This is a genomic window from Micrococcus sp. GPGPB33, from assembly GCF_037853785.1.
Lineage (GTDB): Bacteria > Actinomycetota > Actinomycetes > Actinomycetales > Micrococcaceae > Micrococcus > Micrococcus luteus.
On record NZ_JAQMWO010000002.1, the window covers coordinates 849616 to 961408 of the forward strand.

Below are 111793 nucleotides of genomic sequence, written 5' to 3' on the forward strand. Positions count from 1 at the left end.
GGTGCCGAAGTCGTCGTCCACGGGCGCCACGATCAGCGCGTCCGCCGTGAACGCGGCCAGACGACGGCGCAGCTCGTCCCGGCCGGCGCCGGTGCGGGCGCTCGCGGTGAAGTCGCGGCGACTGCGCGCCCAGTCCAGGGCGACCCCGCGCGGCAGGTCCTCGAGCCAGCCGAGCCGCCGCCCCGGGAAGTGCCCGCGGGCCAGCGTGATCGCCGGCATCGCCGCGTGCCACCGCGCCCACATCCGTGCACGCCCCGGCCGCGCCCGGTAGTCCCGCCAGTGGGCGTGCTGCCCGCCGACGGCCACGTGCCGGGCCACATGCCGCGCCTCGTCCGCGAGCCCGATGCCGAACCCGCCGTAGCTGTGGCCCACCGTCAGGAGGGGGCCGGGCAGGCGCGTCCGGGCCCAGCCGAGCACGGCGTCCGCGTCGAGGGCGCCCCAGTCCGCCCACCGCGCCCGCCGCGCCACGGCGAACGGCTCACGGGACTCCCCGACGCCCCGGTAGTCGAACGTGACCGCGTGGAACCCGTGGCCGGCGAGGAACTCCGCGTAGCGCCGGTAGTACGTGGCCTTCACCCCGGTCGCCGAGGCGATCACCACCGCGCCGGCGGGCCGGGCCGGGGGCGTCGTCGTCGTGGGGGCGAAGTGGCGGGCCGCGAGCACGAAGCCGTCGCGGGCGCGGAGGCGCACGGGGGTGGAGGGGGTCTGCGTCACGCCGCCACCCTAGGTGTAGGAGGGCATGACGTTGTTGACTCGGGCCGGTGCCAACGAGGCCGGCGGGGCGTTCCCGCAGGAGGTATGAGGCCGATGGTAGTTGTAGTGGTTCACCCACACGGCCAGCGCCTCACGCCGAGCTGTCTCTGAGGTATACGGGCGGGCGTAGAGGACCTCATCGACCATCAGCCGGTTGTACCTCTCCACCTTCCCGTTATGGCGCGGGGTGTAGGGGCGGATCCGGTGGTGCCGGCCCCCGAGCGAGACCACCTTGGCGGTGAAGTCCGCAGCCCGGTAGTTGTTTCCGTTGTCCGTGATCACCCGGTCCACGGTGATGCCGTGGGCGGCGAAGAACGCCCTCGCCCGGCAGTAGAAGCTCACGGTCGTGGCCGCCCGCTCGTCCTCCAACGCCTCGGTGTAGGCCAGCCGGGTGAACCCGTCGATCGCCGAGTGCAGATAGGTGTACCCGACCCGCCGGCCAGGCCCGCGCTTGGAAGCACGGCCTGCTTCACTTTCACGTCCGTGGGTGCGCCAGCCGCCCCCGTCTGGGATCTTCCCGATCTTCTTCACGTCCAGGTGCACCATGTGCCCCGGCCCTCTCGCGGTGATCTTCTGGGGTCGTTGGCGCAGGTCTTCTCCGGCCGGGGTCAGGTCCCGTAGGCGGGAGATCCCGAGTCGGTGCAGCCACCGTCCCACGGTACGAAGACACACCCGGTGGCCCTCGGAGACGAGGTAGTGATGGATGCGCCGTGCGGACCACTTGCGCTCCCGCCGCAGGGCGTGGATCTGGGCGACCAAGACCGGATCGAGCTGGGCAGGTGAACGGTGCGGCCGGCTGGGCAGGTCCTGAAGGCCGGCTTCTCCCTGGGCGCGGTAGCGGGCGACCCAAGTGGCCACCGTGGGCCGGCTCACCCGGAACTCGGCGGCCACGTGCGCCTGCGGGATCCCGTCGTGCAGGTGGCGGTGGACCATCCTGAGACGGCCGGTGGGAGTCAGGGGTGCGTTAGCGTGAGTCATGAGCGGGTCTCTTCTGGCAGGTCGGTGGTGTAGGAACTTCCATCCTGCGGGAGAGGCCCACTCGTCTCATCTCAGCCCGGTACCCATGTCAAGAACCTCATGACCCACAACACCTAGGCGCGGGGCGGCGCGACCTGCGACACAGACCTGCGACACAATGGGCCCATGACTGAGACCCCCAGAGCTCGTCCGGCCAGAGCCGGGACGAGATCCTCGCCCGCCTCGAGGAGATCTACGCGAACGACCCCGCGGTGCGCGAGCACGGCGTCACCCTCGGCGAGGTGGCCGAGGGGCGCGTGGTGCTGCACCGCGACGTCACCGCGGACATGGTGAACTCCCACGAGATCTGCCACGGCGGCTTCCTGTTCCACCTCGCGGACTCGGCGCTGGCGTACTGCGTGGCGACCTTCGGCGCCGCCCCCGTCACCCGGCGCGCCGAGATCACCTACGTGGCGCCCGCCAGGCTCGGCGCGCACCTCGTGGCGACCGCCCGCCAGTCGGTGGAGTTCGGCCGCGACCGCATGATCGAGGTCGGCATCGAGGCGGACGGCCAGCTCGTCGCCTGGTTCACCGGCCACTCCACGAGCCCGCGGGTGCACGCGTGAGCGCCGGGCAGGACGCGACGACGGCCGGGCCGGTCGTCGAGTCGGTGGAGCTGCACGTGGCCGCGGGGGCGGAGGCGGCGTTCGAGGCCGCCGTCGCCGAGGCCGAGCCGCTGTTCCGGGACAAGGGCGCGACGTCCTTCGCACTGTCCCGGCAGGTGGAGGACCCGGCGCGCTACCGGCTGCTGATCGGCTGGCGCACGCTCGAGGACCACACCGTGGCCTTCCGCGAGTCCGACGCGTTCCTCGCGTGGCGTGCGCTCGTCACCCCGCACCTGGCGCAGCCGCCGGCCGCGACCCACTGGTCCGCCGTCTGACCCCCGCACCCCCCCCCGCTTTCGTTCGGGAAACGGCGGTCGTCAGCGCGTTTTCGTTCGGGAAACGGCGCGAGGGCTGACCTTTTCCCGCACGAAAGTGCGCCGACACGCCGCCGTTTCCCGAACGAAAGTGCGGAGACGCGGTCGGTTCAGAGGTGGCGGCCCGCCAGCCGCGTGAGGCTCGACTGGATGCCCCGCCCGTTGTCCGCCGGCACGCGCAGCAGCTCGTACGCGCGGCGCACGGCCGGCCGGGCCCACGAGTAGTCGAAGGTCTCGGTGACCTCGGTGGTGCCGTCCCCGTTGTCCTGGAACGCCCAGCGCCACCGGTGTCCGCCCGGGTGGGCCCACTCCACGAGCTCGTCCTCGTCCACGGCGGTGGCGGTCAGCGTCATCGTGTACGGCACCCCGTACTTCCGCATGGCCACGCGGAACCGGTCGCCCACGGCCAGCCGGTGCGGCCCGCTCACCTTCGGCCGCACGGTCCCGGACCCGTCCGCCTCGTGATGGCGGTGCGGGTCCGCGAGCATCGCCCACAGCTCGTGCGCCGGCGCGGCCACGGTGGCCCGGTAGGACACCTGGTGCTCGCCGGTCTCCACGCGCTCGGGCCACGCCGCCTGCGGGGCGGCCTGCGGCAGCCCGGACGACGACGGCGCGGCGGCGGACTCGGTCTCGGGGGTGGCGGACGAGGGGGTCGGCTCGGTGCTCATGCCGCCCAGTCTAGGAACCGCCGCGGACACCGGAAGCGGAGGCGACGGCACCCCTCGGCGGGACACCACAGGACTCTTGCCGGGGCCCGCCCCGGGCCTAGGGTCAGGTCATGGGCGCATGGGGCAGAAACGTCTTCCAGAACGACACCGCGCTGGACATCGTGGACGAGGTCCTCGACGGCACCTTCGACCTGGACGAGTTCCGCAAGAACTTCCGTCGCGACGAGGACGAGGGCCACCTGACCGCGAGCCAGGGCGCCGCACTCCTCACCCTCGGGGCGCTCGTGCGGATCGCCCGGAACGAGGACCACGCGGACCTCGAGGCCCTGCTCGAGCACGCGGAGACGGACGAGGTGGACCTCACCGCCTTCATCGACCAGTTCTCGGACGAGGACGTCGAGACCCTGCGCGAGCTGATCGGCGTGGTCATCCGCGAGCCCTCCTGCTCCGAGCTCTACCAGCTCTGGGAGGAGTCCGGGGAGCTCGAGCAGTGGCTCGAGTACTCCCGCGAATGCCTGCCCTGACCGGCCGGCCGGGCCGGGGTGGACCCGGCCCGCGCACGGCCCCGCCCCGGCTCAGCGCGCGTAGCGGGTGAGCCGCAGCGAGTTCAGCACCACGAGCACGCTCGAGGCCGCCATCGCGCCGCCGGCGATCATCGGGTTGAGCAGGCCCAGGGCCGCGACCGGGATGCCGAGCACGTTGTAGAGGAACGCCCAGAACAGGTTCATCCGGATGATCCCCAGGGTGCGGCGGCTCAGGTCGAGCGCCTGGACCACCTGGTGCAGGTCGTCGCCCATCACGGTGATCTGCGCGGCCTCGCGGGCCACGTCCGTCCCCGAGCCCATGGCGATGCCCATGTCCGCCGCGGCGAGCGCCGGGGCGTCGTTGACGCCGTCGCCCACCATGGCCACCACGGCGCCCTCGGACTGCAGGCGCGTCACCACGTCCACCTTGTCCTCGGGGCGCACGCCGGCCACCACGTCCTCGGCCGGGATCCCGACGGCGGCCGCCACCTGGGTGGCGACGGCGGCGTTGTCCCCGGTCACCAGCAGCGGGCGCAGGCCGAGCTCCTTGAGCCGGGCGATGGCGTCCGCCGAGGTGTCCTTCACGGTGTCCCGGACGGACAGGACGCCCGCCACGCGGCCGCCGACCGCGACCCACACGGCCGTGGCGCCGGCCTGCTCCGCCGCCTCGAACGCGGCCCGGTGCTCGGCGAGGATGCCGCCGTCGAGGGCGGTCTCGAGGACGGAGCCGCGGCCGACGGCCACGCGGACCGGATCCGGGCCGGCGGCGCCGTGCGCGCCGGAGCCGGGTGCGCCGTCGTCGTGGGGGAGGGCGACCAGCCCGGACACGCCGCCGCCGGCCGTGGAGGCGAAGTCCGCCACGCCGGGCACGGTCAGGCCACGCTCCTCGGCGCCGGCCACGATCGCGCGGGCGATCGGGTGCTCGGACCCGCGCTCGACGGCGGCCGCCAGGGTCAGCAGGACGTCGGCGGCCTGGTCCGGCGCCGTTTCGTCAACGAAAGCGCTCCGGGAGGCGCCCGTTTCGGCCACGAAAGCGGGGTCGAGGACGAGCACGTCCGCCAGCGCCATGCGTCCCTCGGTCACGGTGCCGGTCTTGTCCAGCACGATCGTGTCCACGGTGCGCGAGTCCTCGAGCACCTCGGGGCCGCGGATGAGGATGCCCAGCTGCGAGGCGCGGCCGGTGCCGGCCAGGAGGCCGACCGGGGTCGCCAGGCCGAGGGCGCACGGGCACGCGATCACGAGCACGGCCACGCCGGCGCGCAGCGCGGACGGCAGGTCGCCGGTCACGAGCATCCACACCACGAAGGTCAGCACGGCGATCCCGAGCACGATCGGCACGAACACGGCGGAGATCCGGTCGGCCAGCCGGGCCACGCGGGCCTTGCCGGTCTGCGCCTCGGAGACGAGCCGCCCCATCTGGGCGAGCGTCGTGTCCGAGCCGACGCGCGTCGCGCGGGCCACGAGCCGGCCCGAGGTGTTCAGGGTGGCGCCGGTGAGGGCGTCCCCGGGGCCGACCTCCACGGGCACGGACTCGCCCGTGAGCAGGGAGGCGTCCACGGCGGAGGTGCCCTCGAGCACCTCGGCGTCCGTGGGCACCTTCTCGCCGGGGCGGATCAGCACGACGTCGCCCGGCGCGAGGGACTCGGCGGGCACCGTGCGCTCGTCGTGGGTCTCGGGGTCGTAGAGGGTGGCCCGGGCCGCGCCCAGGTCCAGGAGCGCGCGCAGCGCGGCGCCGGCCTCACGCTTGGCGCGGGCCTCGAGCCAGCGGCCCAGCAGCAGGAACGTGGTGATGACTGCGGCCGCCTCGAAGTACAGGCTGTGGTGGGCCATCTCCGCCATGGTCCCGCCCACGTGGGCCGTCATGTCCGGCGCCAGGATCAGCTCCACGGCCGAGAAGAAGAAGGAGACGAGCACGCCCAGGGACACGAGGGTGTCCATCGTCGACGAGCCGTGCCGGGCCGCGCGGAACGCCGCCGAGTGGAACGGCCACGCCGCCCACAGCGCCACGGGTGCCGCCAGGGCGAACGCGACCCAGCCCCAGTGCGGGAACTGCAGCGCCGGGACCATGGAGATCAGCACGAGCGGCACGGTCAGCAGGGCCGCGCCGATCAGGCGGGGCTTCAGCACGTCCTCGCTCGGCCCGTGGGCCATGTGGTCGTGGTGGTCCACGCCGTCATGGTCCGCGGCGTGCTCCTCGCCGTGGCCCTCGCCGTGCTCGGAGGTGTGCGCGTGCCCGCCGTGCCCGGCGTGCCCCGCGTGCCCGGCCGGCGGGGCGGGACGGCGCACCGTGGCGCCGTACCCGGCCTTCTCGACGGCGGCCACGAGCTCCTCGTCCGACACGCCGGCGGGCGCGGTGACGGTGGCCTGTTCGAGCGGCAGGTTCACGGACGCCGTGACGCCCTCGAGCTTGCCCAGCTTGCGTTCGACGCGACCCACGCACGAGGCGCAGGTCATGCCGGTGACGTCCAGGTCGACGCGGCGGGTGGTCTCGTCCGGCGGGCCGGCCGGGGTGGAGGAGGCGGGGTGGGTCATGGGGTCAGGCCTCCACCAGCGTGTAGCCGGCCTCCTCGACGGCGGCGCGCGCGGCGGCGGGGTCGAGGGGGCCCTCGGAGGTGACGGTGGCGGTGGACACGCCCCCGGTGTTCAGGTCGACGTCCACGGCGGAGACGCCGGCGATCTCACCGAGCTCCTCCCGGACGGAGGCGACGCAGTGGCCGCAGGTCATGCCGGTGATCTTCAGGTCGGTGGTGGTCATCTCGAACTCCTCGTGCGGTGGTGGGTGGGCGACGGCGCCGGTCAGCGCAGCAGGCGGCCGAGGGCGGCCGTCGCCTCGGCGACCTTCTCGTCGATGAGCTCGGTGCGGCCCTCCGCCTCGGCCTGCACCGCGGCCTCGGCCACGCAGTGACGCAGGTGCTCCGAGGTGAGGTTCAGGCTGAGGGACTGCAGCGCCTTCGTGACGGCGGCGACCTGCGTGAGGATGTCGATGCAGTACACGTCCTCGTCCACCATGCGGTGGAGGCCGCGCACCTGCCCCTCGATGCGGCGCAGTCGCGCCAGGTGCTTCGCCTTGTCCCGGTGGACTTGGTGCGGGGGCCGGTGGCCGTCGCAGGCGTCCGCCGCGGCGGACGGGAGGGGCGAGGCGGCGGCGGGCGCCGTCGTCGTGCTGTCCGTGCTCATACCCCCTGTTCTATACCCCAGGGGGGTATAGGTCAAGGGGTCAGCCGGCGCGGGTGTCCGCGCTCGGCAGCGGGGCGGCGGCGGCTTCCCCCAGATCGGCGATCAGACCGCGGACCTGCAGGTCCAGGGCGTCGCGCACGCCGCGCACCTGCTCGAGGCTCATGCCGCGGATCGACGGCACGGACCAGTTCTGCACCTGTGCGCCCTCGGGGATCTCGAACGGATCCGCGCCGTCGAAGAGCACCACGATCTCGGCGGCCCGGAGCACGTCCGGGTCCAGACCCTTGGTGTACGTGTGGTGCAGCGGGATGCCGATCTCGTTCATCGCCTCGAACGCGGTGGAGATGACCTCGCCGGCGGGCTCCGTGCCGGCCGAGCGGGCCCTGACCTCGCCGTGGGTGCGGTTCTCGAGCAGGGCCGCGGCCATCTGCGAGCGGCCGGCGTTGCCGTGGCAGACGAACAGCACGCGCGGGTGGCGGGACTCGATGCTGCCCTGGTTGATCGCCCTTGCGCGCAGGCGCGAGGCGGCATGCTGCACCGCGGTGGTCGGCAGCATCTCCGGGTGGCGGCTCGTCGCGGCGAGCTCGGCGTAGGAGTCGAACAGGAGCTGACGCACCGTCGCCTCGTCGGCCACGCCGGGGAAGCGCGCCCTCAGCGGCCCGACCTCCCGCTCCAGCACGTGCGCGGCCATCCCGTGCGGCACGGGGTCCACCGCGGCGAGGGTGTCTGGCGCGGCCGGCGTGTCCAGCGGCATGTCGTCCACCGCCGGTGCGTGATCGGCGTGGGGGTCCGGGGGGATGGGGGCCATGGTGCGAGTCCTCCGGGGAAGGCGGTCGGCTGGACGCGAGGTGAACAGGTGCCCCCACCCTGCGACGGCGGGTGTGCCGGCGCAAGCCCTGGCGGGATCCCACCGCGCACGACGACGCCGCTCGCCGCCGTCGTCGGGGTGGCGGCCGAGGCCCGGGCCCGGAGCGGGGGTCCGCCGAGGTGGGAGAGAATGGGGGCCATGTCTGTCCGCTCCCTGCTCCCGGACCTCGGCACCCCCGCGACCGGGACCCCCGAGGCCGCCGTCCCCCCGTTCGCCCGGGCGGTGCTGTGGGCGCACGGGGACGACGCGTGGCGGGGCGAGGGCGGCTGGACCGTGCTCCTGGACGGCACCGACCGGCTCCGCCGGCTCTCCGTGCTGTGGCAGGCCGCCGTCGCCGGGCGACCGGACGCGACGGCCCCGCTGCGGGGCTGGATCTCCTCGACCTTCGCCGACGACTCGCCCGAGCCCGCGGTCCTGCGCATCCCCGCGGATCTGCGCCGCGCCACGCCGTCCGGCGTGCGGGACGTGGCCCAGCACGTGGACGCGGACGCGCTCGCAGCCGCCGTCGCCGCGGACGGTGCAGCCCGGCTGCTGGCCGACGGTGCGGTGCCCCTGCCCGCCGACGTCGCCGACCGCGCCTGGGACGACGCCGGCTACGCGGCCGGCGTGCGGGAGCTGCTGACGCGGATGGCCGACTCGGGCGGGGAGCTGGCGAAGGTCGTGATCAGCCGCACGATGACCGTCCCCGCGGACGACGCCGACCTGTGGCGAGCGATCGGGGCCCTGCGCCGCGAGTACCCGCAGACGTGGGTGTTCGCCGTCGGCGGGCTGCTGGGCGCTACGCCCGAGGTCCTCGCCACGCGGCACGCGGGGCTCGTGGGCTCGCGGGTGCTGGCGGGGTCCATGCCGCGCGGCGCGGACGAGGAGGAGGACGCCGCGCTGCGGGAGCGGCTGGCCTCTGATCCGCGGTTGGCGGAGGAGCATCGCTGGGCGGCGCGGTCGGTGCTGGACGCGCTGGCGCCCGTCGTCGACCTCGCCGACGACGACCCCGCACCCACCGTCCTGACCCTGCCGAACGTGCACCACCTGGCCACGTCCGTGCGCGGTCGGCTGCGGGACGGGCGGGGGACCGTGCTGGACGTGGTGGCCGCGCTGCATCCGACGGCGGCCGTCGGCGGGACCCCCACGCCGGACGCGGTGCGGGTGATCGCGGAGGTCGAGCCCGTGGACCGCGGACGCTATGCGGGTCCGGTCGGGTGGCTGGACCAGGACGGCGACGGCGAGATCGCCCTGGCACTGCGCTGCGGCCAGCAGGTGCCCGGCGGGGTGCGGCTGCAGGCCGGGGGCGGGATGGTCCCGGGAGCGGTGCCCGAGGAGGAGGTCACGGAGATCCGGGCCAAGTTCCTGCCGATGCGCCGAGCGCTGGGCGTCGCCGAGGACTGAGGTCTCCCGCGCTTTCGTTCGGGAAACGGCGGCGTGTCGCGGTGCTTTCGTGTGGGAAACGGCGCCGCACGCCGGATTCGCGTGAGCGGCGATGGAACGGCGCCCCGGAGCGGACGTGCCGGTCGACCTCGTCAGCAAGGAGCGGTGACGCCGTTTCTCGAACGAAAGCGTCCTGGGGCCCGCCGTTTCCAGAACGAAAGCGTCCTGGGGCCCGCCGTTTCCCGAACGAAAGCGTCTGGGACGCGAGAAGACCCGCCGGCCACGGCCCCTCGCGGGGCGGGCCGACGGGTCTTCGCGTCGGTGTGGGGGATCAGGCGGCGACGGCCATGGCCTCGTGGGCCGGCGTCGTGGCCTGGAGGCGGCGGGTGGCCTCGCGCTCGGCGAGGGCCGGCAGGAAGGTGGTGATGCGGGCGCCGCGCTTGAGGTCGGCGACGACCTCGCGGACGACCGAGCGGACGGTCTCGGCGGTGACGGTGCCCTCGAAGCGGCGGAGGAGGGTCTCCTCGACGCGCTGGAGCACGTGGCGCTGCATGAGGGGGCTCGGGGCGGTGGGCAGGTGGTGGCTGGTCGTGTTGATGCTCACGGTGAGCACCTCCTTCGGTTGCCGGACCACGAGTCCGGCGGATCGTCGCGGCGGGGCCGCGGGTGATGAGTTCGGTGGAGTCCCGACCTCGCGTTCCGTAAACGCTAGGTGAACTGCTTGTGAACAAGTTTACAGATTTCCTCCCAGAGTGCAACTCCGTGTTCACCAACGTGACCTGAGGCACTCCGCCACACATGCCTGGATGGCGCAAAATCAGCGCAATCATGCGGTTTTCGGATCGAGGTGCCACGAGCGGCAGGCGAACAGCAGGATGAACAGAAGGTGAACGGCACCGTTCATCTCGGCCCCCTGCCCCTCCGCCCGGCCCGGTGCGAGGCTGGGACCATGCGCCCCGACCGCCACTCCGCCCCGACCTCCGCGGCCGCCCTCGCCCGCGAGGCCGTGATCCTCGCCGGCGCCGGTGCGGCGATCCTGCTCCAGGTGGCGCACCGGCCGGTGGGGGCCGGCGTCGCCGTCCACTCCCGGTTCACCGAGGACCCGATGCGCCGGCTCCGCCACACGCTCGCCTACATCTACGCGGTCACCCTCCCCGAGGCCGCGCCGGCGCGCGACGCGGTCGTCGACCGGGTGCGGGCGGCGCACCGCCCGGTCCGCGGGGTCGACGCCGAAGGCCAGCCCTACGACGCCGCCGACCCGGACGCCCAGCTCTGGGTGGCCGCCACCCTCTACGCGATGGGGGAGCAGGTGCGCCGCCGGATGTGGGGCGCCCTCGACGCCGAGGACGCCGACCGCCTCTACCGCGGGTACGCCCCGCTCGCCACGAGCCTCGGGGTCCCCGCCTCCGCCTGGCCGGTCGACCGCGCGGCGTTCGCGGACTACTGGGACGACCGGGTGGCCCGGCTCGAGGTCACGGACGACGCGCGGCGGGTCGCCGCCGACCTGTTCTCCGGCCATGGCGTCCCCGCGCCGCTGCGAGCGGCTATGCCCCTGGCCCGGTTCGTCACCGCCGGTCTCCTCCCGGGGCGCGTGCGCGCCGGCCTCGGCTGGTCCTGGAGCGGGCGGGACTCCGTCCGGGAGGCACGCCTCTGGGGGCTGGCGCGCACCGTGTACCGGCCGCTGCCGGCGACGGTGCGCGGCGTCGTCGTGGGCTGGGCCCTGCGCGGGCTGTCCCGGATGCCGGAGCCGCGCGGCGCCGTCGTCGCGGAGGCGACCCGCCGCGATGTCCGCCCCGTCTGGGAGAATGGTGCCGATGTCTGACTACCAGCCCCGCCGCCCCGGATCGAAGCCCACCCCGAACCGCCAGAGGGACCGCGCCGGCAAGCCGGCCCTCGGCCGCCCCGAGCGCGGCCTGATCGACGAGTCCGAGGCGCGCCAGCTCGCCGAGGACCGGGAGCGCATGCGCCGCGCCGGCGTCGGCCACCAGCTCTCCGCGCCCAAGCGCCGCGAGGCCGCCACCGCCGAGCGCCCCCAGGTGATGCCGAAGACCGAGGGCTGGACCCAGCCGATGGGCCCGGACGGCCGACCGCAGCTGCAGTTCAAGCAGCCGCGCGTCTCCCAGCCGCCCACGCACCTGGCCGACCTCACGCTGAAGGAGCGGCAGGAGAAGGCCAAGGAGATCGGGCTGCCGGCGTTCCGCGCCAAGCAGCTCTCGGTGCACTACTTCGAGCACTACACCACCGATCCGGAGCAGATGACGGACCTGCCCAAGGACAAGCGGGAGGCGATCGCGGAGGCGTTCTTCCCGCCGCTGCTCACCGAGGTCCGGCGCATGGAGACCGACCGCGGGGACACCATCAAGTTCCTGTGGCGGCTGTTCGACGGCGCGCTCGTGGAGTCCGTGCTGATGCGGTATCCCGGCCGCGTGACGCTGTGCGTGTCCAGCCAGGCCGGCTGCGGGATGAACTGCCCGTTCTGCGCCACGGGCCAGGCCGGGCTGACCCGCAACATGTCCACGGCGGAGATCGTGGAGCAGATCGTGCTGGCCAACCAGGTGATCGCCCAGGGCGGACTGGGCGGCAAGCGCAAGGATGGCGGGCACGACGCCGACCGCGTCACCAACGTCGTGTTCATGGGCATGGGTGAGCCCCTGGCCAACTACAAGCGCGTGATGGCCGCCGTGCACCGCATGGTGGACCCCTCGCCTGAGGGCCTGGGCATGTCCGCGCGGAACATCACGCTGTCCACCGTCGGCCTGGTGCCGGCCATCCGGAAGCTGGCCGAGGAGGGCGTGCCGCTGACGTTCGCGCTGTCCCTGCATGCGCCGGACGACGAGCTGCGCGACGAGCTGATCCCCGTGAACTCACGCTGGAAGGCGGACGAGGCGATCGACGCCGCGTACGACTACTTCGTGGCCACCGGGCGCAGGGTGTCCATCGAGTACGCGCTCATCAAGGACATGAATGACCACGCGTGGCGCGCCGACCTGCTGGCCAAGAAGCTCAACGCCCGGGGCAAGGGCTGGGTGCACGTGAACCCGATCCCGCTGAACCCGACGCCGGGCTCCATCTGGACCGCCTCGGAGAAGGACGTGACGCGCGAGTTCGTGGACCGGCTCAACGCCGCCGGCATCCCCACCACCCTGCGCGACACCCGTGGCAAGGAGATCGACGGCGCATGCGGCCAGCTGGCGGCCGAGGACGTCGACTGACCTGCCGAGGCCCCGCGCGCGGCGCCCACCGGCCCGTCCTCGGGCAAGCCGCGGGGCCGGCGTCGGGGAGCGCCGTCAGAAGCGGACGGTCTCGCTGTCGCCCGGCTCGGCGGTCCCGCCGGTGACCTTGGCCTTGACCAGCTCGACGGCGGTGGCCACCGCGCCCGGGGACTCCCAGAACTGGGCGGTCTGCACGTCCACGCGCACGAGCACGATCTGCGGATCCTCGGGGCTCGAGCCCTCACCGAAGAAGGCCTCGGTGGCCGGGTTCCAGAACTCCTTCTTGCGCGCGTCGTCGCGGACGAGCTGACCGTGGCCCGCGAGGGAGGCCCAGAAGTCCTTGTCCTGCACGGCGACGTTGACCGGGCGCTGCGGAGCGTCCGCGGCGACGTCGGAGGTGGCGCGCGTGAGGAACCAGAGCGTGCCGCCGTCCTCGGCCTGTTGCAGGCCCATCGGGCGGGTGACGAGCGTGCCGTCCCGCTCAGCGGTGGTCAGCATGCAGACGTTCACCTTCGCGAGCTTCTCGAGCAGACGGGCGCGGGGATCCTGGGTGCCCATGGCGTGACTCCTTCGTCGTCGGGTGCCGGCGCCCTGATGTGGCCACCGGCTCGTACCACCGACCCTAGGCACGGCCAGGCGGGTCCTGACCAGCGCTCAGCCGCGCACAGCCGCGGCGAGCCAGTCGACGGCGAGGGCGTAGCCCTGGACTCCCGCCCCGGCGATCACGACGTCGGCGACGGCGGAGACGTGCGAGTGGTGCCGGAACGCCTCGCGCCGGTGGACGTTGGAGATGTGCACCTCGGCGATCGGCCGGTCGACGGCGGCGAGGGCGTCCCGGATGGCGATGGAGGTGTGCGAGTACGCGGCGGGGTTGATGAGGACGCCCGCGTGGGAGGTGCGGGCCTCCTGGATCCAGTCGATGAGCTCGCCCTCGTGGTTGGACTGTCGGAAGTCCACGGTCAGCCCGTGCTCGGCCGCGCGGGCCTCGGTGAGCGCACGGACGTCGTCGAGGGTGGCCGTGCCGTAGACCTCGGGCTCGCGGGTGCCGAGCAGGTTCAGGTTGGGGCCGTTGAGCACGAGCAGGGGCAGGGCGGGAGTGGCGGTCATGCGGTCAGTCTAGGAAGCGGCGACGACGGCTCCCGTCTCGGCCACGACAGTGCGTGCAAGGCGCCCGTTTCCCGAACGAAAGTGCCGGGACACGCCGCCGTTTCCCGAACGAAAGTGGGGTGGGGCGGAATAGGTGCGGCGGGGTGTCCGTTGTGGTCGGCAGGACGATCGCCGGCGTGAGCGCGTCGGCCCCGCTGACGAAAGGACCCACCGTGGCCACCAAGGACCTGACCCTCGAGGAGTTCGGCTCCACCGTCGCCGAGAACGACACCGTGCTCGTGGACTTCTGGGCCGGCTGGTGCGGCCCGTGCCGCCAGTTCGCCCCCGTGTTCGAGGCCGCCTCGGAGAAGCACGACGACGTCGTGTTCGCCAAGGTCGACACGGAGGACCAGCAGCAGCTGGCGGCGATGGCCGGCATCACCTCCATCCCCACGCTCATGGCCTTCCGCGGCGGCGTGCTCGTGTTCTCCCAGGCCGGCGCCCTGCCGGGCACCGCGCTCGAGCAGCTGCTCGACCAGGTCAAGGGCCTCGACATCGCAGAGGTCCGCCGCCTGGCCGAGGAGCAGCAGGGCCAGCAGGGCGACGCCGAGCCGGGGCAGGACGAGGCCGTGCAGTCCACCGCCGCCCACCTCGACGACGTCAACGGCCGCTGACGGCCCGCGCGGCGTCGCCGCGCCGGCCGCTCACCGCGGGTCGAACGCCCCCTGCTGCCACTGCTCCACGAGCCACGGGCTGAACGCCCGGGGGACGGCGGCCAGGGCGGCGGCCAGATCGGCCGGCTCCACCCAGCACCACTCCGCGACCTCGTCCCGCTCCGGGGCGGGGTCGCCGTGCATCCGGGCCCGGAACACCGGGCAGATCTCGTGCTCCTCCATGCCGGAGGCGTCCGCGGCCCGGTAGCGGAAGTCGGGGAGCACCTCGACGACGTCGGACACCTCCACGCCCAGCTCCTGCGGGGCGCGGCGCAGCACGGCCTCCGCGCGGGGACTCGCCGGGGCCGGGGTGCCCGCAGAACCCGTTGGTCCACACCCCGGGGAACGCCGCCTTGCCCAGCGCCCGGCGGGTGAGCAGGAACCGGCCGGCCTCGTCGTACACGTGACAGGAGAAGGCCAGGTGCAGGGGCGTGCCGCCGTCCTCGGTGCGGCGGTGGACCGTGGCCTTGGCCTCCGTGCCCACGGCCTCGCCCGCCGGGGACAGCAGGACCACGCGCTCGACGTCGTCGGGTCCTGCGACCGGGACGTCCGCGACCGCCATCCACGGTCGGGCGAGGGGGGAGGGGCGGTCGTGCGGGGAGGGCGTGGCCGGGGTCTGCATGCCTCTCAGTGTGGCAGGCGAGCCGGGCCGCCCATCAGATGTGGGCCACGTCACCTCCGCCCGATCCCGACGGCCGGGCGTGGCTAGAGTGCTGAGGTCGGCGCCACACCCCGGCGCGTCCCACGTCACTCGAGGAGAGCACCCCCATGGCCTTCGCCGCCCTGTCCCGTTCCGCCCGTCTTGCCGGCCTGTCCGCTGCCGCGCTGCTGGCCCTCACCGCGTGCGGCGGTCAGGACTCGTCCGACGCCGACGCGTCCGCCTCGACGACGGCGCCCGCCTCCGCGTCCGCGCAGGGTGCGGAGTCGTCGTCCGCCTCGGCGTCGTCGCTGTCCGCGGCCCCGGCCGACTACGAGGCCGGCACGTGCTTCACCGCCCCGCTCGGCGCCCGTGACCTGTCCTCCTTCGAGACCACCGACTGCGAGGGCGCCCACACCGCGGAGTACCTGTGGGCCGTGCCGGCCGTGGCCGAGGGCGAGGAGGCCGACCCGGCCGCCGCCCAGACCTGCACCGCCCAGGCCCAGCGCCTGAGCGAGGAGAAGGAGGACCAGCTGAACGGGGCCGTCCTGACCTCCTCCGAGCTGGGCAACTACGGCACCGACGAGAAGCACTGCGTCGTGTACGGGGTCTCCGGTGAGTGGGAGGGTCAGATCGTGGACCCGGAGATCACCCTGGAGACGGCGTCCGCCGACGCCTGATCCCGACGGCGGCCCCGTGCGTCGTGAGATCGCGCCGCCCGGGACCGCCGCGCATGGACGCGGGACCGGCGCGGCCCGTAGTGTCTTCTGCGTCCAGAAGTTAGACGGTCGAACAGATGCGGCGGTCGGTGCCGCGTCGTGTCCGCCACCGAGGAGGCGCCATGGGTGAAGCGAGGACGGGCGGCGAGGCCGCGCTCTCCGGGGTGACCGCCGAGCTGGACGCCGCGCTCCGACATGCCGCGGCCCAGGCACCCGGATCCGCCGCCTTCGCCGAGCTGCTCGACTCGCTCCACGTCCATGTGGGCGCCGGCAAGCTCATCCGCCCCCGTCTCGTCGAGCTCGGCTGGCGCCTGGCGACCGCCGACCCGGTCCCTCCGTCCGGCCGCGCTGCCGTCGACCGACTCGGGGCCGCCTTCGAACTGCTGCACACCGCGCTGCTCGTCCACGACGACGTCATCGATCGGGACGTGCTGCGGCGCGGCCAGCCCGCCGTGCACGCCTCCGCCCGGCACCGCCTCGAGGCCCGCGGGGTGCCCGCCGCGGACGCCGCCCACGCCGGGGTCGCCGTCGCCCTCATCGCGGGGGACGTCCTGCTCACCCAGGCGTTCCGGCTCGCCGCCACCTGTGCCGCCGACACCGCCCGGGCCGCCGAGGCCGCCGCCGTCGTCTTCGACGCCGCCGCCGTGACCGCGGCCGGCGAGCTCGAAGACGTGCTCCTGGGGCTGTCCCGCCACACCGGTGAGGAGCCCGATCCCGACCGCATCCTCGCCATGCAACGGCTCAAGACGGCGCACTACACGGTCGGCGCGCCCCTGCGCGCCGGCGCCCTCCTGGCCGGGGCGGATCCCGACCTCGCCCGGGCGATGGGCGAGGCCGGCGCCGACCTCGGCGCCGCCTACCAGGTGATCGACGACGTCCTCGGCGTGTTCGGCGATCCCGGGGAGACCGGCAAGTCCGCCGACGGCGACCTGCGCGAGGGCAAGGCCACCGTGCTCACCGCCCACGGCCGCCGCATCCCCGCCGTCCGCGCCCTGCTCGACGCGGGCCCGGCCACCCCCGCGGACATCGAGGCCGCCCGCCGCGCCCTCGAGGCGGCCGGTGCCCGGGAGCACGCCCTCGACGTCGCCGCCGAGCTCACCGTCCGCGCCCGCGAGCGCATCGCGGCCCTGCCCCTGGACGAGACGGTCCGGGCGGAGTTCGCCGACGCCTGCCACGCCGTGCTGACCCGGAGGTCCTGAGATGGCCGCGCCCACCCCGAGCCCTGCCGCGCTGTACACGCGGACGGCCCACGCCGCAGCGGCCCAGGTGATCCGCCGCTACTCCACGTCCTTCTCCTGGGCCTGCCGCACCCTGCCCCGGCAGGCACGCCAGGACGTGGCCACGATCTACGCCATGGTCCGCGTCGCCGACGAGGTGGTCGACGGCGTCGCGGTGGCCGCCGGGCTCGACGAGGCCGGGGTCCGCGCCGCCCTGGACGACTACGAGCGGGCGTGTGAGGCCGCGATGGCGTCGGGCTTCGCCACCGACCCGGTCCTGCACGCCTTCGCCGACGTGGCCCGTCGCCACGGCATCACCCCGGAGCTGACCCGTCCCTTCTTCGCCTCCATGCGCGCGGACCTGGGGATCCGCGAGCACGGCGCCGAGTCGCTGGACGCCTACATCCACGGCTCGGCCGAGGTGGTGGGGCTGATGTGCCTGCAGGTCTTCCTCTCCCTCCCCGGCACGCGGGCCCGGACCCCGGGCCAGCGGCAGGAGCTGCGCGCGCAGGCCTCCCGGCTGGGGGCGGCGTTCCAGAAGGTCAACTTCCTCAGGGACCTGGCCGCGGACCACCACGAGCTGGGCCGCACCTACCTGCCCGGTGCCGCACCGGGCGTGCTCACCGAGGCCCGCAAGGCCGAGCTCGTGGCCGAGGTCCGCGCCGACCTCGACGCCGCCCTGCCCGGCATCCGTGTCCTGGACCCCGGGGCCGGGCGCGCCGTGGCCCTGGCGCACGGACTGTTCGCGGCCCTGGTGGACCGGATCGAGGCGACCCCGGCGGCCGAGCTGGCCCACCGCCGTGTCCGGGTGCCGGACCATCAGAAGGCCCGGATCGCCGCCCGCGTCCTGGCACGGGGCCGCCGGGGAGGCCGCCGATGAGCGCCCGGGACACCGCTCTCGGCCCGCGCACCGTGGTGGTGGGCGGCGGGTTCGCCGGACTGGCCACGGCGGGCCTGTTGGCCCGCGACGGGCACCGGGTGACGCTGCTGGAGCGCGGCGCCGTCTTGGGCGGCCGTGCCGGACGCTGGTCTGAGGCGGGGTTCACCTTCGATACCGGGCCCTCCTGGTACCTGATGCCCGAGGTGATCGACCGCTGGTTCCGCCTCATGGGGACCTCCGCCGCCGAACGGCTGGACCTGCGCCGTCTGGACCCCGGCTACCGGGTGTACTTCGAGGGGCACCTCCACGAGCCCCCCGTGGACGTGCGCACCGGCCACGCGGAGACGCTGTTCGAGTCCCTCGAGCCCGGCGCCGGGCGCCGGCTGCGGGCCTACCTCGACTCCGCGTCCCGGATCTACGGGCTCGCCAAGGAGCACTTCCTCTACACGGACTTCCGCCGGCCGGCCGCCCTGGCCCACCCGGACGTCCTGCGCGCCCTGCCGGCCCTCGGGCCCCAGCTGCTGGGGGGCCTGCGCTCCCACGTGGCGGCCCGCTTCCAGGATCCCCGGCTGCGCCAGATCCTGGGCTACCCGGCGGTCTTCCTCGGCACGTCCCCCGACCGTGCCCCCGCCATGTACCACCTGATGTCCCATCTGGACCTCGCCGACGGCGTGCAGTACCCCCTCGGCGGGTTCGCGGCCCTCGTGGACGCCATGGCGGAGGTCGTGCGCGAGGCCGGCGTGGAGATCCGCACCGGGGTCGAGGCGACCGCCGTCGAGGTGGTGGACCGTCCCGCCCCCGCCGGCCGCCTCGGACGCCTGGCCGCCCGCCTGCCCAGGCCGGGAGCAGCCCGCGGGGACGAGGGCCGACGTCGCCGCCCGGGCCAGGTGACCGGCGTCGCCTGGCGGTCCGACGACGGCGCCGCGGGACGCCTCGACGCCGATGTGGTGGTGGCCGCCGCGGACCTGCACCACGTGCAGACCCGTCTGCTGCCTCCCGGCCGGCGCGTCGCGGAGTCCACGTGGGACCGGCGCGACCCCGGCCCCTCCGGCGTGCTCGTGTGCGTGGGGGTGCGCGGATCCCTGCCCCAGCTGGCCCATCACACCCTGCTGTTCACGGCGGACTGGGAGGACAACTTCGGGCGCATCGAGCGGGGAGAGGACCTCGCCGCGGACACGTCGATCTACGTCTCGCGCACCTCCGCCACGGACCCGGGCGTGGCCCCGGAGGGCGACGAGAACCTCTTCATCCTCGTCCCGGCCCCCGCCGAGCCGGGGTGGGGGCGCGGCGGCATCCGGGTCCGTGACGGCGAGGGCTGGCGGGTGGACCGCGCCGGGGACGCCCAGGTGGAGGCCGTGGCGGACCGGGCCCTCGACCAGCTGGCCCGCTGGGCCGGGATCCCGGACCTGGCCGAGCGCATCGTGGTGCGGCGCACCTACGGGCCCGGTGACTTCGCCGCGGACGTGCACGCCTGGCGGGGTTCGCTGCTGGGCCCCGGGCACACGCTGGCGCAGTCGGCCATGTTCCGTCCCTCGGTGCGGGACGCGGACGTGGCCGGCCTGATGTACGCGGGCTCCTCGGTGCGCCCGGGCATCGGGGTGCCCATGTGCCTGATCTCCGCCGAAGTGGTCCGGGACGAACTGCGCCACGACGCGCGCAGGGCCCGGCCCGCGGGCCCCGGGGGGAGCGGCGCATGATCCGCACCCTCTTCTGGGCGTCCCGGCCGGTCAGCTGGGTGAACACGGCCTACCCGTTCGCCGCCGCCGCGATCCTGACCGGGGGGCTGCCCGCGTGGCTGGTGGTCCTGGGCGTCGTGTTCTTCCTCGTGCCCTACAACCTGGCCATGTACGGCATCAATGACGTGTTCGATTTCGCCTCGGACCTGCGCAACCCCCGCAAGGGGGGCGTGGAGGGCTCCGTGCTGGGCGACCCCGCGGTGCGCCGCCGGGTGCTGGCGTGGTCGGTGCTGCTGCCCGTGCCGTTCGTGGCCGTGCTCGCGGGCTGGTCCGCCGTGCGGGGCGAGTGGGCCGCCGTGCTGGTGCTGGCGGTGAGCCTGTTCGCGGTGGTGGCGTACTCCTGGGCGGGGCTGCGGTTCAAGGAGCGGCCCTTCCTGGACGCCGCGACCTCCGCCACCCACTTCGTCTCCCCCGCGGTCTACGGCCTCGTGCTCGCCGGGGCGACCCCCACGCCCGCCCTGGCGGCGCTGCTGGGGGCGTTCTTCCTGTGGGGCATGGCCTCGCAGATGTTCGGGGCGGTGCAGGACGTGGTGCCGGACCGGGAGGGGGGCCTGGCCTCGGTGGCCACCGTGCTGGGCGCTCGGCGCACCGTCCTGCTCGCCGCCGGCCTGTACGCGGCGGCGGGCCTGCTGCTGCTGGCCACCGACCCGCCGGGCCCGCTTGCGGCGCTGCTGGCCGTGCCCTACGTGGTGAACACCCTGCGCTTCCGCCGCGTCACGGACGCCACCTCGGGCGCGGCCCACCGCGGCTGGCAGCTGTTCCTCCCCCTGAACTACGTGACCGGCTTCCTCGTGACCCTGCTGCTGATCGGGTGGGCGCTGACCCGGGGGGCGGCGGCATGATCTACCTGCTGGCCCTGCTGGGTGTCATCGGCTGCATGCTGCTGGTGGACCGGCGCTTCGAGCTGTTCCTGTGGCATCGCCCGCTCCCGGCGCTGCTGGTGCTGGCCGCCGGGGTGGCCTACTTCTTCGCCTGGGACCTGTGGGGGATCGCCGAAGGCGTGTTCCTGCACCGGCAGTCGCCCTACATGACCGGGGTGATGCTCGCCCCCCAGCTGCCCCTGGAGGAGGGGTTCTTCCTGCTCTTCCTCAGCCAGATCACGATGGTGCTGTTCACCGGGGCGCTGCGCCTGCTGCGCGGCCGGCGAGGTGACGCCCGTGCCGCGACGCCGGCCGATCCGACCGACGGGGGCAGCCGGTGACCTTCCTCGACCTCGTCCTCGTCTTCGTGGGCTTCGCCCTGGCCGTGCTCGTGGGCGCCGCCCTCGTCGGCCGCGTGCGGGGCGAGCACCTGCGGGCCGTGGCGGCCACCCTGGTGGCCCTGTGGGCCCTCACGGCGGTCTTCGACAACGTGATGATCGCCGCGGGGCTCTTCGACTACGGCCGTGAGCTGCTGGTGGGTGCCTACGTGGGCCAGGCGCCCGTGGAGGACTTCGCCTACCCGCTCGGCTCCGCCCTGCTGCTGCCGGCGCTCTGGCTGCTGCTGACGAGCCGTGGTCGTGCCGGTCGGCGCGGCCCTCGGCCGGGACGCCGCCCCCACCCGGACGATCGCTGACATGCTGCCGCTGATCCCCGCAGACCTGCTGCGCGCGCTCGGCCTGATCCTCGTCCCGGTCGCGGCGGTGCACGCCGGATGGCCGTCCGCGGCGGCGATGCTGCTCGTGTTCGGCTCCCAGTGGCTCACCCGCTGGCTCGCCCCGGGCGGTGCCCTGGACTGGGCCGCGCAGGCGGTCCTGCTGCTGGCCGGGTGGCTGAGCGTCATCGGCCTCTACCCACGGGTGCCGTGGCTGGACCTGCTCGTGCACGCCGCCGCCTCCGCCGTGGTCGCCTGCCTGACGGCACTGGTGGTGGGGGCATGGCTCCGGCGTCGGGGGACCGAGGCCGGGCAGACCGTGGCGCTGCTCGGCCCGGGCCTGGCCGGGCTGGGGATCGCGGCCGCCGCCGTGGCCCTGGGCGTGGTGTGGGAGCTGGCCGAATGGTGGGGGCACACGGCGGTGACCCCCGAGATCGGTGTGGGCTACACGGACACCATCGGCGACCTCGCCGCCGATCTCGTCGGCGCCGGGATCGGCGCCGCCCTCGCCGTGCGCCGGGAGCGCACCCGGTGACCCCGGCCCGCCCCACGGTCTCCGTGGTCGTCCCGGTGCTCGACGACGCCGAGCACCTGCGCGTGTGCCTCGCCCTGCTGGCCGCCCAGAGCCGGCCGGCGCTGGAGGTGGTGGTGGTGGACAACGGCTGCGTGGACGACTCGGCGGTGCTCGCCCGCGCCGCCGGCGCGCGGGTGGTGCACGAGCCGCGCCGCGGGGTCCCGGCCGCGGCGGCCGCCGGCCTGGACGCCGCGGTCGGGGAGCTGCTGGTGCGCTGCGACGCCGACACGCGGATGCCCGCGGACTGGCTCGAACGGATCGTGGCCCGGTTCGACGCCGACCCCGGGCTCGACGCCCTCACCGGGCCGGGGACCTTCCACGACCAGCCCGGCCTCCGGGGACAGGTGCGGGCGGCGCTCTACACCGGCGCGTACCGCTGGGGGGCGGGCGCCGCGGTGGCGGCCACCCCCGTCTGGGGCTCCAACTGCGCCCTGCGCGCCGAGGCGTGGCAGGCTGTGCGGACCCGCGTCCACCGCGAGCGCGGGGACGTGCACGATGACCTGGACCTGTCCTTCCAGCTGGCCTTGGCCGGCCGCCGGATCCGGTTCGATCCGGACCTGCGGGTGGAGGTCGCCGGGCGCATCTTCCACTCCCTGCGCCAGCGGGTGCGGCAGGGCCGGATGGCGGTCACCACCCTGCAGGTCAACTGGGCCCGGCTGTCCCCCGGGCGGCGGTGGCTGCGCCGGGCGGCCCGGTCACGCCCCCGGCCCCACTGGGGGCGTGGCCCCGACGGTCAGTCCCGCGACTGAGCCCCGCCGGCGCCGCGGGCTCGCCTGTCCAACGGGTTGCGACGCAGGGGCAGCCGGTCCACCAGCGGCCGCAGCAGGCCGCGGGTGCGGGGACGCTCGCCGCCGTCGTGCCGGCGCCTGGCCTCGGCCAGGATGTTCGCGGCCATCTCCGGGAACACCACGGCGTGGAAGGGCAGGATGGCGGTCCAGTAGGCGCGTCCGAGCAGGCCGTCCGGCATGAAGACCGCCCGCTGGCGGTAGACGGAGCCTCCGCCCTCCCGCGGCTCGGTGCTCAGCTGCAGCCAGGCCCGCCCGCCGGCCTTCATCTCCGCCCGCAGGGTCAGCCGCCGCCCCGGCTCCACGTCCTCCACCCGCCACCAGTCCACGGCGTCGCCGCGTCGCAGGTGGTTCGGGTCCCGCCGGCCGCGGGTCAGGCCGGGCCCGCCGGCCAACTTGTCCATCAGCCCGCGGATCTTCCACAGCAGCGGGGTCGAATACCAACCGTTGGCGCCGCCCACCGACTCGATCACCGGCCACACCTCCTGCGCGGGCAGGTCGGACTCGCGCTCGCGCTCGTCCGTGTAGACCGTGGTGCCGGCCCACTCGGGATCCGAGGGCAGGGGGGCGGCCGGGTCCGCGGAGCTCTGGAGGTCCGCGTCGAAGGTGACGTCCAGGGGGCCCTCCTTCTCCCGCTTCAGCGCCAGCCGCACGGCGTCCATGTAGGAGGTCAGCCCGCCCGGCGGGTCCGGGATGAGGTCGCGGACCGAGCGGTCCTCCACGACCGCCTCCTCGGCGAGGGATGCGGCCAGGGGCAGGGCCACCGCGACCGGGATGGGGGTCACCATGCCGATCCAGAAGCCCGCCAGGGTCTTCAAGGGCAACGGGGTGGGGATCACGATGCGCCGGGACAGGCCGGCGGCCTTGGCGTAGTCCACCAGCACGCTCGCGAACGGCTGGGGGTGCCCGTTGCCGATCTGGGCCCGCAGCTGCACGGGCTCCGGGAGGGCGCAGGCCTGCAGGAGGTAGTACAGGACGTCGCGGATGGCCAGCGGCTCCACCCGGTTCCTCAGCCAGGACGGGCCGGGCATCACGGGCAGCCGCTCGGCGAGGTGGCGGATCATCTCGAACGAGGTGGAGCCCGAGCCGATGATCACCCCGGCCTCGAACGTCAGTGCCGGGGTCGCCGCCCGCTCGAGACGCTCGGCCACGAGGGCGCGGGAGCGCATGTGGTCGGACAGCTCCGCGACGGGGACCGTGTCCGGGTGCAGGCCGGAGAGATAGACGAGCTGGGCCACGCCGGCCGTGTCCGCGGCGGTGCCCACGATGTCCGCGATCCGCTGCTCCTGGGCCACGAAGTCGCCGCCCCCGCCCATGGAGTGCACGAGGTAGAGCACGGTGTGCACGTCCTGCATGGCGGCTTCGACGAGGTCCGCCTCGGTGAGGTCGAGCTCCACCGCCTCGATGCTGTCCGACCACGGTCGGTCCGCGAGGTCGGAGGGGTTCCGGGCGCCGGCCCGGACGTCGAAGCCGGCGGCGAGCAGCTCGGGGATGAGGCGCCCGCCCACGTAACCGGTGGCACCGGTGACGAGGACGCGACGGCCCCGGCCGTCCGGCAGGGACAGGCCGAGGGGGGAGGTGTGGGACGCCGGCGTGGCACCGGCGGGGACGGGGGAGGGCTGTGTGGACGCCATGGGCGCACTCTAGGGTCCGGGGCGGGTCGGGCTGAAGGTCTCAGGTGTGCGGACCCGGGGCCCGTGAGTGGGCACGCCGCCGGACCTGCGTCGGTCGGAGCGGGCCCGGCACGGTCCGTGAAAGACTGCTCGCTATGGCCACTGCAGATTCCGGAGACGTCCTGCCGCACCTGCGCACCGAGGCCATCCGCGCCGTCGTCGGGCCCACCAGTGCGGACCGCGGCTTCGCCGTGGCCGCGTCGGGTGCCGTGGGGCGCCTGCGCTATGACGCCGCCACCGGCCGTCTGAGCGCCTCCGTCCAGGGCACCGCGCCCAGCCCCTACCGGGTGCAGGTGCAGCTGCAGGAGGCCTACGACGACGCCGCCGAGGACGGCGCCGGCGCCCTTATGGAGCCGGTGGGCGGGCGCTGCACGTGCCCGGTCGGGACGGACTGCAAGCACGTGGCCGCCGCGCTCTACCAGGTGGTCCGCCTCGACGCCGACCAGGCCCTCGACGACGCCCGCCGCAAGCTCGCCGAGATGGTCACCACGGCGGACGCGCTGCCCGCGCCCGCCGGCCGGGGCCACGACGGCGGCGGCCCGGCCGGCCTCGACGCCCCGGCCGCGGACGGGGCGGCGCCCCCACCCGCTGCCGGCCTGGACTGGCGACGGGTCATGGAGCCGCTGGCCGGGCTCGACGGTCCGCGCCGGCTGGGCACGCCGCCCGCGCTGGCGATCGGCGTGGAGCTCGTGGCCGAGTCCTCCCGCAACGCGTTCCAGCAGTGGGGCCCGGCGACGGCCGGGGAGGAGCAGGTGCGCGAGGGCCGCCCGCTGTACGTGACCGTGCGCCCGCTCAAGCGCGGGGCCAAGGGGACGTGGATCAAGGGCGGGCTGACGTGGAAGGCGTTCCAGTTCCCGCGCGCCGAGTTCGCCCCCGCCCAGGAGCGGGCGATGCGCCTGATCTGGCGTCAGGTCCAGGCCGAGGACTCCTACCCGGGCGACGCCTGGTTCGGTCTGCACGTCTTCGACTCCCCGCGGATCTGGCAGCTGCTCGCGGAGGCCCGCGAGGTCGGGGTGGAGCTCGTGCCGCTGGGGCTGCTGACGGACGTGGTGCTGGAGGCGCCCGCCGCCGTCGGGCTGGACGTCACCGGCGCCCCCGACGGCGGCCTGGACGTGGCCCCGGCCCTCGACCCGGCCCCGCCCGTCCCCGGGCTGAGCGGTGTGCACGCCGTGGGCGGCATCGGCTTCTACCGCGTGGAGCTCACGGACGAGGAGGCCGTGCTCCACCTGATCCCCGCCGAACGCCCCGTCCCCGAGGCCGTGCAGCAGCTCGTGCTCGCCGGCGGGCCCGTGCGCGTGCCCGCCGCGGACCGCGAGGAGTTCCTCGGCCGGATCTACCCGCGGCTGCGTGGCGCCCTGCCCGTGACCAGCGGCGACGCCTCCGTGGAGCTGCCCGAGTTCGAGCCGCCCGTGCTGCGGCTGCGCGCCGACTTCCGGCCCGACCACGAGCTCGTGCTGCGCTGGTCCTGGCTCTACTTCGACCCGCCCCGCGAACTCGGCCTCGACGCCGGCGGCGACCCCCTGCGGGACACCCGGCACGAGGACGCGGTGCTGCGCGCCGTGGCCGAGCTCTGGCCGCGCGCCGGCCGCGCCGAGGAGCAGGTCCTCGAGGGCGTGGGCGCCGCCCGGTTCTCCGAGCAGGTGCTGCCGCTGCTGCAGCGCGCCGACCACGTGCGCGTGGACGTCACCGGCGACCGCCCCGACTACCGCGAGCTGAAGGCCGCCCCGCGCATCGAGGTCGGCACGAAGGCCACGCAGAACGACTGGTTCGACCTCGGTGTGCAGGTCTCCGTGGACGGGCACGTGCTGCCGTTCGTGGAGCTGTTCACCGCGCTCGTGCAGGGCAGGACCACGCTGATCCTCTCGGACGGCTCCTACCTGGGCCTCGACCACCCCGCCTTCGACCGGCTGCGCGCCCTGCTCTCCGAGGCCGCCACCCTGCAGGAGTGGACCCCGGAGCACACCCCCGTCTCACGGCACCAGGTCGGCTTCTGGGAGGACCTCAAGGAGCTCGCGGACGAGGTGGACGAGGACCCGGAGTGGACCGCCGCCGTCGGGCGTCTGGCCGCCGTCGAGCGCCTCCCCGAGGCCCCGCGCCCCGCCGGCCTGAAGGCCGACCTGCGCCCCTACCAGGAGGAGGGCCTGCGCTGGCTCGCGTTCCTGTGGGAGCAGGACCTCGGCGGGATCCTGGCCGACGACATGGGCCTGGGCAAGACCGTCCAGACCCTCGCGCTCTTCGCCCACGCGCGCCAGGCCCGGCCCGAGCGGCCGCCGTTCCTCGTGGTCGCGCCGAGCTCCGTGGTGTCCGTGTGGGCGGCCGAGGCCGAGAAGTTCACCCCGGACCTCGACGTGCGCGTCCTGGACACCACCACCCGCAAGCGCGGCACCGCCGTGGCGGACGAGGTGGCGGGGGCGGACGTGGTGGTCACCAGCTACACGCTCCTGAGGATCGACGCCGGCCAGTACGGCGGACTCGACTGGGGCGGGGTGGTCTTCGACGAGGCACAGTTCCTGAAGAACCGCGCCGCGAAGGTGCACACGGTGGCCCGCGACCTGCGCGCCCCCTTCCGGCTGGCCATCACCGGCACGCCGATGGAGAACTCCCTCAGCGACCTGTGGGCGCTGCTGGGCGTCGTCGTGCCGGGCCTGTTCCCGAGCCACCGCCGGTTCCGCGAGACCTACGTGACCCCCATCGAGACCGGGGGGACCCCGAGCGGATGGCGGCCCTGCGCCGCCGCGTGCGCCCGTTCATGCTGCGCCGCTCCAAGGAGCTCGTGGCGAAGGACCTGCCGTCCAAGCAGGAGCAGATCCTCCAGGTGGAGCTCGAGCCGGCCCACCGCAAGCTCTACGACCGCGTGCTCCAGCGCGAGCGCCGCAAGGTGTTGGGCCTGCTCGGGGACATGGACGGCAACCGGTTCACCATCTTCAAGTCGCTCACGCTGCTGCGGATGCTCGCGCTGGCGCCGCAGATCGTCGACGACCAGTACGCCTCCGTGCCCAGCTCGAAGCTCGAGCGGTTCCTCGACGACCTCACCGAGGTGATCGGCGAGGGGCACCGCGTGATCGTGTTCAGCCAGTTCACGAGCTTCCTGCGGGTGATCGCCGAGGAGCTGGACCACCTGGAGATCGAGCACGCGTACCTCGACGGCTCCACGCGCGGGCGCGCCGAGGTGATCCGTGGCTTCCGTGAGGGCGAGGCGCCGGTGTTCCTGATCTCCCTGAAGGCGGGTGGCTTCGGCCTGACCCTGACCGAGGCGGACTACGTGTTCCTCATGGATCCGTGGTGGAACCCCGCCGCGGAGGCGCAGGCCGTGGACCGGGCGCACCGGATCGGGCAGGAGCGGACCGTGATGGTCTACCGGCTCGTGTCCGAGGGGACGATCGAGGAGAAGGTGCTCGAGCTGCAGCGGCGCAAGGCCGAGCTGTTCGGCGCGCTCATGGACGAGTCCGACGACTCCGGCGCCGGCGCCTTCACCGACTCCCTCACCGCCGAGGACATCCGGGAGCTGCTCGGCGCCGAGGAGTGAGGGCCGCGCGAGGCGGGCCGGACGTTTTCGTTCACGAAACGGCGGCGTGTCGCGACGTTTTCGTTGATGAAACGGCGTCCCGCCCGCCCGTTTCGTCAACGAAAGTCGTCCCCGGGGCGCCGTTTCCCGAACGAAAGCGGGGGGTAGCCTCGGGCCATGCGTCGCCCGTCCCGTTCCAGCACCACCACCCCCACCTTCGTGCCGTCCGCCCGGTCGCAGGTGCCGCCGTTCACGGTGATGAGCATCCTTGGCCGGGTCGCCGCACTGCGCGCCGCCGGCCACGACGTCGTCAGCCTGTGCGCGGGGGAGCCGGGCGGGGGCGCCCCGCCCGCCGTCGACGCCGCGGCCGCCGCCGTCCACGCCTCCGGCCGTGCCCTCACCTACACCCCGGCGCTGGGCCTGCCGGAGCTGCGGGCCGCCGTCGCCGGCCACTACCGCCGCTGGTACGGGCTCGACGTGCGCCCCGAGCAGGTCGCGATCACCACGGGCTCCTCGGGGGCGTTCATGCTCGGCTTCCTCGCGGCGTTCCCCCGGGGGACCGCGTGCTCCTGCCGCGCCCCGGCTATCCGGCGTACCGCAACATCCTCACGGCGCTCGGGGTGGAGGTGGTGGACGTGGACGTCGACGCCGGCACCCGCTACCAGCCCACGGTCGCCCACCTGGAGGCGGCGCTCGCGGAGGGCCCGGTCGCGGGGCTCGTGCTCGCCTCCCCGGCCAATCCCACGGGCACGATGGTCAGCGCCGCCGAGCTCGCCGAACTCGCCCGCTGGTGCGAGGAACGCGGTGTGCGGCTCGTCTCGGACGAGATCTACCACGGCATCGTGCACACGGACGGGGAGGGGCTCGGCGCCTGCGCATGGCGCACCTCCCGCACCGCGCTCGTGGTCAGCTCGTTCTCCAAGTACTGGGGCATGCCCGGCTGGCGGCTGGGCTGGATGCTCATGCCGGACGACCTCGCCGCCGCGGTCGACGGCCTCGCCGGCTCGGTCGCCCTCTGCCCGCCCGCCGCGGCCCAGGAGGCGGCCGTCCACGCGTTCAGCGAGGAGTCCTACGCGTTCTGTGCCGAGCAGGCCGGCGGCTTCACGGCGACGCGCGGCGTCGTGCTGGCCGCCCTGCCCCGGCTCGGCTGGGCCGACGCCGCCCCCGCCGACGGCGCCTTCTACCTCTGGGCCCGTCTCGCCCCGGGCATGCTGGCGGAGTTCGGCAGCGCCGTCGGCTACTGCGCCGCCCTGCTGGAGGAGGCCGGCGTCGCGCTGACCCCCGGCGACGACTTCGACGCCGTCCACGGGCCCGAGTCCGTCCGGCTCTCCTTCGCCGCCGGCCCGGACGCCGTCCACGAGGCGCTCGAGCGGATCGCCGCCTGGCATGCGGCGCGCGGCCTGGCCTGACGGGCTCCGCCGCGCGCCGCACCGCCCGACGCCTCAGCCGCCCGACCGGCGTGTCCGTGACGGCCCGGTCGCCGAGCAGTCGGGCGCGGTAGATCAGCGGGTTGTGGCTGACCAGCACCCGCGCATTGCGCCCATGCCGGTCCAGCCCGCGTGTGCGCAGGGTCGCGGAGGCCCCGCCCACCTCGAACAGGCGGGTCGCCGCGCGCTCGAGGGCGTCACGTGCCGGTTCCCGCGACGGGGGCGCGCCGTCGGCGCCGCCGGGATGACGGGCAGACGCCCCCGCCGTATTGCGAACCATCCGCAACAGTCCTTATTGTGAATCAGTCGCATCTTTCCGCCCTCGTGAAAGGCTCCCCGTGTCCCACTCCGCCCCGCAGCGCCGTTCCGCGCGCACCGCCGCTCTCTCCGCCACCCTCGCCGCCGCGGCCATCGCCCTCACGGCGTGCGGCGCGGACGCCGCCCCGTCCGGGCCGACGTCGGCCCCCGCCCCCGCCGCGGACGGCGCCGAGTCGCCGTCGGGTGAGGCGAGGGCGGCCTCCTCCGTCTCCGAGGGGGACCGCGTCGACCCGACCCGGACCACCGAGGTCTCCGCGGTGACCCCGCGCATCCTGCTCTCCCACGAGGGCGGGCTCACGCTGCTCGACGCCGAGTCCGGGGAGGTGGTGAGGGAGCAGGACGTCCCGGGCTTCACGCGGCTGAGCAACGCCGGCAACGGCAAGGACGTCCTGGTGACCACCGGGAACGGCTGGGAGGTGTTCTCCACCGGCATCCAGGCCAAGGCCCACGGCGATCACGTCCACAACTACGAGTCCGCGCCCGGCATGACCGGCGTAACGTTCCCGGGTGAGCATCCCGGCCACGTCGTCACCCACAACGGCAAGACCACCCTCTTCGCGGACGGCACGGGCGCGATCCGGACCTTCGACTCGACCCACCTGGACAAGGCGACCCCGGACCTCATGCCCGTCATGACGGAGGCCGAGACCGAGGACCCGCACCACGGCGTGGCGCTCGAGCTCTCCGACGGCACCCTCTTCACCACGCAGGGCACCGAGGACTCCCGGAACACGCTCCAGGTGATCGACCCGAAGACCGGCGAGGTCACGGCCGAGACCGACGACTGCCCCGGCAGCCACGGCGAGGCCGCGGCCCAGCCGACGGAGGCGGGCGACGTCGTCGTGATGGGCTGCGAGAACGGGCCCGTCGTGTACCGGGACGGCGAGTTCCACAAGGTGGAGGTCGAGACCGAGTACCAGCGCTCCGGGAACCTGTTCGGGTTGCATGACTCACCCATCGTCCTGGGTGATCACAAGGTCGAGGAGGAGCCGAAGGAAGCCGTCGAGCGGCCCACGGGGATCGCCCTCATCGACACCCGCACCGATGAGCTCACCACCGTGGACCTCGGCTCGTCCTACTGGTTCCGCTCGCTCGGCCGCGCTGAGGACGGCTCCGCGGTCGTGCTGACCTACGACGGCGAGGTCACCGTGATCGACGAGGAGACCGGTGAGGTCACCGCCGAGTACCCGGTGATCGAGCCGTGGAAGGAGAAGGACGAGTGGCAGGAGCCCGGTCCGATCCTGAAGGTCGCCGGGAACACCGCCTACGTGACGGACGCGGAGAACCGGAGGCTCGTGGCCGTGGACCTGGAGACCGGTGAGACCGTCCTGGAGAAGGACCTGGAGTTCGCCCCGGTCGAGATGGCCGTGGTCACCGGCCAGCCGGAGTCCGTGAAGCCCGAGGAGGGCGCTGATGCCGAGTCCGGCCACGACGAGCACGCCGACCACGATCACGGCCACGAGTCCGACGAGCACACCGACCACGATCACTGATCAGGTCGGGCCAGGGGAGCGGGGGTCAGCGCCGCGCGGCCGTGGCCCCCGCCGGCACCGGGTCCGACGCATCGGCGGGGTGTCCGAGGCGCGGGGCGGACGGCTGGAGCGCGAACACGAGCAGCGTGAGCGGGCCGACGAACGGCACCAGCCCGAGGAACAGCCACGCGCGGCTGAAGCCGGCGTCGTGGAGGCGCCGGGCGAGCAGGGCGAGCGAGGGGAGTGCGTGCGTGATCCCCACGAGGAGGACGGCCGCGTCGCGGAGGGACAGGTCCGGGGAGCCGAGGAGGAACACGTCCAGGACGGTGGACACGAAGTGAACGACGGCCTGCAGGAGCCACACGTAGAGCGCCGCGAGCCAGAAGTCGGCGCGGGACGCGCGCCCGCTGAACTGCGCGTAGCCGGCGTAGTAGCGGCGGATGGCCTGAAGCATGGTCATGGTCCGGCCCTCAGTCCTGCCGAGGGGACGCCAGCAGACCCTGTGCCGCGACGATCACGAGCATCGCAGCTCCCGCTTCGGCCGCCCCCGCGGGCCCGGCCACGGGATCGCCGAGAACCGCGACTACGGCACCGGCGAGCCCCAGCACGGCCATCGCCCCGCCGATCCACCAGAACACCGGGGCCTGGAATGCCCGGGCGAACGGGAGGAAGTGGCCGCCCACCACGGCGGCCACCAGGGCGATCTGCGCCGTCGGTGCGTCGAGCGCGAGTGCCACCAGGCGTGTCACGGGGAGGAGCGCCAGCATCGTGACGACGGCGATCCCGTAGACGCGCCGCGGGCGGGCGCCTGCACGGCGGGCAGCACCCGCCGGCGCAGCAGCACGACCACCAACGTGAAGCCGATCAGCGCGATCGCGCTGCCGCGCAGCGTGCCCTGGTGCTCGGCCGGCAGCCCCGCGATCCCGCCGAACAGGAAGGCGCCGCCGCCGACCACCCCGATCAGCCCGCCCCACACCACCGGGTGCCGGAGGTGGCCGATCCCGCGGACGGGCGGGTCGTCGTCGAAGTGGGCCGGCCGCATGGGGCGGGCCGTGGTCGTGTCCGTCATGGTTCCCCCCTCGCATCACGTGTGACATGCGTCATCCTGCCATGACGGGTGGACGGGTCAGGCCCCCTGTGGACAGGCCCCGATGATCATCAGCGGGTGCTCCGCCGCGTCGAATGGGCGGCCGTGCCAGCCGCTCCAGACGCGGTCCACCGCCAGGTCCACCGACGCCGGCTCGATCAGCTCCGCCGTGCCCCGCCGCCACTCGACGCGGTCCCCGCCGGGGCGATCCCCGCGACGACGCGGGCGTCATCGTAGGCGCGGCGGTTCGTCTCGGCCGGGTCCAGATGCATGGACGGCACCGTATCTTGAAGATGACCGCATGCACCGCCAGCTGGACCACGAGGAGTTCGACCAGCGGCTCGAGGGCTGAGCCGCCGCGGTCTGCCGCGCTCACCCCACGAAGACGCAGAAGCGCCTGGCCGGCTGGGCGCAGGGCGTGTCTCCTCAGTGGGCACGCACCCATGGCGGCAGTTCAGTGCGTCATGCCTCTTGGCCGTGGCTGCTGTAGACCACGATCGGCGCTCTACTGGGATCGCGCGTCCTCTTCCACACGGTCATGCCAATTCGTTCGGCCACGCGACGGGAAGCCATGTTGTCGGGGTTGATGATCGCGGTGACCATCGTTGCGTCGAGGGTCTCGAACCCGTGTCGCAGGCAGGCAGAGGCCCCCTCGGTTGCCAGTCCCTGTCCCTGGCGTTCAGGCAGGACGTGGTAGCCGACCTCGAGGACCTCCTGGCCGTCGACGTTCTGCCAGGTCAGGCCGCAGTCACCGATGAAGTCGCCGGTGGTCCGGTGTTCGATGACCCACAGGCCGAACCCATGCTTGGCGTAGTTGTCCTTCGACCAGTTGATCCACCGCTGCACCTCGTTGCGCGACTTGGCCCGCGGGTAGTAGCGCATGACCTCCGCGTCTCCGCGGAGCCTGCACATGTCGTCGAGGTCAGCGTCGGTCATGCACCGGAACGTGAGTCGATCGGTGGGTTGCGGGATCACCCGACGACCTTACCGACGGCACTGAACCGGCTTCTTTGTCTTCGACATGTGCGTGAAACCACCCCCGCGGTCTGCCGCGCTCACCCCACGAAGACGCAGAAGGGGTGGCCGGCCGGGTCCGCGAACACGTACAGGGGCTCGTCCTCGTCGTCGGAGCGGTCCTGGACGAGGCGCCCGCCCAGGCGCAGGGCGTGGTCGTGGGCCGCGTCGAGGGAATCGCGGTCCGGCACGGTGAAATCCAGGTGCAGCTGCATCGGCACCTCGGGTGACGGCCACGTGCTGGGCTTCAGTTCGTCGGTGCGCTGGAATGTCAGGACGCGGCGGCCGTCGTCGTCCAGCAGCACGAGCCAGTCCGCGCTGTCCGGCTCGCGACCGTCCGCGAGCTCGTCGCCCGCGCGGTAGTGGAGGCCGAGGAGCTCGCGGTAGAACTCCGCGACGGAACGGATGTCGACGGCGTCGATCACCGGCTGCTGGAGCACGGGGCGAGTGACCATGGCCACACACTAAGCGACCTCGGTGTCCGCGTCAGCGTCTCGGCCTCAGTCGACGTCGTCGCGCCCCGCATCCACCCACCGCGCGGCCGGCACGACGGCGGCCAGCGAGACCACCGCCAGGACCTGCCACCCCGCGAGCGCCCAGCCGACCCCGAGCGCACCGCCTCGATCAGTGGCTGATCCCTCGCCGCCCATCCGGTGGCGGGGGATCAGCCGTGCGGTGGGCACGAGGCCACGGATGGGACCGAGACTTGCGGCGCTCCCGCTTGCGGTGGCCGTACCGGTGGCTGAGAGGCGAATGCGAAAAGCGTGACCGGCCCGATCTTCGGATCAGACACAGGAAGATCCAGGCGCGGTTGAAGTCAGCGTCGTGGAGCCGGCGTCGTAGCGCCGGATTGCGTCGCTGAAATGCAGGGCCTTGCCCTCAGCCCTGCCGCGACGGGCGGATGCGGCAGGCGCCCCTGTGAATGACCACCGATGTCGGTCAGCCGCCGCAGGATCCCACCCGCGGCGGCTGACCGACTGGCGTTCGTCTGTCAGAGTGCGATGGTCACGGACTTCACCTGGGTGTACAGCTCCAAGCTCTCCGCGCCCAGCTCCCGGCCCCAGCCGGACTGCCGAAAGCCACCGAACGGCAGCTGCGAGTCCAGGGCATGGAAGGTATTGACCCACACCGTGCCGGCCTTGAGCCGTGCGGCCACGCGGTGGGCACGGGAGACGTCCCGGGTCCACAGGGCGGCGGCGAGGCCGTATACCGAATCGTTCGCGGCGCGGATCACTTCGTCCTCGTCGGTGAACTTCACGGAGACGGCCACCGGGCCGAAGATCTCCTCGCGGACAATGGACATCTCCGGGGTGGTCTCCGTGAAGAGGGTGGGCTCCACGTAGAAGCCGGCGTCGCCGTGCCGCTGCCCGCCCGTCAGAGCGACGGCACCGTCCCGCTTGCCCTCCTCAACGAAGCCCATCACCCGGTCCAGCTGCTCCTGGGAGACCAGCGGGGTGATGGCGGCGTCCTCGGTGCCCGGACCGATGCTCATCTGGCGCATCTTCGCGGCGAGGGCCTCGTTGAACCGGTCGTAGACGTCGGCGTGCACGAACACGCGCGTGCCGGACTCGCAGGCCTGACCCGAGTTCAGGGTGAATCCCATGAGCGCCCCGTCCACGGCGGCGTCGATGTTGGCATCCGCGAACACGATGTTGGGGGACTTGCCTCCCAGCTCGAGCGACACCTTCTTCAAGTTTTCGGCCGCCGCCCCCACGATCTTCTTGCCCACCTCGGTGGAGCCGGTGAACGCGACCTTGTCCACGTCAGGGTGGGCGGTGAGCGCAGCACCGGCGTCGCCGTGGCCGGTGACGATGTTGACGACGCCAGCCGGCACGCCTGCCTCCGTCAACAGTTCGCCCAGCATCAGTGCTGTCAGCGGCGTCTGCTCCGCGGGCTTGAGGACCACGGTGTTGCCCGTGGCCAGTGCGGGGGCGATCTTCCAGGCCGCCATCAACAGCGGGAAGTTCCATGGGATGATCTGACCGCACACGCCCACGGGCTCGCGCCGTGTGTAGGAGTGAAACTCGGCCTCGGGCGGGGCCAGCAGCATGGATGGAGCATTGACGGCCCCCTGCAGCTTCGAGGGCCAGCCCGCGTAGTAACGGAAGCAGTCCGCAGCGGCGCGGACGTCAAAGGCGCTGGCGATGCCCACGCCTTTGCCCTGGTCGAGGGACTCCAGGAGCGCGAAGTCCTCGAGGCGTTCGGTGATCAGGTTGGAGATCCGCCACAGCAGGTCCTCGCGTACATTCGGCCGCATCCGCACCCATGAGCCCTCGTCGAAGGCGGCACGGGCCGCGGCGACGGCGGCGTCGATGTCGGCCTGCTCGGCGTGCGCCACCGTGGCGAGCACCTCGCCGGTGGCAGGATCCCGGGTCTCGAAGGTCTTCCCGGACGCCGCGTCGACCCATTCACCGCCGATCAGGAGGCGGTGGGGGCGGTCCAGGAAGGCGCGTACTCGCGCGGTCATAGGGGAGTTCGATGTCTCAGTCATGGTGCGTCCTAGGAGTCGTGAGATGGGGAGTGGGGCATCAGAACGAGGTGATGACGGAACGGATCACCTCGCCGTTGAGGAGCCGCTCGTACCCGGTATTGATCTCATCGAGGGAGATCTCCTGGGAGACCATGTGGTCCAGATCCATACGTCCCTGGACGTACAGGTCGGCGTACAGCGGGATGTCGCGCTGGATGTTGGAGGAGCCCATGGCCACCGCCTGCAGGCGTCGCTGTGCGAACAGCGAATCGAGCGAGGCGCCGAACTGGGCCGTGGTCCCGGGCGGGGCAATGCCGATCAGGTACGCGGTTCCGCCAGGTCCGAGAACGTCCTGGGCGAGTTGCTGGGTCACTGGCAACCCGATGGCCTCGAACGCGTGGTCCACTCCGGTGCCCGTGATCCCGAGGACCGCCTCGACGGCGTCCCCGGAGCCCGAGTTGACCACGTCGGTGGCGCCGAACCGGCGGGCCGCCTCAAGCTTGGAGTCGTCCAGGTCGATCGCGATCACGCGCTTGGCGCCGCATAGACGGGCACCGCTCACGGCATTGAGGCCGATGCCACCGACGCCCACGACGGCCACCGTGTCACCGGGCCGTACGTGGGCCGTGTTGATGGCCGCGCCAGCACCGGTGACGACCGAGCAACCGATGAGCGCGGCCTGCGGGAAGGGGATGTCCTCGTTGACAACGGCTAGCTGGTTCTCATGGACGAGTACCTGCTCGGCGAATCCGCCCACGTTGACGGACTGGGCGACGGGCGTGCCGTCCTGAAGTGTGAGGCGTGGCTTCTCCTCCGGCCCCCGCACCACAGCCTCCTGATTCAGGCACAGGGTGGTCTGGCCCGCGAGACACCGCGCGCAGGCCCCGCAGTAGGCGATCAGACAGGCGACGACGCGGTCGCCCGGCTTCAGGCTTGTCACGCTGGGGCCGACCGCGGCGACGACACCGGAGATCTCATGCCCTCCGGCGGCGGGCAGGGGCAGGCCGAAGTCGTGGTCGATGAGGTGCAGGTCCGAGTGGCACAGGCCGGAGGCCTTCACGTCCACCAAGACCTCCCGCCCCACCGGGTCGTCGATCACCACATCATGGATCTCGAACTTGCCCCCGACCTTCATTGCGAGCGCTGCGCGCATAATCGTTCTCCATTCACTAGGGTCGATTCCTGTCGCCTGAATATGACCTAGATCACATGTGGCAGAGTCAGGCTATGACCGGTGCCGTAGGGGCGGGGTGTGCAGTTCTGCGACACCCGCGGCGGCGGTGGCCCATCCTGACGGCGGGGGTCCTGGTGATGTGCGGACGGGCGGCCTAGGTGTAGGAGGGCATGACGTTGTTGACACGCACCGGGGCCAACGAGGCCGGAGGAGCCTCTCCGCAGGAGGTATGCGGCCGATGGTAGTTGTAGTGATTCACCCACACCTGCAGGGCCTCACGCCGAGCCCGCTCTGAGGAGTACGGGCGGGCGTAGAGGACCTCGTCGACCATCAGCCGGTTGTACCGCTCGACCTTCCCGTTATGGCGCGGGGTGTAGGGGCGGATCCGGTGATGCCGGCCCCCGAGAGAGACCACCTTCCGGGTGAAGTCCACGGCCCGGTAGTTGTTCCCGTTGTCCGTGACCACCCGGTCCACGGTGATGCCGTGAGCGGCGAAGAACGCGCGGGCCCGGCAGTAGAACCCGATCGTGGTCACCGCCCGCTCATCCTCCAGCGCCTCCGTGTACGCCAGGCGGGTGAACCCGTCGATCGCCGAGTGCAGGTAGGTGTAGCCGACCCGCTGGCCAGACCCCCGCTTGGAAGCACGCCCTGCCTCACTGTCTCTTCCGTGGGCGCGCCAGCCTCCCCCTTCAGGGATGCGTCCGATCTTCTTCACGTCCAGGTGCACCATGTGCCCTGGCCCCCTCGCGGTGATCCTCCGGGCCGGCTGCCGGCGGAGGTCTTCTCCGGCTGGGGTCAGGTCCCGTAGGCGGGAGATCCCGGCCCGGTGCAGCCATCGCCCCACGGTGCGAAGACACACCTGGTGGCCCTCGCCGACCAGATGGTGATGGATGCGCCGGGCGGACCACTTCTCGGCCCGGCGCAGGGCCTCCAGCTCGGCCACGATCGCGGGGTCGAGCCGGGCAGGTGAGCGATGGGGCCGGCTCGAGCGGTCTTGCAGTCCTGCCTCGCCTTCGGCACGGTAGCGGGCGACCCAGGTGGCCACCGTGGGCCGACTGACGCGGAACTCCGCGGCCACGTGGGACTGCGGGATCCCGTCGTTCAGGTGGCGGTGGACCATGCGCAGCCGGCCGGTGGGGGTCAGAGGTGCGTTAGCGTGAGTCACGAGCGGGCTTCCTTCCGCGGATGAGTGGATGTCGCAATTCCCATCCTGCGGGGCGGAGCCCGCTCGTCTCATCTCAGCCCGTGCCTCGTGTCAAGAACCTCATGACCCACAACACCTAGGTGTTGTGGGTCATGAGGTTCTTGCCACGAGGCGCCGGCTGAGATGAGACGAGTGGGCCTCTCCCGCAGGATGGAAGTTCCTCAACAACCCACCTGCCCGAAAAGACCCACTCATGACTCACGCTAACGCACCCCTGACCCCCACCGGCCGTCTCAGGATGGTCCACCGCCACCTGCACGACGGGATCCCACAGGCGCACGTGGCCGCCGAGTTCCGGGTGAGCCGGCCCACGGTGGCCACCTGGGTGGCCCGCTACCGCGCCGAGGGCGAGGCCGGGCTGCTCGACCGGCCCAGCCGTCCGCGCCGTTCACCTGCCCAGCTCGACCCGGCCCTGGTCACCCAGATCCTCACCCTGCGCCGGGAGTGCAAGTGGTCGGCCCGCCGGATCCATCACCACCTCGTCTCCGAGGGCCACCGGGTGTGCCTCCGAACGGTGGGCAGGTGGCTGCACCGGCTGGGCATCTCCCGGTTGCCAGACCTCGCGCCCACAGGTGAGGACCTGCGCCAACGACCCCAGAAGATCACCGCGAGAGGGCCGGGGCACATGGTGCACCTGGATGTGAAGAAGATCGGGAAGATCCCAGACGGGGGCGGCTGGCGCACCCACGGACGTGAAAGTGAAGCAGGCCGTGCTTCCAAGCGCGGGCCTGGCCGGCGGGTCGGCTACACCTACCTGCACTCGGCGATCGACGGGTACACCCGCCTGGCCTACACCGAGGCGTTGGAGGACGAGCGGGCGGCCACGACCGTGAGCTTCTACTGCCGGGCGCGGGCGTTCTTCGCCGCCCACGGCATCACCGTGGACCGGGTGATCACGGACAACGGGAACAACTATCGGGCTGCGGACTTCACCGCGAAGGTGGTCTCGCTCGGGGGCCGGCATCACCGGATCCGACCCTACACCCCGCGCCATAACGGGAAGGTCGAGCGGTACAACCGGCTGATGGTCGATGAGGTCCTCTACGCCCGCCCCTACACCTCAGAGCAAGCTCGGCGTGAGGCCCTGGCGGTGTGGGTGAACCACTACAACTACCATCGGTCTCATACCTCCTGCGGAGACGCTCCTCCGGCCTCGTTGGCCCCGGCCCGAGTCAACAACGTCATGACCTCTTACACCTAGGCTTCTCGACCGTGATGTGCATCTCAGAGTGGCCGCACGGGCGGGCATAACCGTCATGGTGTCGAATCGCCTCGAGACGGAATCCGGCTGGCGGCGGTCCCGGTTGCACGGGGTGCGCGCAGACGACACGCTGACCACTGCCACTCTCGACGTGCGGGCACGCGCGGCGGCACTCGACCATGCGGTCGCCACCACCCTGGCCGACGTGGCGCGTGATTTCGCCGGCCTTGACCTCTTCCTCTTTGCCTCCGACCGCAGCGGACGACTGATCCGCCTCGTGGGGCCATGGAAATCGGCGTTGGGGGAGCAGATTCGGCGGCGGGGGCTGGATGTGGGGGTCTGCCTGGCCGAGGAGGCGGCGGGGTTCAACGGGATCGGCGCCGCCCTTGAGCTGGGCCGAGGCGTCGCCGTCGACGGGGAGGAGCACTATCTCGACGCGTTCCGGGCCTTCTCCTGCTTCGGGGTGCCCCTCGCGCATCCGGGCGTCGGGCGCGTCCATGGGGCGCTCAGCGTGGTGACGTTCGCCGGGGCGACGCCGACGCTCGTGGAGGGCCTGGCCCGGCACCTCGGACGACAGATTGAGCAGGCGCTAGGCGCGGCCACGTACGCAGACGAGTTGCGGCTTCTGACGGAGTTCCGCCGCCTCACCCGGGGCCGGGGTAGTGCCGTGGTGGGCGTGGGTGAGGAGTCGATCCTCCTGAATGCCGCGGCGGAGCGGTTGGTGCGGTGTCTCGACGGATCGGAGCTGCGGGCCCTGGCGGTGCGAGCGCGGCGGGGGAGCTCGACGGTGGCGATGTGGGCGTGGCGGGGGGCTTCAGCGTCGCGGACGTGTCCGAGGCGTCTGGCATGACCCTGATGCGGTTGGAGAGGGCCGCGACGGAAACCACGCCGCGTCCCACGCCGGGGGCGGGGCGCGGGACCTGGGCTCCGGCCGTCGAAGCGGCCCGCGAGGCACGGGGCTCGGTGAGCGTGATCGGGGAGCCCGGCTCCGGCCGCACGGCGGCCGCCCGGAGGATCGCTGGCCCCGACGCCGTCATACTCGAGGTCGGCCGCGCCCAGACCCCCGAGGACACGACCTGGCTACGGGGGCTCGAGGCCCTCGTGCGGCGGCCCGGCCCGCCGGTGGTGGTTGACGACGTCGACGCGCTGGAACCTCGGCTCTTGCCAGGACTGAGACGAGCCCTCCGACAGGGGCGGTGCCGGATTGTCATGACCGCCCAGGTGCAGCCGACGACCGATGTCTCGGCCGTGCTCGCGTTGACGGAGCATCGCGTCCAGCTCTCGCCGCTGCGCCGTCGGCTCGCCGAGTTCCCGGCGTTGCTGGCGGCTATGGCGGCCCAGGTGCACGGCGCCTCGGCGCCGATGTTCTCCCCGGAGGCCGTGCGCGTCCTGGCGCAGCAGCACTGGCCGGGCAACCTGGTCGAGCTGGAGTACGTCGTGGGCCGTGTTGGGCGGAGGGCTGGGGGCGGCCGTGTGACGGTGGCTGAGCTGCCCGCATCACACCGTGGGGAAGGGACTGTCCCCCTCCTGGGCCTCGAACGGGCCGAGCGGGAGGCGATCATCGACGCATTGGAGTCGGCCGGCGGCAATAAGGTGCGGGCCGCCGCCGCGCTCGGGGTGAGCCGGGCGACGCTCTACCGCCGCCTGCGCACCCTGCGCATCACGCAGGAAGGCTGAGCGGGGCCAGCCGGGTGCCGGGCTGGACGCGCGGCGGGGTGGTCCCGCGCCGGGCCGACGTTCTCTACGCGGGTCGTCCTTATTCCGGACGGCCCGCGCAAGGAGCATCGGTCGCGCGGATTCAGCGCTCAGCCGTCCTCGGCCCGAGATGTCGCGCGGCCGGCACGACGGCGGCCAGCGAGACCACCGCCAGGACCTGCCACCCCGCGAGCGCCCAGCCGACCCCGAGCGTCGCCCCGAGCGCACCTCCCGCGAGGGTCGCCAGCGGCACGGAGCCCCGGGTGAGGGTGCGGCGCATCGCGGTGACCCGCCCGAGTGTGCCCTCGGGGCAGGCGCGGGCGGTCACGGCGGCCTGGGTGATGTTCCCGAGCAGGACCATGAACCCCCAGAGGGCGGCGCCGGCCAGCAGCCACGGCCCGGCATGAGCGCGGTCGGCGTAGGCCAGCAGGTGCAGCCCCACGGCCACGGCGCAGCCGACCGAGCCGAGGAGGATGCACCGGCGCTCGCCCAGGCGGTCGATGGCCCGGCCCGCCAGGGACGAGGCCGCCAGTGCCCCGACCGCACCGGCGGTGATCTGGACGCCCAGGAACTCCGGCCCGAGCCGCAGGTCGGTCAGGATCCAGACCGCCTCGACCGGGGCGAAGAGGGCCATGCCCACGTTGGCGGCCACCGACCCCATCGTCAGCAGCCACAGGACCGGGGTGCGCCGCAGCACCGTCCACCCCTCCGCGGCGTCCTTCCCGAACCGGGCCCAGCGGGACAGGACGTCCGCGACGCCGGGGTCCCCGTCGTCGTCCGGAATGTCCACCGCGGCGGAGGGCCGCAGCCGTACCCGGAGCGCGACGATCGCCGCCGCGAAGAGGAACGCCGTCGCGATGCCGAGCACGGGTCCCGCGCCCAGCGACCCGACGAGGACGCCCGCCGCGGCGGGCACGATCAACACGAGGGCGGCGTCGGCGGACTCGAGCCGCGCCGTCAGGCGGGCGACGGCGGTGGCCGGCACGACGCGCGGCACGAGCGCGGTCTGGGTGGTCTCGGCCAGCACCGTGAGCACGCCCAGCAGGGCCATGACGGCGGCGAGGTGACCGAACGTGAGCGCGTCGAACGCCCACGCCACGACGAGCGAGCCGAGCACCGCCGCCTTGGCGAGGCCGGTGGCCGCGAGCAGCCGCGGGCTGAGGTGCCGGTCCACCACGATGCCGATGGGCACGCCGAGCAGGAGGAATCCCAACCCGGAGAGCGTCATCAGCACGCCCATGCCGTCGGCGCCCACGCCGAGCAGGAGCACCGCCAGGACGTCCAGGGCGACGTCCGTGGCGGACCGGCCACCCGCGTCGAGGGCGTTGGAGGCGACCAGCCACCGCGCCCGTCCTTCCGGCGGCGGGGGCGTCTCAGCGTCAGGGGTGCGGGGGGCAGGCGTCTGACGACGCGGGTCCGTGCTCACCGCCACACGTGGAGCAGGTAGCCGTAGCTCAGCGACGTCGTTGCGGGGTGCTCGGCGAGCCACGCGTCGGCGACCCCTCGCTCGAACTCCAGCCGCAGGACGGCCTCGAGGTCGGCGCGGGAGTCGAAGGTCCACGAGCTCATGACCTCGCGGGTCTGGGCCCCGACGCCGGCCCACCACTCGCGGGCGTACGTGTCCTGGCCCTGCGCCGCGGCGTTCGTGCTCGCCCGCAGCAGCTCGGCGAACTGGCCGCGCTCGGTGTCGTTGTCGATCACCACGAGCGCGCCGCCGGGCCGCAGCACCCGGGCGACCTCGTCCAGGCCGGGTCGGACGTCCCAGCGCGGGTGCGGGAAGAAGTACGCGAACCGGGCATGCACGACGTCGACGCTCGCCTCCGGCAGCGGGATCTGCTCGGCCGAGCCGTACAGCACGCGCGCCCCGCCGGGGCGGGCGCGGGCGGCCCCCAGCAGGCGCACGTCCGGCTCGACGGCGATCGTCTCGGCCGCGTCGGCGTAGCGGGGCAGCCAGAAGCCGGTGCCCGCACCGAGGTCGAGCAGCGTCCGCCCGGCCCAAGGCGCCGCCTCCTGCAGCGCCGCCCAGAGGGCGCCCTCACGGTCCATGGCCGCGTTCTCTATCTCGTACAGCGCCGGGTCCACGCCCTGGTTGCCCGAGGGACGGAAGTCGGGCAGGCCCGTGGCCGGTCCGCCCGGTGTGCTCTGCGTCATGCCCGGGAGTCTGACACACCCCCCTCCACGCCGGTCCGTCACACGGGTCTGCCACGGCCCGCCGCGCCCCGGAGAGGCTCCGGCCGGTCCTGGATGGCGCGGTGGCGGCTCATGTGACGCGCGAGCCGGCCGCCCGCTGGACTCGCGGCGGCCCACCGCGTGGGATGGGCTCACCACCCATCCAGAGCGGCTGAGAGATCTGGCTCGACGACGCCGCAGCAACCCGCCCGCCGGACCCGGACCCCCGGGAACGGCAGGCCCGGTGCTACCGCCAGGACCGATGGAGGAGAGCAGATGCCCCGTCATGCCACACAGCAAGTCCACGCCGGCTACGAGCCCGCCGCGCCCCACCGGCCGGTCGTCCCGCCCATCCACCAGACCACGGCGTTCCGTTTCCCGGACCACGCCACGGCGGCATCGATGTTCCGGCTCGAGACCCCCGGCTTCACCTACAGCCGCACGGGCAACCCGACCGTCGCGGTGTTCGAGAACCGCCTCGCCGCGCTGGAGGGCGGCATCGGAGCGATCGCCACGGCCACCGGCCAGGCCGCCGTCGCGCTGTCCCTGCTGGCGCTGCTGCAGGGCGGCAAGCACCTGGTCGCCTCCAGCCAGCTGTACGGGGGCACCGTCGACCTGCTGACGGACACGTTCGCGGACTTCGGCATCGAGGTCACCTTCGCGGACCCGGCGGACCCGCCCGCGTGGGCCGCCGCGGTCCGGCCCGACACCCGCGCGTTCTTCCTCGAGGCCATCACCAACCCGCTCGCCACCCTCCCGGACCTGCCCGCGCTCGCGGACCTCGCCCACGCGGCCGGTGTGCCGGTGGTGGTGGACAGCACCCTCGCGACGCCGGCCCTCTACCGGCCGCTGGAGCACGGCGCCGACGTCGTCGTGCACTCGGCCACCAAGTTCCTCGGCGGACACGGCGCGGTGCTCGGCGGCGCGATCGTGGACGGCGGCACGTTCGACTACGGCGCGGCGCCGGACCGGTGGCCGCAGCTGGCCCGGCCCAAGGCCCGCTACGGCGGGCAGACGCTGGTCGAGCGGCACGGCCGTGGCGCCTACCTGACGCTGGCCCGCAGCAAGTTCCTGCACGACCTCGGCCCCACCCTCGCCCCCGCGAGCGCGGCGCAGTTCATCCAGGGGCTCGAGACGCTCGACCTGCGCGTGGCCCGCCACACCGCCACCGCGCTGGCCGTGGCCCAACACCTGGCCGGGCACCCCGCGGTCGCGCGGGTGCACCACCCCGGTGTGGCCGGGCATCCCAGCGCGGCGCTGGCCGCCCGCGACTTCCCGGACGGCGTCGGCTCGGTGTTCTCCTTCGACCTGGCCTGCGGCCCCGAGGCCGTGGCCCCGTTCCTCGACGCGCTCGAGCTGTTTCAGCTGGTGGTCAACGTCGGCGACGCCCGGTCCCTCGTCTCCCACCCGGCGACCATGACGCACTGTCGCCTGACGCGGCAGCAGCGCGAGGCCGCCGGGATCGCCGAGACCACCGTCCGGCTCTCCATCGGGCTGGAGTGTCCCGACGACCTGATCGCGGACCTGGACCATGCCCTGGCCGTGGTGACCGCCGCCGGGCCGGCCGTCCCCGCCACCACGCCCGCCGTCCCCGAGACCGCCGCCGTCACCCAGGAGGTGCGCTGAGATGACCGCCGTCCACCACACCACCCGCTCCGTCTCCCGTCCCACCGTCCGCGGCTTCACCACCACCGCCGTGCACGCCGGCCAGGAGCCCGACCCGCTGACCGGCGCCGTGGTGCCGCCGATCTACCAGACCAGCACCTTCGTGCAGGACGGCATCAACGTGCTGCGCGCCGGGCATGAGTACAGCCGCGGCTCCAACCCGACCCGGAACGGCTTCGAGACCCAGCTCGCCGCCCTCGAGCACGGCGACCGGGCGTTCGCGTTCGCCTCCGGGCTCGCCGCCGAGGACGCCCTCCTGCGGGCCGTGCTGCGCCCCGGCGACCACATCGTGCTGGGCGGCGACGGCTACGGCGGCACCCACCGCCTCATCACCACCGTCCTCGAGCCGTGGGGCGTGTCCAACACCCCCGTGGACATCACCGACCCGACGGCGGTCGCCGCGGCCGTCCGCCCCGGCCGCACCGCGCTACTGTGGGTGGAGACGCCCTCCAACCCGCTGCTCGGCATCGCGGACCTGGCCGCCTGGGCGCAGATCGCCCACGACGCCGGCGCGCTGCTGGTCGTGGACAACACGTTCGCCTCGCCCTACCTCCAGCGGCCCCTCGACCTCGGCGCGGACGTCGTGGTGCACTCCACCACCAAGTACATCGGCGGGCACTCGGACGTGCTCGGCGGCGCCGTGGTGGTGGCCGACCGCGAGTTCCGCGGCCGGGCGCTGGCCGAGGCGGTGGCCTACCAGCAGTTCGCCGCCGGCGCGGTCGCCGGCCCGCAGGACTCCTACCTCGCCGCCCGCGGCCTCAAGACGCTCGGCCTGCGCATGGACCGGCACGGCGCCAACGCCGCCGCGCTCGCGGGCTGGCTGCAGGGCCGCCCCGAGGTCGCTCAGGTCTTCTACCCCGGGCTGCCCGACCACCCGGGCCACGAGCTCGCCGCGCGGCAGATGGACGGCTTCGGCGGCATCGTCTCCATCCGGTTGGCCGGGGGAGAGGCCGCGGCCCGCGCGTTCGCCGAGGCCACCGAGCTGTTCGCGCTCTCGGTCAGCCTCGGCGGGGTCGAATCGCTGCTCTGCTACTCCTCCGAGATGACCCACGCCTCCGTGCGGGGCACGCCCCTGGCCGTCCCCACGGACCTGGTCCGGCTCTCCGTCGGCATCGAGGACGTGGCCGACCTGCAGGCGGACCTCGAGGCCGGCCTCGAGTGCGCCGCACGTGTCGCCGCCGGCCGCGGGGCGTCGTCGTCGTCCGCGGTGCCCCGTCCCGCACCCGCCCACCACCGCACCACCCGCGCTCGCACCCCGGAGAGGACCCGATGAGCCACGCCACCCTTGTCCCGAGCACCGTTCCCACCCGCGTGGACGACCTGACGTTCAGCATCCACACCACGCCGTTCGACGAGGACTACACGCCCGCCGCCAGCACGCGCGCCACCACGAACTTCGCGAACCTCGCCCGCGGCGCGGACCGGCGGGAGAACCTGCGCGCCGCCCTGGCCATGATCGACGGGCGCCTCAACGACCTCGCCCCCTGGGACAACCCGGAGCGGGACCGCTACACGGCGCGGATCGAGATCGTCTCGATCGACGTGCACTTCACCGCCGACGACGGCGCGGACGTCGACTTCCCGCTCATGGAGATGCTCGACGTGCGGGTGGTCGAGCGTGCGACGGGCGCCGTGCTCGGCCGCAGTGTGGGGAACAACTTCTCCTCCTACGTCCGCGACCACGACTTCTCCGTGGTGCTGCCCGCGCACGCGGCGACGTCGCCGGGGACCGAGGAGCCCGACGGCTTCGGTGACCTGCACGGGCGGCTGTTCCGGCACCTGCTCGACTCGCCGGCGTACCGGGAGCGGTTCCCGCAGCCGCCCGTGATCTGCATCAGCGTGTCCACGAGCCGCACCTACCGGCGGCTGACGAACGAGCACCCGGTGCTCGGGGTCGAGTACCGCCAGGACGCGCCCTCCCGCACGGACCGCTACTTCGGCCGGATGGGCCTGGGGATCCGGTGCTTCCTGCCGCGCGGGGCCGTGGCGCCGCTGGCGTTCTACTCGCGGGGCGACCTGCTCAACGACCACGCGAACCTCTCCCTGGCCGGGCTGATCGCCACCATGGAGACCTTCCAGCGGATCTACCGGCCGGAGATCTACAACGCGAACGCCGGGGCCGGAGAGGTCTACCGGCCGCGCCTGGACCACGGCGACTTCTCGCAGACCCGGATCGCCTACGACCGCGAGGAGCGGGCCCGCCTCGGCCGGGAGCAGGGGGAGTACACGCAGGAGCACTTCGTGGGACCGCACCGCGACCTGCTGGAGCGCTGGGCCGCCGCCCACGCCGCACGAGACACCGAGGAGACCCGATGACCACCCTGATCCCCACCACCCTCGTCGGCAGCCTGCCCAAGCCCGGCTGGCTCGCCGAGGAGGAGACGCTCTGGTCGCCCTGGAAGCTCGAGGGGGAGCAGCTGCGCGAGGGCCAGCTCGACGCGCTCGCCCTCGCCGTGGCCGACCAGGAGCGCGCGGGCATCGACATCGTCTGTGACGGCGAGCAGACCCGCCAGCACTTCGTCACCACGTTCATCGAGCACCTCGGCGGCGTGGACTTCGACCGGCGCGAGACGGTGCGGATCCGCGACCGGTACGACGCGAGCGTGCCGACCGTCGTCGGGGAGGTGGGCCGGCCGGCGCCGGTGTTCGTGGACGACGCGAAGGCCCTGCGCGCGCGGACGGACCGGCCCATCAAGTGGACCCTGCCCGGGCCGATGACCATGATCGACACCCTCGCCGACCGTCACTACGGCAGCCGCGAGAAGCTCGCGTGGGAGTTCGCGCGCATCCTCAACGAGGAGGCGCGGGAGCTGGCGGCGGTGGGCGTCGACGTCGTGCAGTTCGACGAGCCAGCGTTCAACGTGTTCTTCGACGACGTCCGCGACTGGGGCGTGGCGACGCTCGAGCGTGCGGCCGAGGGCGTGACGTGTGAGACGGCCGTGCACATCTGTTACGGCTACGGGATCAAGGCGAACAACGACTGGAAGGCCACGCTCGGGGAGGAGTGGCGCCAGTACGAGACGTCGTTCCCCCTGCTGCGCGAGTCCACGATCGACACGATCGCCCTGGAGCGGCACCATTCCCGGGTGCCGGCGGAGCTCATCGGGTTGCTGCGCGGCAAGAAGGTGATGGTCGGCGCGATCGACGTGGCGAGCGACGAGGTCGAGACGCCCGAGGAGGTCGCGGCGACCCTCCGGGAGACCCTCGAGTTCGTGGACGCGGACAAGCTGATCGCGAGCACCAACTGCGGCATGGCGCCGCTGGCTCGCTCGGTGGCGCGGGACAAGACGGCGGCGCTCGTGGCCGGCGCGCGGATCCTCCGGGGGAGCTGGGCGGGGAGTGAGGGGGCGGTGTCGGCTCACCCCCACACGCCGGAACCGGCGATGAGCCGGACCGCGAGCACCGCCATGACCACCGCGATCACCACGTCCACCACGCGCCACGCCTTCGGGTCGGCGAGCACCCGGGCCAGCAGGCGCGCGCCGTAGCCGAGCACGGTGAACCACAGCACCGAGGCGGCGACGGCGCCGGCGGCGAAGACCCACCGTGCGTCGGGACCGTGCTGGTTGGCGAGGCTGCCCAGCAGCACCACGGTGTCCAGGTAGACGTGCGGGTTGAGCCAGGTCAGCGCGAGCGTGGTGGCGATGACCGACCCCGCGGTGCGCGGCGCCTGCTCGGCCACGAGCCCCTGCGGGCGCAGCGCGGCACGCAGGGAGGAGACCGCGAACCAGAGCAGGTACAGGGCGCCGCCCCAGCGCAGCACCTCGAGCAGCCACGGCACGGCCTGCACGAGCGCGCCCACCCCGGCGGTGCCGGCCAGGATCAGCACGGCGTCCGAGGCCATGCACACCAGCACGACGGCGCCCACATGCTCCCGGCGCACGCCCTGGCGGAGCACGAAGGCGTTCTGGGCGCCGATGGCGACGATGAGGGCGAGTCCGGTGAGCAGGCCGGTGCCGGCGAGGGTCCACATGGGTGAGGACGCTAGGGCCCGGCCACGCCTGAGCCAAACGAAGAGAACTGCAGGTGCCTAAGCTCTGCTTCATGAACCTGGACCAGCTGCAGGCGCTGCGTGCGATCGCGGACGAGGGCTCGTTCGAGGCGGCCGCGTACGAGCTCGGCGTCAGCGCCTCCGCGGTCAGCCAGCGCATCCGCGCCCTGGAGCGGGAGGTGGGCCAGGTGCTGCTCCGGCGCGGCACACCCTGCGAGCCGACCGAGGCCGGCGTCGGCCTGGTGCGCGTGGCCCGGCACATGCGGGTGCTCGAACAGGAGGCGTGGGCCGGGCTGGGCCGCACGGCGGCCGGGCGCAGCGTCACCTCCCTGGCCGTGCCCGCCGACGTGCTGGGCACGTGGTTCGGGCCCGTCCTGGCGGAGGCCGCCGACTGGGACGACACGGTCCTCGACCTGCACGTCGAGGACCAGGACCACAGCGCCCGGCTGCTGCGCCGCGGCGAGGTGCTGGCCGCCGTCACCACGGAGCCGCAGCCGGTGCAGGGGTGCGCGGCGGAGCCGCTGGGGAGCATGCGCTACGTCCCGCTCGTGGCGCCCGCCCTGCTCGCGCGGCATGCGGCGGGCGACGTCGTCGACCTCGGCGCGATGCCCATGATGCGCTACAACGCGAAGGACGACCTGCAGCGCCTCGCGCTGAGCGGCGCCGGACTGGACGTCGCCCCGCCCACGCACCTGGCGCCGTCGTTCGACGGGTTCCACCGGTCCGTCCGGGCCGGCCTGGGGTGGGGGATGCTCGTGGACGCCCAGGCCGTCGAGGACGTGCGCGCCGGCCGACTGGTCCGCGTGCCCGGGCTCGACGACGTCCTCGTGCCCCTGTACTGGCAGGCGGCCACGCTGCCCGTGACGCGCCTGGTGCGGCTCACGCGGGCGGTGCGGGAGGCGGCCCAGCGGACGCTCGAGCGGGGGTGAGGCGGCGCCGCGGGTCGCGGACCGTCAGCGACGTCGCAGCGGTGCCGGCGCCTCCATGGACGCCTCGGCCAGCACGGGCCGGAAGCCCAGCGCCTCGTTGACGTCGAGCATGTGCCGGTTCTCCTCGGCGTTCCACGTGATGATCGCGCGGGCCCCGGGCAGCGCGTCGCGCACGGCGATGAGGTTCGCCGCCTTCACGCGCATGCCGAGGCGGTGGCCGCGGTGCTCGGGCAGCACGATGGTGTCCCATTGGTCGATGAGCCCGTCCGGGCGCGAGCGGGGCGCCACCAGCTCGCTCAGGGCGACGATCCGGCCGGTGGCACGGTGCCGCGCCACCGCGCGGAAGAGCCGCCCGGTCGTCAGGATCTGCTCGTCCATGCGACGCACGCGGGCTGCATCCCAGACCTGCTCCACCACGGTGCGTTCCCCGGAGGGCACGTCCGTGGCCATGCGGGCCTTGAGGACGGCGAGGTCGTCCTGCAGGGACGCGTCGGCCGCGCCCTCCCAGGCGTGGAGCTCGTAGTCCGACGAGACGCGTTCGGCCTCGGCCAGGGCGACGGCGGGGTCGATCCCCGGATCGGCGAAGTCATACCGGCTCACCCGCTCGATCTGGGCGAGCGCGAAGCCGTAGGACTGGGCGAGACGCACACCCGGATGCTCGGCGGGCACCGCGCCGGCGCCGTTGGGCGGGGTGAGCGCCCGTTGCCCGGCCACCGGCGGCGGCGTCAGCGGCCAGGTCTCGAAACGGGTGAGGCCGGCGGTGTCCAGGACGAGCCGCTCGGCCAGTGCCCGGCCGTGGCCGCGTCCGCGGTGCCGCGGGTGGACGTAGACGTTGAGGGCGGCCGCGTCAGGGTCGTCGACGTGGTTGATCAGGACACGGGCGTAGCCGACCGCCTCGCCGTCGACGTACGCCAGGTAGCGGCGCAGCGTGTGGTCGGTCTCGGCGGCGGCCTGGATGAGCGCGTCCGTGGGGGTCTCGTCCCACTCGGTCGTGCCGATCAGCTCGTGGTTGTACTCGTCTCCGAGCTGGCAGTAGGCCCGCCAGTGGGGGTCGTCCGACGAGGCGGGCAGGGGGAATTCGATGATGTCAGGCATGCGGTGACTGCTTTCTGAGGAAAGGGGTGGGCGCAGAGGCACCCGTCGAGCCGTGCTCGAGACGGGCGCGCGGGGAGGCCGGCGGTGGGTCGTCGGACCCACGGGGTCACTGCTGCTGCATCATGGGGTGAACTATGTCACGACGTGAACCGGTGGGCAAGGGTCTTTGTCGTCGAGATGCAGCGCAGGGGCCCCTGGCCTGCGGTGGGCTCGTGGGGCAGGGGCCCGAACCGCCCGGTGTGTCCGTTGTCGAGATGCAGCGCAGATTTCACCTGACGCGCGGGGAACTCTTCGCATATCGGGCGGGATCCGGTCGGCGGGAAAACCGGGTGTCCAGGTGGGCGCCCCCGCGCGCCCCGGGGATCGCCCGAAACGTACGGGCGGCTGCCGCTCTAGCGGGTTGGTTGTGGCGAGCCGTGCGGCGGGCTGACAGGGCCCGAGGTGGCGCACATGGCACATGGCGGGCTCCCTGGTCACAAACGACCGTTTGGGTCTGAAGCCGCAGATGAGCCAAGACGTGGGACGTGGGAGAGGTGCCGGTCATCCCCTGGTGGTCACTGGACCTTCCCATCGGACTTCGCCGTCCACGACTTCGTCGGTCGGACTCATTCCGATACGGCGCGCGACCGCGGCGGACGCCCCATGGTCGGGGTGGATATGAGCGATGACCTGTTTCACGCCCATCTCCGCAAGTTCAGCCAGCAGGAGAGCGGCGGCTGCTGAGGCGTAACCATTGCGCTGCCACGGTGCTCCCATGACCCAGGCGATTTCGGCGGGTTGGCCTGAGACCGGGATGGTGGCCTGGACGTAGCCGAGTGCTTTCCCGGAGGTCTCGAACACCACCAGGTGATTGATCCAGGTCTCGGTCCTGTCAGTTGAGTGGCCCCGACTCTGAACGGTGTATTGGCCGGTGAGCCCTTCCACGGTCGGCGGTTTGCCCCCGGTGTACTGGTAGAGGGCCGGGTCGGCGAGGACCCTGGTCATCTCGGGTGCGTCATCAGGGGACAGTGGTCGCAGGCGAATCCGTTCGGTCATAGGGGCAAGCAGAGCCCGGCGGTTTAGAGATGTCAACCAGCTCGTCGGTGCTGAATCGCCCCGGGTCTGGTGGAGGCTCTGATCCAACGGAAGGATGCAGAGCATGCCCGCACCACGGAAGTACCCCGACGAGCTCCGCGAACGCGCCACGCGGATGACGCTGGAAGCCCGGCAAGACCCCGCCACGAGGACCGGAGCGTTCCGCCGTGTGGGAGAACAGCTCGGGATCAATCCCGAGACGCTGCGCAACTGGGTCCGCCAAGCCGAGATCGACCACGGCCACCGCCCCGGAAGCACGACCAGCGAAGCCGCCCGGGTGGCCGAGCTGGAGAAGGAGAACCGTGAACTACGGCGGGCGAACGCGATCCTGCGCTCGGCGTCGGCTTTCTTCGCGGCGGATGCTCGACCGCCCACAGCGCTGATCGTGGACTACATCGACGAACACAAGCACGAGTTCGGTGTCGAGCCGATCTGCGCCACGCTGTCCGCGGCAGGCACACAGATCGCACCGAGCACGTATTACGCGGCCAAGACGCGCCCTCCTTCAGTGCGCAGCCTGCGCGATGAGCAGGTGCTCGTGGAAATCCGGCGGGTGCATGAGGCCAACTACGGGGTCTACGGGGCCCGGAAGGTCCACGCGCAACTGCGGAGGGAGGGCCTGCAGGTGGCCAGGTGCACGGTGGAGCGGCTCATGCGAGCCGCAGGCCTGCGCGGGATCAGCCGCGCGAAGGGACCGAGGACCACGGTCCCAGGCCGCGGCCCGGATGAGCGTCAAGACCTGGTGCAGCGAGACTTCACCGCGGCGGCTCCGAACCAGCTGTGGGTCGCTGACATCACCTACTGCCGCACTTTCAGCGGATGGGTGTACGCCGCGTTCATCATCGACGTGTTCTCCCGACGGGTGCTGGGTTGGCAGCTGTCGAAGTCGCTGCGCACGGACCTGGCCCTGGACGCCCTCGAGATGGCGTTCTGGACGCGTCAGCGTGCAGGCCACGACGTGGCCGGGCTACGGCATCACAGCGATAAAGGAGTCCAGTACGTCGCCGTGCGATACACCCAGCGGCTCGCCCAGGCCGGCGCAGTCGCCTCAGTCGGCACGACGGGGGACTCGTATGACAATGCCCTCGCGGAGGCGTTCAACTCGCTGTTCAAGGCGGAGCTGATCCGGAACAAGGGGCCATTCAAGTCCATCGAGGACCTGGAGATCGCGGTCGCGGAGTACATCGACTGGTTCAACCATCGTCGTGCGCACGGCGAGATCAGGCTGGTCCCTCCGGTCGAGTTCGAGGACGTCTACCATCATGAGAATCCCGTGCCGGCGCCTGCCGGGGCGGCACTTACGAGCCTCTAACAAACCCGGGGCGATTCAGTGCGCACCGCGCACCGGTAGCCGCGGGACTCAGCGAGCTCGTGAGCGATCCGGCGGGCAGTCCACTTGTGCTCCCGCCGCCAGGACTCGATGAGCTCGACAACCCAAGCTGGCACCCGCGTCGGCCGGTGCGCCGGGGCGCTGGAGGCGTCCTCCAGGCCGGCCGGGCCGTGGGCGTGGTAGCGACCGACCCACTTCGACAGCGTGGTCCGGGAGATCCGGAACTCGCCTGCAACGTGAGAGACCGGACGGCCACGGTGGAGGACCTCCTCCACGGCGCGACGACGTCCTTCGGGGGTCAGCGGGGCGTTACGGTGGGTCACGAACGGGCTCCTGATTGCGCGACGGTTGCTTAGACACCACCCATCGTGACAGCGGGGGCCCGTTCCTTCATGCCCACCCCGGTGTCAAGAACGTCATGACCCACAACACCTAGTCAGGCCGGGATTCGTTGCACTGTGCTGGGGGTGCAGGCGCAGGGGGTCAAGCGTCGGCGGAGGCGTCCGTTTTGGGGGCCTGGGGGGTGTCCGGGGTGCGCGGCGGGTCGTTCTTGTGGATCGCGTAATGAACGGCGCGTGTGCTGACGCCTTCGCGCTCGGCAATGGCGCGCATGGTCATGTCTTCGGTGCGCATGGCGCGGATACGTTCATGGAGCGCGGCGACCTTGACGAAGTACTTCTCGCAGGGCTGGGCAACCGTGCGCCGGAGCGGTCCGGGGTGCACCCCGGACCGCTCCACGAGGACGCGGGAGGGCCATTTGGGATTGGCTGGAGCTGGGTAGTCCGTGCCAGTGTGAAAAGTAGTTCAATTCTTCATAAGAAGTGAACTAATCACAGGAGGGGGTGGGGTCACAAAGCTAGAAGCGAGGCTCTCAATCAAAGCGACTATAATATTCGTCATTCTGATTTTTCTTCTAGCTTCTTTTCGAGCTTATTCTTCTTCCTGTTTAGGCGCCACCAAGAAACTGACCCCTTGAGCTGGAGGGCTCCAAGTTCGTCGAGGGATGGGAGCCCCTTGTCAGACAGCCTTTTGGAGACCTCTGTCTTGTCTGCTCCTTGCATCGTTGCAATGAGTGCGTGCGCTTCCTTGACTGGAGCGGATGCTAGAGGGTGGGTGGAGAGTTTCGCGTTGACTGCCCTTAGCTCCTCTTCAAGGGCTGAGCGGGAAATGCCTCGGAGTGGCATAGGTCACTTTCCCCTCAGGCAGGCAAGCGCAGCCCGTCCTCCTGCGGCGAGAAGCGCCTCAGGGGTCCCCCGAACCATGATCTGGGTGATCTGAGGCCCATTGAGACCGATTCCCATGAGGCACCTATAGACAGCCCAGGGCAACGCCTGCGTTTCGGCTACTTCCGGGCCGGTCTTCTTTTCCTCGATTAGAAGATCAGAGAAGTAATCATCCCACTCGCTGGATGTGCTTCCTTGATTCTCGAAGTCGCCGGGAAGCGAGGCGGCGGCTGCGTACCCGTCTGTTGCTTGAGGGGTGAAGGCGGGCTGGGCCGCCCAGGCGGTAGCCCCGAAGTTGCTGATGGTGAGGGCTCCTACGAGGGAAAACGCGGCCCCGGACTGGGCTAGACGAGAGAGGCGCGGTCGATGCTTGTCGGGCACGAGAGTCTCCTTCGAGTGGATGTGACGCGCCCCACCATACTGTGCGTTCTCTATGCACCGCTATTGCTCTCTGATCCCTCTCGCTCAAGAGGACCTCTTCCTGGGCGATGCTGATGGCCGGTTGGCGTTCATCGCGGCCCTTAGGAGCTCGCACTTTGGAGTAGAGCACGTTTCCGTGTCAGAGCCTTCTGATGTCGCTGGTCCTCCGTTGAGACGCTGAGGGGCTTTCTTGCTAGTCTCAGTCGTCCTTGTGGATCGCGTAGTGCACCGTCCCGACGGTGACGCCTTCCTTGGCGGCAATGGCGCGCATGGAGAGCCCTTCCGCGCGCAGGGCGCGGATGCGTTCATGGCGCGCGGCGGCGTCCGCCAAGTAGTCCGCGCGTTCCTGGGCGACGGTGCGGCGGATGGTGCGCGGCGAGACTCCGAATCGCTCGGCTAGTTCGCGGGCGGTCTGCTTGCGCTTGGCGCGTGTAGGTGTGCTGGTCATGCGTCCTCTCCCACGATCAAACGGGCACGCTCCTCAACGGCGTTGCGTCGCTTCGCTCCGCTCTGGCGGCCTCTGAAGGCTTGGAGCGTGGACAGGGACGCCTGCTGGACGGTGCGGGCGTCTGTCCAGCCGTAGAAGCGCGTGGTGACCCATCGGTGAATGCTGGCGGCGATGTCGCGGGCCTCATTGGCCGGGAGTGGCTCGGAGAAGGCGGCGTTGAGCTCGTGCACGTGGGCGAGCACGGCGGCGTAGTAGTCGCGGCTGTCTTCGGCGGTGGCGTGCTCGTGGCGCTGGCGAATGCGTTTGGCCTCGCAGGTCCGCGGCGTCGGGCTTCTCAGGCATGCACCTCATTGTCCTGCCTGACGGCGTCGGGGGCGGTGATCCCCATGGCCTCGAGGTTCTGTGCCGTGGCGCTGGCCGGATCGAAGGGCTTGGTGGCCGTGAAGACCACGCGTGCCTTCTCGGGGGCGATCACTTCAAGGTCACGCGAACCCCAGGGCGTGTCCACGGGCTCGCCGACTGCGCCGACACCTGCGGCGCGGCACCGTTGCTCGAGGTCATCGATCTGATCCAGCAGACACGCGAAGCTGACGCTCATGGCCGGCGCCTCCTGCTCCAGGGTGACGGGGGTCGGCACCAGCAGGACGTCCTGGAAGGCCCAGCGGCGCAGGTGGACCAGCTGACCGGGCACGCTGAACAGCTCGAAGAAGTCGAGCCCTTGCGTCCAGAAGTCCACCGAGGCGGTCAGGTCTGATGTGGGGATCGTCACGAACGAGGGCATCCGGTAGATCCCCTCGAACCGCTCCGGGGCGGTGGCCTCAGGGCCGGGGGCGAGGACAGGGCTCATCTCGACTGCGTTGTAGTAGTTGCTCATGCGCCTCAGCCTGGGCCCTCACGTGAGGTGAGGGTCAAGTGGGGTCATAGGGCCACCTGGAGCGCCGGCTCTAGCCGCCAGTGCGGGAGAAGGGTCGCACCCCCTCCCGCCGAACGGCTCGGAGGCCCGCTCCCGTTCGTGTCCAGTCGGGTATACCCCTTTACACGCCCTGCCCTGTGGCTTCGTTCGCTTGGTGGCGGGGTTTTTGCAGCGCTCCGTGGCGGTCTTGTTGCCGCGATCACGCAGGACTGGCTGCAGGTAGGTGTCGCGGTCTGAACCGAGAGGGGTGCGCCCGGTCGGGGCCGTTTGGATCGCTGCCGCTACGTCAGAGTCCGAAGGCTCCGCCGCTGACGAGGATCACGATGCCGAGGCCGATGAGAACGATGGGGAAGAGGACGTGCTCCCAGCGTTCGAGCACTTCGGCGATCGGGGGGCGGGTGGCGACGAACTTTGCCAGGGCCACCAGGACCGCGACGAGCGCGAGGAAGACGATGCAGTAGGCGACTACTGCGAGAGGTTTCACGCTGAGGAAGACAGGGGTGTAGACGCCGATGTTGTCGCCGCCGTTGGCAAGGGTGACGCCTGCGACTGTCCACACGCCGACCTTCTTGCCGGCAACCTTGGCCTCGTCGTCATCGTCGTCATCGTCTCCGCGCCAGGCCTGCCATGCGGCCCAGAGGCCGAGGCCCAGAGGGATGAGACCGAAGTACGGGATGGCTGCCGAGGGCAGGAATGCTCCGGCGCCGATGGTCACCAGGACCGCGGCACCGAGGATGCCGGCGAATCCGAGGTACTGGCCGGCCAGAATGCGGGCGGTAGTGCCGCGCTGGCCTGCCCCTCGCGCGAAGAAGAGGGAGAGCACGATGATGTCGTCGATGTTGGTCGCTGCGAACAGGCCCATCGCCTGCAAGACCGAGGTGAGGATCATGCGCCCTCCCCAGCTGCGTCGCATCCGGGAAGCGAGCAGGCGGGATCGATGCACGGGGCGTCTTCGTCCACTGCCAGGGTGGCATCGACCAGTGCCGTCAGCGCCTGCGCCAGGTGCGAATCGGCGATCTCATATCGTGTCCGACGACCCTCGGGCTCGGAGACGACGATCCCGCAATCGCGCAGGCATGCCAGGTGGTTGGACACGTTCGGGCGTGTCAGGTCCAGATCTCGGGCCAGTTCCGCCGGGTAAGCGGGATGGTCGAGCAGGGTCAAGATGATCCGGGATCGAGTGGGGTCGGCCAGTGCACGACCCAGGCGGTTCATCACGTCGAGACGCGAAGCAATAGTCATCATGGACTGAACTATACAGCGCGAACTGAACACTCGGTCACAGGCGTCAGCCCAGATCGCATGCCCGTAAGGGGATCCTTCGCCGTACGTCGAGCGAGCTCAGTCCTCGACGACGTCTTGTGAGGGATCGTCATGTACGCAAGACCCGTACGGTGACGTGGGCGGTGAGGGGAGGGTAACTGCAACAATGGGGACATGCATGTCGGCTACGCGCGCGTCTCGACTCTGGAGCAAGACCTCTCCGCCCAACGGGAAGCACTCGAGCGCCTCGGAGTCGAGAACAAGGACATCTACTTCGACCACGGCCTGACGGGAACGACCCGCGCCCGGCCCGGGCTGCGCGAAGCGCTGGCCGCGACCCGGGACGGCGACACCCTGGTGGTGACCAAGCTCGACCGGCTGGCCCGCTCGCTCCCGGACGCGAGGGACATCGCCGACGAGCTCACCATCAAGGGAGTGGCGCTCAGTCTCGGAGGCAGCGTCTACGACCCCAACGACGCCGTCGGCCGGTTGCTGTTCAACGTGCTCGGCATGGTGGCCGAGTTTGAGGCGGACCTCATCCGCCTGCGCACCCGAGAAGGCATGGCCATCGCCAGATCCAAGGGCAAACTCAAAGGCAAGAAGCCCAAGCTCTCGCCCTCTCAGCGCAAGCACCTGCTGACGTTGCACGCCGCCGGCGAGCACACCCAAGCCGAGCTGGCCGAGCTGTTCAACGTCTCCCGCACCACCATCTACCGCGAGCTGCGCCGCACCACGACCGACACCTGACCGCGCCTGCACCGCCACTGAGCGATCACAGAAACCCGCCACCAAGCCATCACATCCACAGTGGGCGGTTTCCGATTGCTCACGTACCTGCCGCGTTGGCCTGACCGGCTCCCTGGCCGCACGGCGAGGCCTCCCCGGGCGTCCGGACAGCCTGGGTGCGGGGCGGTTTGAGTGCCCGCGGGAAGTGGACACGGCGAGTATTCCCGCCATGGCGTTGGGTTGCCCCCGGCGCACACCGCCACCAGGACTCCTGAGCCGTAATCCGCTCCACCCAGCTGGCTGGCACCCAGGCGTTGAAGGTCGACCCTCGGGGGTTGCCTGCCCCAAAGTGCGCATGTGCGCGGTTGACCCAGCAGTGGGCACTACTGCTTAGATGCCCTCGCGTTCGTGCACGCGAGGGCATGCCTCGGGCGTACGGGCACTCGAGCTATCGCCGTGGGGGGCGGGGGGCACTGCCAGGGTTGCAGCTCACCGTCGCGTGACAGCAGCCCCATCACCCTGGGCGTGGGCACGTAAAGAAATGGTGTCGCAGATAACTGCCAGGCTAGAGGCATCCCCTCCATAGATATTTGACAGTATCCGCCCTGCCTGCGGTCATGTGCTCGTCTCATGTGAGACTGTCAACAGATCGACCGATTGTGCCGAGTATCGGAGCGAAGCCTCACTGGGTGGGCGGGTGTGGCGGTCGTCGCGCCTCCGGAAGGTGGTCATCTGCGGCACGGTGGGCTTCAAGGTTCAGCGGCATCTCGTTGTCATGCCGGGGGTGCGTGGACCAGCTGGCGACGTGCGGGGTTTGCCCCGTTGCCATGGGGGACTGCCCTCGGCGGGGCAGGGGTGGAGGGCGCCGTGCACAGCTGCTGAAAGGCGAGGGAGTGCGGGTCGATGCCCTCTCGAATCGACCACGTCCCCTAATGCTCGACGAGGACCTTGTCGGCCAGGGTGTCCAGGTCGTAGTTGATGGGGGGTGGGGCCGAGGTTCGGGGGCAGGTGGGGGTGGGGGCCGAGGTTCGGGGGCAGGTGGGGGCCAGGAGCATCTACATGACGTCAGGGCGGGCCGAGGAGCTGTTCATGGGGGTCCTTGCGTGCGGGGACCGCTGGGCGGTGAGCTGGTCGAGGGTGTGCATGGGGGCTCTCCTGGGTGCTGGGGGTGAGATGTAAGCAGTGCTGGTCTCAGGGGTGCTGCTCAGGTTCACGGTTTCGCTCTTAAGCACCGGGTGGGGTGCTGCGGAGCGCGTGGAGGTGGGCGTCGAGGCGTTCCTCGGCCAGGGGGATGTTCGTGGCGTACCACTTCTTCCAGGCCCCGGCCTTGTCCCCGGCCACCAACAGGATTGCCTGCCGGCGGGGGTCGAAGGCGAAGAGGATCCGGATCTCGCTGCGCCCGCTCGAGCCGGGGTGCAGCTCCTTAAGGTTCTTGTGCCTGGAGCCGGTGAGTGTGTCCACCAACGGTCGGTCCAGGGTCGGCCCGGGCTTGCTGGCGAAAGTTGTTGTCAATGACTGCTGAAACGCGAGCAGGAATCGACACCTGAAAACCGAGCAGGTGGGCCCAGCAAACAGCGGCATGAGCGCGTGTATGGCGGTGCATCCACGAAGCACGCCTCTCGGAAACGCGGGGACACCAGCGTCCAGCCGGTAGAATCATGAACAGACACGGCCGAGCCGCATGCAGGCGCTCGCCCCTTCCAGGAGAGACCATGACCAAATGGTTCCTGCTCGCCGGCGCCGTCGGTAGCGAAGTCATCGCATCGCTGTCACTCAAGGCAGCACTCACCCACCCCGCGCTGTACGCGGTCGTCCTGCTGGGCTACGTCTCAGCCTTCACCTTCCTCACCCTGGTACTGAAGCGCGGAATGGCCCTCGGTGTCGCTTACGGCATCTGGGGCGCGTTGGGTGTCGCCGCAACGGCGGTGCTGTCCGCCGTCCTGTTCGACGAACGGATCACGGCCATGATGGGGATTGGGATCGCCCTGGTGATCGCCGGCGTTCTGATGGTTGAACTGGGATCGCACCATACCCCCGACACCGACGAGCAGCAGGCGGGGGCAGCGTGATGCAGTGGCTATTCCTAGCCGGGGCCGTCCTGTCCGAGGTGGCTGCCACCCTGTGCCTGCGTGTGGCGGCCGCCGGCCGTCGTGGGTTCTACGCGGCCGTGGCCGTCGGTTACGTGCTGGCCTTTGTCTTCCTGACCCTCGCGCTGCGCGTCGGGATCGGGCTCGGTGTCGCCTACGGGATCTGGGCCGCCGCGGGGGTTGCCTTGACCGCGATCGCGTCCCATGTCCTATTCAAGGAACCCCTGACCCGCACCATGATCTTGGGGATCTTGCTGATCATGGCCGGTGTGCTGGTCATCGAAATCGGTTCCAGCTCCCACTGACCTGCGGCGGTGGCCGCGCCGCGCACTCATCGCCAAGGTGGTGATGTCACGCGCAACGTCTGATCGTGGCCGATCGGCGCGGACCAGTGGGGTGCCACCTTCCTCCGCGCCGGTTTAGTGACTAGCGTGCGGCGCATGAGCGGGGGTGCGCAGTCCGTCAGCGTCCGTGTGCACGGGGACTCGATTCTGGGGCAGGAGTGCCTGAAATCCATGATGTGGCCATGGAGTGTGGAGCGGCTCGGGTTGCCCTGTGTCGGTCTGTCGTGGGGGGTGCCGGGGGAGACGTTCAAGGTGCAGGGTGCCTATGCCCAGGAGCCGGTCCGGTATGAGGATCTCAACTTCCAGGAGATCGGTCTCGTGGGGGAGGACTTCGGCCGCGGGCGGCCGGCGTGGCCGGACCGGTGCTTCTCCCTCGAGCTGTTCCCGGAGTATTCCCCCGAGGTGGCGTGGCTTCGCCTGCGGGTGGTGGAGGAGGCAGGGGCGCAGGAGTTCCGAGCCCAGGTCACGTTGCGTCCCCGTTCGCAGGGCAGGGGCTGCCAGGCCGACCTCGACTGGTGGGAGTCTCGACTCGGAGTTGAGTCCCTGATAGTGGTGTAACCCTCCCCGGCCGCCAACACCGTCCCCAGCATGGACGCGGTCACCGTGGGAGCCTTCGAGTGAACCTTCCACAGCACTCTCGAAAGGGACATCACCACGATGACCGCTCCTCACATTGTCGACCCTGAACGCCTGCTACGCGAAGCGATCGGCGAAGCCTCGCCGGACTTGTTGCGCCACCTGCTGCAGACCGTGATCAACGCCCTGCTCAGCGCTGACGCAGACGCGGTCTGCGGCGCCGAGTACGGCACCGCTTCTGATACCCGCACCGCACAGCGCAATGGGTACCGCCACCGGCCCCTCGACACCCGCGCCGGCACGATCGACGTGGCCATCCCGAAACTGCGCGCCGGCACGTACTTCCCAGAGTGGCTGCTCGAGCGACGCAAGCGGGCCGAGTCCGCGTTGATCACGGTCGTCGCCGACTGCTACCTCGCTGGGGTCTCCACCCGACGCATGGACAAGCTCGTGCGCCAGCTGGGCATCGACTCGCTCTCGAAGTCCCAGGTCAGCCGGATGGCCGCCGAGCTGGACGAGCACATCGACGCGTTCCGGCACCGCCCGCTGGGGGATGCCGGCCCGTTCGTGTTCCTCGCCGCGGACGCCCTGACCATGAAGGTTCGCGAGGGTGGTCGGGTGATCAACGCGGTGGCCATGGTCGCCACCGGCGTCAACGCTGACGGGCGACGTGAGGTACTCGGGCTGCGGGTGGCCACCACGGAGTCAGGCGCGGCGTGGAACGAGTTCTTCGCTGATCTGGTCGCCCGCGGCCTTCACGGGGTGAGACTGGTGACTTCGGACTCCCACCGTGGCCTGGTCGAAGCCATCGCGGCGAACCTGCCCGGGGCTGTGTGGCAGCGGTGCCGCACGCACTATGCCGCGAACCTGATGGGCGGTGACCCCGAAGGCCATGTGGCCGGCGGTGAAGGCCATGCTCCACAGCGTCTACGACCAGCCTGACGGGCCCGCGGTGCACGCCCAGTTCGACCGGCTCTTGGACTACGTGGCCGAGCGGTTGCCCGCCGTGGCTGGGCACCTCGATGCTGCTCGGGAGGACATCCTCGCGTTCATCTCGTTCCCGAAGGACGTGTGGTCCCAGATCTGGTCGAACAACCCTGCCGAGCGCCTGAATCGGGAGATCCGGCGCCGCACGGACGCGGTGGGCATCTTCCCGAACCGGGATGCCGTGGTGCGGCTCGTGGGGGCCGTGTTGGCTGAGCAGACGGATGAGTGGGCCGAGGGCCGCCGGTACCTCGGTCTCGAGCTGCTGGCCCGCTGCCGCGAGCCCCTCACGCAAGAACCGGGCACCGTGATGGGCACGGAGGTGATGCCGGCCCTGGCCTGATTCTCATGCCTCGAAGACGGTTACACCACTTCCAGGGACTTGACCCGACTCGGAGCTCTTCCAGCCCAGATGAGGGAATGGGCTCGGTCCTGATCCGTTCCTCGGGGTCAGGGACCCGGGCCCTCCTTCGTCCCGGGGATGCGCACGTTTCGGACGGGGCCCCGGCGGTGCAGGGGTCTCTCTGGGTCCGTGTCCAGTCGGGTATACCCCTTTGTCAAGGGCCATTGAGTTCTGCCCATAGGCGGCCAGTGTTTCTTCCCGCTGGTGGCCATCAGAACTGCCCACTGGTGGCCAGCTGGTTTGCCCGTTTGGGTGGTGGTGCTGGCCACCGTGATGGGATCAGTTCAGTGGCATGACTCCCTTCCCGGCCATTGCCTGGGTCATCCGTACGGAGTCTCCGGTGGTCTGGCACACGTGGGCGTGGTGCAGGAGCCGGTCCACGGTGGCGGTGGCCAGGGTCTTGGGCATCAGCTCGTCGAAGCCGGCCGGGTGCAGGTTCGAGCTGATCGCTACGGAGCGTTTCTCGTAGGCGGCGTCCACGATGCGGTAGAGGCCCTCGGCGGCATCGTCGGCGACCGGCAGCAGGCCGATGTCGTCGATGACGATCAGGTCGGCGCGCAGGATTCGGGCGACGGCTTTGGTGATGGTGTCATCGGGCCGGTGGGCCCGGATCATCGCCCCGAGGTCCTCCAGGGTGAACCAGGCCACCCGCTTGCCCTCCTCCACGGCCTGCTGGCCCAGGGCCTCGAGGAAGAAGGTCTTGCCGGTGCCGGAGGGCCCGCAGACCACGAGGTTCTCTCTGCGCGAGAGCCATTCCAGGGTGCGCAGGGACTGCTGGGTCGGGGCCGGGATCGAGGAGGCGCCCGGATCCCAGGTCGTGAAGGTCTTGCCGGTGGGGAACCCGGCGGCCTTGCGCCGGGCGGCGAGCATGGATCGGGCCCGACCGGTGGTCTCCTCGACCAGCAGGGCCTTGAGGACCTCGGCCGGCTCCCAGCGTTGGGCCCGGGCGGTGGCCAGTACCTCGGCGGCGATACCGCGGGCGTGGGGCATCTTCAGCTGCCGCAACAGCGCCTCCAAATCGGCCGGCAGCGCCGGTGCGGCGGTGTTCGGGGTGTGGATGCTCACCGGGCTGCCCCCTCGGTGTTGGAGGTACCGAGGCCGGCCCAGCCGGCGGTGCCCTGGGTCAGGGACCGTTCCTCGGTGGCGGTGTGCATCCCGGTGCGGTGGCCGGCGGCGGTGAGCAGGGAGGCCAGGTCGCCGTGGGCGAAGCGCTGGTGCACCGCGGCCACCCCGAGGGCGCGGTCGACCTGGTCGGTGCCGGCGAGCTTGGCCAGGGTGACGGCCTCGGCCATCTTCTGACCGATCCGGCTGGTGCCGGCCGCGGCGGCCTCCACCAGCCAGGTCCTCGCTCCGGCCCCGATGGCCAGGAACTCGGCCTCCGCCGCCGAACGGGGCACCGGGGTGTAGTCCCCGGGCACCTTGTCCGTCTCGTGGCCGGGGAAGTGCGCGTCGTCGATGGCCGGGGACCCGGGCCGGGCCACCCGGTGCCGGGCGACCTCCACCGGCCCCTGCGCACCGGCGTGCATGATCACCACCATCGAGTCCGGTCCGGTGCCGTGATGGCGCACGAACACCTCGGCCCCGAGCAGGTGCGCGGGCACCGAGTACTGGGCGTTTTCGAAGGAGACCATCGGCGTGTTCTCCGGCACCTTCCGTCCCACCCCGTAGGCCACGGTGTGCGCCGTGGCGGGGATCCGATGCAACGCGCTGGTCTCCTCGGCGAGCATGTGGTCCGGGCGGCGCCGGGTCACCCGGTGCTCCCGGGAGTTCACCATGGCCATGAACCCCGCGCAGGCGGCCTCGAGCTCAGCGAACGAGGCGTACTGGTCCCGCAGGTTGGTGTCCTTCGGGACCAGGTCGGCCTTGGCCAGCTTCACCGCGTTCTCCACCCCGCCCTTGGCGGCCGGATCCGCTGGCTGGCAGGTCAGCACCTCCACGCCGTAATGCCGAGCGAACGCCACGGTGGCCTGGTTACGCACCGGCACCCCGGCCACATGAGAGACCGTCACTGTCTTCTCGTTATCCGTCAGCACATAGGTCGGCGCGCCCCCGATCAGCCGGAAGCACCGGTCCAGGGCGGCGAACACACTCGGAGCCGTCCTATCACGCAGGGCGATGACGATCCGGTAGCGGGACCAGGCCAGCCAGGCCACGAACAGCACCGTCTTGGCCCCGTCGATCGCCGGCCCATCGCCGAAGTCGTACTGCAGCCATGCGCCCGGCTCGGTGATCCAGGGCCGGTGCACCCGGCGCTTCCCGGCCCGCCAGGCGGCCTTCACCTCGGCCACCGCCCGCCGGGTGGAGCGCTCAGAGCCGGTGTAGCCCATTGCGGTGAGCTTGGCGTGCACGACATCGGCGCGGATCCTGCCCGTGGAGGCCTCGACCCATTCCTCGATCTTGGGCAGCCAGACATCGGTGACCTTCGGGCGGCTGGCTCCGGATCCAGGGGTCTGGCCGGCGTCGCGGGCCCGCACCAGCCGGGCCACGGTGTGATGGGAGCAACCGGCCAGCTCGGCGGCGCCCCGCAATGACTTGGTCAGGTCATAGGCACTGAGTATTTTCATGGTTTCTGCGGCATCCTTCATTCAGGGCCTCTTCCTCGCTGGATTCGATTCGACACCGATATCCAACCCGGGGAGGAGGCCCCCGCCGGCTCACGACGCGGCGGGCAACGAGCAACGCGGGCAAACCAGATGGCCAGCACCGGGCAGTTCCCGTGGCCATCACTGGGCAGTCCTCATGGCCGTCAGCGGGTCATTCCCTGGCCACCTATGGGCAGCTTTTCATGGCCGCTTACACCCCTTTACACGCCCCGCCCGCCCACGAGACCATCACGTCAGAGACGGTGTGAATCGCAGCGCTAAATGGCGTGGTTTTTGTAACGCTTTAAGGCCTGCTAATCAGGTGGGTGATCGGATCTGAGCTTTCCGCAGACGACAGGTTCTACGTCCGGCTGACGGCGGGTTTCATAGGCACCCCTGGCGCAACAAACGTTTTGTCGTGAAATCCTAGACCCCGCCCTAGAGGGCCTGTGGTTGAAGAGTCGGTCTTACGATGGACAATGGTCCAAACCAGCGACACCAGTGCGCACTGTTCGTGCTGTGGGCGGCGTCTGCCGTTGAGCAGGTTGCACGCGTTGGCGGATGGCGCGGCTTACGTCTGCCGGCGGTGCGGCTTATGGATTGCGGTCCGTCGTCGCTGAGTGATTCCGTTGAAACGTCTGGTTGTGGATGTGCCGATGATCAAAGGTAGCTACAGATGACTTCGGCATTGCACTGAGCGGGGTCGCCGGCCGCCGCGGTTCCGTGAAGGCCGGCAACGGTTTCTCTGAGCGCGGTGAGTTCGGCGATGTGCCTGTCCAGGTTCGTCAGGTGCTCGGCAAGCTGATCACGCACGTGGCCGCACGGCGCCGTGCCAGCATCCCGGATTTGGAGGATGTCGAGGATTTCGGCCAGAGTGAGGCCGGCAACTTGGCTGCGCCGGATGAATTCAAGCCTGACGATCGTGTCCTCTGGATAGTCGCGGTAGCCGTTGGTGGCTCGGTCGGCCTGCGGCAGGAGCCCTCGCTCCTCGTAAAACCTCAAGGCCTTGGTCGTCACGCCGGAGGCCGCCGCTACTTCACCGATACGCATGCTTCACCTCGTTCTCGAAAGACTCCGTAATCTTCCATTTTGCTGGAAGATCACGAAGGTGATGGGGGTCTTTGTGGTGTGCCAATTCCTTCGTGCTCCCGCCTGTACGTTTCTCGACCCGGTTAGGGGGTGAGGTCGAGTTGTTCGAGGGCGACCTGGAAGGCCTCGTGGTAGGTCGGGAATTGGGCGACCTGGTCCAGGAGCGTGTCGATCGGCAGTTGCGTGCGGATGGCGAGGGAGGCGTGGTGGATCCACTCTCCGGCCATGGGGCCGACGGCCCAGGCTCCGATGAGGATCTTCCGGTCGGCGTCGGCGAGTAGGCCGAGGTGCCCGCGGGGGTCCTGCTCGTAGGTCCAGGGTCGGGCGATGGCGTCGGCGAGGTCCAGTTCCGTGGCGATGGTGCGGATGCCCTGCTTCGTTGCCTGTTCCTGGGTTAGTCCGGCGCCGGCGATTTCGGGGTCGGTGAATACGACACGCGGTATGCCGTCGTAGGTGGCCGGGTGGGGTCGGCCGAGGATGGCGTCGGCGGCGATCCGGCCTTGGTACTTCGCGACGTGGGTGAAAGGCATGATGCCGGTGACGTCGCCGATGGCCCACGTGTTTTCGCCGGCGCGGCAGTGGTCGTCGATCTGGATTTCTCCGTGGTCGCCGAGGGTTACGCCAGCGTGTTCGAAGCCGAGTCCTTCGGTGCGTGGTGTGCGGCCGGTACCGAAGATCACGACGTCTGCTGCCACCTCACCGGCTGGATCGCCGTCGCGTGTCTGAAGCTCGATGATGCTGTCGGCTCCCTCGCGCCGCGCCTGGACGGCGGAGGTGGCCAGCCGGATGTCGATGCCGGCCTCCTGCAGGTACTGGTGGGCAAGTTCCCCCACCCGGGGCCCTTCGCGGTCCAGTAACCTCTCGCCGCAGTGGATCAGGGTGATGGCCACTCCGAAGCGGGCCAGGAACGTCGCGGTTTCCACGCCGACGGCGCTGCCGCCGATGATGACCGCCCGCTCGGGGAGCGTGCTGGTGGTGTAGGTTTCACGGTTCGTCCAGGCCGTGATCTGGTCGATGCCGTCCAACGGTGGGATCACGGCGTCGGAGCCGGTGGCGATAATGATGTGCTCGGCTGTGATCTCGCGGTCTCCAGCCTGGATCCGGCCCGGTCCGGTAATCCGAGCTTCGTCCTTGATCACCACGGCGCCCTCTTTGATGTACCCGTCGACCTGTGCCTGGTCATCGAGGTTCCGGATCATGTAGTCCCGGTACTTTGCAGTGGCAGCCCAGTCCAGTTCGGCGCCGGAGACACCGGCGGCCCGTTGAACTTCCGTGCGCGCTTCCGGCGGCCGCAGGACGGTCTTGGAAGGGATACACGCCCAGTAGGCGCATTCCCCGCCGATTAGTTCCCGCTCGAAGACCACGACGTTCTTCCCGGCTTTCAGAAGCCGGTCGGCCGCGACCTCCCCGCCTGGGCCCAGACCGAGGACGGCAACATCGAAATGTTCACTCATGAGAATTTCTCCTTCAGATTCAGCGGATCTTTCCCGGCTCTTTCCGGTCCTTCGTCAACATCTCGCACCGGCCCCGGCCCGCCTCCTGCACCGGTACTGAACCCGTGCAAGCCCTCCAGTTGCCAGTGGTGGTCCGGCGGGTAGTGGTGGGTGGTCGGTTGGTTCAGCAGGCGCAGCTTTGGACGCCGTTGCTTACCTGGTCGGTGGCGGGTCCTGGTGTGTGGGTGAGCATCTTCTCAGCCATGGAGGATCCGAGTTCGTAGGCCTCTTTGACAGGCATGATGGTGCCGCCGGGGTGGGTTTCGAGCCAGGGCGCTGCGTCGTCGGGTGAGGCGAAGAAGTGGACCTGGTTGCAGAACGATGAGCGGACGGAGCTGATGTCCTCCGGGTTCACCAGGGACACCACGGCGGTGGCCGGCTCCACGCTGGTGACACCCATCGCTGTGACAGCCACCCGTACCGGGGTGCCTGTGGCCTGATGTGAGGATTCGATACGCGCGGATGCGCCCAGCAGGGTCGGGAAGATCAGGGTGTCCAGCGCGCACCAGGTGTAGAGTTGCTCACCGTTTACCTCGAACCGGTGCTGCGTGGGGCGCTGCGTCAGGCCCTGCCCGATGATCCGCCCGGACCCGTCGTACTCCGTGTCGCCCATCGCCTTGAGGGCAGTGCGGACTTCCTCCCCGGCACGGCCGGTCGCCGCGGCGAGGTCGCTCACGTCGACCGGGTCGCCCAGGGCGAGGAGTTTCAGTAGGGGCATCCACAGCCAGGGCTCCATCCCCGTCTCGTTGGACGCAAGCCGGTCAGTGACCTCGCTGATGTTGTTCATCGCGGTCGTTCCTTTCAAGGCATGGTGTGTCAGTGTTCGGCGATCGGTGGTTCAGGTGTTCAGGCGGCGCAGCAGGAAAGTTTGGAGACATCCGTCTTGAAGGACTGGGCAACGATCTTGATGCCCTCGGCCATGGTCAGGTACGGGCTCCAGAGGTTCGCGACCTGATCGACGGTCATCCCGGCCTGCAGGATGTACACGCCTGTTGCAGCGAGGTCGCCGGCTTCCTTCGCGACGGCGGTGATACCGACGATCCTGCCGGTGTCGGCGTCTGCGACCATCTTGATGAATCCGCGGGTGTCCCGGTTCACCACGGCGCGGGGTATGTATTCCAGCGGTACAACCCGGCATTCGCACCTGATCCCGGCGTCTCTTGCCTGCTTGTCGGTCATGCCGACAACCGCGAGGTTAGGGCTGGTGAACGTGACGCGGGGCAGGTGGCTGTAGTCCACGGCGCGGCCGGCGTCGCTGAAGGCGTTGTCGACCATCAGGGTGCCGTGGGATGCGGCGACGTACACGTATTCGGGGTGCCCGGTCACGTCCCCCGCAGCCCAAACGCGTGGGTTAGAGCTCACCAGGGTGTCCTCGACGACGACTTCCCCCTTGTCCCCGGTCTTCACGCTCACCCCGGCCAGGTTTAGCCCGTCGGTGACCGGGCGCCGACCCGTGGCGATGAGGACCTTGGAGGCCCGGAGGGTTTCGCGCCCGCCGGCGATGTCGGCCTGGGCGGCAATGCCGCCGTCCGTGTCCTGGGTGATGGAGGAGACGGTGGAGCGGCGGATGACCCGGATGCCCTCGTTGGCGAAGACGCTCATCAATGCCCTGGATGCTTCGGGTTCCTCACCCGATGCCAGGCGAGAGCGCACCAGCATGGTGACCTTCGAGCCGAGGCGGGCGAAGAGTTGGGCCTGTTCCAGGGCGACGTACCCGCCGCCGATGACCAGCAAGGACTCGGGTACCTCGTCGAGTTCCATGGCCGTGGTCGATGTCAGGTAATCGACCGTGTCCAGACCATTGATCGGTGCGGCCCACGGGGTGGAGCCGGTCGCGACCAGATAGTGGGCGGCCGTGATCGTCTCCCTGGTCCCGTCCTGCGCGGTGACCTCCAGCGCAGGGTCCGCGGCGGTGCCGGTGAATACAGCATTGCCGTGGCGCAGCTCCCACCCGTAGTCCGCGACGAGGTCCACGTACTTATCGGAGCGCACGTTCTCCACCAAGGCGCGCTTTCCCGCGATGAGTGCTTCCATGTCCACGGGTCCCGCGGTGGCGGTGAGGCCGGGGAACCTGCCGGCGTCCTGGGCGGTGTGGCGTGCCTCGGCTGCGGCGAGCAGAGCCTTGGAGGGGATGCATCCGGTGTTCACGCAGGTCCCGCCCACGGTCCCGCGTTCGATCATGACGACCCGTTTGTCGAGGTTCGTTGCCCTGATCGCGGCAGCGAACGCGCCACCACCGGAACCGATGATCGCCAGATCGAAATGCGGTACTGCCTCGTTCATGCGAATCTCCCTACACTGCCATCGGGCACCGGTTCATTGCGTGACGGCAGAAGCTGATGGCTGGTTTTCCAGTGGTTGATCTTCAGTCTGCACCTTCCCCTACGGGGGAAGGTCAAGGGTTCTCTGAACGGACGACGGGCTGGGGGCCCTCGAGGTGGTCGAGGCCGGTCCAGGCGATGTCTTCAAGCGGCCCGTAGGCGGGCGAGGTCGTTCCGGCGCGGCAGGCGTACTCCCACTCGGCCTCGGTGGGCAATCGGTACCCGTCAGCGCTCGTGTTCCAGGTAACGGAGCGTCCGTCCCCAGCACGCGTGTAGGCCGGCTGCAGCTCTTCGGCATTGGATAGCTCGTTGCAGAGGTTGATGGTCTCGAACCATGTCAGAGGCGTGAGCGGGCGTCCGGTGCTCCGGTCATGGAGGGGGTGCACTGCCATCTCGAAGGGCTCCAGTTCCACATCCCGTGTGGTCCCGCGGCGGGCGTCGCGCAGGGTGATTTTTCCCGAAGACAGGGTGGCCATGGAGGGCTGGTTCATGGTGTCAGCGTCGCACACGGGCTGACTGGAGAACTATGACCCCTAGTCGATCAAGGTTCAAATGTCAATACCTAAGTGACTCATGGTCGCATGAAACATATTTGCGCGTTTGTGAAATCTTCGCTGCATCTCGACAGCGTCACTCCGCGCACCATCGCCCGGGAGCGCACCCCGGCCGCCCTCACCTCCGCCCCTGCAGTAGACTCCTGAACACTGTTCAACTCGTCGGGCACTCGCCATGCGCCCCGCGCCTCGGCAGCGCCCCCTCGCACTCGCTTCCGCACCAGGAGTCCCTCCATGAGCACTTCCGTGCCCTCGTCCCACGACGGCCACGTCCGCCCCGCGGCCACCACGACGGCGGACCGCCCCGCCGACGCCGGCCGCCCCCGCCGCGGTTCCGCCGGCGGCAGCCTCGCGCGCATCGCCGTCATGACCGCGTTGATGGCCGTCCTCGGTCTGGTGCCGCCGATCGCCGTCGCCGGTGTGCCCGCCCCGATCGTGCTGCAGAACATCGCCGTGATCCTGGCCGGTGTGATCCTCGGCCCGTGGCGCGGGGCCGCCTCGATGGCGCTGTTCGCCGGCCTCGTGGCGCTCGGCCTGCCGCTGCTCAGCGGCGGCCGCGGCGGCCTGGGCGTGTTCGCCGGCCCGACGGCCGGCTTCATCCTCGGCTGGATCCCGTCCGCGCTGATCGTCGGCCTGATCTTCTGGGCCCTCACCTCCCGGGCCCGGCCCGGCCTCGGCGCCGGACGGGTCGCGCTCGGGGCGGCCGTCGCCGGGCTGATCGGTGGCGTCGTGATGGTCTACTTCTTCGGCGTGCTCGGCTTCGTCGGGATCGCCGGGATGGAGTTCGGCGCCGCCGTCCTCTCCATGGCCCCGTTCGTGCCCGGTGACCTGCTCAAGCTCGTCGTGTCCGTCATCCTCGTCGTCGGCCTGTGGAAGGCCTACCCCCGCGCCTTCCGATGAGCCCGGACCGTTCCGTCACCCTCACGGGCGTCCGCGTCGAGGCCGATGGCCCCGAGGGCGTCGTCGTGCTCCTCGACGGCGTGGACCTCACCCTCACCGCCCCGCGTGTGGCGGTGATCGGGGAGAACGGCTCCGGCAAGTCCACGCTGGCCCGCGCGATCGCCGGGCTGGCCGACGTCGTCGCCGGGGAGGTGACCGTGCACGGGGTGGACGCCGTCCGGGACGTGAAGGCGCTGCGCCGCACCGTCGGCTTCGTGTTCGCGAACCCGGCCGCGCAGATGGTCATGCCCACCGTCCGGGAGGACGTGGAGCTGACCGTGAAGTCGCTCAGGGACGACGCCGGCCGCCGCCTGACCAAGGACGACGTCGCCGCGCGCGTGGCCGCGGCGCTCCAGGAGCACCGGCTCACCGCGCTCGCGGACCGGGCGTGCCTGTCCCTGTCTTCGGGGCAGGCGCAGCGGCTGGCGATGTGCTCGGTGATGACCACCGGGCCGTCCCTGGTGATCGCCGACGAGCCGACCTCCCTGCTGGACGGCCGGCACCGGCGGATCGTGGCCGACCGGCTGCTGGCCGCCGACCCCTCCGCCCCGGACGGGTTCCAGCTGCTGCTGGTGACCCACGACCTCGAGCTGGCCCGTGCATGCGACGAGGCCGTGTGGGTCCACGGCGGCCGTGTGGAGCGGACCGGCCCGGCCGAGGACGTGGTCGAGGCGTACGAGCACTTCCTGGATCACGCCGTGGCGGCGGAGCTGCGCTGATGCTCTCCCTGTACATCCACGGCGACTCGCCCCTGCACCACGCCCGCGCCGGCCTCAAGACGGGCCTGTTCGCGGTGTGGGTGTTGGCCCTGACCCTGCTGCCACTGTCCCTGTGGACCGCGGGCGCCGCCGTCGTGGGCGCCGTAACCGCGTATCTCGTGGGCTTCGGGCTGCGGCGCGGGGCGGCGATGATCGCCTCCGACCTGCGCGCTCTGTGGCTGTTCTACGTGGTCCTGTTCGCGGCGCAGTGGATCTTCACCGACGCGTTCGCCGCCGGACTCATGGTGGCGCGCGTGCTCGGGCTCGTGCTCACCGCGCAGGTGTTGACGCGCACCACCCGGATCGCGGACATGACCGGGGTGGCCGAGGCGGTGCTGCGGCCGGTCGAGCGGATCCCGTGGGCGGGGCCGCGCCTGGCGCGGGCGGGGTTCCGCGCCGACCGCGTGGGCCTGGCGATGGGCCTGGTGCTCTCCTCGATCGGGCACCTGCGCGCCCTGGCCGAGCAGATCCGGCATGCGCAGGCCGCCCGCGGGGTGCGGATGGCGCCGTGGGCCTGGGCGCTGCCGCTGCTGGTGCTCAGCTTCAAGCACGCGGACGACGTCGGGGACGCCCTGGCCGCCCGCGGCATCGACTAGAGCCGCCCGCCCCCGGACCGCGTGGGGCGGCGGGCCGGCTCAGAGGGGGTTGTCCAGGGGCAGACGGTCGCGGTCGTAGGTGATCTCGGTGAAGCCGTGGGGCACGGGCTTGCCGTCCTCGCCCAGGGACACGAACACGATCTTGTCGATGGTCAGGATCATCTCGCCGGTCACGATGTTCCGCACCTTCGCCCGCATGGTCAGGGACGTGCGCCCGGAACTCGGTGGCGCGCAGGCCCATCTCGATCATGTCGCCCTGCTTCGCCGAGGCCAGGAAGTTGATCTCCGAGATCAGCTTCGTCACGCACCGCGGGTTGCCCAGCTGCAGGGTCGCGTAGATGGCCGCCTCCTCGTCGACCCAGCGCAGCAGCGAGCCGCCGAAGAGGGTGTTGTTCGCGTTGAGGTCCTCCGGCTTGACCCACTTGCGGGTGCGGAAGTTGACGTCGTCGTGGGCGGCGCGGTCGGCCGAACGGGTGAAGAGCGTGGAGTCCATGGCCCCACGGTAGAGCGACGCCGACGCCGGCACGAGGGAGGGCGCCCGATGCGGAGACGTGCTCGAGCAGGCCGTAGGGTCGCCGGAAGGGATCCGCAACGGAGCACACAGGAAGGACCCGGCCGATGACCATCCGCCCCCACTCCGACCCCGTCACACCCGACGCCACCTGGCGCGATGTGCCGGTGCTCGGCTTCACGGTCGCGGCCGGCATCGCCGTCCTGTTCTGCCTGGTCTGGCTGCTCCGGGACGGACTCACCACCGACTACACGTGGGGGCTGCTGCTGTCCCCGGTGCTCATGAGTGTGCCCGGGGCGGCGGTGATGGTCCTCTGGGAGCGGCTCCTCGCCCGCGTCCCGCGGCTGGCCGCCACGCTGGTGGCCGTCGCCGCCCTCCTGGCCCTCGGGCTGGTGCTCGCATGGTGGCTCGTCGAGGTGAACGCGCAGACGCACCTGTTCACCGGGAGCACGTTCTGGCTGCTCGCCGTCGCCCCGGTCTGCGCGGGCCTCGCCTGGCTCGCGCACCGGCTGCTCCCGCCGGCCCGCCGGCCCGTGGGGGAGCCCCCGCCGCCCTCGACGACGACGCCTGGGCCCGCCGCCTCGCCGGCGTCCTGCGGCTGCGCAAGGACCTGCCCGACGCACGGGTGGCCGAGATCGTCCGTGACGCGCGGGCACGCGGGGCCGCGGCCGGGCGCCCGCTGGCCGAGGAGCTCGGCTCCCCGGAGTCGTACGCCGCGGGCTTCCAGAAGGACCGGGTCGCCGCGCCCCGCCGGCGGGCCTGGGCGGTCACCGCGCTCGTGCTGCTCATCCTGGCCACCCGTCTCCCGGGCGTGGTGGCCGGGGAGCGGCTCAGCGCGTGGGACGTCGCGTACCTGCTGGTCGCCGTCGTCGTGCTGGTGTGGACGTGGCTCGACTACCGGGCCGCCGTGCGTCGCGCCCGCCGCTGAGGGGTCTCAGGCCCCCGCGGCGGCCAGCACCCTCGCCACGTGGCGGCGGTGCACCTGGTGGATGACCTCGATCAGTCCGCACCCGAGCGCGGCGACCACCAGCGCGGCCACGAGCACGTCCGTGGGCGGGACCTCCATCCGGTGGTACCAGCGGGAGGCCGGCACCAGCACGACGGCGGCCAGCACCGCGTACATCGCCAGGATGAGGACCACCACGCGCGCGCTCAGCGGCCGGGACATCACGCTGAGCACCCACAGGCCCAGCAGGGTCAGGGTGATCATGAACGCGGCCTGCTGGCGGGCCAGGTCGACGTCGCCGGCGGTGAGGCGCACGTACGCATGCAAGGCCACCATGGACAGCAGGATCACCGCGCCGGAGGGGATCGCGAACCGCAGCGCCCGCCCCAGGAAGCCGGGCACGTAGCGGCGCGGGTTCGGCAGCAGCGCGAGGAAGAACGTGGGCGCGCCGATCATGATGAAGTCCACCGTGGAGGCCTGCCGCGGCAGCAGCGGGAACTGCCACGCGAACAGGGAGAACACCACGCCGAACAGCAGCGCGTACGTCGTCTTCGTCAGGTAGATGTGGGCGAGCCGCTCCATGTTCGCGATCACCTGGCGGCCCTCGCCGAGCACGCGCGGCAGGCGGTCGAAGCGCCCGTCCAGCAGCACCATCCGGGACACCGCCTTGGTGGCCGGGGCCGCGTTGCCCATGGCGATGCCCAGGTCCGCGGTCTTCAGGGCCAGGGCGTCGTTCACGCCGTCGCCGGTCATGGCCACCACGTGCCCGCGCGACTGCAGCGCCTGCACCATCGCCTTCTTCTGGTCCGGGCTGACGCGGCCGAACACGTCGTGCTCGGCCATCACGGCGGCGAGCTCCCCGGGCTCGTCCGGCAGGGTGCGCCCGTCATAGGCCTGGCCCGCCACCTCGAGGCCCACCTCGCGGGCCACGGCGGCCACGGTGCGTGGGCTGTCCCCGGAGATCACCACGGTCCGCACGCCCTGCGCGTGGAAGTAGTCGAGGGTCTCGGCGGCGTCCGGGCGCACGTTCTCGCGGAACGTCACGACGGCGACCGGGACGCCTCCGGCGGGCAGCGCATCCCCGATCAGGGGCGCGTCCGTGCGGGCCAGCAGCAGCACGCGGCGGCCGGCGTCCGCGTCGGCGTGGACCTGGGCGCGGACGGCCTCGGCGGCGTCGGGGCCCAGGAGCCGCTCGTCCACGAGGGCCTCGGGCGCGCCGAGCAGCCACGTGCCGGCCGCGGCCCCGGCCTCCGGGCCGAACGCGACCGCCGACCACCGGCGCGCGGAGGAGAACGCCACCTGGGCCGCGGGGTCCACGGCCGGGACGGCCGTGAAGGGCTCGCGCAGGGCCGCCGCGGTGGGGTTCACGTCCGGGTCCGCGCCGAACCAGGCGAGCACGGCCCGAGCCCCGTCGCCGACCTCGGCCGGGGCGCCGTCGTCGTGGGCGTCCGGGGACGCGTCCGCCGAGGCGGGCGCGGTGAGCCGGTCGAACCGGACGCCGCCCTCGGTGAGGGTGCCGGTCTTGTCCAGGCAGACGGTGTCCACGCGGGCCAGGACCTCCACGGCGGGCTGCTCCTGGATGAGGACCTCCTGCTGGGCCAGCTTGAGCGCGGACACGGCGAACGCGATGGTCGTCATGAGCGCCAGGCCCTGCGGGATCATGCTGGTCACCGCCGCCACGGACGCGATCAGCGCGGGCTCCAGGGCGGCCTCGCGCGGCTGGGAGAGGGCGAGGGACCAGCCGCCGACCGCCGTCATCTGGCCGTGCACGATCACCGCGATGATCGGCACCAGGGCGATCGTCAGCCAGCGGGCCACCTTCTCCAGGGCGCCGCGCAGCTCCGAGTGGATGGCGGAGTAGCGGCGGGCCTCGGCGCTGAGCCGGGCCGCGTGCGAGGCCGAGCCCACCGCCGTCGCGCGCACCAGGCCCGCGCCGGCCACGACGGCCGAGCCCGAGAGCACGGCGTCCCCGGGGGTCTTGGGCACGGGGTCGTTCTCCCCGGTGAGCAGCGCCTCGTCCATGTCCAGGCCGTCCGAGACGAGGACCTCGCCGTCCACGGGCACCTGGTCGCCGCGGCGCAGCACCACGACGTCGTCCCGCACGATCCGCGCCATCGGCAGGGGCACGCGCGCCCCGTCCCGGATGACGACGACGTCGTCCTGGTGCAGCAGCGCGATCCGGTCCAGCTTCCGCTTGGCCGAGTACTCCTGGACCACGCCGATCACCACGTTGGCCACGGCCGCCAGCGAGAACAGCAGGTCCAGCCAGCGGCCCATCAGGATCACGACGACGGCGCACAGCGCGATCGCCAGGTTGAACAGCGTGAACACGTGCACGCGCAGGATCTGCCCCAGCGAGCGGGACGTGTCCCGCGACTGGACGTTGACCAGGCCCGCGGCCTCCCGCTCGGCGACCTCGGCGGCGGTGAGCCCGGTGATCCCCGCCGCGCCGGTGAACCCCAGGCCCGTCCCGCTCTCGGGGGCGGACGGGTGCGCGGACGCAGGGGAGGGGGAGGCCATGGCACAGAATCTACCCAGCCGGCGTGGGGCCGGGCATCCGACGAGGGGATGAACCCGGGTGCGACCGCAGGCGGGACCGCGGGTGGGGCGGGCTCACTCGCCGGCCTGGCCGTCGATCCCCTCGCGCAGCAGGTCGGCGTGGCCGGCGTGGCGGCCGTACTCCTCGATCATGTGGGTGAGGATCCACCGCAGCGAGACCGGGTCCCGCCCCTCCCGGATCCGGTGGGCGCGGGCCAGGGCCGCGGCGCCGTCGTCGCCGTCCGCCGCGAGCAGGTCCACCACGATCTGCCGGGACCGCTCCACCTGGCCCTGCCAGAGGGCGCGCAGGTCCGCCGCGGAGTCCTGCGCCGCGCTGTGCCAGTCCCAGTCGGGGTCCGCGTCGAAGTCCGCGCCCACCCAGGGCGTCGAGGTGGGCTCGCCGAGGGCGACGGCCTCGAACCACCAGAACTCGACGAACGCGAGGTGCTTGAGCAGGCCGCCGAGCGTCATCGCGGACGGGTGCCCCGGCAGGCGGCGGTGCAGCGCGGCCGTGTCCAGGTCCGCCGTCTTCCACTCGATCGTGGCGCGCAGGAAGTCGAGGAAGCCCAGCAGGGTGGCGGCCTCGCCCGCGGCGAAGGGCGGCTCGGGGCGGCCCTGGTCGTCGTAGAACACGGTGGTCATGGCGGCCAGGCTACGCCCCACCTCGCGTTTTCGTTCGGGAAACGGCGCGTCCGGGGGCGGGGGCGCCCGGGAGCGGGCGGGGTGAGCTCGCGGGGTGAGCGCCGGCGGACCTGGAACGCGTGCGGTCGCTCTGAGCCTGCAAAGTGCGCCCATACCGAGCGCAGGCGTTCCCGGAACGGGCGGGCCGGCGTCGTCGGCCTGCCGGACGAGATGCACGACGTTCTCGCGGTCGGAGGCGATCCGGTGCCAGATGTTGCCCAACGTCCCGGCCTTCGTGGCGGTCTACGAGGCGCTCATGCGTCTGGGCGCGGTGATGGTGCCGCTCAACCCGCTGTTCACCGCCCGTGAGCTGGAGTACTTCCTCGAGGACTCCGGGGCGCGCATGCTCTGGGCCATGCCCGGGCTGCCGGCCGTGGACGAGGCGGCCGGGAACGTCGACGTCGAGGTGGTCACCCTGGACCTCGAAGCGGTCGGGCGGGAGTGCGCCGCCGAGGGCATCGCCCCGGTCACGGAGATCACCCTGCGGGACCCCGACGACGACGCCGTCCTGCTCTACACCTCGGGCACTACGGGGCGGCCCAAGGGTGCCCGGCTGACGCACACGAACCTGCGTTCCAACGCCATGGCGACGGCGACCGGCCTGGGCCGGCTCGGCCCGGACGACGTCGTGTTCGCGGCGCTGCCGATGTTCCACGTGTTCGGGCTTTCGGTGGTGCTCAACGGGGCGGTGTTCGCCGGGTCCGCCCTGTCCCTGATGCCGCGGTTCGAGGCGGCGGACTTCTCGAGGCTGCGCATGCCCCTCTCCGGCGGTGCGAGCCTGCCGGTGGAGACGCTGCGCGCGGCGGAGAAGCTGTACGGCGTGCCCGTGTTCGAGGGCTACGGGCTGTCCGAGAACGCGGGCGCGTGCTTCTTCAACCCCGTGGACGCGCCGACCCGTCCGGGCACCGTGGGCCGGCCGGTGGACGGCTTCGAGTTCCGGATCGTCGCGATGGACGGCGCCGAGGTGCCCGAGGAGGACCTCGAGGCCTCCGGTGAGCTGCGCATCCGGGGCGAGGGCATCATGGCCGGCTACTGGGGCCGCCCGGAGGACACGGAGGCGGCGTTCGACGAGGACGGCTGGTTCCGCACCGGGGACATCGCCCGCCGGGACGAGGCCGGGTACGTGATGATCGTGGACCGGCTCAAGGACGTGATCATCCGCGGCGGCATGAACGTGTACCCCCGCGAGGTGGAGGAGGTCCTCTACGAGCACCCGGACGTGGTCGAGGCCGCCGTGGTGGGTGTGCCGGACGAGCGGCTGGGCGAAGAGATCGCCGCCTTCGTCTCGCTGGCCCCGGGCAGCGCCGTCACGGGGGAGGAGCTCCGGGCGTTCGCGGCCGAGCGGCTGGCCCGCTACAAGCGGCCGCGGGAGGTGACCGTCCTGGACGGGCTGCCGAAGAACGCCACGGGCAAGATCCTGCGCCGCGAGCTGCGTCAGGGGTGAGGGGCGCCGGGCGGTCTGGGCGCGGGTCGTCTGGTCTGAGTGAGAGGAACGACGGACAGGTGGCCTCTCGCTACGCTCCCGGTATGACTCAGCCGCTCGTCCACCCGCCCAAGGCCCAGCCGGGCGACAGGATCGCCGTCGTCTCGCCGTCGTTCGCGGCTCCCGGCTTCGCGCCCGCGATGCACGAGCAGGCGATGCGCCGCCTGGCCGAGGTGACCGGACTGGTGCCGGTCGAGTACCCCACCACCCGGCAGCTCGGGGCGAGCGCCAAGGACCGGGCGCGGGACCTGAACGCGGCGTTCGCGGACCCGGAGATCCGTGCGGTGATCGCCACGGTGGGCGGGGAGGACCAGATCACCGTGATCGGCCACCTGGACGCGGACGCAGTGCGCGCGGACCCCAAGCCGTTCCTCGGCTACAGCGACAACACCAACCTCCACCAGTGGCTGTGGGCGAACGGCGTGGCGAGCTTCTACGGAGGCTCCACCCAGGTGCACCTGGGGCCGGGACCGGCTGTGGATGAGGTGCACGCCGCGTCCCTGCGGGCCGCCCTGCTGACGGGAGGGCGGCTGGAGATCACGGAGCCGGGGGAGTCGGAGGACCACGGCGTCGACTGGCTGGACCCGCGGGCGCTCACCGAGTTCGGGACGCGCGAGCCGGTGCCGGGCCCGCACGACGACGGCGCGCACGGCGTCGGCGCTGGCGCCTCACCGTGGCGCTGGGCCGGGCCGCGGCGTGCCGTGACTGGCCGGACGTGGGGCGGCTGCCTCGAGGTGCTGCCGTGGGTCGGGGAGGTGCGTCGGATGCTGCGCATCCTGGGGGAACGCGCTGTGCACGCCGTGCTGGCGGCCCGGCCGCCGACGAGCTCCTTCGAGGTGCCGCGCGGCGCGGTCGAGCGCGCGCGGCGGCGCAGGCCACTTGGGCTGACCCCGTTTCGTAGGTCCAGTCGTTATGAGAGTCGTCCTGTTGCCCGCGGTCGCGGGCAGGGAGACTGGTCAGATCATGACGAACAGCAGGAAGCGTCACACCCCCGAGCAGGTCGTCCGTAAGCTCGGGCAGGCCGACAGGATGCTCGCCGATGGTCAGGACGTCGCGGCGGTGTGCCGGGAGCTCGGGGTGTCCGAGCAGACGTACTACCGGTGGCGGAACCAGTACGGCGGCCTCAAGGCCGACGACGCAAAGCGCCTGAAGGAGCTGGAGAAGCAGAACGCGACCCTGAAGCGTCTGCTCGCGGAAGCGGAGCTGGAGAAGGCCGCGCTCAAGGAGCTGGCTGAGGGAAACTTCTAAGCCCGGACAGGCGCCGCGCCGCCGTCGATCACCTCAAGGGCAAGTTGCGGGTGAGCGAACGGATGGCGTGCCGTCTGGTCGGGCTGAGCCGCTCCGCGTACCGGCGACCGCTCAAGGGCGACACGGTCACGGACCCGGATCGGGCGCTCAGGCAGTGGCTGCGCGCCTGGGCGAAGGACCATCCCCGCTACGGGTATCGGCGGGCGTATCACGACGCCCGCGCCGAGGGGTGGGTGGTGAACCACAAGAAGATCCAACGCCTGTGGCGTGACGAAGGGCTCCGGGTCCCGCAGCGGCGTCGACGCAAGCGCGTCGGGTCCTCGACCGTCGACGCGCCGACGGCGGACGCGCCGAACGTGGTGTGGGCGGTGGACTTCCAGTTCGACGCCGACGAGCACGGACGACCGATCAAGATCTGCTCGATCGTCGACGAACACACCCGGGAGTGCATCGGCGGGCTCGTGGAGCGCTCGATTACCGCCGACCGACTCACCGCCCACCTCGAGGACCTCGTCGCCGCCCGGGGCGCCCCGGCGGTGCTCAGGTCGGACAACGGGCCGGAGTTCATCAGCGAGGCGATGGCCGACTGGGCCGGCACCCGCACCGGCCTGTCCTACATCCCTCCGGGCTCGCCGTGGCGCAACGGGTACGTCGAGTCGTTCAACAGCCGGATCCGCGACGAGTGCCTCAACATCAACAGCTTCTACTCGCTGCTGCACGCACAGGTCATCATCGGCGACTGGAAGGACGAGTACAACTACCACCGCCGGCACTCCTCGCTCGGCTACCTAACCCCAGCCGAGTACGCTCGGCAGTGCACCCATCAAATGGAAACCGACGACTCACAGAACGTCCGGACCGAATGAAGGGGGCGGCTCACACTGGGCAGTACTCATCGGTCGTCTTTGGGAACTCCTCCACGTGCCCGGGTGGGGTGTCTGTCAAGGGCCATTGAGTTCTGCCCATAGGCGGCCAGTGTTTCTTCCCGCTGGTGGCCATCAGAACTGCCCACTGGTGGCCAGCTGGTTTGCCCGTTTGGGTGGTGGTGCTGGCCACCGTGATGGGATCAGTTCAGTGGCATGACTCCCTTCCCGGCCATTGCCTGGGTCATCCGTACGGAGTCTCCGGTGGTCTGGCACACGTGGGCGTGGTGCAGGAGCCGGTCCACGGTGGCGGTGGCCAGGGTCTTGGGCATCAGCTCGTCGAAGCCGGCCGGGTGCAGGTTCGAGCTGATCGCTACGGAGCGTTTCTCGTAGGCGGCGTCCACGATGCGGTAGAGGCCCTCGGCGGCATCGTCGGCGACCGGCAGCAGGCCGATGTCGTCGATGACGATCAGGTCGGCGCGCAGGATTCGGGCGACGGCTTTGGTGATGGTGTCATCGGGCCGGTGGGCCCGGATCATCGCCCCGAGGTCCTCCAGGGTGAACCAGGCCACCCGCTTGCCCTCCTCCACGGCCTGCTGGCCCAGGGCCTCGAGGAAGAAGGTCTTGCCGGTGCCGGAGGGCCCGCAGACCACGAGGTTCTCTCTGCGCGAGAGCCATTCCAGGGTGCGCAGGGACTGCTGGGTCGGGGCCGGGATCGAGGAGGCGCCCGGATCCCAGGTCGTGAAGGTCTTGCCGGTGGGGAACCCGGCGGCCTTGCGCCGGGCGGCGAGCATGGATCGGGCCCGACCGGTGGTCTCCTCGACCAGCAGGGCCTTGAGGACCTCGGCCGGCTCCCAGCGTTGGGCCCGGGCGGTGGCCAGTACCTCGGCGGCGATACCGCGGGCGTGGGGCATCTTCAGCTGCCGCAACAGCGCCTCCAAATCGGCCGGCAGCGCCGGTGCGGCGGTGTTCGGGGTGTGGATGCTCACCGGGCTGCCCCCTCGGTGTTGGAGGTACCGAGGCCGGCCCAGCCGGCGGTGCCCTGGGTCAGGGACCGTTCCTCGGTGGCGGTGTGCATCCCGGTGCGGTGGCCGGCGGCGGTGAGCAGGGAGGCCAGGTCGCCGTGGGCGAAGCGCTGGTGCACCGCGGCCACCCCGAGGGCGCGGTCGACCTGGTCGGTGCCGGCGAGCTTGGCCAGGGTGACGGCCTCGGCCATCTTCTGACCGATCCGGCTGGTGCCGGCCGCGGCGGCCTCCACCAGCCAGGTCCTCGCTCCGGCCCCGATGGCCAGGAACTCGGCCTCCGCCGCCGAACGGGGCACCGGGGTGTAGTCCCCGGGCACCTTGTCCGTCTCGTGGCCGGGGAAGTGCGCGTCGTCGATGGCCGGGGACCCGGGCCGGGCCACCCGGTGCCGGGCGACCTCCACCGGCCCCTGCGCACCGGCGTGCATGATCACCACCATCGAGTCCGGTCCGGTGCCGTGATGGCGCACGAACACCTCGGCCCCGAGCAGGTGCGCGGGCACCGAGTACTGGGCGTTTTCGAAGGAGACCATCGGCGTGTTCTCCGGCACCTTCCGTCCCACCCCGTAGGCCACGGTGTGCGCCGTGGCGGGGATCCGATGCAACGCGCTGGTCTCCTCGGCGAGCATGTGGTCCGGGCGGCGCCGGGTCACCCGGTGCTCCCGGGAGTTCACCATGGCCATGAACCCCGCGCAGGCGGCCTCGAGCTCAGCGAACGAGGCGTACTGGTCCCGCAGGTTGGTGTCCTTCGGGACCAGGTCGGCCTTGGCCAGCTTCACCGCGTTCTCCACCCCGCCCTTGGCGGCCGGATCCGCTGGCTGGCAGGTCAGCACCTCCACGCCGTAATGCCGAGCGAACGCCACGGTGGCCTGGTTACGCACCGGCACCCCGGCCACATGAGAGACCGTCACTGTCTTCTCGTTATCCGTCAGCACATAGGTCGGCGCGCCCCCGATCAGCCGGAAGCACCGGTCCAGGGCGGCGAACACACTCGGAGCCGTCCTATCACGCAGGGCGATGACGATCCGGTAGCGGGACCAGGCCAGCCAGGCCACGAACAGCACCGTCTTGGCCCCGTCGATCGCCGGCCCATCGCCGAAGTCGTACTGCAGCCATGCGCCCGGCTCGGTGATCCAGGGCCGGTGCACCCGGCGCTTCCCGGCCCGCCAGGCGGCCTTCACCTCGGCCACCGCCCGCCGGGTGGAGCGCTCAGAGCCGGTGTAGCCCATTGCGGTGAGCTTGGCGTGCACGACATCGGCGCGGATCCTGCCCGTGGAGGCCTCGACCCATTCCTCGATCTTGGGCAGCCAGACATCGGTGACCTTCGGGCGGCTGGCTCCGGATCCAGGGGTCTGGCCGGCGTCGCGGGCCCGCACCAGCCGGGCCACGGTGTGATGGGAGCAACCGGCCAGCTCGGCGGCGCCCCGCAATGACTTGGTCAGGTCATAGGCACTGAGTATTTTCATGGTTTCTGCGGCATCCTTCATTCAGGGCCTCTTCCTCGCTGGATTCGATTCGACACCGATATCCAACCCGGGGAGGAGGCCCCCGCCGGCTCACGACGCGGCGGGCAACGAGCAACGCGGGCAAACCAGATGGCCAGCACCGGGCAGTTCCCGTGGCCATCACTGGGCAGTCCTCATGGCCGTCAGCGGGTCATTCCCTGGCCACCTATGGGCAGCTTTTCATGGCCGCTTACAGGTGTCAGAATCAGCACCGTGAGCACTAACGACGAAGCGGTCGCAGGGCGTCTTCTTAGGCTGCCCGCGGGAACATATGAGCAGGTAGAAACCCTGCACGTGCGGCAGCAGCTGGCCGCCGCGCAGAATCTCGAGCCGGGGTTTGAACCACTCAGTGACACTGCTTTGCCCCATCAACTTGCCGTTCATGTCGGCGGTCTGCTTCGGCATGCGCTGACGCAGGCGAAAACGCCGGAGAAGCAGGTCGAGCTGGTACAACGCGTCATCGCAGCCTTGGGGGCGGACTATGCGCCTGATCTTCCGGTCTCAGAGCCCGGACGACCGGGACGACTGCGGACGCTCCAGGAGATCCGACCTGCCGCATCGCCCGTCAAGGAGCGACTGGCCCGGCCGGCGACGCCTCTCTCCGAGGTTGCCTTGCTGACGAACGCGGTGGGGGAACCCAGCATCGGCGCTGAGATTCGCGACGAACTAGCTGTAGGAGGGCATGACGTTGTTGACTCGGGCCGGTGCCAACGAGGTTGGCGGGGCGTCCCCGCAGGAGGTATGAGGCCGATGGTAGTTGTAGTGGTTCACCCACACCGCCAGGGCCTCACGCCGAGCCTGCTCTGAGGTGTAGGGGCGGGCGTAGATGACCTCATCGACCATCAGCCGGTTGTACCTCTCCACCTTCCCGTTATGGCGCGGGGTGTAGGGCCGGATCCGGTGATGCCGGCCCCCGAGCGAGACCACCTTCGCGGTGAAGTCCGCAGCCCGGTAGTTGTTTCCGTTGTCCGTGATCACCCGGTCCACGGTGATGCCGTGGGCGGCGAAGAACGCCCTCGCCCGGCAGTAGAAGCTCACGGTCGTGGCCGCCCGCTCGTCCTCCAACGCTTCGGTGTAGGCCAGCCGGGTGAACCCGTCGATCGCCGAGTGCAGGTAGGTGTAGCCGACCCGCCGGCCTGCACCACGCTTGGAAGCACGGCCTGCTTCACTTTCACGTCCGTGGGTGCGCCAACCGCCCCCGTCTGGGATCTTCCCGATCTTCTTCACATCCAGGTGCACCATGTGCCCCGGCCCTCTCGCGGTGATCTTCTGGGGTCGTTGGCGCAGGTCTTCTCCGGCCGGGGTCAGGTCCCGTAGGCGGGAGATCCCGAGTCGGTGCAGCCACCGTCCCACGGTACGAAGACACACCCGGTGGCCCTCGGAGACGAGGTGGTGATGGATGCGCCGTGCGGACCACTTGCGCTCCCGCCGCAGGGCGTGGATCTGGGCGACCAGGACCGGATCGAGCTGGGCAGGTGAACGGTGCGGCCGGCTGGGCAGGTCCTGAAGGCCGGCTTCTCCCTGGGCGCGGTAGCGGGCGACCCAGGTGGCCACCGTGGGCCGGCTCACCCGGAACTCGGCGGCCACGTGTGCCTGCGGGATCCCGTCGTGCAGGTGGCGGTGGACCATCCTGAGTCGGCCAGTGGGGGTCAGGGGTGCGTTAGCGTGAGTCATGAGTGGGTCTTCTCGGGCAGGTCGGTGGTGTAGGAACTTCCATCCTGCGGGAGAGGCCCACTCGTCTCATCTCAGCCCGTACCCCGTGGCAAGAACCTCATGACCCACAACAACTAGCCTCGGCCGACCGCGTCGATCTGTTGTGCGCGTTCGTGAAATGGCACGGGCTGCGCACTTTAGAGAAACAGTTGGCCTCTTTGGCTGAGCGCCAGGTGCCGTTCCGCGTCATCACGACGACCTACGTGGGGGCGACCGAACGGGCAGCACTGGATCGCATCGTGGGTGAGTTCGGCGGCGAGGTGCGCGTGAACTATACGACCGCCTCGACGCGCCTCCATGCAAAGGCATGGCTGTTCCACCGCGAGAGTGGCTGGAGCACGGCTTACGTTGGATCATCCAACCTATCCAAGGCCGCGATGCTGGACGGTTTGGAGTGGAATGTCCGGTTGTCCTCCATCGCGACTCCATCACTAGTCAGGAAGTTCCAGGCCACGTTCGACACGTACTGGGCCGACCCGGCGTTTGAGCCCTACGACCCGGAGCGGGACGCCGAGCGCCTCGACCGCGAACTGCGACAGGGATCATTCACAGACCGCGGGGACCGCATCGACCTCAGCGGTCTGGACGTACACCCGTATCCGCACCAGGCGAGGATGCTTGATGACCTCAACGCTGAGCGCGCGCGTGGTCATCACCGCAACCTGCTCGTCGCGGCCACCGGCACGGGCAAGACGGTGATAGCTGGCCTTGACTACCGGGACATGGCACTGCGTGCCGGTTCGCCCCCAACTCTTCTCTTTGTGGCGCACCGGGAAGAGATTTTGCGCCAGGCCCGGAAGACCTACCGCGCCATTTTGAACGACGGCACCTTCGGGGAGCTGTTCGTCGGGGGAGAGCATCCGTCGCAGTGGAAGCACGTGTTTGCGTCCGTTCAGTCCTTGGCTCGGCTAGGTGTCGCCACGTTGTCTCCGGACCTGTTCGATGTCGTCGTCATCGACGAGTTTCATCACGCCTCTGCGAGTTCCTACGAGGCACTCCTCCGCCATCTCAGGCCACGCGAGGTCCTCGGTCTGACGGCGACACCGGAACGCGCCGATGGGGTCAACGTCAAGGACCTGTTTGAAGGACGCATTGCCTCCGAAATGCGCCTCTGGGACGCGCTTGAGGCGGACATTCTTGTGCCCTTCCACTACTTCGCCGTGAACGACGACGTCGACCTTCGAGGAATCGAATGGCGTAATGGCCAGTACGACGTGGGTGCACTGGGTCGGATCTACACCGGCGACGAGGCCCGTGCTCGGAAGATTCTGGCGGCGCTCAGCGACAAGGTATCTGACCTCGATGCCATGAAGGCCCTGGGGTTCTGTGCCACGGTGGACCATGCTCACTTTATGGCCGAGGTGTTCAACCGCGCGAAGGTCCCGGCGGCCGTGGTGGTGGGGGACACCGGGTCAGAAGAACGAGCCGCTGCCTTCAGAGACCTCCGTGCTGGGACCCTGAAGGTGCTCTTCGGCGTCGATGTGTTCAATGAGGGGCTCGACATCCCTGAGGTCAACACGGTCCTTTTTCTTCGACCGACGCAGAGTGCCACGATCTTCCTCCAGCAGCTCGGACGAGGGCTCCGCCGCTCTCCCACCAAGAGCGTGCTGACAGCGCTAGATTTTGTGGGCCATCAGCGCAAAGAATTCCGTTTCGACCTCAAACTGCGCGCGCTGACGGGCAGTGGTCGGCGCCAGTTGATCGACGACGTTGAGGCAGGATTCCCCTACCTCCCGCCGGGATCGCAGATCGTGTTGGACCGGGTGGCGGAGGAAAACATCCTGGCCAATCTCAAGAATCAGGTGGGTTTGAAACTGTCGGACCTAGTCAGGGATGTGCGGGACCACGCCACTGCGGCGCGCGTCGGACTTGCCGACTATGCGCTGGCGCGGTACCTCGAGGAGGCCGGCCGTGGGCTGGAGGACGTGTACCGGCCAGGAAAATCGGGACGGAGCTGGAGTACCGTCAAAGACCTCGCGATGGGTAACCACCTCGGGGTCATCATGACTCCCGACGACCGTGGGATGACCCTCCGTGCTATCACGCTGCGCCACGTGGACGATGCCGAGCGGGCCGATGCGTACCGCCGGTTGCTCACAAATAATACACGCTATGAAGAGCTGACTCCGCAGGATCAGCAGTACGCGCGCATGCTGTATTTCACCCTCTTGCATGGGGCGGGGCCAGCCCCATTTTCCGATTTCGACGAAGCTTTCGACTGGGTTCGGGGGTTGCCCGCATTCGTGGAGGAGGTCGACCAGTTGCTCGACGTCGTCGTGTCGAGCGCCCGGACCGCTCCCGAGCACCTGCGGTTGGGGAAGCCGACGGCCCTCCGTAGCCATGCACACTATCGACGGACGGAGATTCTGGCCGGCCTGGACATCTCATCGTGGGAGCGCACGCAGTCGAGTCACCGGGAAGGCGTGGCCTTCTCCCCGGACTACAACACCGATGCTCTCCTCGTGACCCTTAAAAAGGATGCTCGGCAGTTCTCACCCAGCACGATGTACCGCGACTTTGCCGTCAGCCGGTCCGCATTCCACTGGGAGAGTCAGAACGTCACGACCGCTCGCTCCCCCACGGGCCAGCGCTACCTCAGCAAGGAGCACGGCGAGTCGCACACCCTAATGTTTGTTCGAGGGTCGGGTAGGGATGCGATTGGAGAGGGTGCTGCCTATCTGTGTCTGGGAACGGTGCAGTTCGCGGATTGGTCGGGCACAGAACGGCCGATGCAGATCACTTGGGCACTGGATCGCGAGATGCCTACCTCGGCGTACCAGGAAGCGAGGGCCGCTAGCTAGGGAGGGAGTGGGCGTCGAGTGTGACGGTCGTCGTGCGCGATAGGCGCGGGCGCGAGTTTTCCGGAGGTGTCCGGATCCCGAACGGAAACGGCCCGGGAGTCGCCCGGATCTCAAACGGAGGCGTTCGAGATCCGGGCCCACCGTCACCGCTTCCGGTAGAGCCCCTTCTTCTGGAACTTCGGCTCGCTCGTCACGAGCATCCCCAGGGACCGGAAGATGCCCTCGTCCACGGAGCCGAGGATCGTCGTCGTGTGCACGTCGCAGCCCTCGAGGCTCGCCAGCTGCTCGACGGCCGCCTTCGCGTTCTCGTCGGTCGCCGCGGACACGGACAGCGCGATCAGCACCTCGTCCGTGTGCAGCCGCGGGTTCTTGGAGCCCAGGTGCACGGTCTTGAGCGTCTGGATCGGCTCGATCGAGGCGGGGGAGAGCAGGTGCACGTCGTCCTCGATGCCGGCCAGCACCTTGAGGGCGTTAAGCAGCACCGCGGCGGAGCAGCCCAGCAGCTCCGAGGTCTTGCCGGTCACCAGGGTGCCGTCCGCCAGCTGCACGGCCGCGCCGGGCTCACCGGTGCGCTCGGCCACCAACTGTGCGGCACCCACCACCGGGCGGTCCTCCGAGCTCAGACCCAGCTTGGACATCACCAGGGCCACGCGCTCGGACTCGGTGTCGTCCGCGCCCTCCAGGGCCTCGTTGACCTGAGCCTTGTAGTAGCGCCGGATGATCTCCTGCTTCGCGGCCTCCTGGCACACCTCGTCGTCCACGATCGCCGCGCCGGCCATGTTCACGCCCATGTCCGTGGGGGACTTGTACGGGGTGGTGCCCGTGACCTTCTCCAGCAGCGCGGACAGCAGCGGGAACACCTCGACGTCGCGGTTGTAGCTCGTCACCCGCTCGCCGTACTCGGCCAGGTGGAACGGGTCGATCAGGTTGATGTCGTCCAGGTCCACGGTGGCGGCCTCGTAGGCGGCGTTCACCGGGTGCTCGAGCGGCAGGTTCCAGATGGGGAACGTCTCGAACTTCGCGTAGCCGGCCGGGATGCCCCGCTGCCGATCGTTGTACACCTGGCTCAGGCACGTCGCCAGCTTGCCGGAGCCCGGGCCGGGGGCCGTCACGACGACGAGGTCCCGCGTGGTCTCGGACCACTCGTTGGCGCCGAAGCCCTGCTCCGAGACGATCGTGGACATGGCGTGGGGGTAGCCGGGGATCACGCGGTGGCGGGCCACCTTCAGGCCGAGCCGCTCGAGCTTCTCGAGGAACGCCAGCGCGCGGTGGTTGGCGTCCTCCAGCTGCGTGACCACCACGTGCTCCACCAGGAACCCGCGCTCCCGGAACACGTCCACGAGGCGCAGGACGTCGTCCTCGTACGTGATGCCCAGGTCCGCGCGGACCTTGTTCCGCTCGAGGTCCTTGGCGTTGAAGCACACCAGGATCTCGGTCTCGTCCTTGATGCGGTCGAGCATCGCGATCTTGTTGTCCGGGGTGAAGCCGGGCAGGACGCGGGAGGCGTGCAGGTCGTCGAAGAGCTTGCCGCCCATCTCCAGGTACAGCTTCCCGCCGATCTGGCGGCGGCGTTCCTGGATGTGCTGGGACTGGAGTTCGATGTACTTCGCGCGGTCGAACCCGACGCGGTGGAGGGGGCCGGAGGCCGCGGCCTCCGTGGTGGTGCTGGCGGGGCGGGCGGTCTCATGCGTGCCGGTCATGGACTCTCAGCATAGACCTGTCCGCGGGGCGCGTGGCCCCGGCCCGGCGTCGGGCCCCCGCATCCCTCAGTCCCTCGGGTCCTCCGGGTCGTCCGCGATCCAGTCGTGCTCGGGGTCGTCGAAGCTGCGCGTGCGCCCGGTGCGCAGGTCGGTGACGTCCATGACGCCGGTGCCGCGGTCCAGGCGCACCTGCTGGTGTGAGGCGGGGTCGACGACGGTGATCGTCTGGGTCTGCGGGTCGTAGTCGTCCACCCGCACCTGGTCCTCGTACTCCTGCCGCGGTCCGTAGGACCCGTCCGCGTCGTCGTCGGGGAAGGCGGGGGCGCCGGGGGGCGCAGCCGGCGCTCGAGGGTGCGCTCCACCCGGCGCGCGGCCGCCTCCTGCGCCTGCGTGGCCAGGCGCCGCAGACGTTCGAGGGACTCCTTGTCCTGGGAGATCTCCGCGCCGAAGAACCGCCACTGGTAGCGGTAGGCGATCATCCGCACCGCGAAGATCAGGAACGCGATGAGGAAGCCCGTGAACGCGTTGAGCGCGCCGTTCATCGCCACCACGGTCGCCAGCACCGCGCCCAGGAACGTGGGGAGCACGTAGACGCCGCGGGGGTCGAAGATGGAGGGCACCTCGTTGGCGACGATGTCCCGCAGCACGCCGCCGCCCAGCGCCGTGACCATCGCGATCACCACCGTGGACACCGGGTGCACGCCCATCGAGTGCGCCAGCAGCACACCGGACACCGTGAACAGGGCGAGACCGGCGGCGTCGAACAGGGTGATGGTCAGGTTCAGCCGGTTCGGGTGGATCACCTTGACGTACACGAGCAGGGACACCAGCACGGGCGGGGCCAGGTAGACCGGGTTCTCCAGGGACGCGGGCAGGCCGCGGTCCAGCAGGATGTCCCGCGTGAAGCCGCCGCCCAGGCCCGCCAGCAGGGACAGCGCCATCGAGCCCACCAGGTCGAACTGCTTGCGCGCCGCCAGCAGCGCCCCCGAGGTGGCGAAGAAGAAGATCCCGATCAGGTCCAGGGTCGTGAGCAGCCACGGGACGTCGGTGAGGGTGGCGAAGAACTGCTGCACGTCCACGGCGGCTCCTTCCGTCGGGTCCGGGGGGTCACCGGCCATTGTCCCGGGCGGCCCGCGCGGTGGCTCGTTTGTTCACCCGGGTGTCCCCGGAGGTGTGACGTCTTCGTCGGTTCCGGGCGTCTCCTCGTTCGCCGGGGGGCCGTCCTCACCGGGGTCGGCGGGCGGCCCGTCCCTGCCCTTGCGGTCGCGGATGTCCGGCACGGGCGGCTCGTCGTGCGGATCCAGGCGCTGGCGCTGGGTCACCCCCGAGATCTCGGCCCCCGGGGCGAGCCACTCCCTGCGCAGCGACACCACGCGCAGCACCAGCACGAGCACCATCACCGCCGCCGAGGTCAGCGGGTTCAGGAGCTCCGCCTGACCGAGGGCCGCCGTCGTGCCCGCGCCGAGGATGGCCGGCAGCGCGTACCAGCCGCGCCCGCCGAACACGGCGGGCGGTTCCCCGGCGACGACGTCGCGCAGGATGCCGCCGCCGACGGCGGTCACCAGGCCCAGCACTGCGGCGGCGACCGGGCTCAGGCCGGCGAGCAGGGCGATGCGCGTGCCCACCACGCAGTACACGGCCAGGCCGATGGCGTCGAAGGCCATGACGGCGTGGTGGCCGCGCTCGCCGTCGAAGATCCGGAGGAACACCGCCAGCGACGCGACCGCCGGCAGGATCAGGTACCAGGGGTTGTCGAAGGCCGCGGGCACGTCCCGTCCGACCACGAGGTCACGGACGACGCCGCCGCCCGTGCCCACCATGAGGGCCAGCAGCAGGGAGCCGACGATGTCGTAGCCCTTGCGCACGGCGAGCACCGCGCCCGAGATCGCGAAGAAGAACACGCCCACGAGATCCACGGCGGTGATCGCCGCGGTGATCGCGTCGGCGAGCTCGCCGTGCGCGTCGATCGGCTCGGGCACGTCCCGTTCGAGTTCGGCGGGGTCCTTGGGGGCGGCGGACAGCAGCCACACGGGGAGAAGTGGAAGCAGCACCCGCCCATCGTCCCCCGTCAGGCGGCCCGGGTCAGTCCTGCGCGGGGCCGAACTCCTTGGCCAGCTCCGCCGCCACGCCGGTGTACCCGGCCGGGGTCAGCTCCAGCAGGCGCGCCTGGGCCGCCTCCGACAGGCCGAGGCCCTGCACGAACTCGCGCATGCGCGCCCCGTCCACGCGGTGGCCGCGGGTCAGCTCCTTGAGGCGCTCGTAGGGGTTGTCCATGCCCTCGACGCCGGCGATCGCCTCGGCACGCATCACGGTCTGGACGGCCTCGCCGAGCACCTCCCAGTTCGTGTCGAGGTCCTCCGCCAGTACGGGCGCGGCGACCTGGAGCTGGCCCATGCCCTTGGTGACGTTGGTCAGGGCGAGCACCGAGTGGCCGAGGGCCACGCCGATGTTGCGCTGCGACGTCGAGTCCGTGAGGTCGCGCTGCCAACGGGACTCCACGAGGGTGGCGCCCAGCGAGTCGAGCAGGGCGCAGGAGAGCTCGAGGTTGGCCTCGGCGTTCTCGAAGCGGATCGGGTTCACCTTGTGCGGCATGGTGGAGGAGCCGGTCGCACCGGCCACGGGGATCTGCGCGAAGTAGCCGATGGAGATGTAGCTCCACACGTCCACGCAGAAGCCGTGGAGGATCCGGTTGAAGCGCGCGACGTCGGCGTACAGCTCCGCCTGCCAGTCGTGGGACTCGATCTGGGTGGTCAGCGGGTTCCAGGTGAGGCCGAGGTGCTCCACGAAGGACCGGGACAGGGCCGGCCAGTCCGCGTCCGGGGCGGCGGCGAGGTGGGCGGCGTAGGTGCCGGTGGCGCCGTTGATCTTGCCCAGGTACTCCTGGCCGGCGATGCGCCGGGTCTGGCGGGTCAGACGGTGCACGAACACGGCCATCTCCTTGCCCAGCGTGGTGGGCGTGGCCGGCTGGCCGTGCGTGCGGGAGAGCATGGGGGTCTCGGCGGCCTCGGCGGCCATCGCGGAGACGGTGGCCACGGCGGCGCGGGCGGCCGGCAGCCAGACCTGCTCGACGGCGTCGCGCACGCCCACCGCGTAGGCGAGGTTGTTGATGTCCTCGGAGGTGCACGCGAAGTGCACGAGCGGCTTCAGCCGGCCCAGACCCAGCCCCTCGAGGCGGTCGGCGATGAAGTACTCGACGGCCTTCACGTCGTGCACCGTGACCTTCTCGGTGGCCGCCAGCTCGGCCACGGACTCCGCGTCGAAGTCCGTGACGATCGCCCGCAGGCCCGCCTGCTGCTCGGCCGTGAGCGGCTCGAGACCCGGCAGCACACGGTGCTCGGCCAGGTGGATGAACCACTCGACCTCCACGTGGATGCGGTTGCGGTTCAGCGCCGCCTCGGACAGGTGCTCCACAAGCGGCTCCACCGCCGCACGGTAGCGGCCGTCCAGGGGGCCGAGGGCGATGCCGGCCTCGGCGAGGGAACGGCGGTGGGCGGTGGACGCGGGCTGTGAGGTCATGGCCCCCATTCTGGCAGGCGCCGCGGACGCCCGACGAAGGCGAGGGCCGGGTCCGTCCTCAGCCGTCCGTCGACGCCGGCCACCAGTCTCGCCGCAGCACCGCGAGTTGCACCGAGTCCCATCGCCGGCCCTCCCAGGAGCGCGCCTCGGGGATGCGGGCGACCTCGGTGTACCCGACGCGGACCGCCGACGCGATCATCCGCGCGTTGCCGGACCACGTGACCAGGCTCAGCAGGTGCGCGTCCGTCTCCGCGAACGACGCGTCCGACCACAGCGTGAGCGCCGCCCGCCCGACGCCGCGGCCCCACGTGGTCGGGTCGAACAACAGGATGCCGAGCTCCCACCAGCCCGCGCCCGCCGGATGCTGCTCCGTGCGGGTCACGAGACCGACGGGGGTGCCGTCCACCGTGACGACCCGGACGTCAGGGTCGCCGACGCGCCGGCGCGCGTGGTCGGCGTCGAAGTCCGCGCGGCTCGGCGGGGCGGCCGTGTCCGCGGCGTGGAAGTAGGGGGCGTCCCACGACTTCCACTCGGGGTCCTCGGCGCCGTGGATCCAGGTCCACAGGAAGTCGGCGTCGTCGGCGGCCACCGGGCGCAGCGCGACGTCGGTCCGGGGCGGGGCGTCCGCGCGCGTCCCTGAGGGGCGAGGGGTGGCGGGATCGAGATCAGTCATGGCGCCATCCTGCCCTCAGCCGCGACGGGGTGGCGAGTGCAACATGCGGACGCGCCCGGTGGCCCGGGGCGCGGTGGACCTACCGTGGCTGACGTCGCCGTCGCCCGGCGTCGGCATGCCGAGAGGGATGAGGAGACCGAGATGACGGAACGGACCGGGCAGGCCCACGAGGCCGGGACGATCGACCGGCTGATGGCCGGGTGGGTCGCCGACGTCGAGACCCCGGACGCCTGCGCCGCCCACCTGCTCTGCGACCGCTGGCCGGCCGACGCGGTGGCGTTCCGGTTCGTGGCGGAGGACATGTCCGCCGTCGACCTCACCTTCGGCGAGCTGGCCGACCGCTCGCGTCGCCTCGCCACCGGCCTCGCCGCCCGCGGCGTCACGCGCGGCGACCGGGTCCCCGTGATGATGTCCAAACGGGAGGAGCTCGTCATCACGCTGCTGGCCCTGTGGCGGCTCGGCGCCGTGCACGTGCCGCTGTTCACCGCGTTCGCCGCGGGCGCCGCCCGGATGCGCATCGAGGGCGCGGCGGCGCGGCTTGTCGTCGCCGAACCCCGCCAGGCCGAGAAGCTCACGGACATCCCGGGCATCGAGATCATCCGCACCGGCCCGGAGTGGGACGCGCTCGCGGACTCCGCGCCGCTGGCCGAGGACGTCGCCGTCGGCGGGGACGGGCCGATCGCCCTGCTGTTCACCTCCGGCACCACCGGCCGCCCCAAGGGGGTGCCTGTGCCGCTGCGCGCGGCCGCCGCGTTCTCCGTCTACCTCACGTGCGCGGTGGACCTGCGCCCCGAGGACCTGTTCTGGAACGCGGCCGACCACGGCTGGGCGTACGGGCTGTACTACGGGATCGTCGGCACGCTGGTGCTCGGGGCGACCTCGGTGCAGTACCGCGGCGCCTTCTCCCCGGCGACCATGGTCGAGGTGATCAGCTCGCAGGACGTCACGAACCTCGCCGGCGCCCCCACGATGTTCCGCGCGCTGGCCAAGGCCGGGGAGGTCACCGAGGACGCCCCGCTGCGGCTGCGGCGCGTGTCCACGGCGGGGGAGCCGCTGCCGCCGTCCGTGCTCGAGTGGGGCCGGGCGGCCCTCGGCACGGAGATCCGCGACCACTACGGCCAGACCGAGCTGGGCATGGTCATCTGCACCCCTGCGCACCCCGAGCTGGCCGCGCCGCCCCGCCCGGGTTCGATGGGTGTGCCCCTGCCGGGGATCGCCGCCGAGATCCGGGACGGGCAGATCGCGATCGACGCGGCCTCGCCCCTGTTCTGGTTCCCCGGCTACCTCGGGGAGCCGGAGAAGACCGCGGAGCGCTTCACCCCGGACGGGCGCTGGTACCTGACCGGGGACACCGCCCGGCAGGACGACGACGGCTGGTTCTTCTTCTCCTCCCGGGACGACGACGTGATCCTCGCCGCCGGGTACCGGATCGGCCCGTTCGACGTGGAGTCCGTGCTCATCGACCACCCGCGGGTGCAGGAGGTCGCCGTCGTCGGCCTGCCGGACCCGGAGGGGGTGCGCGGCGAGGAGGTCGTGGCGTTCGTGGTGCCCGCCGGGGCCGTCGCGGACCCGGACGCCCTGGCGGCCGAGCTGCAGGCGAAGGTCCGCGACGAGTACTCCAAGCACGCCTACCCGCGCCGGGTGCACTTCGTGGACCGGCTGCCCAAGACCCCCTCCGGCAAGCTGCAGCGGTTCGTGCTGCGCCAGGGTGCCGCCGACTGAGTCAGCGGTGCACGAGCCGCAGGAACGCGCCGATCATCGGCAGGTCCTCGGGGCTGGTGGGCAGCGCGTCCGCGAGGGCGGGGGAGTGGACGAGGTAGGCGGCCCACTGTCCGCGCGAGATCGACACGTTGAGCCGGTTCCGGTTCAGGAGGAAGTCCAGCCCGCGCGGCACCTCCTGCGGTGAGGACGCCGCCATCGTCAGGATCGCGACGGCGGCCTCCCGGCCCTGGAACTTGTCCACGGTGCCGACGGTGGTGCCCTCGAGACCGGCGGCGTCGAGCGTCTCCCGGACCGTGGCGACCTGCGCGTTGTACGGGGCCACCACGATCACGTCGGACGGCTCGAGCGGTCGGCCGGGGTCGTCCGGGCCGGTGGACCAGGTGCGGCCGAGCAGTGACCGGATGATCTCGACGACGGCCGCGGCCTCCTCCGGCGAGGACACCGCGTTGCCCGTGTGGGAGACCGGCCACGGGTGCAGCCCGGGCTCCACGCCGTCGAGGCGGCGGGCGTCCGTGACCTCCTCCCGTGCGCCGAGCCGGCCGGCGTAGGAGAGCTCGGAGACCGCGCGGGTGAGCGCCGAGTGCATGCGCCACGAGGTGTCCAGGAAGAAGCCGCGCTCGGCGCGGAGCACGGGGGCGCCCTCCGCGATCCAGGTCAGGGCCGCGTCGCCGATGGGCTGGGGGTGCTCGCCCCTGCTGACCTGGGGGAGCTGCTGCGGGTCACCCAGCAGCAGCACCGTCTCGGCCAGGGCGCTCGCGCCCAGGAGGTGCGCGAGGGAGAGCTGCCCTGCCTCGTCCACCACCAGGAGGTCGACCGGCTGGGCCGCGGCGTTCGCGAAGGTCCACGCGGTGCCGCCCAGGACCCGGCCCGGTGCCAGGAAGGCATGGACCTCCGATGAGCCCAGGGACGTCCAGCGGTGCGGTCCGTCCGGGTCCTTGGGCTCCTTGCCCACGCGGTCGGGGTCCACGCCGACGCCGATCAGCTGGTCGAGGAAGTTCTCCACCACCGCGTGGGACTGGGCGGTGACGCCGACCGTCCAGCCCCGGTCCAGGAGCTCCTTCACCGCGCGGCTGCCCACGTACGTCTTGCCGGTGCCGGGAGGGCCCTGCACGGCCACGTAGGAGCCGCGTGCGGACTCGACCGCCTCGACCAGGCCCCCGACGCCGTCCCGCCGGCCGTCTCGTACGTCCGCCCCGATCGCGGCGAGGGTCCGGCCCGCGGTGCGCGGGGCACGGCGCGCCAGGATGTCGAACACCGCTCCGTCCGGCAGTCGGCCGCGGCGGGCGGCCTCGGCGGCCTGCTCCCGGATGCGTTCGAGGAGGCCACCGGGCCGGACGTAGTTGAGGTGGAAGACCGCCATGGGCACCTCCGCGTGCGGTTCCGGCTCGTACTTGGTGCTGAGGCGCTGCAGCAGGCTGACGCGGAACCGGCCCGGTGCGATCTCCTCCACCTCGGTCACGTCCACGGGCGATCGGCTCTGCCAGCGGACGGCGTTGGGGGCCAGCTCCGCCCAGCGCGGCGGCTGCTCGTACAGGGCGTTGAGCTTGAACCTCTCCTGGCTGTTCCGACGCGGCCGGACCTCGGTGCCCGGCTCGAGGCGCCCGGTCACGGTCAGCGTCCGGGCGGGGTTGCTCCGCGGGGTGGGCCGTTCCCACGCACCCACCGACTCGACGGTGTCGAACACCAGGTTCGCGCGCGGCTCCTGCCACTCGTCCGGGGCGGACACGGCCCGATCGAACATAGCCCACCACAGCGGCTTGTTCTCCCTGGCGAAGTAGCCCAGCCCCGCGGCCAGCAGGGCGATACCGCGCCGCCCGCCGTCGAGCTCCGCCTCCGGGGCCCCCGTCCCACCCGCCTCGTCCCTCTCGGCGCCCGCCAGCGCCTGCAGCGAGGCGGCGAGGGCCGCGTCCTGCTCTTGGACCGACGGCGCGGCCTCGACCAGCGGCTCGTTCCCGGTCGCGGCGTCGTCGACGGGACGCTCCGCGACGGCGGCCTCCTCGGGCTCGACCTGCGCCCGCAGCCAGTCCCGCAGCCGCGCCGTGGAGACGCAGTCGTACCGGTTGTAGTCCTCGATGTCGGCGCGGATCGCCCTCGCGACCTCGGTGTCCCCGGCCTCCATCGCGGCGACGTACCGGTGGTACTCGGTGACGCTGTCCGCCGCCGTCGTGACGCCGTCCTCCGCCCGGTGCTCCGCCCCCATGTAGAGGGGCTCCAGCTTCTTGATGGAGTAGCTCGGCACACCGGCCCGCAGGGCGGCGCGGACCGTGGAGTAGAGGTCCACGAACAGCCCCGCGCGCAGCCAGTCGTCCAGCTCGCGCTCGCCCACACCGTGGCGCACGGTCAGGCGTTTCAGCGCGGTGACCTCGTACGCGGCGTAGTGGTAGATCCGCATCCCCGGGTGGGCCGCGCGTCGCGCCTCCACGAACGCCACGAACTGCTCGAGCGCCGCCCGCTCGGCGGCACGGGTGTCCGCCCACAGACCCGTGAACCGGAAGTCGGCCGAGGCGGTGCGCGCGGTGTCCCCACCCGGCGCCTCGACCCAGCCCCACAGGTACTCGAGGCCCTCCATGCTCCCGTCCGCGGAGACCCACAGCGGGTCCCCCTCGAAGTCGAAGAAGACGTCTCCGGCGTCCGGCGCGGGCAGCCCCGCCACGGCGCGCGGGTCCACGATCCGATGCGGCGGCAGCCCGTCCGCCCCGGCCGGCTCCAGCTGGATCGCCGCCTGTTCCCGCAGCGCCTCCCACGTGCGGCGGGCCATGCCCTCCGGCGGTGCGACGGACACCGCGAGCTGCTCGATGGTCGTGATGCCGGCCTCGCGCAGCCGGGTGCGCTGCAACCGCGTGGCCCCCGCCGTGAGCAGCACGTCCCGGTGCTCGGCGACGGCCTCCTCGCACGCCTCGCATGCGCCGCAGACGCTCAGGCGGTCGTCGCCCCAGCGAGTGGGCTCCCCGGCGGCCACGTGATCCTGCAGCAGCGCCTCCAGCCGGGCGCGCTGGTGCCGGTACACCGGGATCACCTCGTCCAGGTCCGCGACGTGCCGGGAACCGTCCCCGAGCCACAGGCTGCCCTGCCGCGCCCGCGGCACGTCCATGCCGTCCAGCAGGTCTGCGTACGCGGCGATCTGCAGCAGCGCCGTCACGCGCGCATGCCGGGCCAGCTTCGTGTCCACCACCTCGTACGCGCCCTCGGGGTGCTCCTCGTCCGTGCGGAGCACGAGGAAGTCGGCCAGGCCGCCGAACGCGCCGTCGTGCAGCATCCCCTGGAACACGACGGCGGGGCGCGCGGCCAACGCCGCCGCGGTGCGCTCGCGGGCGGCCCGCACACCCTCGGGCGTGTAGCGCTCCGGGCGGGCGAGCCGGACCACCTGGTCCGCGCCGTGCTCCGCCTCGAGGCGCGCGAGCACGCGAGACTCGTGCTCGTCCCCGAGGCGGGAGACCCGCTCGAGGAACGCGTCCTCCGCGCCGATCCGCGGGGCACGTCCGAGCGCGGGGTCCACCGTCCCGCGCAGCCACCCATAGGTACACGTGGCGGCGGCGGTGATGTCCGAGGGGCTGAGCATGAAGGAGGCGCGGTCCGGCGCGAAGGTCACCATGCGGTCACCCTAGACAGGCGCCGCGGACACGATAGGCGGGGGCCGCGCACAGGTCCCCCGGTGTGCCCCGCTCCCACGGCATGACGGCGGGGGGCGGCGCGCGTCACACACCGGACCGGACTTGACGTGGGTCACATCCAGAGAGTTACCTAATGATCGTTCAGTAATTCTCTGCGCCGCCGCGCCGGCGCGCCCGTGCCGGCAGGGAGGCCCGCCCATGACCGAGACCGCCCACCACCCCATGCTCGCGGAGGACCGCGTGGCACGGTGGCTCGGCGTCACCCTCGAGGCCGCCGAGAAGGACCACGCGCGCATCCGGATGACGCTCACCGAGGACCAGCACAACGGCTTCGGCCTGGCCCACGGCGGCGCCGTCTTCGCGTTCGCGGACACATGCTTCGCGCTGTCCTGCAACGACCCCGCCTCGGACGGCTCCACCCTCACCGTGGCCTCCGGCGTGGACGTCAACTTCCTCGCGGCCACCCGCGCCGGGCAGACCCTCGTCGCGGAGGGCCGCCTGGTCGCCGCCGCCGGCCGCTCGGCCGTCTATGACATCACCGTCACCACCGACGACGGCACCCCGGTGGCCGCCTTCCGCGGCCGCTCCCGCACCATCCCCGCCCCCGGACGCTGACCGGCGGACGCACCCGCCGGTGCGCCGCCGTCGTCGACCGCCGCCCGACCCCGCATCCCCAGGAGAACGCCATGCTCGAGGCCTCGATCCCCAACCCGTACACGCCGGCACCCCTGCCCGCCCCCGCCGACCGCGGGGCCCCGGACCCCGAGGAGACGATGAGCCGGGACCAGATCGAGGCGCTCCAGTTCGAACGCCTCCGCTGGACCCTGCACCACGCCTACGAGAACGTGCCCGCGTATCGGGAGCACTTCGACGCGCACGGCGTCCACCCCTCGGACTTCACGGAGCTCGGGGACCTCGCCAAGTTCCCGTACACGGACAAGGAGTTCCTGCGGAAGAGCTACCCGTTCGGCGCCTTCGCCGCCACGGGCCCCGAGCTGCGTCGCATCCACGCCTCCTCCGGCACCACCGGCCAGCCCACCGTGGTCGGCTATACCGACGACGACCTGGCCACGTGGGCCACCCTCGTCGCCCGCTGCTTCCGCGCCGGCGGCATCCGCCCCGGTGACCGCGTGCACAACGCGTACGGCTACGGCCTGTTCACCGGCGGCCTCGGCGCCCACTACGGCGCCGAGCGCATCGGGGCGGCCGTGATCCCGATGTCCGGCGGGCAGACGGAGAAGCAGGTGCAGCTGATCACCGACTTCCAGCCGCGCGCCATCCTCTCCACGCCCACCTACCTGCTGACCATTGCGGACGGCTTCAAGAAGCTCGGCCTGGACCCCCGCGAGTCCTCCCTCGAGGTCGCGATCCTCGGCGCCGAGCCGTGGACCGAGGAGATGCGCCGCGAGATCGAGCAGACCTTCGACCTCGACGCCCTGGACATCTACGGCCTCTCCGAGGTCATGGGCCCGGGCGTGGCCGGCGAGTCCGCGGCCACCAAGGACGGCTCCCACATCTGGGAGGACCACTTCCGCCCCGAGATCATCGACCCGCTCACGGACGAGGTCCTCGAGACCGGCCGCCACGGCGAGCTCGTCTTCACCTCGCTCACCAAGCAGGCGCTGCCGATCATCCGGTACCGCACCCACGACCTCACCCGCCTGCTGCCGGGCACCACGCACCCGGGCCACCGCCGCATGGGCCGCATCACCGGCCGCTCGGACGACATGATCATCCTGCGCGGTGTGAACCTGTTCCCGTCGCAGATCGAGGAGCTGGCCCTCAAGGAGCCGGCCCTGTCGCCGCACTTCACCCTCGAGATCACCCGCCCGGACCGCATGGACCAGATGGCCGTGAACATCGAGCGCCGCGATCATGCGACCCTCGAGGAGGCCCAGGCCTGCGCCGCGCACCTGCGCATGGAGATCAAGACGAAGATCGGCTCCTCGTGCGTGATCAACGTGGTGGAGCCGGAGACCCTCGCCCGCTCCTCCGGCAAGCTCAAGCGCATCTACGACCTGCGCGACCAGGCCTGATCCCGTCCCCGCGGCCGAACCCGACGCCGGCGTGCCCGGTAGAGTGGACCGGTGCACCGTCGTCGTCGTCGGCGTCCGCCCGCCCCCGAAGGAGCCCCGTGCCCCAGAGCAGCCCCACCCCGCGCCGCGGCCGGCCCGGCTATGACCGGCAGACGCTGCTGGCCGAGTGCGTCGAGCTTTTCAACCGGCACGGCTACGAGGCGACGTCCATGGGCATGCTCGCCACCCACCTGGGCATCTCCAAGTCCGCGATCTACCACCACGTGGAGTCCAAGGAGGCGATCCTCGACCACGCGGTGACGGAGGCGCTCGACGCCCTCGAGGCGTGCCTGGACGATGTGGTGGCCAGCGGGGACGACGCCGGCGCGCAGGTCGAGGCGGCCATCCGCGGCACGCTCGGGGTGCTGGCGGAGAAGCAGCCCGAGGTGACCCTGCTGCTGCGCCTGCGCGGGAACTCGGCGGTCGAGGTGGCCGCCGTCGAACGCCGGCGCGAGATCACCCGGCGTCTGGGCGACCTGCTCGAGGCAGCCCAGGCCGCGGGGGCGGTGCGCTCCGACGTGAGCCCGCGCAACCTCGCCCGCCTGGCGCTCGGCATGATCAACTCGATCGTCGACTGGTACCGGCCGGATCGCGGCGCCCCCGGCCAGCAGGGACCGGGCCAGATGATCGACGCCGTCACGGGCGTGGTGCTCGGGGGTCTGCGGGGCTGAGGGCCCTCAGCCCTCGCCGTCGAGCGCGGCGAGCACGTCGGCCACGATCGAGGCCGCACGGTCCTCGGCGTCCGCGGGCACCCCGCCGTCCGCGTCGGCCTGGGCCACGGCCACGGTCCGGTCGCCGTCCTGCACGGCCGTGAGGTGGGCGTAGACGGACCCCCCGGGGGCCGGGATCGCCGTGTACCCGGTGCCGCCCTCGTGCTCGGTCCGCGTCACGCTCTCCACGCCGAGCCCGGCCAGGTCCACCCCGGTGCAGGCCTGCGCCGCCGCCCGGGCGTCCTCCAGGGCGGCGCGGGCGGCCTCCTCCGTGGGGTACACGGTGACGCGCACGCCGAGCGGAGTGACCTCGGCGTCGGGGGACGCCGTGAAGGAGGGCGCCGGCGTCGTGGTGGGCCCGCCGCCGGTGGTGGCGGCCGTCTCCGGCTGGGCCGTGAGCCCCAGGTCCGCCGCCCCGGCCTCGGCGTCCCGCTCCAGGGCGGAGCGGGTGGCGTCCAGGCAGGCCTGCTGTTCCGCGCTGCGGGTGGGCGCCGGGCTCGCGCCGGCGTCGACCGCCTGCTCCAGTCCGTCGGCCCGCTGGCGCAGCTCCGTCTGCCGCTCCAGCGGCGAGGCGGCGCTCAGCCCCACCTCGGACCCCGGCCCCGCGGCCCGCTGCACGGCGGCCTGCACCGCCAGGGTCCGCTGCCCGTCCAGCGCGGGGGGCATCTCGAGGGACAGGCTGCTGGAGGCGGAGGCGCTGGCCGTGCTCTCCGCCGCGCCCGTGCTCTCCGTGGAGCTGCTGGCCGCGGGTGACGTGGACGCGGACGAGGCCGCCGTCGTCGTGGACGACACCGACGACGGGGCGGGGGAGGAGGGCTCCGCGCCGCCGCCGCCCGCGCACCCGGTGAGGGCGAGTGCGCCCACGGCGAGGGCGCCGAACAGGGGGAGTCGGGAGGTCGTCATGGCCCGACTCTACGTGCGCTGTGACGGATGCCACAAGGAAGCGGCGGGGGCACGCAACGGGGCCGCCCGATGCGTGGTGCGCACCGGACGGCCCCTGATCCGTCAGCGGAGGAGGTCAGCCGAGCGGGGTGTCCTTGTCGCCCAGGTTCCAGTCCTCCACCGGGCCGAGGTTCTCCCCGTCCGGCCCGTAGCGGTAGAACCCCTGGCCGTCGGCCACGCCGCTGTGGCCCTCGGCGATGCTCTTCTCGAGCAGCTCAGCGAAGCCGAGCTGCCAGTCGACGCCCGTGTTGCGGGAGACGTTGGCGGCCACGTGGAAGCCCACGATGTCATAGGTCTGGAACGGGCCGCGCTCGTTGCCGGTGGCCACGCGCCACGTGCGGTCGATGTCCGCCGGGTTGCCCACTCCGTGCATGTACAGCTTGGAGCCGGCCTGCAGCCACGGGATGAGCAGGGAGTTGAGGAAGTAGCCCGGGATCTCCTTGCGCACGTGCACGGGGACCATGCCGGTCTCCTCGGCGAACTGCAGGGCTCCCGCGACGGCCTCCGGCGAGGTCGCGGCGGTGCCCATGACCTCGGCGGTGTTCTGCGCCCAGATGCGGTTGGCGTAGTGCAGGGCCAGGAAGCGCTCCGGATGGCCGCTGGCGTCGGCGAAGTCCGAGGGCAGCAGGGAGGAGGTGTTCGTGGCGAACAGGGTCGTGGCGGGGGCGAGCTCGCCCACCTGGGCCCACACCTTGCGCTTGAGCTCCAGGTTCTCCGGGACGGCCTCGACCACGATGTCCGCATCCGCCAGGGCCTCGCCGAGGTCCGAGGTCGGCGTGATGCGGGCGATGGCCTCGTCGAAGCGCTGCGGGTCGTAGCCCTCCCCGAGGTCTGCTTCGTAGCCCTGGCGGATCCACGCCCAGCGGCGCTCGATCCCCTCGAGGGCGGCGGGGACGGCGTCGTAGGCCATCACCTTCTTGCCGTGGTACGCCGCCTGCATGATGATCTGCGAACCCAGCACGCCGGTGCCCAGCACGGCGACCTGCTCGAAACGGGTGAACTCGGACATGTGTGTCGACCTTCTTCTCTCGCGGTCCGAATGGGACGTACAGGTGAACGCCCCGGGCACGCTCCTTGTTCCCGGGGACGACGACGGGCCGCCCGGCGCGCAGCGGGCGCACGGGACGGCCCGTCGAAGCAGGGGGGCTCAGCCCTGGGAGGTCTCGGACGGGGCCATCGGCCAGGTCTTGGCCACGAGCGTCAGCACGTCGTACTGGGCGCAGAGCTCGTCCTTCTGGTTGTGGATCCGGCAGTCCCAGGCCACCTCGCCGTACTCGTCGCTCACGCGCGGGGTGATGCGCTTGGCCGTCAGGGTCACGCGGATGGCGTCGTCGTAGGTCACCGGCGTGATGAAGCGCAGGTTCTCCAGGCCGTAGTTGGCCAGCACCGGGCCCGGATCCGGGGCCACGAACAGCCCCGCGGCCCACGAGACCAGCAGGTAGCCGTGGGCCACCCGGCGCGGGAAGAACGGGTTGGCCATGGCGGCCTCCTCGTCCGTGTGGGCGTAGAACCTGTCCCCGGTCTCCTCCGCGAAGGCGGTGATGTCCTCCAGGGTGACGGTGCGCAGGCCGGAGGCGAACTGGTCGCCCACCGTCAGCTCGGCCAGGGACTTGTAGAACGGGTGCACGGCCGTGCCGGCCTCCACGTCCTCGCGCGTCACCGTGTGGGCCGCGGCGCCCTGATGCCACACGCCGGTGATGGCCGTGAGCATGTCCGGGGAGCCCTGGATCGCCGTGCGCTGCATGTAGTGCTTCACGGCGCGGACCCCGCCGAGCTCCTCGCCGCCGCCGGCGCGGCCGGGGCCGCCGTGGATCAGCACCGGCACGGGGGCGCCGTGACCGGTGGTGGTCGTGGCGGTCTGGCGGTTCAGGACGTGCACGCGGCCGTGGTGGGCGCCGATCCCGGCGGCGAACGCGCGGGCGGTCTCACCGTCGTTCGTGGCGACCGTGGCCACGAGCGAACCCGACCCCAGGGCGGCCAGGGCCACGGCGTCGGCCACGTCCGTGTAGCCGATCACCGAGGTGACCGGACCGAACGCCTCGACGCTGTGCACCTCGGGGGTGCGCGCGTCCTCGAAGGTGAGCACCGTGGGGGCGAAGAACGCGCCGGACTCGGCGTCGGCGTCGCCGGTCGAGCCCTCGGGGCCGCCGAGGCGGACCTGACCGCCGGCGTCGACCAGGCGCTGCACCGCGCCGCGGACCTCGCCTTGCTGCTCCTTCGAGGCCAGGGCGCCCATGGTGGTGCCCTCGACGCGCGGGTCGCCCAGGACGACCCTCGCGGCCAGGCGCTCGGTGAGGGCGGCGGTCACGGCCTCGACCCGATCCTGCGGGACGATCACCCGGCGGATGGCCGTGCACTTCTGGCCGGCCTTGACCGTCATCTCCTGGAAGACGACCTTCACGAACGCCTCGAACTCGGGGGACTCCGGGTCCGCGTCCGGGCCGAGGATGGCGGCGTTGAGGGAGTCGGTCTCCGTGGTGAAGCGGACGCCGCCCTCCTGCACGTTCGGGTGCTTCTTCAGCGTGGCCGCGGTGGCGGCGGAGCCGGTGAACGCGACGTGGTCGCGGTAGTCCAGGTGGTCCAGCAGGTCGCGGGCGGAGCCGGAGATCAGCTGGATCGAGCCCTCGGGCAGCACGCCGGACTCGAGCATCAGCTCGACGCACTTCTGCGTGACGTAGCCGGTGGGGGTGGCCGGCTTGACCACGGTGGGCACGCCCGCGACGAAGGCCGGGGCGAACTTCTCCAACATGCCCCACACGGGGAAGTTGAAGGCGTTGATCTGCACGGCCACGCCCGGGATGCGCTGGTAGATGTGCTCGCCGATGAAGGAGCCGTCGCGGGAGAGGGGCTCCACGTCGCCGTCGATGATCACGGTGGAGTTCGGCAGCTCGCGGCGGCCCTTGCCGGAGAACGTGAAGAGGGTGCCGATGCCGCCGTCGACGTCGAAGGCGTGGTCGCGCTGCGTGGCGCCGGTGGCGAAGGAGACGTCGTAGAGCTCCTGGACGCGGGAGTTCAGGTAGAGCGCGAGCTCCTTGAGCTTGAGGGCGCGCTCGTGGATGGTCAGCTCGCCCAGGGCCTGCTGGCCGACGGTGCGGGCGTGCTCGATGGCGGCGGCCGTGTCGAGGCCGTCGGTGGAGACGCCGGTCAGGCGCGCGCCGGTGTTCGCGTCCGTCACGTCGGTGACCTTGGACGGGTGCGACGGCGTCCACCAGCTGCCGGCGACGTAGCTGGGGAGGATCTCCGGGAGGGAGGGGGCGGTGACGGTCACGGGGTCTCCTGGTGTCGGGGGCGCGGACGAGTCCCGACCGATCGGTCGGTTATTGCTCCTCACCCTAGCCGAGACGTGCATCACGCGGGAGGGGGAGCCGGGCCGGTGACGCCGTCGTCGTGGGGAGTGGGGTGGGGTCTGGCGGCGCGACCCGTGGCGCCGAGGCCCGCAGACACGCCGCTATGGCCAGGACATAGCGGCGTGTCTGCGGGCCTCGGCGGGGCGTCGTCCACAGATCCCGGCGGACGACGACGGCGGCGCGCCCGGATCGGGCACGCTCGGCGCATGCCCCGCTCGCCCGCGCCCCTGCCTCCGATGCGCTGCGGACTGGACGGCCTCCTCCGCGCTCCGACCGTGTTCTCGACCCCGGCCGCGCGCGAGGCGGGCGTGAGTGCGGCCCGGCTGCGGCGCGGGGACGTGGTCTCCCTCGGCTGGGGGCTCTGGGGCCTGCGCGGCGTCGAACCGGACCCCATGGACCATGTGCGGGCTCTGCAGGATCTGCACCCCGAGGGCGTGTTCAGCCACGTCACGGCCGCCCGGGTGCTCGGCCTATGGCTGACCGGGCCGCTCGCCGCCGACCGGTCCGTGCACATCGCGACCCCGCGCGGCCACGGCACCGCGTCGCGCCGGGCCGGGATCTGTTCACACCGCCTCCGCGCCGACGCACCGGTGCGGATCGTGGACGGGGTGCGGGTGACCGCACCGGGGTGGATCTTCGTGGACCTCGCCGCGCAGGCCGGGCCGCTCGAGCATCTCGTCGCGCTGGGGGACAGCATGGTGCGGACCGCCCCGACGGAGGCCCGCCGCCGCCGGCTGCCTCCCGGGGTGACGGACGTGGCCGAGCTGCGCGCCGCCGTCGAGGAACGCGGACGGGTGCGCGGGATCCGCGCGGCCCGGGAGGCGCTGGAGCTCGTGCGCCCCGGGGCCGACTCGCCGCAGGAGAGCCGACTGCGGGCGCGGCTCGTCCTGGACGGCATCCCCGAGCCCGCAGTGAACCCGTGCATCCGCCTCGCCACGGGACAGCGGCTCCGCGTGGATCTGGTGTGGGCGGAGGCCAAGGTGGCGGTCGAGTACGACGGCGATCAGCACCGCACGGATCGCCGGCAGTGGCGTGAGGACCGCGAGCGGGACGCGGCCCTGCGCGCGGAGGGCTGGGAGGTGATCCGGGTGACCGCCGACGTGTTCCGGCCGGGGCACTGGGAGCTCTTCGTACGGCAGCTGCGGGGCCTGGTGGCCGCGCGGACGCGGCCGGGCCGAGTGCCGCCGTCGTGGATCTGACCCCGCCCAGGCCCGCAGACGCGCCGCTACCGCCCAGACGTAGCGGCGAGTCTGCGGGCCTGGGCGAGAGGGGCGGAGGCCTCGGGCCCTCGGGCCGGCGTCGACCCCCTGCCCCTCGTCTCCGGACCGGCGTAGAATCGAGCACCGGTCCCCTCGGACCCGCCCCACCCCCCCTCATCCGGAGAGTTCTGCCGCATGCTGCGCACCATGTTCCACGCCAAGATCCACCGGGCCACCGTGACCCAGGCGGACCTGCACTACGTGGGCTCCGTGACCGTGGACCAGGACCTGCTGGACGCCGCGGACATCCTCCCGGGCGAGCTCGTGTCCATCGTGGACGTCACCAACGGCGCGCGACTGGAGACCTACACCATCGCGGGCGAGCGGGGCTCCGGCGTGCTCGGCATCAACGGCGCCGCCGCCCACCTGGTGCATCCGGGGGACATCGTCATCCTCATCGCCTACGGGCAGATGGACGACGACGAGGCTCGCACCTTCCAGCCCAAGGTCGTCCACGTGGACGCGGACAACAGGATCGTGGAGCTCGGCGTCGACCCCGCCGACGGCCTCCTCGACGGCCTCTCCCGCCCGCCGCTGTCCCGCGAGTGGAACGAGGCCCAGGCCGAGCTCTGAGCCGGCCGGGGCACCGGGCCGTCATGGACGAGACGTTCGAGCGGGATCAGCGGTCGGCACGGCCTTCGCCCCGAGCGCCCGACGCGCGGAGCGCATCGCGGCCGCATGGCTGAGGCCCATCGCGGCGCGGGCGCCCGGCACGCGGGCCACGGCGCGCATCCACGGCGAGGTCAGCACCACCTCCTGCTCCCACGCCACGATGCAGCGCGGCGCGTGTCCAGCCGGGGCGCCGTCGTCGTGGACGGTGACCCGTACGGTGCCCGTCAGGTCTCCGCTCAGGTGGGCGAGCAGAAGGCCGCGGGCGCGGTCGTCGATGAGACGCTCCATCGTCAGGCGCACCGGCACGAACCCGCGCAGCCGGACGGCGGCGCGGTCGGGGCCCAGGTGGCGGGCGCGCGGGACGGCCGACCACCAGTGTGGGTAGCCGGCCGGGTCGGCGAGCAGGGCCAGCACGGACCGGGCGTCCGCGGGGACGGCCCAGCGGTGGGTGAAGCGGAAGGGGCGGTCGGCCGACATCAGGCCCGGCCGAAGGTCTCGGGGTCCACGGGGCGCCGGGTGCGGGGGAGCTTCGCGACGACCAGCAGGTACGACTCCGTGACGAGGTCCCGGACGAGTTGCTCGTCGAGGTCCGGGTGCGCGGCCAGGCTGAGCCAGTGCCGCTTGTCCATGTGATAGCCGGGCGTGATCGCCGCGGGCAGGGCCGCGCGCAGCTGGGCGCCGTCCTCCGGGCGGGCCTTGACGTTCACGAGGCGGCGTCCGTCGTGGTCGATGAACACCACGAACAGCTTCCCCTGCACCTTCACGACCTCGGTGTCCGGGCCGAAGGGGTGCGACGCGGCGCTGCCCGGCAGCTCGAGGGCGCGGTCGCGGGCGATGCGCAGCAGCGTGGGCTCGTCCATGCCCGCCACGTTAGCCGCGCCCGCCCCGCCCCCGCACTTTCGAACGTGATATCGGGGGAATGGGCGCTTTCGAACGGGAGATAGGGCCTATCTCACGTTCGAAAGCGCCTGCCCCGGGGGCTCAGCGGTAGTCGAAGAAGCCCTTGCCGGACTTCCGGCCGAGCTCGCCGCGGGCCACCATGTCCCGCATGAGCTGCGGCGGGGCGAAGCGCTCACCCAGCTGGGACTCGAGGTACTCCGCGATGCCCAGGCGCACGTCCAGGCCCACAATGTCGGTCAGGGCCAGCGGGCCGACCGGGAACTTGTAGCCCAGCACCATGGCGGCGTCGATGTCCTCGGGGAGGCCACGCCCTCCTCGACCATGCGGATGGCCTCGAGCGCGATCGCCACGCCCAGGCGCGACGAGGCGAAGCCCGGGGCGTCCTTGACGACGACGGGGGTCTTGCCCAGCCCGCGGACCCACTCGGTGGACAGGGCCTGGAGCTCCGCACCGGTCTGCTCGCCGATCACGACCTCCACGAGCTTCGAGGCGGGCACCGGGTTGAAGTAGTGCAGGCCGCAGAAGCGCTCGGGACGCTGCAGGTGCGAGGCGATCTCGTCGATGGACAGGGAGGAGGTGTTGCTGGCCAGCCAGGCGTCCTCGCGCAGGTGGGCCTCGACGTCGGTGAGCGCCTCGATCTTCACCTGCATGTCCTCGAACACGGCCTCGACCACGAGGTCGCAGCGGGCGAAGTCGGCGCGGTCCACGGAGACGGTCAGGCGCTGCGCCCACTCGTCCAGGTCGCCGTCGATCTTGCCGCGCTCGAGGGAGGCGGCCAGGTCGGCCTCGATGCGCTCCTTGGCGGCCTGGGCCGACTGCGGGTCGCGCTCGACGACGACCACCTCGGACGAGCCGGAGACGAGGAATGCGTGGGCGATGCCGCCGCCCATCCGGCCGCCGCCGAGGACGCCGACGACGGCGGGCACGGAGGACGGAGCGGTGTCAGGGGTGTGCTGCTGATCGGTCATGTCAGTCCTCACTTCTTCTTGCGGTCCAGGAACGCCTGCATGCGCTCGAACTTGGCCTCGGACTCGAACAGGATGGCCTGCGCGATCTCGTCCACGTGGGGGTGGGCCTCGCGAGGGAGGTGGAAGACGCGCTTGGACAGCCGCACCGCCAGCGGGTCCTGCTGCGCGATGCGGTCGGCGAGGGCGTCGGCGGCGTCGAGGAGGGCGTCCGGCTCGTGCAGCTCGGTGACGAGCTTGAGCTCGAGGGCCTCCTGCGCGTCCAGGAGCCGTCCGGCGAGCAGCAGCTCGAGGGCCACCGGCTCACCCACCAGCTCCTTGAGCCGCCACTGGGCGCCCGCAGCGGCCGTGATCCCCAGACTCGTCTCGGGCTGGCCCATCTTCAGCGCCGGGGTGGCGATGCGGAAGTCGGCCGCGTAGGCCAGTTCCGCGCCGCCGCCGAGGGCGAAGCCGTCGATCGCCGCGATCACGGGCATGGGCAGCCGGTGGATGCGGTCGAAGACCTGCGAGTTCACACCGCGCAGGGCGTCGTCGCGGCGGCGCTCGCGCAGCTGTCCGATGTCCGCGCCGGAGGCGAAGATGCCGGAGAACGTCCCCGGCTCGCGCGTCGACTCCACCTGTGTGCCCGAGATGATCAGGATCTTCGGCTCGCGTTCGAGGTGGGCGCAGAGTTCGTGGAACTCGTCGACCATGGTCTGGTCGATCGCGTTGCGCACGCCCGGGCGGTCCATGCGCGCGTGGACGCGGTCCTCACGCTCCTCGACGCGCAGTGCCGTGAAGTGGCTGAAGCCGGTCATCTGCTCAGACCCTCTCGACGAGCATCGCGGAGCCCTGGCCCACGCCCACGCACATCGTGGCCAGGCCCCTGTCCGCGCCCTCACGCTCCATCCGACCGAGCAGCGTGACCACGAGACGCGACCCCGAGGAGCCCAGCGGATGGCCCAGGGCGATCGCGCCGCCGTCGGCGTTGACGGTCTCCGGGTCCAGACCGAGGCGCCGCATCGAGGCCAGGGACTGGGTGGCGAAGGCCTCGTTGAGCTCGACGGCGCCCAGGTCCGCCACGGACCAGCGGGAGCGCTCGAGGGCCTTCTCGGTGGCCGGGACGGGGCCCAGACCCATGATCTCGGGGGCCAGGCCCGCCGAGGTGGACTCCACGACGCGGGCCCGCGGGGTCAGGCCGTACTTCTGCGCGGCCCGCTCGGAGACGACGAGGATCGACGAGGCGCCGTCGTTGAGGGAGGAGGAGTTGCCGGCGGTGACCACGCCGTCCTTCTTGATGATCGGGCGCAGGCCGGCGAGCACCCCGGGGGTGGAGCCGGGGCGGGGGCCCTCGTCCGTGTCCACGATCGTCTCGGCGCCCTTGCGGCCCGTGACGACGACGGGCACGATCTCGTCCTCGAAGCGGCCGGCCTCGATGGCGGCCAGCGCACGCGCATGCGAGCGGGCGGCGAAGGCGTCGGCGTCCTCGCGGGTGATGCCGTCCACCTCGCCGACCTCCTCGGCGGTCTCCGGCATGGAGAAGGTGAACTTCTCCCCGAACTCGCCGTCCGCGAAGCGCGGGTTCACGAAGCGCCAGCCGATCGCGGTGTCGAAGGCCGCACCGGGCTTGGCGAACGCCGTCGTCGGCTTCTCCATCACCCAGGGGGCGCGGGACATCGACTCCACGCCGCCGGCCACGACGACGTCGGCCATCCCGGAGCGCACCATCGCGGTGGCGATGCCGATCGCGGACATGCCCGAAGCGCAGAGACGGTTCACGGTGATGCCCGGGACGGTGTCCGGGAAGCCGGCCAACAGCCAGGCCATGCGGGCGACGTTG

At 71.7% G+C, this 111793-nt stretch carries 104 protein-coding genes, 9 pseudogenes and 1 other annotated feature (2 of these 114 running past the window's edge); of the genes and pseudogenes, 48 read left to right on the forward strand and 65 right to left on the reverse strand.

Going from position 1 to position 111793, the window contains the following annotated elements; translation table 11 throughout:
* On the reverse strand, window positions 1–714 hold the 5' portion of the coding sequence (locus POD19_RS04080; RefSeq protein WP_020624651.1) for an alpha/beta hydrolase family protein. 192 nt of this gene lie to the left of the window's left edge; 714 of the gene's 906 nt are visible here — the first part of the coding sequence; the start codon lies at window positions 712–714; its stop codon lies off the left edge, out of view.
* Between the two features lie 9 nt (window positions 715–723).
* Window positions 724–1731, reverse strand: a complete 1008-nt coding sequence (locus POD19_RS04085; protein ID WP_043279157.1) for an IS481 family transposase — start codon at window positions 1729–1731, stop codon at window positions 724–726.
* A gap of 251 nt (window positions 1732–1982) precedes the next feature.
* On the opposite strand from POD19_RS04085, the gene POD19_RS04090 reads away from it, so the two are divergent.
* Both POD19_RS04090 and POD19_RS04095 read left to right on the forward strand, forming a co-directional pair.
* Window positions 1983–2336: a hotdog fold thioesterase gene (locus POD19_RS04090; RefSeq protein WP_340309341.1), complete on the forward strand. Its 354-nt coding sequence runs from the start codon at window positions 1983–1985 to the stop codon at window positions 2334–2336.
* Window positions 2333–2650, forward strand: coding sequence for a putative quinol monooxygenase (locus POD19_RS04095; RefSeq protein ID WP_020624654.1), 318 nt, complete (start codon window positions 2333–2335; stop codon window positions 2648–2650). Before POD19_RS04090 ends, POD19_RS04095 begins: the two co-directional genes overlap by 4 nt.
* A 149-nt stretch (window positions 2651–2799) precedes the next feature.
* Here the strand turns inward: POD19_RS04095 and POD19_RS04100 are convergent, their stop codons facing one another.
* Window positions 2800–3357, reverse strand: a complete 558-nt coding sequence (locus POD19_RS04100; protein WP_144819170.1) for an SRPBCC family protein — start codon at window positions 3355–3357, stop codon at window positions 2800–2802.
* Between the two features lie 110 nt (window positions 3358–3467).
* On the opposite strand from POD19_RS04100, the gene POD19_RS04105 reads away from it, so the two are divergent.
* Window positions 3468–3881: a DUF4259 domain-containing protein gene (locus POD19_RS04105; RefSeq protein WP_036316745.1), complete on the forward strand. Its 414-nt coding sequence runs from the start codon at window positions 3468–3470 to the stop codon at window positions 3879–3881.
* A gap of 51 nt (window positions 3882–3932) precedes the next feature.
* Here the strand turns inward: POD19_RS04105 and POD19_RS04110 are convergent, their stop codons facing one another.
* The 4 genes from POD19_RS04110 to POD19_RS04125 are packed head-to-tail and all read right to left on the reverse strand — an operon-like array spanning window position 3933 to window position 7866.
* Entirely contained in the window at window positions 3933–6413 is a 2481-nt protein-coding gene (locus POD19_RS04110) for a heavy metal translocating P-type ATPase (RefSeq protein WP_144819169.1), read from the reverse strand.
* A 4-nt stretch (window positions 6414–6417) separates the two neighbouring features.
* On the reverse strand, window positions 6418–6636 hold the full coding sequence (locus tag POD19_RS04115) for a heavy-metal-associated domain-containing protein (RefSeq protein ID WP_100058589.1): 219 nt from the start codon (window positions 6634–6636) through the stop codon (window positions 6418–6420).
* 41 nt (window positions 6637–6677) lie between these two features.
* Window positions 6678–7058: a metal-sensitive transcriptional regulator gene (locus POD19_RS04120; RefSeq protein WP_100058590.1), complete on the reverse strand. Its 381-nt coding sequence runs from the start codon at window positions 7056–7058 to the stop codon at window positions 6678–6680.
* A gap of 40 nt (window positions 7059–7098) precedes the next feature.
* Window positions 7099–7866 (reverse strand): arsenate-mycothiol transferase ArsC, encoded by a 768-nt coding sequence (locus tag POD19_RS04125; protein WP_102708756.1) that lies wholly within the window; start codon window positions 7864–7866, stop codon window positions 7099–7101.
* Between the two features lie 198 nt (window positions 7867–8064).
* On the opposite strand from POD19_RS04125, the gene POD19_RS04130 reads away from it, so the two are divergent.
* Window positions 8065–9309 carry an isochorismate synthase gene (locus tag POD19_RS04130; protein WP_102708757.1) on the forward strand — a complete coding sequence of 415 codons (1245 nt, stop codon included), beginning with the start codon at window positions 8065–8067 and terminating at the stop codon, window positions 9307–9309.
* Window positions 9310–9619: 310 nt separating this feature from the next.
* Here POD19_RS04130 and POD19_RS04135 read toward each other — a convergent pair whose 3' ends face one another.
* Window positions 9620–9892 (reverse strand): three-helix bundle dimerization domain-containing protein, encoded by a 273-nt coding sequence (locus POD19_RS04135; protein ID WP_223247481.1) that lies wholly within the window; start codon window positions 9890–9892, stop codon window positions 9620–9622.
* Between the two features lie 345 nt (window positions 9893–10237).
* Between POD19_RS04135 and POD19_RS04140 the strand changes: the two genes are divergently transcribed.
* Window positions 10238–11110, forward strand: a complete 873-nt coding sequence (locus tag POD19_RS04140) for an oxygenase MpaB family protein (RefSeq protein WP_144819168.1) — start codon at window positions 10238–10240, stop codon at window positions 11108–11110.
* Window positions 11103–12500 (forward strand): 23S rRNA (adenine(2503)-C(2))-methyltransferase RlmN, encoded by a 1398-nt coding sequence (gene rlmN, locus POD19_RS04145; protein ID WP_069941386.1) that lies wholly within the window; start codon window positions 11103–11105, stop codon window positions 12498–12500. The genes POD19_RS04140 and rlmN overlap by 8 nt, the downstream gene beginning before the upstream one ends.
* 75 nt (window positions 12501–12575) lie before the next feature.
* On the opposite strand, the gene POD19_RS04150 is transcribed toward rlmN, so the two are convergent.
* Entirely contained in the window at window positions 12576–13058 is a 483-nt protein-coding gene (locus tag POD19_RS04150; RefSeq protein ID WP_044659290.1) for a pyridoxamine 5'-phosphate oxidase family protein, read from the reverse strand.
* Window positions 13059–13154: 96 nt separating this feature from the next.
* On the reverse strand, window positions 13155–13607 hold the full coding sequence (aroQ, locus tag POD19_RS04155; RefSeq protein WP_100058711.1) for a type II 3-dehydroquinate dehydratase: 453 nt from the start codon (window positions 13605–13607) through the stop codon (window positions 13155–13157).
* Between the two features lie 212 nt (window positions 13608–13819).
* Here aroQ and trxA point away from each other — a divergent pair, with 212 nt between their 5' ends.
* Window positions 13820–14260, forward strand: coding sequence for a thioredoxin (gene trxA / locus POD19_RS04160; protein ID WP_051995255.1), 441 nt, complete (start codon window positions 13820–13822; stop codon window positions 14258–14260).
* Between the two features lie 30 nt (window positions 14261–14290).
* On the opposite strand, the pseudogene idi reads toward trxA, so the two are convergent.
* A pseudogene (idi, locus tag POD19_RS04165) lies at window positions 14291–14921 on the reverse strand (isopentenyl-diphosphate Delta-isomerase).
* 146 nt (window positions 14922–15067) lie between these two features.
* On the opposite strand from idi, the gene POD19_RS04170 reads away from it, so the two are divergent.
* From POD19_RS04170 to crtX, 9 genes are all read left to right on the forward strand, one after another.
* The gene (locus tag POD19_RS04170; protein WP_020626537.1) at window positions 15068–15616 is read left to right on the forward strand and encodes a hypothetical protein; all 549 of its coding nucleotides are present in this window, start codon (window positions 15068–15070) and stop codon (window positions 15614–15616) included.
* Between the two features lie 161 nt (window positions 15617–15777).
* A complete protein-coding gene (locus POD19_RS04175; protein WP_010079993.1) occupies window positions 15778–16854 on the forward strand; it encodes a polyprenyl synthetase family protein in 1077 nt (358 codons plus the stop codon).
* 1 nt (window position 16855) lies between these two features.
* The gene (locus POD19_RS04180) at window positions 16856–17752 is read left to right on the forward strand and encodes a phytoene/squalene synthase family protein (RefSeq protein ID WP_063189943.1); all 897 of its coding nucleotides are present in this window, start codon (window positions 16856–16858) and stop codon (window positions 17750–17752) included.
* Entirely contained in the window at window positions 17749–19449 is a 1701-nt protein-coding gene (crtI, locus tag POD19_RS04185) for a phytoene desaturase family protein (RefSeq protein ID WP_101966188.1), read from the forward strand. Before POD19_RS04180 ends, crtI begins: the two co-directional genes overlap by 4 nt.
* Window positions 19446–20330, forward strand: coding sequence for a prenyltransferase (locus POD19_RS04190; protein WP_036384345.1), 885 nt, complete (start codon window positions 19446–19448; stop codon window positions 20328–20330). The genes crtI and POD19_RS04190 overlap by 4 nt, the downstream gene beginning before the upstream one ends.
* On the forward strand, window positions 20300–20689 hold the full coding sequence (crtYg, locus tag POD19_RS04195; RefSeq protein ID WP_036314902.1) for a C50 carotenoid gamma-cyclase subunit alpha CrtYg: 390 nt from the start codon (window positions 20300–20302) through the stop codon (window positions 20687–20689). The genes POD19_RS04190 and crtYg overlap by 31 nt, the downstream gene beginning before the upstream one ends.
* Window positions 20686–21042, forward strand: coding sequence for a C50 carotenoid gamma-cyclase subunit beta CrtYh (crtYh, locus tag POD19_RS04200; protein ID WP_036384348.1), 357 nt, complete (start codon window positions 20686–20688; stop codon window positions 21040–21042). Before crtYg ends, crtYh begins: the two co-directional genes overlap by 4 nt.
* Window position 21043: 1 nt before the next feature.
* Window positions 21044–21595: a hypothetical protein gene (locus POD19_RS04205; protein WP_180949560.1), complete on the forward strand. Its 552-nt coding sequence runs from the start codon at window positions 21044–21046 to the stop codon at window positions 21593–21595.
* Entirely contained in the window at window positions 21592–22383 is a 792-nt protein-coding gene (gene crtX, locus POD19_RS04210) for a C50 carotenoid glucosyltransferase CrtX (RefSeq protein ID WP_036384352.1), read from the forward strand. Before POD19_RS04205 ends, crtX begins: the two co-directional genes overlap by 4 nt.
* On the opposite strand, the gene POD19_RS04215 is transcribed toward crtX, so the two are convergent.
* Window positions 22368–24053, reverse strand: coding sequence for an SDR family oxidoreductase (locus POD19_RS04215; RefSeq protein WP_044659278.1), 1686 nt, complete (start codon window positions 24051–24053; stop codon window positions 22368–22370). The genes crtX and POD19_RS04215 overlap by 16 nt on opposite strands.
* A 134-nt stretch (window positions 24054–24187) precedes the next feature.
* Between POD19_RS04215 and POD19_RS04220 the strand changes: the two are divergent.
* The 3 genes and pseudogenes from POD19_RS04220 to POD19_RS04230 form a co-directional block, all read left to right on the forward strand.
* Window positions 24188–26982, forward strand: a pseudogene (locus tag POD19_RS04220) (DEAD/DEAH box helicase); the annotation flags it as partial.
* Between the two features lie 57 nt (window positions 26983–27039).
* Complete coding sequence (locus tag POD19_RS04225) at window positions 27040–27618, forward strand: DEAD/DEAH box helicase (protein WP_340309500.1); 579 nt, start codon at window positions 27040–27042, stop codon at window positions 27616–27618.
* A gap of 156 nt (window positions 27619–27774) precedes the next feature.
* Window positions 27775–29006 (forward strand): annotated as a pseudogene (locus tag POD19_RS04230) (aminotransferase class I/II-fold pyridoxal phosphate-dependent enzyme).
* A gap of 40 nt (window positions 29007–29046) precedes the next feature.
* Here the strand turns inward: POD19_RS04230 and POD19_RS04235 are convergent.
* Window positions 29047–29220 (reverse strand): annotated as a pseudogene (locus tag POD19_RS04235) (acyl-CoA dehydrogenase family protein); the annotation flags it as partial.
* Between the two features lie 142 nt (window positions 29221–29362).
* Between POD19_RS04235 and POD19_RS04240 the strand changes: the two are divergent.
* Window positions 29363–30835, forward strand: a complete 1473-nt coding sequence (locus POD19_RS04240; protein WP_144819165.1) for an outer membrane protein assembly factor BamB family protein — start codon at window positions 29363–29365, stop codon at window positions 30833–30835.
* 25 nt (window positions 30836–30860) lie between these two features.
* Here the strand turns inward: POD19_RS04240 and POD19_RS04245 are convergent, their stop codons facing one another.
* From POD19_RS04245 to POD19_RS04285, 9 genes are all read right to left on the reverse strand, one after another.
* Entirely contained in the window at window positions 30861–31274 is a 414-nt protein-coding gene (locus tag POD19_RS04245) for a DUF805 domain-containing protein (RefSeq protein WP_020626549.1), read from the reverse strand.
* A gap of 10 nt (window positions 31275–31284) precedes the next feature.
* Window positions 31285–31563: a DUF7010 family protein gene (locus POD19_RS04250; protein ID WP_223247480.1), complete on the reverse strand. Its 279-nt coding sequence runs from the start codon at window positions 31561–31563 to the stop codon at window positions 31285–31287.
* Window positions 31560–31883 (reverse strand): hypothetical protein, encoded by a 324-nt coding sequence (locus POD19_RS04255; protein ID WP_020626551.1) that lies wholly within the window; start codon window positions 31881–31883, stop codon window positions 31560–31562. Before POD19_RS04255 ends, POD19_RS04250 begins: the two co-directional genes overlap by 4 nt.
* 480 nt (window positions 31884–32363) lie before the next feature.
* Complete coding sequence (locus POD19_RS04260; RefSeq protein ID WP_020626554.1) at window positions 32364–32876, reverse strand: GNAT family N-acetyltransferase; 513 nt, start codon at window positions 32874–32876, stop codon at window positions 32364–32366.
* Window positions 32877–32956: 80 nt separating this feature from the next.
* A complete protein-coding gene (locus tag POD19_RS04265; protein WP_036314920.1) occupies window positions 32957–33370 on the reverse strand; it encodes a VOC family protein in 414 nt (137 codons plus the stop codon).
* Between the two features lie 45 nt (window positions 33371–33415).
* Window positions 33416–33598: a hypothetical protein gene (locus tag POD19_RS04270; protein WP_020626556.1), complete on the reverse strand. Its 183-nt coding sequence runs from the start codon at window positions 33596–33598 to the stop codon at window positions 33416–33418.
* Between the two features lie 308 nt (window positions 33599–33906).
* Window positions 33907–35406 (reverse strand): aldehyde dehydrogenase family protein, encoded by a 1500-nt coding sequence (locus POD19_RS04275; protein ID WP_036314923.1) that lies wholly within the window; start codon window positions 35404–35406, stop codon window positions 33907–33909.
* Between the two features lie 37 nt (window positions 35407–35443).
* Window positions 35444–36538 carry a zinc-binding dehydrogenase gene (locus tag POD19_RS04280; protein WP_020626558.1) on the reverse strand — a complete coding sequence of 365 codons (1095 nt, stop codon included), beginning with the start codon at window positions 36536–36538 and terminating at the stop codon, window positions 35444–35446.
* A gap of 175 nt (window positions 36539–36713) precedes the next feature.
* On the reverse strand, window positions 36714–37724 hold the full coding sequence (locus POD19_RS04285) for an IS481 family transposase (RefSeq protein ID WP_144786657.1): 1011 nt from the start codon (window positions 37722–37724) through the stop codon (window positions 36714–36716).
* 232 nt (window positions 37725–37956) lie between these two features.
* Between POD19_RS04285 and POD19_RS04290 the strand changes: the two genes are divergently transcribed.
* The 3 genes from POD19_RS04290 (at window position 37957) to POD19_RS04300 (ending at window position 40641) form a co-directional block, all read left to right on the forward strand.
* Window positions 37957–38964, forward strand: a complete 1008-nt coding sequence (locus tag POD19_RS04290) for an IS481 family transposase (RefSeq protein WP_340309342.1) — start codon at window positions 37957–37959, stop codon at window positions 38962–38964.
* 55 nt (window positions 38965–39019) lie between these two features.
* Window positions 39020–39814, forward strand: coding sequence for a GAF domain-containing protein (locus POD19_RS04295; protein WP_340309343.1), 795 nt, complete (start codon window positions 39020–39022; stop codon window positions 39812–39814).
* 359 nt (window positions 39815–40173) lie between these two features.
* Window positions 40174–40641, forward strand: a complete 468-nt coding sequence (locus tag POD19_RS04300; protein ID WP_170721099.1) for a helix-turn-helix domain-containing protein — start codon at window positions 40174–40176, stop codon at window positions 40639–40641.
* A gap of 121 nt (window positions 40642–40762) precedes the next feature.
* Here POD19_RS04300 and POD19_RS04305 read toward each other — a convergent pair whose 3' ends face one another.
* Window positions 40763–42085 carry an MFS transporter gene (locus tag POD19_RS04305; RefSeq protein WP_256748831.1) on the reverse strand — a complete coding sequence of 441 codons (1323 nt, stop codon included), beginning with the start codon at window positions 42083–42085 and terminating at the stop codon, window positions 40763–40765.
* Window positions 42082–42810 carry a class I SAM-dependent methyltransferase gene (locus POD19_RS04310; protein WP_036339527.1) on the reverse strand — a complete coding sequence of 243 codons (729 nt, stop codon included), beginning with the start codon at window positions 42808–42810 and terminating at the stop codon, window positions 42082–42084. Before POD19_RS04310 ends, POD19_RS04305 begins: the two co-directional genes overlap by 4 nt.
* A gap of 294 nt (window positions 42811–43104) precedes the next feature.
* On the opposite strand from POD19_RS04310, the gene POD19_RS04315 reads away from it, so the two are divergent.
* The 4 genes and pseudogenes from POD19_RS04315 to POD19_RS04330 form a co-directional block, all read left to right on the forward strand.
* Window positions 43105–44454 (forward strand): O-acetylhomoserine aminocarboxypropyltransferase/cysteine synthase family protein, encoded by a 1350-nt coding sequence (locus POD19_RS04315; protein WP_144819249.1) that lies wholly within the window; start codon window positions 43105–43107, stop codon window positions 44452–44454.
* Between the two features lies 1 nt (window position 44455).
* Window positions 44456–45766, forward strand: coding sequence for a cystathionine gamma-synthase (locus POD19_RS04320; RefSeq protein ID WP_144819251.1), 1311 nt, complete (start codon window positions 44456–44458; stop codon window positions 45764–45766).
* Window positions 45763–46809 carry a putative oxygenase MesX gene (locus POD19_RS04325; RefSeq protein ID WP_101966180.1) on the forward strand — a complete coding sequence of 349 codons (1047 nt, stop codon included), beginning with the start codon at window positions 45763–45765 and terminating at the stop codon, window positions 46807–46809. Before POD19_RS04320 ends, POD19_RS04325 begins: the two co-directional genes overlap by 4 nt.
* Window positions 46806–47849 (forward strand): annotated as a pseudogene (locus POD19_RS04330) (methionine synthase); the annotation flags it as partial. The gene POD19_RS04325 and the pseudogene POD19_RS04330, both read left to right, overlap by 4 nt.
* A gap of 2 nt (window positions 47850–47851) precedes the next feature.
* Here the strand turns inward: POD19_RS04330 and lysE are convergent.
* Entirely contained in the window at window positions 47852–48466 is a 615-nt protein-coding gene (gene lysE / locus POD19_RS04335) for an L-lysine exporter (RefSeq protein WP_101966178.1), read from the reverse strand.
* Window positions 48467–48537: 71 nt separating this feature from the next.
* On the opposite strand from lysE, the gene POD19_RS04340 reads away from it, so the two are divergent.
* The gene (locus tag POD19_RS04340; protein WP_065572615.1) at window positions 48538–49413 is read left to right on the forward strand and encodes an ArgP/LysG family DNA-binding transcriptional regulator; all 876 of its coding nucleotides are present in this window, start codon (window positions 48538–48540) and stop codon (window positions 49411–49413) included.
* Window positions 49414–49437: 24 nt separating this feature from the next.
* On the opposite strand, the gene POD19_RS04345 is transcribed toward POD19_RS04340, so the two are convergent.
* A complete protein-coding gene (locus POD19_RS04345; RefSeq protein WP_144819253.1) occupies window positions 49438–50508 on the reverse strand; it encodes a GNAT family N-acetyltransferase in 1071 nt (356 codons plus the stop codon).
* A 540-nt stretch (window positions 50509–51048) separates the two neighbouring features.
* A complete protein-coding gene (locus tag POD19_RS04350; RefSeq protein ID WP_101966189.1) occupies window positions 51049–51543 on the reverse strand; it encodes a GNAT family N-acetyltransferase in 495 nt (164 codons plus the stop codon).
* 103 nt (window positions 51544–51646) lie between these two features.
* On the opposite strand from POD19_RS04350, the gene POD19_RS04355 reads away from it, so the two are divergent.
* Window positions 51647–52894: an IS3 family transposase gene (locus POD19_RS04355; protein WP_101966176.1), complete on the forward strand. Its 1248-nt coding sequence runs from the start codon at window positions 51647–51649 to the stop codon at window positions 52892–52894.
* Window positions 51925–52054, forward strand: a sequence feature (AL1L pseudoknot). Its footprint overlaps the gene before it by 130 nt.
* Before the next feature lie 11 nt (window positions 52895–52905).
* On the opposite strand, the pseudogene POD19_RS04360 reads toward POD19_RS04355, so the two are convergent.
* The 9 genes and pseudogenes from POD19_RS04360 to cmtR all read right to left on the reverse strand — a co-directional run.
* A pseudogene (locus POD19_RS04360) lies at window positions 52906–53235 on the reverse strand (helix-turn-helix domain-containing protein); the annotation flags it as partial.
* A 160-nt stretch (window positions 53236–53395) separates the two neighbouring features.
* Entirely contained in the window at window positions 53396–53635 is a 240-nt protein-coding gene (locus POD19_RS04365; protein WP_101966175.1) for a hypothetical protein, read from the reverse strand.
* Between the two features lie 173 nt (window positions 53636–53808).
* Complete coding sequence (locus tag POD19_RS04370; RefSeq protein ID WP_144819255.1) at window positions 53809–54096, reverse strand: hypothetical protein; 288 nt, start codon at window positions 54094–54096, stop codon at window positions 53809–53811.
* A gap of 3 nt (window positions 54097–54099) precedes the next feature.
* Window positions 54100–54516, reverse strand: a complete 417-nt coding sequence (locus tag POD19_RS04375) for a hypothetical protein (RefSeq protein WP_144819257.1) — start codon at window positions 54514–54516, stop codon at window positions 54100–54102.
* A 238-nt stretch (window positions 54517–54754) separates the two neighbouring features.
* The gene (locus tag POD19_RS04380) at window positions 54755–55003 is read right to left on the reverse strand and encodes an HTH domain-containing protein (protein ID WP_020626395.1); all 249 of its coding nucleotides are present in this window, start codon (window positions 55001–55003) and stop codon (window positions 54755–54757) included.
* Window positions 55000–55341 (reverse strand): primase C-terminal domain-containing protein, encoded by a 342-nt coding sequence (locus POD19_RS04385; protein WP_081091281.1) that lies wholly within the window; start codon window positions 55339–55341, stop codon window positions 55000–55002. Before POD19_RS04385 ends, POD19_RS04380 begins: the two co-directional genes overlap by 4 nt.
* On the reverse strand, window positions 55338–55877 hold the full coding sequence (locus tag POD19_RS04390; RefSeq protein ID WP_101966174.1) for a VOC family protein: 540 nt from the start codon (window positions 55875–55877) through the stop codon (window positions 55338–55340). Before POD19_RS04390 ends, POD19_RS04385 begins: the two co-directional genes overlap by 4 nt.
* A gap of 325 nt (window positions 55878–56202) precedes the next feature.
* Window positions 56203–56805, reverse strand: a complete 603-nt coding sequence (locus POD19_RS04395; protein WP_017488125.1) for a cadmium resistance transporter — start codon at window positions 56803–56805, stop codon at window positions 56203–56205.
* A complete protein-coding gene (gene cmtR / locus POD19_RS04400; RefSeq protein WP_017488126.1) occupies window positions 56802–57161 on the reverse strand; it encodes a Cd(II)/Pb(II)-sensing metalloregulatory transcriptional regulator CmtR in 360 nt (119 codons plus the stop codon). The genes POD19_RS04395 and cmtR overlap by 4 nt, the downstream gene beginning before the upstream one ends.
* Window positions 57162–57353: 192 nt before the next feature.
* Here cmtR and POD19_RS04405 point away from each other — a divergent pair, with 192 nt between their 5' ends.
* Window positions 57354–57926: a recombinase family protein gene (locus POD19_RS04405; protein WP_065573827.1), complete on the forward strand. Its 573-nt coding sequence runs from the start codon at window positions 57354–57356 to the stop codon at window positions 57924–57926.
* Between the two features lie 1203 nt (window positions 57927–59129).
* On the opposite strand, the gene POD19_RS04410 is transcribed toward POD19_RS04405, so the two are convergent.
* The gene (locus POD19_RS04410) at window positions 59130–59486 is read right to left on the reverse strand and encodes a type II toxin-antitoxin system RelE/ParE family toxin (protein ID WP_101966245.1); all 357 of its coding nucleotides are present in this window, start codon (window positions 59484–59486) and stop codon (window positions 59130–59132) included.
* Window positions 59487–59617: 131 nt separating this feature from the next.
* Here POD19_RS04410 and POD19_RS04415 point away from each other — a divergent pair, with 131 nt between their 5' ends.
* The 4 genes and pseudogenes from POD19_RS04415 to POD19_RS04430 all read left to right on the forward strand — a co-directional run bounded on the left by POD19_RS04415 (window position 59618) and on the right by POD19_RS04430 (window position 62239).
* On the forward strand, window positions 59618–59974 hold the full coding sequence (locus tag POD19_RS04415) for a DMT family transporter (RefSeq protein ID WP_020626388.1): 357 nt from the start codon (window positions 59618–59620) through the stop codon (window positions 59972–59974).
* Window positions 59974–60297 (forward strand): DMT family transporter, encoded by a 324-nt coding sequence (locus POD19_RS04420; RefSeq protein WP_144819320.1) that lies wholly within the window; start codon window positions 59974–59976, stop codon window positions 60295–60297. Before POD19_RS04415 ends, POD19_RS04420 begins: the two co-directional genes overlap by 1 nt.
* A 291-nt stretch (window positions 60298–60588) precedes the next feature.
* Window positions 60589–60894, forward strand: coding sequence for a hypothetical protein (locus POD19_RS04425; protein WP_144819318.1), 306 nt, complete (start codon window positions 60589–60591; stop codon window positions 60892–60894).
* A gap of 99 nt (window positions 60895–60993) precedes the next feature.
* Window positions 60994–62239, forward strand: a pseudogene (locus POD19_RS04430) (IS256 family transposase).
* 339 nt (window positions 62240–62578) lie between these two features.
* Here the strand turns inward: POD19_RS04430 and istB (POD19_RS04435) are convergent.
* The 7 genes from istB (POD19_RS04435) to POD19_RS04465 form a co-directional block, all read right to left on the reverse strand.
* Entirely contained in the window at window positions 62579–63364 is a 786-nt protein-coding gene (istB, locus tag POD19_RS04435) for an IS21-like element helper ATPase IstB (RefSeq protein WP_010078636.1), read from the reverse strand.
* On the reverse strand, window positions 63361–64884 hold the full coding sequence (locus POD19_RS04440; protein ID WP_031943827.1) for an IS21-like element ISMlu14 family transposase: 1524 nt from the start codon (window positions 64882–64884) through the stop codon (window positions 63361–63363). The genes istB (POD19_RS04435) and POD19_RS04440 overlap by 4 nt, the downstream gene beginning before the upstream one ends.
* Window positions 64885–65541: 657 nt before the next feature.
* Complete coding sequence (locus tag POD19_RS04445; RefSeq protein ID WP_036334145.1) at window positions 65542–65931, reverse strand: heavy metal-responsive transcriptional regulator; 390 nt, start codon at window positions 65929–65931, stop codon at window positions 65542–65544.
* Window positions 65932–66053: 122 nt separating this feature from the next.
* Entirely contained in the window at window positions 66054–67424 is a 1371-nt protein-coding gene (locus POD19_RS04450) for a dihydrolipoyl dehydrogenase family protein (RefSeq protein ID WP_144819261.1), read from the reverse strand.
* 163 nt (window positions 67425–67587) lie between these two features.
* Window positions 67588–68250, reverse strand: coding sequence for an organomercurial lyase MerB (gene merB, locus POD19_RS04455; RefSeq protein WP_036336638.1), 663 nt, complete (start codon window positions 68248–68250; stop codon window positions 67588–67590).
* Window positions 68251–68309: 59 nt separating this feature from the next.
* Entirely contained in the window at window positions 68310–69746 is a 1437-nt protein-coding gene (gene merA, locus POD19_RS04460; protein ID WP_020624860.1) for a mercury(II) reductase, read from the reverse strand.
* 112 nt (window positions 69747–69858) lie between these two features.
* Window positions 69859–70275: an SUMF1/EgtB/PvdO family nonheme iron enzyme gene (locus POD19_RS04465; RefSeq protein ID WP_227448837.1), complete on the reverse strand. Its 417-nt coding sequence runs from the start codon at window positions 70273–70275 to the stop codon at window positions 69859–69861.
* Window positions 70276–70572: 297 nt separating this feature from the next.
* Between POD19_RS04465 and POD19_RS04470 the strand changes: the two genes are divergently transcribed.
* The 3 genes from POD19_RS04470 to POD19_RS04480 are packed head-to-tail and all read left to right on the forward strand — an operon-like array spanning window position 70573 to window position 72631.
* Window positions 70573–71238: a biotin transporter BioY gene (locus POD19_RS04470; RefSeq protein WP_144819263.1), complete on the forward strand. Its 666-nt coding sequence runs from the start codon at window positions 70573–70575 to the stop codon at window positions 71236–71238.
* Complete coding sequence (locus POD19_RS04475) at window positions 71235–71996, forward strand: energy-coupling factor ABC transporter ATP-binding protein (RefSeq protein ID WP_036313854.1); 762 nt, start codon at window positions 71235–71237, stop codon at window positions 71994–71996. Before POD19_RS04470 ends, POD19_RS04475 begins: the two co-directional genes overlap by 4 nt.
* Window positions 71996–72631: an energy-coupling factor transporter transmembrane component T family protein gene (locus POD19_RS04480; RefSeq protein ID WP_036336646.1), complete on the forward strand. Its 636-nt coding sequence runs from the start codon at window positions 71996–71998 to the stop codon at window positions 72629–72631. Before POD19_RS04475 ends, POD19_RS04480 begins: the two co-directional genes overlap by 1 nt.
* Before the next feature lie 39 nt (window positions 72632–72670).
* Here POD19_RS04480 and POD19_RS04485 read toward each other — a convergent pair.
* Window positions 72671–73124 (reverse strand): annotated as a pseudogene (locus tag POD19_RS04485) (acyl-CoA thioesterase).
* A 418-nt stretch (window positions 73125–73542) separates the two neighbouring features.
* Between POD19_RS04485 and POD19_RS04490 the strand changes: the two are divergent.
* Window positions 73543–74070 (forward strand): hypothetical protein, encoded by a 528-nt coding sequence (locus POD19_RS04490; RefSeq protein WP_340309345.1) that lies wholly within the window; start codon window positions 73543–73545, stop codon window positions 74068–74070.
* 6 nt (window positions 74071–74076) lie between these two features.
* Here the strand turns inward: POD19_RS04490 and POD19_RS04495 are convergent, their stop codons facing one another.
* Entirely contained in the window at window positions 74077–76608 is a 2532-nt protein-coding gene (locus POD19_RS04495) for an HAD-IC family P-type ATPase (protein ID WP_069941807.1), read from the reverse strand.
* Window positions 76609–76701: 93 nt separating this feature from the next.
* The gene (locus tag POD19_RS04500) at window positions 76702–77268 is read right to left on the reverse strand and encodes a DinB family protein (protein ID WP_041104677.1); all 567 of its coding nucleotides are present in this window, start codon (window positions 77266–77268) and stop codon (window positions 76702–76704) included.
* Window positions 77269–77518: 250 nt separating this feature from the next.
* Here POD19_RS04500 and POD19_RS04505 point away from each other — a divergent pair, with 250 nt between their 5' ends.
* The 3 genes from POD19_RS04505 (at window position 77519) to POD19_RS04515 (ending at window position 80904) form a co-directional block, all read left to right on the forward strand.
* A complete protein-coding gene (locus POD19_RS04505; RefSeq protein WP_240756417.1) occupies window positions 77519–78751 on the forward strand; it encodes an AMP-binding protein in 1233 nt (410 codons plus the stop codon).
* A gap of 83 nt (window positions 78752–78834) precedes the next feature.
* The gene (locus tag POD19_RS04510; RefSeq protein WP_340309346.1) at window positions 78835–79800 is read left to right on the forward strand and encodes an LD-carboxypeptidase; all 966 of its coding nucleotides are present in this window, start codon (window positions 78835–78837) and stop codon (window positions 79798–79800) included.
* A protein-coding gene (locus tag POD19_RS04515; RefSeq protein WP_340309347.1) for an IS3 family transposase occupies window positions 79754–80904 on the forward strand; the annotation gives its coding sequence in 2 pieces (ribosomal slippage) (window positions 79754–80024 and window positions 80024–80904; 1152 coding nt in all). The genes POD19_RS04510 and POD19_RS04515 overlap by 47 nt, the downstream gene beginning before the upstream one ends.
* Before the next feature lie 200 nt (window positions 80905–81104).
* Here the strand turns inward: POD19_RS04515 and istB (POD19_RS04520) are convergent.
* The 4 genes from istB (POD19_RS04520) to POD19_RS04535 form a co-directional block, all read right to left on the reverse strand.
* Window positions 81105–81890 (reverse strand): IS21-like element helper ATPase IstB, encoded by a 786-nt coding sequence (gene istB, locus POD19_RS04520; protein ID WP_010078636.1) that lies wholly within the window; start codon window positions 81888–81890, stop codon window positions 81105–81107.
* A complete protein-coding gene (locus tag POD19_RS04525) occupies window positions 81887–83410 on the reverse strand; it encodes an IS21-like element ISMlu14 family transposase (protein WP_031943827.1) in 1524 nt (507 codons plus the stop codon). The genes istB (POD19_RS04520) and POD19_RS04525 overlap by 4 nt, the downstream gene beginning before the upstream one ends.
* 198 nt (window positions 83411–83608) lie before the next feature.
* Window positions 83609–83881: a hypothetical protein gene (locus POD19_RS04530; RefSeq protein ID WP_340309348.1), complete on the reverse strand. Its 273-nt coding sequence runs from the start codon at window positions 83879–83881 to the stop codon at window positions 83609–83611.
* Window positions 83882–84094: 213 nt separating this feature from the next.
* Window positions 84095–85102: an IS481 family transposase gene (locus POD19_RS04535; RefSeq protein ID WP_136940118.1), complete on the reverse strand. Its 1008-nt coding sequence runs from the start codon at window positions 85100–85102 to the stop codon at window positions 84095–84097.
* 68 nt (window positions 85103–85170) lie between these two features.
* Between POD19_RS04535 and POD19_RS04540 the strand changes: the two genes are divergently transcribed.
* Window positions 85171–87942 carry a DUF3427 domain-containing protein gene (locus POD19_RS04540; RefSeq protein WP_412943420.1) on the forward strand — a complete coding sequence of 924 codons (2772 nt, stop codon included), beginning with the start codon at window positions 85171–85173 and terminating at the stop codon, window positions 87940–87942.
* A 143-nt stretch (window positions 87943–88085) separates the two neighbouring features.
* On the opposite strand, the gene POD19_RS04545 is transcribed toward POD19_RS04540, so the two are convergent.
* The 5 genes from POD19_RS04545 to POD19_RS04565 all read right to left on the reverse strand — a co-directional run bounded on the left by POD19_RS04545 (window position 88086) and on the right by POD19_RS04565 (window position 93831).
* The gene (locus POD19_RS04545; protein ID WP_002858124.1) at window positions 88086–89642 is read right to left on the reverse strand and encodes a DUF1846 domain-containing protein; all 1557 of its coding nucleotides are present in this window, start codon (window positions 89640–89642) and stop codon (window positions 88086–88088) included.
* A complete protein-coding gene (locus POD19_RS04550) occupies window positions 89639–90721 on the reverse strand; it encodes a trimeric intracellular cation channel family protein (RefSeq protein WP_340309349.1) in 1083 nt (360 codons plus the stop codon). The genes POD19_RS04545 and POD19_RS04550 overlap by 4 nt, the downstream gene beginning before the upstream one ends.
* A 72-nt stretch (window positions 90722–90793) precedes the next feature.
* Window positions 90794–91672: a trimeric intracellular cation channel family protein gene (locus POD19_RS04555; RefSeq protein WP_236601159.1), complete on the reverse strand. Its 879-nt coding sequence runs from the start codon at window positions 91670–91672 to the stop codon at window positions 90794–90796.
* 52 nt (window positions 91673–91724) lie between these two features.
* The gene (gene purB, locus POD19_RS04560; RefSeq protein WP_070708497.1) at window positions 91725–93158 is read right to left on the reverse strand and encodes an adenylosuccinate lyase; all 1434 of its coding nucleotides are present in this window, start codon (window positions 93156–93158) and stop codon (window positions 91725–91727) included.
* A gap of 58 nt (window positions 93159–93216) precedes the next feature.
* Window positions 93217–93831 (reverse strand): GNAT family N-acetyltransferase, encoded by a 615-nt coding sequence (locus POD19_RS04565; RefSeq protein ID WP_010080080.1) that lies wholly within the window; start codon window positions 93829–93831, stop codon window positions 93217–93219.
* A 141-nt stretch (window positions 93832–93972) separates the two neighbouring features.
* Between POD19_RS04565 and POD19_RS04570 the strand changes: the two genes are divergently transcribed.
* A complete protein-coding gene (locus tag POD19_RS04570; RefSeq protein ID WP_340309350.1) occupies window positions 93973–95553 on the forward strand; it encodes an AMP-binding protein in 1581 nt (526 codons plus the stop codon).
* A 1-nt stretch (window position 95554) separates the two neighbouring features.
* Here the strand turns inward: POD19_RS04570 and POD19_RS04575 are convergent, their stop codons facing one another.
* A complete protein-coding gene (locus POD19_RS04575; protein ID WP_070708499.1) occupies window positions 95555–99145 on the reverse strand; it encodes a TM0106 family RecB-like putative nuclease in 3591 nt (1196 codons plus the stop codon).
* A 217-nt stretch (window positions 99146–99362) separates the two neighbouring features.
* Between POD19_RS04575 and POD19_RS04580 the strand changes: the two genes are divergently transcribed.
* The 3 genes from POD19_RS04580 to POD19_RS04590 all read left to right on the forward strand — a co-directional run bounded on the left by POD19_RS04580 (window position 99363) and on the right by POD19_RS04590 (window position 101910).
* A complete protein-coding gene (locus POD19_RS04580) occupies window positions 99363–99779 on the forward strand; it encodes a PaaI family thioesterase (protein WP_070708796.1) in 417 nt (138 codons plus the stop codon).
* A gap of 71 nt (window positions 99780–99850) precedes the next feature.
* Window positions 99851–101200 (forward strand): phenylacetate--CoA ligase family protein, encoded by a 1350-nt coding sequence (locus POD19_RS04585; RefSeq protein ID WP_070708797.1) that lies wholly within the window; start codon window positions 99851–99853, stop codon window positions 101198–101200.
* A 98-nt stretch (window positions 101201–101298) separates the two neighbouring features.
* A complete protein-coding gene (locus POD19_RS04590) occupies window positions 101299–101910 on the forward strand; it encodes a TetR/AcrR family transcriptional regulator (protein ID WP_070708798.1) in 612 nt (203 codons plus the stop codon).
* A gap of 6 nt (window positions 101911–101916) precedes the next feature.
* On the opposite strand, the gene POD19_RS04595 is transcribed toward POD19_RS04590, so the two are convergent.
* The 3 genes from POD19_RS04595 to paaZ form a co-directional block, all read right to left on the reverse strand.
* Window positions 101917–102852, reverse strand: a complete 936-nt coding sequence (locus POD19_RS04595) for a hypothetical protein (protein ID WP_070708799.1) — start codon at window positions 102850–102852, stop codon at window positions 101917–101919.
* Window positions 102853–102967: 115 nt separating this feature from the next.
* Complete coding sequence (locus POD19_RS04600) at window positions 102968–103900, reverse strand: 3-hydroxyacyl-CoA dehydrogenase (protein WP_070708800.1); 933 nt, start codon at window positions 103898–103900, stop codon at window positions 102968–102970.
* Between the two features lie 138 nt (window positions 103901–104038).
* The gene (gene paaZ / locus POD19_RS04605) at window positions 104039–106159 is read right to left on the reverse strand and encodes a phenylacetic acid degradation bifunctional protein PaaZ (protein ID WP_101965947.1); all 2121 of its coding nucleotides are present in this window, start codon (window positions 106157–106159) and stop codon (window positions 104039–104041) included.
* Window positions 106160–106444: 285 nt separating this feature from the next.
* Here paaZ and POD19_RS04610 point away from each other — a divergent pair, with 285 nt between their 5' ends.
* Both POD19_RS04610 and panD read left to right on the forward strand, forming a co-directional pair.
* Window positions 106445–107437, forward strand: a complete 993-nt coding sequence (locus POD19_RS04610) for a DUF559 domain-containing protein (RefSeq protein WP_144818942.1) — start codon at window positions 106445–106447, stop codon at window positions 107435–107437.
* Window positions 107438–107632: 195 nt separating this feature from the next.
* On the forward strand, window positions 107633–108070 hold the full coding sequence (gene panD / locus POD19_RS04615) for an aspartate 1-decarboxylase (protein ID WP_098470865.1): 438 nt from the start codon (window positions 107633–107635) through the stop codon (window positions 108068–108070).
* A gap of 21 nt (window positions 108071–108091) precedes the next feature.
* Here the strand turns inward: panD and POD19_RS04620 are convergent, their stop codons facing one another.
* The 5 genes and pseudogenes from POD19_RS04620 to POD19_RS04640 form a co-directional block, all read right to left on the reverse strand.
* Complete coding sequence (locus POD19_RS04620) at window positions 108092–108586, reverse strand: polyketide cyclase (RefSeq protein WP_144818944.1); 495 nt, start codon at window positions 108584–108586, stop codon at window positions 108092–108094.
* Entirely contained in the window at window positions 108586–108969 is a 384-nt protein-coding gene (locus POD19_RS04625; protein ID WP_144818946.1) for an MmcQ/YjbR family DNA-binding protein, read from the reverse strand. The genes POD19_RS04620 and POD19_RS04625 overlap by 1 nt, the downstream gene beginning before the upstream one ends.
* A 121-nt stretch (window positions 108970–109090) precedes the next feature.
* A pseudogene (locus POD19_RS04630) lies at window positions 109091–109977 on the reverse strand (3-hydroxyacyl-CoA dehydrogenase family protein).
* Window positions 109978–109985: 8 nt separating this feature from the next.
* On the reverse strand, window positions 109986–110771 hold the full coding sequence (locus tag POD19_RS04635; RefSeq protein WP_144818948.1) for an enoyl-CoA hydratase/isomerase family protein: 786 nt from the start codon (window positions 110769–110771) through the stop codon (window positions 109986–109988).
* A gap of 4 nt (window positions 110772–110775) precedes the next feature.
* Window positions 110776–111793 carry the 3' portion of a thiolase family protein gene (locus tag POD19_RS04640; RefSeq protein WP_144818950.1) on the reverse strand. Its footprint extends 200 nt past the window's final position, so only the last 1018 of its 1218 coding nucleotides appear in the window; its start codon lies beyond the right edge, outside the window — the gene reads right to left on this strand; it ends in the stop codon at window positions 110776–110778.

Excerpts from the sequence above, each read along its gene's own strand:
- POD19_RS04085 (WP_043279157.1), bottom strand. The coding sequence starts at position 1,731 with ATGACTCACGCTAACGCACCCCTGACTCCCACCGGCCGTCTCAGGATG.
- POD19_RS04100 (WP_144819170.1), bottom strand. The coding sequence starts at position 3,357 with ATGAGCACCGAGCCGACCCCCTCGTCCGCCACCCCCGAGACCGAGTCC.
- POD19_RS04105 (WP_036316745.1), top strand. The coding sequence starts at position 3,468 with ATGGGCGCATGGGGCAGAAACGTCTTCCAGAACGACACCGCGCTGGAC.
- POD19_RS04110 (WP_144819169.1), bottom strand. The coding sequence starts at position 6,413 with ATGACCCACCCCGCCTCCTCCACCCCGGCCGGCCCGCCGGACGAGACC.
- POD19_RS04115 (WP_100058589.1), bottom strand. The coding sequence starts at position 6,636 with ATGACCACCACCGACCTGAAGATCACCGGCATGACCTGCGGCCACTGC.
- POD19_RS04120 (WP_100058590.1), bottom strand. The coding sequence starts at position 7,058 with ATGAGCACGGACAGCACGACGACGGCGCCCGCCGCCGCCTCGCCCCTC.
- POD19_RS04125 (WP_102708756.1), bottom strand. The coding sequence starts at position 7,866 with ATGGCCCCCATCCCCCCGGACCCCCACGCCGATCACGCACCGGCGGTG.
- POD19_RS04130 (WP_102708757.1), top strand. The coding sequence starts at position 8,065 with ATGTCTGTCCGCTCCCTGCTCCCGGACCTCGGCACCCCCGCGACCGGG.
- POD19_RS04140 (WP_144819168.1), top strand. The coding sequence starts at position 10,238 with ATGCGCCCCGACCGCCACTCCGCCCCGACCTCCGCGGCCGCCCTCGCC.
- rlmN (WP_069941386.1), top strand. The coding sequence starts at position 11,103 with ATGTCTGACTACCAGCCCCGCCGCCCCGGATCGAAGCCCACCCCGAAC.
- POD19_RS04150 (WP_044659290.1), bottom strand. The coding sequence starts at position 13,058 with ATGGGCACCCAGGATCCCCGCGCCCGTCTGCTCGAGAAGCTCGCGAAG.
- aroQ (WP_100058711.1), bottom strand. The coding sequence starts at position 13,607 with ATGACCGCCACTCCCGCCCTGCCCCTGCTCGTGCTCAACGGCCCCAAC.
- POD19_RS04170 (WP_020626537.1), top strand. The coding sequence starts at position 15,068 with ATGGCCTTCGCCGCCCTGTCCCGTTCCGCCCGTCTTGCCGGCCTGTCC.
- POD19_RS04175 (WP_010079993.1), top strand. The coding sequence starts at position 15,778 with ATGGGTGAAGCGAGGACGGGCGGCGAGGCCGCGCTCTCCGGGGTGACC.
- POD19_RS04180 (WP_063189943.1), top strand. The coding sequence starts at position 16,856 with ATGGCCGCGCCCACCCCGAGCCCTGCCGCGCTGTACACGCGGACGGCC.
- crtI (WP_101966188.1), top strand. The coding sequence starts at position 17,749 with ATGAGCGCCCGGGACACCGCTCTCGGCCCGCGCACCGTGGTGGTGGGC.
- POD19_RS04190 (WP_036384345.1), top strand. The coding sequence starts at position 19,446 with ATGATCCGCACCCTCTTCTGGGCGTCCCGGCCGGTCAGCTGGGTGAAC.
- POD19_RS04205 (WP_180949560.1), top strand. The coding sequence starts at position 21,044 with ATGCTGCCGCTGATCCCCGCAGACCTGCTGCGCGCGCTCGGCCTGATC.
- POD19_RS04215 (WP_044659278.1), bottom strand. The coding sequence starts at position 24,053 with ATGGCGTCCACACAGCCCTCCCCCGTCCCCGCCGGTGCCACGCCGGCG.
- POD19_RS04225 (WP_340309500.1), top strand. The coding sequence starts at position 27,040 with ATGCTCGCGCTGGCGCCGCAGATCGTCGACGACCAGTACGCCTCCGTG.
- POD19_RS04245 (WP_020626549.1), bottom strand. The coding sequence starts at position 31,274 with ATGACCATGCTTCAGGCCATCCGCCGCTACTACGCCGGCTACGCGCAG.
- POD19_RS04255 (WP_020626551.1), bottom strand. The coding sequence starts at position 31,883 with ATGACGGACACGACCACGGCCCGCCCCATGCGGCCGGCCCACTTCGAC.
- POD19_RS04265 (WP_036314920.1), bottom strand. The coding sequence starts at position 33,370 with ATGGTCACTCGCCCCGTGCTCCAGCAGCCGGTGATCGACGCCGTCGAC.
- POD19_RS04275 (WP_036314923.1), bottom strand. The coding sequence starts at position 35,406 with ATGACTGAGACATCGAACTCCCCTATGACCGCGCGAGTACGCGCCTTC.
- POD19_RS04280 (WP_020626558.1), bottom strand. The coding sequence starts at position 36,538 with ATGCGCGCAGCGCTCGCAATGAAGGTCGGGGGCAAGTTCGAGATCCAT.
- POD19_RS04290 (WP_340309342.1), top strand. The coding sequence starts at position 37,957 with ATGACTCACGCTAACGCACCCCTGACCCCCACCGGCCGTCTCAGGATG.
- POD19_RS04295 (WP_340309343.1), top strand. The coding sequence starts at position 39,020 with ATGGTGTCGAATCGCCTCGAGACGGAATCCGGCTGGCGGCGGTCCCGG.
- POD19_RS04300 (WP_170721099.1), top strand. The coding sequence starts at position 40,174 with ATGACCGCCCAGGTGCAGCCGACGACCGATGTCTCGGCCGTGCTCGCG.
- POD19_RS04310 (WP_036339527.1), bottom strand. The coding sequence starts at position 42,810 with ATGACGCAGAGCACACCGGGCGGACCGGCCACGGGCCTGCCCGACTTC.
- POD19_RS04315 (WP_144819249.1), top strand. The coding sequence starts at position 43,105 with ATGCCCCGTCATGCCACACAGCAAGTCCACGCCGGCTACGAGCCCGCC.
- POD19_RS04320 (WP_144819251.1), top strand. The coding sequence starts at position 44,456 with ATGACCGCCGTCCACCACACCACCCGCTCCGTCTCCCGTCCCACCGTC.
- POD19_RS04325 (WP_101966180.1), top strand. The coding sequence starts at position 45,763 with ATGAGCCACGCCACCCTTGTCCCGAGCACCGTTCCCACCCGCGTGGAC.
- lysE (WP_101966178.1), bottom strand. The coding sequence starts at position 48,466 with ATGTGGACCCTCGCCGGCACCGGCCTGCTCACCGGACTCGCCCTCATC.
- POD19_RS04340 (WP_065572615.1), top strand. The coding sequence starts at position 48,538 with ATGAACCTGGACCAGCTGCAGGCGCTGCGTGCGATCGCGGACGAGGGC.
- POD19_RS04345 (WP_144819253.1), bottom strand. The coding sequence starts at position 50,508 with ATGCCTGACATCATCGAATTCCCCCTGCCCGCCTCGTCGGACGACCCC.
- POD19_RS04350 (WP_101966189.1), bottom strand. The coding sequence starts at position 51,543 with ATGACCGAACGGATTCGCCTGCGACCACTGTCCCCTGATGACGCACCC.
- POD19_RS04355 (WP_101966176.1), top strand. The coding sequence starts at position 51,647 with ATGCCCGCACCACGGAAGTACCCCGACGAGCTCCGCGAACGCGCCACG.
- POD19_RS04370 (WP_144819255.1), bottom strand. The coding sequence starts at position 54,096 with ATGCCACTCCGAGGCATTTCCCGCTCAGCCCTTGAAGAGGAGCTAAGG.
- POD19_RS04380 (WP_020626395.1), bottom strand. The coding sequence starts at position 55,003 with ATGACCAGCACACCTACACGCGCCAAGCGCAAGCAGACCGCCCGCGAA.
- POD19_RS04390 (WP_101966174.1), bottom strand. The coding sequence starts at position 55,877 with ATGAGCAACTACTACAACGCAGTCGAGATGAGCCCTGTCCTCGCCCCC.
- POD19_RS04395 (WP_017488125.1), bottom strand. The coding sequence starts at position 56,805 with ATGATCCTCACCTCGGTCTTGCAGGCGATGGGCCTGTTCGCAGCGACC.
- cmtR (WP_017488126.1), bottom strand. The coding sequence starts at position 57,161 with ATGATGACTATTGCTTCGCGTCTCGACGTGATGAACCGCCTGGGTCGT.
- POD19_RS04405 (WP_065573827.1), top strand. The coding sequence starts at position 57,354 with ATGCATGTCGGCTACGCGCGCGTCTCGACTCTGGAGCAAGACCTCTCC.
- POD19_RS04410 (WP_101966245.1), bottom strand. The coding sequence starts at position 59,486 with ATGCCGCTGTTTGCTGGGCCCACCTGCTCGGTTTTCAGGTGTCGATTC.
- POD19_RS04415 (WP_020626388.1), top strand. The coding sequence starts at position 59,618 with ATGACCAAATGGTTCCTGCTCGCCGGCGCCGTCGGTAGCGAAGTCATC.
- POD19_RS04420 (WP_144819320.1), top strand. The coding sequence starts at position 59,974 with ATGCAGTGGCTATTCCTAGCCGGGGCCGTCCTGTCCGAGGTGGCTGCC.
- POD19_RS04440 (WP_031943827.1), bottom strand. The coding sequence starts at position 64,884 with ATGAAGGATGCCGCAGAAACCATGAAAATACTCAGTGCCTATGACCTG.
- POD19_RS04445 (WP_036334145.1), bottom strand. The coding sequence starts at position 65,931 with ATGCGTATCGGTGAAGTAGCGGCGGCCTCCGGCGTGACGACCAAGGCC.
- POD19_RS04450 (WP_144819261.1), bottom strand. The coding sequence starts at position 67,424 with ATGAGTGAACATTTCGATGTTGCCGTCCTCGGTCTGGGCCCAGGCGGG.
- merB (WP_036336638.1), bottom strand. The coding sequence starts at position 68,250 with ATGAACAACATCAGCGAGGTCACTGACCGGCTTGCGTCCAACGAGACG.
- merA (WP_020624860.1), bottom strand. The coding sequence starts at position 69,746 with ATGAACGAGGCAGTACCGCATTTCGATCTGGCGATCATCGGTTCCGGT.
- POD19_RS04465 (WP_227448837.1), bottom strand. The coding sequence starts at position 70,275 with ATGAACCAGCCCTCCATGGCCACCCTGTCTTCGGGAAAAATCACCCTG.
- POD19_RS04470 (WP_144819263.1), top strand. The coding sequence starts at position 70,573 with ATGAGCACTTCCGTGCCCTCGTCCCACGACGGCCACGTCCGCCCCGCG.
- POD19_RS04475 (WP_036313854.1), top strand. The coding sequence starts at position 71,235 with ATGAGCCCGGACCGTTCCGTCACCCTCACGGGCGTCCGCGTCGAGGCC.
- POD19_RS04480 (WP_036336646.1), top strand. The coding sequence starts at position 71,996 with ATGCTCTCCCTGTACATCCACGGCGACTCGCCCCTGCACCACGCCCGC.
- POD19_RS04490 (WP_340309345.1), top strand. The coding sequence starts at position 73,543 with ATGGTGGCTCGTCGAGGTGAACGCGCAGACGCACCTGTTCACCGGGAG.
- POD19_RS04495 (WP_069941807.1), bottom strand. The coding sequence starts at position 76,608 with ATGGCCTCCCCCTCCCCTGCGTCCGCGCACCCGTCCGCCCCCGAGAGC.
- POD19_RS04500 (WP_041104677.1), bottom strand. The coding sequence starts at position 77,268 with ATGACCACCGTGTTCTACGACGACCAGGGCCGCCCCGAGCCGCCCTTC.
- POD19_RS04505 (WP_240756417.1), top strand. The coding sequence starts at position 77,519 with ATGTTGCCCAACGTCCCGGCCTTCGTGGCGGTCTACGAGGCGCTCATG.
- POD19_RS04510 (WP_340309346.1), top strand. The coding sequence starts at position 78,835 with ATGACTCAGCCGCTCGTCCACCCGCCCAAGGCCCAGCCGGGCGACAGG.
- POD19_RS04525 (WP_031943827.1), bottom strand. The coding sequence starts at position 83,410 with ATGAAGGATGCCGCAGAAACCATGAAAATACTCAGTGCCTATGACCTG.
- POD19_RS04535 (WP_136940118.1), bottom strand. The coding sequence starts at position 85,102 with ATGACTCACGCTAACGCACCCCTGACCCCCACTGGCCGACTCAGGATG.
- POD19_RS04545 (WP_002858124.1), bottom strand. The coding sequence starts at position 89,642 with ATGACCGGCACGCATGAGACCGCCCGCCCCGCCAGCACCACCACGGAG.
- purB (WP_070708497.1), bottom strand. The coding sequence starts at position 93,158 with ATGACCTCACAGCCCGCGTCCACCGCCCACCGCCGTTCCCTCGCCGAG.
- POD19_RS04565 (WP_010080080.1), bottom strand. The coding sequence starts at position 93,831 with ATGACTGATCTCGATCCCGCCACCCCTCGCCCCTCAGGGACGCGCGCG.
- POD19_RS04570 (WP_340309350.1), top strand. The coding sequence starts at position 93,973 with ATGACGGAACGGACCGGGCAGGCCCACGAGGCCGGGACGATCGACCGG.
- POD19_RS04575 (WP_070708499.1), bottom strand. The coding sequence starts at position 99,145 with ATGGTGACCTTCGCGCCGGACCGCGCCTCCTTCATGCTCAGCCCCTCG.
- POD19_RS04580 (WP_070708796.1), top strand. The coding sequence starts at position 99,363 with ATGACCGAGACCGCCCACCACCCCATGCTCGCGGAGGACCGCGTGGCA.
- POD19_RS04585 (WP_070708797.1), top strand. The coding sequence starts at position 99,851 with ATGCTCGAGGCCTCGATCCCCAACCCGTACACGCCGGCACCCCTGCCC.
- POD19_RS04595 (WP_070708799.1), bottom strand. The coding sequence starts at position 102,852 with ATGACGACCTCCCGACTCCCCCTGTTCGGCGCCCTCGCCGTGGGCGCA.
- POD19_RS04600 (WP_070708800.1), bottom strand. The coding sequence starts at position 103,900 with ATGTCCGAGTTCACCCGTTTCGAGCAGGTCGCCGTGCTGGGCACCGGC.
- POD19_RS04610 (WP_144818942.1), top strand. The coding sequence starts at position 106,445 with ATGCCCCGCTCGCCCGCGCCCCTGCCTCCGATGCGCTGCGGACTGGAC.
- panD (WP_098470865.1), top strand. The coding sequence starts at position 107,633 with ATGCTGCGCACCATGTTCCACGCCAAGATCCACCGGGCCACCGTGACC.
- POD19_RS04620 (WP_144818944.1), bottom strand. The coding sequence starts at position 108,586 with ATGTCGGCCGACCGCCCCTTCCGCTTCACCCACCGCTGGGCCGTCCCC.
- POD19_RS04625 (WP_144818946.1), bottom strand. The coding sequence starts at position 108,969 with ATGGACGAGCCCACGCTGCTGCGCATCGCCCGCGACCGCGCCCTCGAG.
- POD19_RS04635 (WP_144818948.1), bottom strand. The coding sequence starts at position 110,771 with ATGACCGGCTTCAGCCACTTCACGGCACTGCGCGTCGAGGAGCGTGAG.